This is a genomic window from Streptomyces sp. NPDC104831 (assembly GCF_055583025.1).
In genome coordinates this window covers 25,918-111,783 of record NZ_JBVJOT010000027.1, presented here as the reverse complement: position 1 = coordinate 111,783, position 85,866 = coordinate 25,918, and the positions used below count along the sequence as shown (strand labels likewise).

Annotated in this window: 80 protein-coding genes and 1 pseudogene; 46 read left to right on the top strand and 35 right to left on the bottom strand. The window is 73.7% G+C overall.

Annotated elements, in window-relative coordinates:
• The first annotated feature begins 549 nt into the window (after nt 1-549).
• From ACZ63H_RS20065 to ACZ63H_RS20040, 6 genes are all read left to right on the top strand, one after another.
• Nucleotides 550-1,788 (top strand): FAD-binding protein, encoded by a 1,239-nt coding sequence (locus ACZ63H_RS20065; protein WP_469866784.1) that lies wholly within the window; start codon nt 550-552, stop codon nt 1,786-1,788.
• A gap of 237 nt (nt 1,789-2,025) precedes the next feature.
• Complete coding sequence (locus ACZ63H_RS20060) at nt 2,026-3,192, top strand: 2-deoxy-scyllo-inosose synthase (protein WP_469866783.1); 1,167 nt, start codon at nt 2,026-2,028, stop codon at nt 3,190-3,192.
• Nucleotides 3,192-3,923, top strand: coding sequence for a cupin domain-containing protein (locus tag ACZ63H_RS20055; protein ID WP_469866782.1), 732 nt, complete (start codon nt 3,192-3,194; stop codon nt 3,921-3,923). Before ACZ63H_RS20060 ends, ACZ63H_RS20055 begins: the two co-directional genes overlap by 1 nt.
• Nucleotides 3,920-4,717, top strand: a complete 798-nt coding sequence (locus tag ACZ63H_RS20050; protein ID WP_469866781.1) for an SDR family NAD(P)-dependent oxidoreductase — start codon at nt 3,920-3,922, stop codon at nt 4,715-4,717. The genes ACZ63H_RS20055 and ACZ63H_RS20050 overlap by 4 nt, the downstream gene beginning before the upstream one ends.
• 29 nt (nt 4,718-4,746) lie before the next feature.
• The gene (locus ACZ63H_RS20045) at nt 4,747-6,027 is read left to right on the top strand and encodes a DegT/DnrJ/EryC1/StrS aminotransferase family protein (RefSeq protein ID WP_469866780.1); all 1,281 of its coding nucleotides are present in this window, start codon (nt 4,747-4,749) and stop codon (nt 6,025-6,027) included.
• A gap of 29 nt (nt 6,028-6,056) precedes the next feature.
• Nucleotides 6,057-7,325: an ATP-grasp domain-containing protein gene (locus ACZ63H_RS20040; protein ID WP_469866779.1), complete on the top strand. Its 1,269-nt coding sequence runs from the start codon at nt 6,057-6,059 to the stop codon at nt 7,323-7,325.
• Nucleotides 7,326-7,455: 130 nt separating this feature from the next.
• Here ACZ63H_RS20040 and ACZ63H_RS20035 read toward each other — a convergent pair whose 3' ends face one another.
• On the bottom strand, nt 7,456-8,133 hold the full coding sequence (locus tag ACZ63H_RS20035) for a flavin reductase family protein (protein ID WP_469866778.1): 678 nt from the start codon (nt 8,131-8,133) through the stop codon (nt 7,456-7,458).
• A gap of 286 nt (nt 8,134-8,419) precedes the next feature.
• Between ACZ63H_RS20035 and ACZ63H_RS20030 the strand changes: the two genes are divergently transcribed.
• From ACZ63H_RS20030 to ACZ63H_RS20015, 4 genes are all read left to right on the top strand, one after another.
• Nucleotides 8,420-9,043 carry a dihydrodipicolinate synthase family protein gene (locus tag ACZ63H_RS20030; protein WP_469866776.1) on the top strand — a complete coding sequence of 208 codons (624 nt, stop codon included), beginning with the start codon at nt 8,420-8,422 and terminating at the stop codon, nt 9,041-9,043.
• The gene (locus ACZ63H_RS20025; protein WP_469866774.1) at nt 9,040-10,314 is read left to right on the top strand and encodes a glucarate dehydratase family protein; all 1,275 of its coding nucleotides are present in this window, start codon (nt 9,040-9,042) and stop codon (nt 10,312-10,314) included. The genes ACZ63H_RS20030 and ACZ63H_RS20025 overlap by 4 nt, the downstream gene beginning before the upstream one ends.
• 85 nt (nt 10,315-10,399) lie before the next feature.
• Entirely contained in the window at nt 10,400-11,911 is a 1,512-nt protein-coding gene (locus ACZ63H_RS20020) for a sodium:solute symporter family protein (protein WP_469866772.1), read from the top strand.
• Nucleotides 11,912-11,969: 58 nt separating this feature from the next.
• On the top strand, nt 11,970-13,292 hold the full coding sequence (locus ACZ63H_RS20015) for an SGNH/GDSL hydrolase family protein (RefSeq protein ID WP_469866770.1): 1,323 nt from the start codon (nt 11,970-11,972) through the stop codon (nt 13,290-13,292).
• 88 nt (nt 13,293-13,380) lie between these two features.
• Here ACZ63H_RS20015 and ACZ63H_RS20010 read toward each other — a convergent pair whose 3' ends face one another.
• Nucleotides 13,381-13,659 (bottom strand): hypothetical protein, encoded by a 279-nt coding sequence (locus ACZ63H_RS20010; RefSeq protein ID WP_469866768.1) that lies wholly within the window; start codon nt 13,657-13,659, stop codon nt 13,381-13,383.
• 208 nt (nt 13,660-13,867) lie between these two features.
• A complete protein-coding gene (locus ACZ63H_RS20005) occupies nt 13,868-15,439 on the bottom strand; it encodes an alpha-L-arabinofuranosidase B (protein ID WP_469866766.1) in 1,572 nt (523 codons plus the stop codon).
• A 271-nt stretch (nt 15,440-15,710) separates the two neighbouring features.
• Here ACZ63H_RS20005 and ACZ63H_RS20000 point away from each other — a divergent pair, with 271 nt between their 5' ends.
• Both ACZ63H_RS20000 and ACZ63H_RS19995 read left to right on the top strand, forming a co-directional pair.
• A complete protein-coding gene (locus ACZ63H_RS20000) occupies nt 15,711-16,559 on the top strand; it encodes a class I SAM-dependent methyltransferase (protein ID WP_469866764.1) in 849 nt (282 codons plus the stop codon).
• 101 nt (nt 16,560-16,660) lie between these two features.
• Nucleotides 16,661-17,116 (top strand): hypothetical protein, encoded by a 456-nt coding sequence (locus tag ACZ63H_RS19995; protein WP_469866762.1) that lies wholly within the window; start codon nt 16,661-16,663, stop codon nt 17,114-17,116.
• 68 nt (nt 17,117-17,184) lie between these two features.
• On the opposite strand, the gene ACZ63H_RS19990 is transcribed toward ACZ63H_RS19995, so the two are convergent.
• A complete protein-coding gene (locus ACZ63H_RS19990; RefSeq protein WP_469866760.1) occupies nt 17,185-17,796 on the bottom strand; it encodes a TetR/AcrR family transcriptional regulator in 612 nt (203 codons plus the stop codon).
• Between the two features lie 99 nt (nt 17,797-17,895).
• Between ACZ63H_RS19990 and ACZ63H_RS19985 the strand changes: the two genes are divergently transcribed.
• A complete protein-coding gene (locus ACZ63H_RS19985) occupies nt 17,896-18,294 on the top strand; it encodes a nuclear transport factor 2 family protein (RefSeq protein ID WP_469866758.1) in 399 nt (132 codons plus the stop codon).
• A 51-nt stretch (nt 18,295-18,345) separates the two neighbouring features.
• On the opposite strand, the gene ACZ63H_RS19980 is transcribed toward ACZ63H_RS19985, so the two are convergent.
• On the bottom strand, nt 18,346-19,359 hold the full coding sequence (locus ACZ63H_RS19980; protein ID WP_469866757.1) for a LacI family DNA-binding transcriptional regulator: 1,014 nt from the start codon (nt 19,357-19,359) through the stop codon (nt 18,346-18,348).
• A 345-nt stretch (nt 19,360-19,704) separates the two neighbouring features.
• Between ACZ63H_RS19980 and ACZ63H_RS19975 the strand changes: the two genes are divergently transcribed.
• From ACZ63H_RS19975 to ACZ63H_RS19945, 7 genes are all read left to right on the top strand, one after another.
• The gene (locus ACZ63H_RS19975; protein ID WP_469866755.1) at nt 19,705-20,670 is read left to right on the top strand and encodes a glycoside hydrolase family 6 protein; all 966 of its coding nucleotides are present in this window, start codon (nt 19,705-19,707) and stop codon (nt 20,668-20,670) included.
• A 34-nt stretch (nt 20,671-20,704) separates the two neighbouring features.
• Nucleotides 20,705-21,979 (top strand): glycoside hydrolase family 6 protein, encoded by a 1,275-nt coding sequence (locus ACZ63H_RS19970; protein WP_469866753.1) that lies wholly within the window; start codon nt 20,705-20,707, stop codon nt 21,977-21,979.
• A gap of 160 nt (nt 21,980-22,139) precedes the next feature.
• Entirely contained in the window at nt 22,140-22,634 is a 495-nt protein-coding gene (locus tag ACZ63H_RS19965; protein ID WP_469866751.1) for an SRPBCC family protein, read from the top strand.
• The gene (locus ACZ63H_RS19960) at nt 22,627-24,243 is read left to right on the top strand and encodes a phytoene desaturase family protein (protein WP_469866749.1); all 1,617 of its coding nucleotides are present in this window, start codon (nt 22,627-22,629) and stop codon (nt 24,241-24,243) included. The genes ACZ63H_RS19965 and ACZ63H_RS19960 overlap by 8 nt, the downstream gene beginning before the upstream one ends.
• A 39-nt stretch (nt 24,244-24,282) precedes the next feature.
• Nucleotides 24,283-25,158 (top strand): SDR family oxidoreductase, encoded by an 876-nt coding sequence (locus ACZ63H_RS19955; protein ID WP_469866747.1) that lies wholly within the window; start codon nt 24,283-24,285, stop codon nt 25,156-25,158.
• A 103-nt stretch (nt 25,159-25,261) separates the two neighbouring features.
• A complete protein-coding gene (locus ACZ63H_RS19950; RefSeq protein ID WP_469866746.1) occupies nt 25,262-25,498 on the top strand; it encodes a hypervirulence associated TUDOR domain-containing protein in 237 nt (78 codons plus the stop codon).
• A 123-nt stretch (nt 25,499-25,621) separates the two neighbouring features.
• Nucleotides 25,622-26,833, top strand: coding sequence for a spore photoproduct lyase family protein (locus tag ACZ63H_RS19945; RefSeq protein WP_469866744.1), 1,212 nt, complete (start codon nt 25,622-25,624; stop codon nt 26,831-26,833).
• Between the two features lie 34 nt (nt 26,834-26,867).
• Here the strand turns inward: ACZ63H_RS19945 and ACZ63H_RS19940 are convergent, their stop codons facing one another.
• Together ACZ63H_RS19940 and ACZ63H_RS19935 are read right to left on the bottom strand one after the other, a co-directional pair.
• The gene (locus tag ACZ63H_RS19940) at nt 26,868-28,391 is read right to left on the bottom strand and encodes an SDR family oxidoreductase (protein ID WP_469866742.1); all 1,524 of its coding nucleotides are present in this window, start codon (nt 28,389-28,391) and stop codon (nt 26,868-26,870) included.
• Nucleotides 28,392-28,761: 370 nt separating this feature from the next.
• Nucleotides 28,762-29,697 carry a LysR family transcriptional regulator gene (locus ACZ63H_RS19935; protein WP_469866740.1) on the bottom strand — a complete coding sequence of 312 codons (936 nt, stop codon included), beginning with the start codon at nt 29,695-29,697 and terminating at the stop codon, nt 28,762-28,764.
• Nucleotides 29,698-29,824: 127 nt separating this feature from the next.
• Between ACZ63H_RS19935 and ACZ63H_RS19930 the strand changes: the two genes are divergently transcribed.
• Nucleotides 29,825-31,096: an MFS transporter gene (locus ACZ63H_RS19930; protein ID WP_469866738.1), complete on the top strand. Its 1,272-nt coding sequence runs from the start codon at nt 29,825-29,827 to the stop codon at nt 31,094-31,096.
• A gap of 164 nt (nt 31,097-31,260) precedes the next feature.
• On the opposite strand, the gene ACZ63H_RS19925 is transcribed toward ACZ63H_RS19930, so the two are convergent.
• Both ACZ63H_RS19925 and ACZ63H_RS19920 read right to left on the bottom strand, forming a co-directional pair.
• A complete protein-coding gene (locus ACZ63H_RS19925; protein ID WP_469866736.1) occupies nt 31,261-32,184 on the bottom strand; it encodes an NADP-dependent oxidoreductase in 924 nt (307 codons plus the stop codon).
• A 190-nt stretch (nt 32,185-32,374) separates the two neighbouring features.
• Nucleotides 32,375-32,998, bottom strand: coding sequence for a histidine phosphatase family protein (locus ACZ63H_RS19920; protein ID WP_469866734.1), 624 nt, complete (start codon nt 32,996-32,998; stop codon nt 32,375-32,377).
• Between the two features lie 235 nt (nt 32,999-33,233).
• Here ACZ63H_RS19920 and ACZ63H_RS19915 point away from each other — a divergent pair, with 235 nt between their 5' ends.
• Nucleotides 33,234-33,872, top strand: coding sequence for a TetR/AcrR family transcriptional regulator (locus tag ACZ63H_RS19915; protein ID WP_469866732.1), 639 nt, complete (start codon nt 33,234-33,236; stop codon nt 33,870-33,872).
• 161 nt (nt 33,873-34,033) lie between these two features.
• Here the strand turns inward: ACZ63H_RS19915 and ACZ63H_RS19910 are convergent, their stop codons facing one another.
• Nucleotides 34,034-34,600, bottom strand: a complete 567-nt coding sequence (locus tag ACZ63H_RS19910) for a phosphatase PAP2 family protein (protein WP_469866730.1) — start codon at nt 34,598-34,600, stop codon at nt 34,034-34,036.
• 283 nt (nt 34,601-34,883) lie between these two features.
• On the opposite strand from ACZ63H_RS19910, the gene ACZ63H_RS19905 reads away from it, so the two are divergent.
• Nucleotides 34,884-36,623, top strand: a complete 1,740-nt coding sequence (locus ACZ63H_RS19905; RefSeq protein ID WP_469866728.1) for a GAF domain-containing sensor histidine kinase — start codon at nt 34,884-34,886, stop codon at nt 36,621-36,623.
• Between the two features lie 118 nt (nt 36,624-36,741).
• A complete protein-coding gene (locus tag ACZ63H_RS19900) occupies nt 36,742-37,164 on the top strand; it encodes a pyridoxamine 5'-phosphate oxidase family protein (protein WP_469866726.1) in 423 nt (140 codons plus the stop codon).
• 780 nt (nt 37,165-37,944) lie between these two features.
• Here the strand turns inward: ACZ63H_RS19900 and ACZ63H_RS19895 are convergent.
• From ACZ63H_RS19895 to ACZ63H_RS19880, 4 genes are all read right to left on the bottom strand, one after another.
• A complete protein-coding gene (locus ACZ63H_RS19895) occupies nt 37,945-38,574 on the bottom strand; it encodes a hypothetical protein (RefSeq protein WP_469866724.1) in 630 nt (209 codons plus the stop codon).
• A gap of 2 nt (nt 38,575-38,576) precedes the next feature.
• Nucleotides 38,577-40,337, bottom strand: a complete 1,761-nt coding sequence (ctaD, locus tag ACZ63H_RS19890; RefSeq protein WP_469866722.1) for an aa3-type cytochrome oxidase subunit I — start codon at nt 40,335-40,337, stop codon at nt 38,577-38,579.
• 315 nt (nt 40,338-40,652) lie between these two features.
• The gene (locus tag ACZ63H_RS19885) at nt 40,653-41,348 is read right to left on the bottom strand and encodes a response regulator (protein WP_469866720.1); all 696 of its coding nucleotides are present in this window, start codon (nt 41,346-41,348) and stop codon (nt 40,653-40,655) included.
• 290 nt (nt 41,349-41,638) lie between these two features.
• The gene (locus ACZ63H_RS19880) at nt 41,639-42,127 is read right to left on the bottom strand and encodes a pyridoxamine 5'-phosphate oxidase family protein (RefSeq protein ID WP_469866718.1); all 489 of its coding nucleotides are present in this window, start codon (nt 42,125-42,127) and stop codon (nt 41,639-41,641) included.
• Nucleotides 42,128-42,303: 176 nt separating this feature from the next.
• Here ACZ63H_RS19880 and ACZ63H_RS19875 point away from each other — a divergent pair, with 176 nt between their 5' ends.
• Nucleotides 42,304-42,681 (top strand): STAS domain-containing protein, encoded by a 378-nt coding sequence (locus tag ACZ63H_RS19875; protein ID WP_469866716.1) that lies wholly within the window; start codon nt 42,304-42,306, stop codon nt 42,679-42,681.
• Between the two features lie 90 nt (nt 42,682-42,771).
• Here the strand turns inward: ACZ63H_RS19875 and ACZ63H_RS19870 are convergent, their stop codons facing one another.
• On the bottom strand, nt 42,772-43,218 hold the full coding sequence (locus ACZ63H_RS19870) for an SPW repeat protein (RefSeq protein WP_469866714.1): 447 nt from the start codon (nt 43,216-43,218) through the stop codon (nt 42,772-42,774).
• Between the two features lie 320 nt (nt 43,219-43,538).
• Here ACZ63H_RS19870 and ACZ63H_RS19865 point away from each other — a divergent pair, with 320 nt between their 5' ends.
• Nucleotides 43,539-43,925, top strand: a complete 387-nt coding sequence (locus ACZ63H_RS19865) for a DUF2267 domain-containing protein (RefSeq protein ID WP_469866712.1) — start codon at nt 43,539-43,541, stop codon at nt 43,923-43,925.
• A gap of 46 nt (nt 43,926-43,971) precedes the next feature.
• On the opposite strand, the gene ACZ63H_RS19860 is transcribed toward ACZ63H_RS19865, so the two are convergent.
• On the bottom strand, nt 43,972-45,060 hold the full coding sequence (locus tag ACZ63H_RS19860) for a GDSL-type esterase/lipase family protein (RefSeq protein WP_469866797.1): 1,089 nt from the start codon (nt 45,058-45,060) through the stop codon (nt 43,972-43,974).
• Nucleotides 45,061-45,398: 338 nt separating this feature from the next.
• Nucleotides 45,399-45,698 (bottom strand): hypothetical protein, encoded by a 300-nt coding sequence (locus ACZ63H_RS19855; RefSeq protein ID WP_469866710.1) that lies wholly within the window; start codon nt 45,696-45,698, stop codon nt 45,399-45,401.
• A gap of 229 nt (nt 45,699-45,927) precedes the next feature.
• Here ACZ63H_RS19855 and ACZ63H_RS19850 point away from each other — a divergent pair, with 229 nt between their 5' ends.
• A complete protein-coding gene (locus tag ACZ63H_RS19850; protein ID WP_469866708.1) occupies nt 45,928-47,256 on the top strand; it encodes a COG1361 family protein in 1,329 nt (442 codons plus the stop codon).
• A 63-nt stretch (nt 47,257-47,319) separates the two neighbouring features.
• On the opposite strand, the gene ACZ63H_RS19845 is transcribed toward ACZ63H_RS19850, so the two are convergent.
• Nucleotides 47,320-48,009, bottom strand: coding sequence for a ScbR family autoregulator-binding transcription factor (locus ACZ63H_RS19845; RefSeq protein WP_469866706.1), 690 nt, complete (start codon nt 48,007-48,009; stop codon nt 47,320-47,322).
• Nucleotides 48,010-48,120: 111 nt separating this feature from the next.
• Here ACZ63H_RS19845 and ACZ63H_RS19840 point away from each other — a divergent pair, with 111 nt between their 5' ends.
• Nucleotides 48,121-49,098, top strand: coding sequence for a ScbA/BarX family gamma-butyrolactone biosynthesis protein (locus tag ACZ63H_RS19840; protein ID WP_469866704.1), 978 nt, complete (start codon nt 48,121-48,123; stop codon nt 49,096-49,098).
• Nucleotides 49,099-49,333: 235 nt separating this feature from the next.
• Nucleotides 49,334-50,086 (top strand): HAD family hydrolase, encoded by a 753-nt coding sequence (locus ACZ63H_RS19835; protein ID WP_469866702.1) that lies wholly within the window; start codon nt 49,334-49,336, stop codon nt 50,084-50,086.
• Between the two features lie 156 nt (nt 50,087-50,242).
• Here the strand turns inward: ACZ63H_RS19835 and ACZ63H_RS19830 are convergent, their stop codons facing one another.
• The 6 genes from ACZ63H_RS19830 to ACZ63H_RS19805 all read right to left on the bottom strand — a co-directional run bounded on the left by ACZ63H_RS19830 (nt 50,243) and on the right by ACZ63H_RS19805 (nt 56,799).
• Nucleotides 50,243-50,896: a DAK2 domain-containing protein gene (locus tag ACZ63H_RS19830; RefSeq protein ID WP_469866795.1), complete on the bottom strand. Its 654-nt coding sequence runs from the start codon at nt 50,894-50,896 to the stop codon at nt 50,243-50,245.
• Nucleotides 50,897-51,032: 136 nt separating this feature from the next.
• A complete protein-coding gene (locus ACZ63H_RS19825) occupies nt 51,033-51,998 on the bottom strand; it encodes a dihydroxyacetone kinase subunit DhaK (protein WP_469866700.1) in 966 nt (321 codons plus the stop codon).
• Nucleotides 51,999-52,367: 369 nt separating this feature from the next.
• Complete coding sequence (locus tag ACZ63H_RS19820; protein WP_469866699.1) at nt 52,368-53,747, bottom strand: GH1 family beta-glucosidase; 1,380 nt, start codon at nt 53,745-53,747, stop codon at nt 52,368-52,370.
• A 17-nt stretch (nt 53,748-53,764) separates the two neighbouring features.
• A complete protein-coding gene (locus ACZ63H_RS19815; RefSeq protein ID WP_469866697.1) occupies nt 53,765-54,598 on the bottom strand; it encodes a carbohydrate ABC transporter permease in 834 nt (277 codons plus the stop codon).
• 6 nt (nt 54,599-54,604) lie between these two features.
• Nucleotides 54,605-55,549: a carbohydrate ABC transporter permease gene (locus ACZ63H_RS19810; RefSeq protein WP_469866695.1), complete on the bottom strand. Its 945-nt coding sequence runs from the start codon at nt 55,547-55,549 to the stop codon at nt 54,605-54,607.
• Between the two features lie 11 nt (nt 55,550-55,560).
• A complete protein-coding gene (locus ACZ63H_RS19805; protein ID WP_469866693.1) occupies nt 55,561-56,799 on the bottom strand; it encodes an ABC transporter substrate-binding protein in 1,239 nt (412 codons plus the stop codon).
• A gap of 282 nt (nt 56,800-57,081) precedes the next feature.
• Between ACZ63H_RS19805 and yicI the strand changes: the two genes are divergently transcribed.
• Together yicI and ACZ63H_RS19795 are read left to right on the top strand one after the other, a co-directional pair.
• Nucleotides 57,082-59,355 (top strand): alpha-xylosidase, encoded by a 2,274-nt coding sequence (yicI, locus tag ACZ63H_RS19800; RefSeq protein WP_469866691.1) that lies wholly within the window; start codon nt 57,082-57,084, stop codon nt 59,353-59,355.
• 96 nt (nt 59,356-59,451) lie between these two features.
• The gene (locus ACZ63H_RS19795; RefSeq protein WP_469866689.1) at nt 59,452-60,030 is read left to right on the top strand and encodes a GNAT family N-acetyltransferase; all 579 of its coding nucleotides are present in this window, start codon (nt 59,452-59,454) and stop codon (nt 60,028-60,030) included.
• A 22-nt stretch (nt 60,031-60,052) separates the two neighbouring features.
• On the opposite strand, the gene ACZ63H_RS19790 is transcribed toward ACZ63H_RS19795, so the two are convergent.
• Nucleotides 60,053-60,952 (bottom strand): helix-turn-helix domain-containing protein, encoded by a 900-nt coding sequence (locus ACZ63H_RS19790; protein WP_469866687.1) that lies wholly within the window; start codon nt 60,950-60,952, stop codon nt 60,053-60,055.
• 66 nt (nt 60,953-61,018) lie between these two features.
• Between ACZ63H_RS19790 and ACZ63H_RS19785 the strand changes: the two genes are divergently transcribed.
• A complete protein-coding gene (locus ACZ63H_RS19785) occupies nt 61,019-62,515 on the top strand; it encodes an alpha/beta hydrolase (RefSeq protein ID WP_469866685.1) in 1,497 nt (498 codons plus the stop codon).
• A 276-nt stretch (nt 62,516-62,791) separates the two neighbouring features.
• Here the strand turns inward: ACZ63H_RS19785 and ACZ63H_RS19780 are convergent, their stop codons facing one another.
• A complete protein-coding gene (locus ACZ63H_RS19780; protein ID WP_469866683.1) occupies nt 62,792-64,168 on the bottom strand; it encodes a phosphatase PAP2 family protein in 1,377 nt (458 codons plus the stop codon).
• Between the two features lie 471 nt (nt 64,169-64,639).
• On the opposite strand from ACZ63H_RS19780, the gene ACZ63H_RS19775 reads away from it, so the two are divergent.
• Nucleotides 64,640-65,212 carry a hypothetical protein gene (locus ACZ63H_RS19775; RefSeq protein ID WP_469866681.1) on the top strand — a complete coding sequence of 191 codons (573 nt, stop codon included), beginning with the start codon at nt 64,640-64,642 and terminating at the stop codon, nt 65,210-65,212.
• 13 nt (nt 65,213-65,225) lie between these two features.
• On the opposite strand, the gene ACZ63H_RS19770 is transcribed toward ACZ63H_RS19775, so the two are convergent.
• Complete coding sequence (locus tag ACZ63H_RS19770; protein ID WP_469866679.1) at nt 65,226-65,855, bottom strand: TetR/AcrR family transcriptional regulator; 630 nt, start codon at nt 65,853-65,855, stop codon at nt 65,226-65,228.
• Nucleotides 65,856-65,976: 121 nt separating this feature from the next.
• Here ACZ63H_RS19770 and ACZ63H_RS19765 point away from each other — a divergent pair, with 121 nt between their 5' ends.
• Complete coding sequence (locus tag ACZ63H_RS19765; protein WP_469866677.1) at nt 65,977-67,482, top strand: MFS transporter; 1,506 nt, start codon at nt 65,977-65,979, stop codon at nt 67,480-67,482.
• Nucleotides 67,483-67,550: 68 nt separating this feature from the next.
• Here ACZ63H_RS19765 and ACZ63H_RS19760 read toward each other — a convergent pair whose 3' ends face one another.
• The 3 genes from ACZ63H_RS19760 to ACZ63H_RS19750 all read right to left on the bottom strand — a co-directional run bounded on the left by ACZ63H_RS19760 (nt 67,551) and on the right by ACZ63H_RS19750 (nt 69,183).
• Nucleotides 67,551-67,976: a VOC family protein gene (locus ACZ63H_RS19760; RefSeq protein WP_469866675.1), complete on the bottom strand. Its 426-nt coding sequence runs from the start codon at nt 67,974-67,976 to the stop codon at nt 67,551-67,553.
• 56 nt (nt 67,977-68,032) lie between these two features.
• Nucleotides 68,033-68,425 (bottom strand): SgcJ/EcaC family oxidoreductase, encoded by a 393-nt coding sequence (locus ACZ63H_RS19755; protein ID WP_469866673.1) that lies wholly within the window; start codon nt 68,423-68,425, stop codon nt 68,033-68,035.
• Between the two features lie 116 nt (nt 68,426-68,541).
• Nucleotides 68,542-69,183, bottom strand: a complete 642-nt coding sequence (locus ACZ63H_RS19750) for an NAD(P)-dependent oxidoreductase (protein ID WP_469866671.1) — start codon at nt 69,181-69,183, stop codon at nt 68,542-68,544.
• A gap of 102 nt (nt 69,184-69,285) precedes the next feature.
• Between ACZ63H_RS19750 and ACZ63H_RS19745 the strand changes: the two genes are divergently transcribed.
• Together ACZ63H_RS19745 and ACZ63H_RS19740 are read left to right on the top strand one after the other, a co-directional pair.
• Entirely contained in the window at nt 69,286-69,672 is a 387-nt protein-coding gene (locus ACZ63H_RS19745; protein ID WP_469866669.1) for a winged helix-turn-helix transcriptional regulator, read from the top strand.
• A gap of 125 nt (nt 69,673-69,797) precedes the next feature.
• Nucleotides 69,798-70,224 (top strand): annotated as a pseudogene (locus ACZ63H_RS19740) (glutaredoxin domain-containing protein).
• 25 nt (nt 70,225-70,249) lie between these two features.
• Here the strand turns inward: ACZ63H_RS19740 and ACZ63H_RS19735 are convergent.
• The gene (locus ACZ63H_RS19735) at nt 70,250-70,678 is read right to left on the bottom strand and encodes a DoxX family protein (protein ID WP_469866793.1); all 429 of its coding nucleotides are present in this window, start codon (nt 70,676-70,678) and stop codon (nt 70,250-70,252) included.
• 777 nt (nt 70,679-71,455) lie between these two features.
• Here ACZ63H_RS19735 and ACZ63H_RS19730 point away from each other — a divergent pair.
• From ACZ63H_RS19730 to ACZ63H_RS19700, 7 genes are all read left to right on the top strand, one after another.
• Nucleotides 71,456-73,045, top strand: a complete 1,590-nt coding sequence (locus ACZ63H_RS19730) for an MFS transporter (protein ID WP_469866667.1) — start codon at nt 71,456-71,458, stop codon at nt 73,043-73,045.
• A gap of 61 nt (nt 73,046-73,106) precedes the next feature.
• Nucleotides 73,107-74,474 carry a hypothetical protein gene (locus ACZ63H_RS19725; RefSeq protein ID WP_469866665.1) on the top strand — a complete coding sequence of 456 codons (1,368 nt, stop codon included), beginning with the start codon at nt 73,107-73,109 and terminating at the stop codon, nt 74,472-74,474.
• A 90-nt stretch (nt 74,475-74,564) separates the two neighbouring features.
• Nucleotides 74,565-75,653 (top strand): 4Fe-4S binding protein, encoded by a 1,089-nt coding sequence (locus ACZ63H_RS19720; RefSeq protein WP_469866663.1) that lies wholly within the window; start codon nt 74,565-74,567, stop codon nt 75,651-75,653.
• An 87-nt stretch (nt 75,654-75,740) separates the two neighbouring features.
• Nucleotides 75,741-76,703, top strand: a complete 963-nt coding sequence (locus ACZ63H_RS19715) for a CPBP family intramembrane glutamic endopeptidase (RefSeq protein WP_469866661.1) — start codon at nt 75,741-75,743, stop codon at nt 76,701-76,703.
• Between the two features lie 31 nt (nt 76,704-76,734).
• Nucleotides 76,735-77,691 carry a GlxA family transcriptional regulator gene (locus ACZ63H_RS19710; RefSeq protein WP_469866659.1) on the top strand — a complete coding sequence of 319 codons (957 nt, stop codon included), beginning with the start codon at nt 76,735-76,737 and terminating at the stop codon, nt 77,689-77,691.
• A gap of 43 nt (nt 77,692-77,734) precedes the next feature.
• Entirely contained in the window at nt 77,735-78,643 is a 909-nt protein-coding gene (locus ACZ63H_RS19705; RefSeq protein ID WP_469866657.1) for a LysR family transcriptional regulator, read from the top strand.
• Entirely contained in the window at nt 78,633-79,631 is a 999-nt protein-coding gene (locus tag ACZ63H_RS19700; protein ID WP_469866655.1) for a LysR family transcriptional regulator, read from the top strand. The genes ACZ63H_RS19705 and ACZ63H_RS19700 overlap by 11 nt, the downstream gene beginning before the upstream one ends.
• A 14-nt stretch (nt 79,632-79,645) precedes the next feature.
• On the opposite strand, the gene ACZ63H_RS19695 is transcribed toward ACZ63H_RS19700, so the two are convergent.
• Nucleotides 79,646-80,842: a CaiB/BaiF CoA transferase family protein gene (locus ACZ63H_RS19695; protein WP_469866653.1), complete on the bottom strand. Its 1,197-nt coding sequence runs from the start codon at nt 80,840-80,842 to the stop codon at nt 79,646-79,648.
• Between the two features lie 109 nt (nt 80,843-80,951).
• On the bottom strand, nt 80,952-82,151 hold the full coding sequence (locus tag ACZ63H_RS19690; RefSeq protein ID WP_469866651.1) for an acyl-CoA dehydrogenase family protein: 1,200 nt from the start codon (nt 82,149-82,151) through the stop codon (nt 80,952-80,954).
• Nucleotides 82,152-82,423: 272 nt separating this feature from the next.
• On the opposite strand from ACZ63H_RS19690, the gene ACZ63H_RS19685 reads away from it, so the two are divergent.
• Together ACZ63H_RS19685 and ACZ63H_RS19680 are read left to right on the top strand one after the other, a co-directional pair.
• The gene (locus ACZ63H_RS19685) at nt 82,424-83,536 is read left to right on the top strand and encodes a hypothetical protein (protein WP_469866649.1); all 1,113 of its coding nucleotides are present in this window, start codon (nt 82,424-82,426) and stop codon (nt 83,534-83,536) included.
• Between the two features lie 108 nt (nt 83,537-83,644).
• On the top strand, nt 83,645-83,842 hold the full coding sequence (locus tag ACZ63H_RS19680) for a hypothetical protein (protein ID WP_469866647.1): 198 nt from the start codon (nt 83,645-83,647) through the stop codon (nt 83,840-83,842).
• A gap of 1 nt (nt 83,843) precedes the next feature.
• Here the strand turns inward: ACZ63H_RS19680 and ACZ63H_RS19675 are convergent, their stop codons facing one another.
• A complete protein-coding gene (locus tag ACZ63H_RS19675) occupies nt 83,844-83,984 on the bottom strand; it encodes a hypothetical protein (protein WP_469866645.1) in 141 nt (46 codons plus the stop codon).
• 346 nt (nt 83,985-84,330) lie between these two features.
• Between ACZ63H_RS19675 and gap the strand changes: the two genes are divergently transcribed.
• On the top strand, nt 84,331-85,329 hold the full coding sequence (gene gap / locus ACZ63H_RS19670) for a type I glyceraldehyde-3-phosphate dehydrogenase (RefSeq protein WP_469866643.1): 999 nt from the start codon (nt 84,331-84,333) through the stop codon (nt 85,327-85,329).
• Nucleotides 85,330-85,403: 74 nt separating this feature from the next.
• Here the strand turns inward: gap and ACZ63H_RS19665 are convergent.
• A partial coding sequence (locus ACZ63H_RS19665) for a tectonin domain-containing protein (RefSeq protein WP_469866641.1) occupies nt 85,404-85,866 on the bottom strand: 463 nt, incomplete at its 5' end.

Below are 85,866 nucleotides of genomic sequence, written 5' to 3'. Positions count from 1 at the left end.
AAAGTTGCCAAAACCACCAACCCCCCCCCCCCCCCCCCCTCCCCCCCCCCCCCCCCCCCCCCCCCCCCCCCCCCCCCCCCCCCCCCCCCCCCCCCCCCCCCCCCCCCCCCCCCCGCACCCGGGCCCGGCAGCCCCGACGGACACGAACCCGGATGCACGCGGGTGCCCGGACGACACCGCCTCGGAGCACCTGCCCGGACGACACGATCCCGGGTGACACCTGCCCGGGCGACGCGGTGCACGGGGCCGGGCCGGAGCGACCGGCTCCCGCCCCGGCCCGCGGGTGAGCGGTGCCGGCGGCCGTCCGGCACCGGCGCCCCCTTCGCCGTACACCCCCCGCATGCCCGTGCGGCGCACGCATGCCCACGCGATGTGCCCTGCGTGCCGCCGCCCCCGCCGCGGCGTCGCGGCTCCGACGCCGCCCGACCACCCAGCGAGGTGTCCACGCCCGTGACCTCCCCATCCGTCACTCCCGCGCCCTCCAGCCCCCCACCTGCCCCTCCCGCACCCGTCACCGCCACGCCCCTCGCTCCCCCGGCCCCCGGGCCCGTGACCAACTGGGCCGGGAACGTCGTCTACCAGGCCCCGCGAGTACACCGTCCGACGTCCCTGGAGGAGCTACGGGCCCTGGTCGCGCGCAGCGACCGCGTCCGGGCCCTGGGCACGGGGCACTCCTTCAGCCGTGTCGCCGACAGCACCGGTGACCTCGTCCGCCTGGACGCGCTGCCGCCGCTCCTGGAGGTCGACCCGGCCCGGCGTACCGTGAGCGTCGGCGCGGGCATGCGGTACGCGGACCTCACCGCGGCGCTGCACCGTGCCGGGTTCGCCCTGCCCAACCTGGCGTCCCTGCCGCACATCTCCGTCGCCGGCTGCGTCGCCACCGCGACCCACGGCTCCGGGGACGGCAACCGGTGCCTGGCGGCCTCCGTGCGCGCCCTCGAACTGATCGCGCCGGACGGCGGGTCGACGGTCATCGACCGGGAGAGCGATCCCGGGACGTTCGCCGGCGGGGTGGTCGCGCTCGGCGCGCTCGGCATCGTCACCCGCGTCACCCTGGACGTCGTGGACGCCTTCGAGGTGGCCCAGCGGGTGCGTGTGGACGTCCCCCTGGACGAGATCGCCGCGCGCCTGGACGAGGTCTTCGCCGCGGCCTACAGCGTCAGTGTCTTCACCGACTGGCACGGCGAGCACGCCTCGGTGTGGCTCAAGCAGCGCATCGGCGCCACCGGCAGCGGCTGGGCGGGAGGGCGGGCCGCGACGCGCCGGCTGCACCCCGTGCCCGGCATGCCGCCCGGGGGCAGCACCGAGCAACTGGGCATTCCGGGGCCGTGGTTCGAGCGTCTGCCGCACTTCAGGCCGGACCTGGTCCCGGGTGCCGGGGACGAGCTGCAGTCGGAGTACTACCTGCCCAGGGCCACCGCGGCACGGGCGGTCGCCGCGCTGCGCGGTGTCGGAGGGCTCCTGCAACCGCTGTTGCACATCGCCGAGGTGCGCACGGTGCGCGGGGACGACCTGTGGCTGAGCCCCGCCTACCGGCAGGACTCCGTCACCTTCCACTTCACCTGGATCCACCACCCCGCCGTGCGCACCGCGATCGCCGCCGTCGAGGAGATCCTGTCCCCCCTGGGCGCACGGCCCCACTGGGGCAAGCTCACCCTGCTCCCCCCGGCCCGGGTGGCCGCGCACTACGAACGGGCCGCCGACTTCGGGCGCCTGCGCCACCACCACGACCCCGAGGGCAAGTTCGGCAACACCTTCGTGGAGGAGATGTTCCCGCTGCCCCACTGAGGCGGTCGGGCCAGTGAGGCAACATGCTTGCCAGCCGCCTCACCTGCGCAATCACCCCTGCGATACAGGGATTTCTCACTATCGGCACCCGAACGGGCGACGCTCTCCGCACACTTCGCGGTGGAACTTTGTTGCCAAACATTGCCAACTCTCTGGCACGTCTGGCAATGTTCTTTCCGACGGGCCCGGCACCCCGGTTCCGGGCCCTTACATCCCCTTCGTCTTCATGGAGTTGACATGACCGTTCAGGCCGGACCTCGCTCCGGACTCGACCGACGAGTCCGCTTCGGCGACGTCAGCTACGACTTCCACGTCCGACACGGCCGCGCCGCCTGGGACGACCTGCGGGTGCGCCTCGGCGGCCTCGACGCCGACCGGTTCGTCGTCGTCGCCGACCAGGGCCTGCCCGAGGAGCTGGTGGCCGCGACCGAACTGCACCTCGGCGCGCTCGCCCCGACCCTGGTGGTCCGGGCGCGGGCCGACGAGCGGGAGAAGACCCTCAGCGCCCTGGACCGGATCGCCGAGCAGGCCCTCAAGAGCGGCATCACCCGCCGGTCCGTGGTGGTCGCACTCGGCGGCGGCGTGATCGGCAACCTCGCGGGCCTGCTCGCGGCGCTGCTGTTCCGCGGCATCCGGCTCGTGCACATGCCGACCACCCTGCTCGGCATGTCGGACTCGGTGCTGTCCCTGAAGCAGGCCGTCAACTCCGCCTGCGGCAAGAACCACCTGGGCACCTTCCACGCGCCGGTACTTGTCTGGAACAACCTGGACTTCCTCGCCTCCCTGCCGGCGGAGGAGACCCGGTCCGCCCTGTGCGAGATGATCAAAAACGTGCTCGGCATCGTGCCCGACCGCTACGACGAGGTCGCGAGCCTGCTGCGGGCCGACGCCCGCTACTCCCCCGAGGTCGTCACCCGGTTCATCGACCTGTGCGTGGACGCCAAGACCACGGTGATGCGCGAGGACCACACCGAGAAGCACGAGGCACTCGTGCTGGAGTACGGCCACACCGTCGGCCACGCGGCGGAGCTGCTGACCGGGGGCCGGCTGCGGCACGGCTTCGCCATCGGCATCGGCATGCTCGCCGCCGCCCGCATGTCCCGCGAGCTGGGCCTCATGGACCGTTCCGACGAACGGGCACACCACCGTCTGCTCCAGCTCAACGGCGCCCCCGTCCGGCTCCCGCAGGACGTCGACGCGGAGGCGGTGCTCGATGTCGTACGCCTGGACAACAAGCGCGGGTATGTGCCGGGGCGGTCCGGTGCGCTGGACTTCATCCTCCTGGAGGGCCTGGGCCGGCCCCACCGGCCGGGCGGGAAGCTGATCACCCAGGTCGACGAGGACACCGTGCGGCTCGGCATCGAGTCCGTGCTCAGCGACCGTCACGCCCTGGCGGGTGTGTGATGGCGACCGTCACCCGCGGCGAGCGCCGCCCCTTCGGACCGATCGCGAACGACACCTCCGGCCCGGCCGTCACCCACCGTCAGGTGGGCGGCGAGGGAGTGTGCCGGTGGAAGATGCTGATGAACGGCATGCACCTGGAAGGCGAGTGGAACTGCGTCGAGTACGTGGTCATCGAGCCGGGCGGATCGGTCGGCGAGCACGTCCACCTGCGCACCGAGGAGATCTACTACATCGTCTCGGGACGGGCCGTGGTCACCATGGACGGCCGCGAGATCGAGGTCGGCGCCGGGGACCTGGTCACCACGCCGATCGGTTCGGCCCACTCCATCGCCAACCGCGGCGAGGAGGACATGCACTTCTTCGTCACCGAGGTCTTCCCGGGCGAGGGTCCCGCCGCGCGCCCCGCGCACCTGCACGTGCCCGGTCTGCTGCCGGCCGGTACCGGTGTCCGTACGGCACACGTCGACCTCACGCCGTACTTCACCGGCGACTGGCGGCAGTTCCGCCTCCTGGAGGTTCCGGCCGGTGCGGGGGTGGAGGAGACGGTGCCCGCGGAGCGCAGCATCGTGCTGCACGTGCTGGAGGGCAGCGCGTCCATCACGGTCGCCGGGCGGGAGTACACCGGCGGTCCCGGCCTGTCCGTGGCGGTGCCCCCCGACTACGCGCACCACACGGTCAACACCGGAACCGGGGCGCTGCGGCTGATCAGCACGGAGGTGGGCGTCGCATGAACCTCGGCCTGAACGGACGCGCAGCCGTCGTCACCGGTGCCGCCAGCGGGATCGGCGCCGAGACCGCGCGGGTGCTGGCGGCCGAGGGCGCCCGCCTCGCGCTCCTGGACCGCGACGAGGAACCACTCACCCTTCTGGTGAAGGAGTTGAGCGAGAAGGCCGAGGTGACCGGGGTGACCGGCGACCTGGCCGACGCCGAGGGGGTCACCCGGTCGGTGACCGCCGCCCTCGACGCGCTCGGCGGGGTGGACATCCTCGTCAACAACGTCGGCCAGTGCCGGGCCCGCGGTTTCGACGAACTCGGTGACGAGGACTGGCTGCGGACCTTCGAGGTCAACTTCCTCAGCGCCGTCCGGGCCATCCGCCTGGTCCTGCCCCGGATGCGGGCACAGGGGCGGGGCGCCATCGTCACCAACGCCTCCGACCTCGCCCGCCAGCCCGAGGCCGGACCGGCCGACTACCAGGTCTCCAAGGTGGGCCTGCTCAGCCTCACCAAGAGTCTCGCCCTGTCCGAGGGCCCGGTGGTGCGGGTCAACGCCGTGGCGCCCGGTCCGGTCTGGACACCGCTGTGGACCCGTCCGGGCGGCTTCGCCGACACCCTCGGCACCGTGCACGGCCGCGACGCCCGGGAAGCGGTCGAGTACGAGATGAGCAAGCGCCAGCTGCCGCTGGGCCGGATGGGCACGCCCGACGAGGTGGCGCGCGTCATCGCCTTCCTGGCCTCCGACGCCGCCTCGTTCGTCACCGGCTCCGTCTGGGGCGTGGACGGCGGCACCATCCGCGGTCTGCTCTGATCCGCACACCCACGAAGGAAGCTCTCACCATGGGAACGCACCTGGCCGTCCACGGCGGAACCCCCGTGCGCGGTGACCGCCCCTGGCCGCGCTGGCCCCGCCCCGCACCCGGCGCCGGCGAGGCACTGGCGGACGTGCTCACCTCGGGCCGCTGGTCGATCGCCAGCCCCCATACGGGCGAGCCGACCCGCGAACGGCGTTTCGCCGCCGAGTTCGCCGCCTATCTGGGCACCGGTCACTGCGTGCCCACCGCGAGCGGCACCGCCGCCCTGATGACGGCGCTGGAGGCCTGCGGGATCGGGGCGGGTGACGAGGTGATCGTGCCCGCCCTGTCCTGGGCCGCGACGGCGTCGACCGTGCTCGGGGTCAACGCCGTCCCGGTCTTCGCCGACGTCCGCCCGGACACGCTGTGTCTGGATCCGGCCGCCGTCGAGGCCGCGATCACCCCGGCGACCAAGGCGATCGTGGTCGTCCACCTCTACTCCGCCCTCGCCGACCTCGACGCCCTCCAGGCCATCGCCGGCCGCCACGGGCTGGTCCTCGTCGAAGACGCCGCCCAGGCCCACGGGGCCTCGTACCGCGGTCTGAAGGCGGGCACCTTCGGAGACGTCGGCACCTTCAGCATGCACCACACCAAGGTGCTCACCAGCGGTGAGGGCGGCGCGGCCGTCACCGACGACCCCCAGCTCGCCCGCCGCATCGAGCACCTGCGCGCGGACGGCAGGGTACGGAGCACCGCCACGCCCGTCACCGGACTGCCCGAACTGGTGGAGACCGGTGAGCTGATGGGCAGCAACCGGTGCCTGTCGGAATTCCAGTCCGCCCTGCTGAGCGCCCAACTCCCCGAACTGGACGCCCAGAACGCCGTCCGTCGGGACAACGCCGCCCTCCTCGACCGCCTCCTCGGCGACGACCTCGGGCTCGTCCCCCAGCGCACCTCGCCCCACACCACCGAGCGCACCTACTTCGGGTACGCCGTCCGGCTGCCGGACCACGTGGTCGAAGCCGTCCCGGCGGCGGCCGTCGCCGAGGCCGTGACGGCCGAACTCGGCCTGCACGTGCGTCCGGTGTACCAGCCGCTGTACGCCAGCCCGCTGTACGACCCGGCCTCACGGCCCCGTTTCGCCATCAGCCCGGACCATCTCAAGCGCGTCGACCCCGCGCCCTACGACCTCCCCACCGCCCACCGCGCCCACCGTTCCTTCCTCACCTTCCACCACAGCGCGCTCCTCGGCACCACCGCCGACGTCCACGACATCGCCGAAGCCTTCGGGCGCGTACTCGCCCACCACACCCACCTGTCCCACTGAGCACCGCCCGCCCCCTTGTGAGGGAGACGATGACCAGCACAGCCCCTGCCCAGTCCGTCGTGATCGTGGACGGCTACTCCAACGCCCCCGCCCTGATCGAGGCGTTCGCCGAGCGCGGCTACCCTGCCGTGCACGTCCTCAGTTCGGCCGAGCCGCACACGGCCATGGTGCAGCCCCGCCCCGAGGACTACGCCGACTGGCTCGTGTGCCCGGACGAGTCCGCCGTCGCGGCCACCGTCGCACGTCTGGCCGAACACCACCCGCTCGCCGTCCTCCCCGGCCAGGAACCCGGTGTCCGCCTCGCCGACACCCTCGGCGAACGTCTCGGCCTGCCCGGCAACGGCACCGCCCTGTCCCCGGCACGCCGCGACAAGTACCGGATGATCGAGACGCTCCGCGCCGCCGGCATCCGCTGCGCCGAGCAGCTCAAGACCCACTCCGCCGACGAGGCCGCCGACTGGGCCCGCGCGCTGGGCACCACACCCGTCGTGGTCAAGCCCCTGTCCTCCGCCTCCGCCGACAACGTGTACATCTGCCACACCCCCGACGAGGTGACCACCGCGACCCGGCGGATCCTCGCCTCCCGCACCGTCTTCGGCGAGGCCAACACCGAGGTCCTCGTCCAGTCCTTCCTGGACGGACCCGAGTTCTCCGTCGACACGGTCTCCGCCGGCGGCGCGCACTACCTGGCCGACGTCTGGCACTCCCGGCGCCGGAACATCGGCGGCGGGCGGCAGATCTACGACATGGCCGTCCTCCTCGATCCCGGTGACGACCCCGTCCCCGCCCTGTTCGCCTACGTCCGAACCGTCCTGGACGCCCTCGGCATCCGTCACGGCCCCGCCCACGCCGAGATCATCCTGACGCCGCAGGGTCCCACCCTGGTGGAGATCGGGGCGCGCATGAACGGCGCCATGATCCCCGACTTCTACGGTCACGTCCTCGGCACCGACGTCGCGCGTCTGACCGCCGACGCCTACACCCGGCCGGAGCACTTCGCCCGTGCCCACGGCGGCCGTACCTACCGTCCGCTGCGCTCCGCCGCCGTCTACGAAGCGCCCACCACCCTCGACGGCGTCGTGGTCGGCGTGAACGAGACGGTGGTGGACAAACTCTCCGCGCTGCCCAGCGTCTACGCGCTCGCCCTGCGGTCGGGCCCGGGCAAGCGCATCCGCCCCACCACGGATCTGACGTCGAGCCCCTTGCGGGTCCTCCTCGCGGGCCCCGACGAACAGGCCCTGCTGCGCGACCGCGCGGTCATCGACGACCTCAAGGACCAGATATACGAGGTCGATTGACCCGAGGACCGAGGACGGCCCGGAAGCCGCGTCCGGCTTCCGGGCCGTCCTCCGCCGTGCCGATCGGCACCGGTACCAGCGGCGGGGGCTCGTCGCCGAAGACGCCTCGCAGCGATGCGGCCATGGCTGTTCACCGCCTTCCGGTGGCGCCTTCGGGCCCCCGCCGGTACGCGTCCGTCTCCGCCGTCTCCGAGCGGAAGCCGTGTCCGACCTCCGGTGCCAGGCCGTGATAGTGGCGGAAGTTGTAGATGAGCGGGTTCCAGCGGGCGGGATCGATGTGGTGCGTACCCGGCACGACGATGCGCTCGTCGGCGTGGACGCACAGCACGTCGCACTCGACGCTGAAGAACAGCCCCGCTCCGCCTGGTGTCAACGCCCGTGCCCGGGCCTCCAGCTGCAGCGCGCACTCGGCGACCCTCGGCGGCTTCACCAGGTGGGATCCGGCCGGGGTGAGCCCGGACGCGCCGAACTTGTCGCGCTCGTACCGGTACACCACCCGCTTGCTCTCGGGCACCGGGTCGGCCCCCGTGAGCGGCGCCAGGCGCTCCACCCGTTCCCACAGGTCCGGGGAGGCCACGTTGATCACCAGCTCGGGGCGGGCCGCGAGGTTGTGTGCGGTCTGGCTCTCCCTGCCCACCCCCAGGACGACGTGCTGTCCGAGCGCCCAGGCGGAGGAGACGGGAGCGAGGTTGAACGTGCCGTCGTCGTTCTCGGTGGTCAGCAGGACCACGGGGGTGCCGAAGTAGAGGATGCTGGGCCGGATCACTCGGTGCGTGCCGGTCATCACTCGGTGGGTGTCGGTCGTCATGCCGGAAGACGCTAGGGGCGCGACCTTTCGATGGGCGCCGAACTGTCGGCCGACGAGACATCCTTCGTCACGCCGACCCCCTGTCCGCCCGCACGGTCGTCGGAGGCATTTCCGAAACTTTCGTCGAGCGTTCGGCGTCTTACGGTCCACCGGCGCCACCGCTCCACGGCCCGGACAACCACTGCACGCACCTTGACCGGGCTCGGCCGCTGACCATACATTCCCTCCGACCATTCGTCATCGTGACGCCCATTCACATATGTGACAACCGCCGGATGAGGTCAGCGTGCTAGAAGGCATTCTCGTCTTTCCCGTCACCCCCTTCACGGAAGATGCTTCGGTCGGCACGGCGAAATTTTCGGAGCAGCTGCGCGCAGGGATCGAGGCCGGTCCGGGCGGTGTCTTCGTCGCCTGCGGCACCGGCGGATTCCATGCCCCGGCCCCGGACGAGTTCGCCTCCGTGGCGCGTACGGCGGTGCGGGTGACGGACGGCCGGGTGCCCGTCTTCGCGGGCGCCGGCGGTGCGCAGCCCCTCGCCCGGCAGTGCGCGCGGGCGGCAGGGGAGGCCGGCGCGGACGGGCTGCTGTCGCTGCCGCCGTACCCGGTGGCGGGGCCGCCCGCCGGACCGGTCGCCCGTGTGCGCGAGGTCGTCCCCGCCGGTTCCCTCGCCTTCCACCGGGCCGTCACCACCGGCGGCGACGAGCCGGTCCAGCCGCGGCCGGCCGGCTTCCTCCACCCCCTGACAGCGCTGCGCGAACGCGTGCCCGGCCACGCGGTGGCCCTGGCCGAGGCGGCCGTGCGCCTGCGGGGCCCCGGTGCGGGAGGTGTGCGTCCGCCGCTGACCGGTCCGACACCCGGGCGCCTCGCCGGGCCGGAGGGCGTCGTGGCGCGGGGTGCGGCGATCCGATGACCGAGGACCTGCGGATATCCCGCATCGACATCACCCCGGTGGCGTTCAAGGACCCCGCCCTCCTCAACGCCGTCGGCGTCCACGAGCCCTACGCGCTGCGCGCCGTCGTGGAGGTGACGACCCGGCAGGGCGTCAGCGGGCTGGGCGAGACCTATGCCGACGAGGGGCACCTGCGCAGGCTGCGCTCGGCCGCCGACGCGATCACCGGCATGGACGTGCACGCCCTCGGCCCGATGCGCCGCCGTATCGCCGAGGTGATCGGTGACGACCGGGGCGGCGACGGCCACGGACTGACCGGCATGATCACCACCAGCAGCACGGTCGACCGGGTCTTCTCCCCGTTCGAGGTGGCCTGCCTGGACATCCGGGGCCGCGTCGCCGGCCGCCCGGTCAGTGATCTGCTCGGCGGCGCCGTCCGCGACGAAGTCCCCTTCAGCGCCTACCTGTTCTACAAGTGGGCGGGGCACCCCGGACACGAGCCCGACGCGTGGGGAGCCGCCCTCGACCCGGACGGCATCGTGGCGCAGGCCCGGCGCATGGTCACGGAGTTCGGCTTCGGGGCGATCAAGCTCAAAGGCGGTGTGATGCCGCCCGAGCAGGAGGTGGAGGCGGTGCTCGCGCTCCGCCGGGCGTTCCCCGGCGTCCCGCTGCGGCTGGACCCCAACGCCGCCTGGACGGTCGAGACCTCACTGAAGGTGGCCCGCGAGCTGGAAGGCGTCCTGGAGTACCTGGAGGACCCGACGCCCGGCCAGGAGGGCATGGCCCGGGTCGCCCGCGAGGCCCCGATGCCGCTGGCCACCAACATGTGTGTGGTCGCCTTCGACGAACTGCCCTCCGCGGTGCGCGGCGACGCGGTCCAAGTCGTCCTGTCCGACCACCACTACTGGGGCGGCCTGCACCGCTCCAAACTGCTCGCCGGGATCTGCGCCACCTTCGGCATGGGGCTGTCCATGCACTCCAACTCCCATCTCGGCATCAGCCTGGCCGCGATGACCCACCTGGCCGCCGCCACCGAGAACCTCACCTACGCATGCGACACGCACTGGCCGTGGAAGGACCCCGCGGAGGACGTGATCGTCCCCGGCGCACTCGGTTTCCGCGCCGGCTCGGTCGCCGTCCCCCGCTCCCCCGGCCTCGGCGTCGAACTGGACCGCGACGCGCTGGCCCGGCTGCACGAGCAGTACCTGCGCTGCGGGCTGCGCAACCGGGACGACACCGGGTACATGCGCCGGCTGGACCCGTCGTACGAGAAGAAGTCACCGCGCTGGTGACCCCCGGCGGTCCCCGGCCCGGGTCCCGCCCGTCCGCCTCGGAGTCCCCGCGTCTCCCCGCCCTTCACGACAAGAAGGTCCACCCATGCACTGGCTCGATTGGGCCGCCGTAGGCGCCTACTTCCTGGTGATGCTGCTGATCGGCCTATGGTCGCACCGGCGCGTCGGCGACGTCTCCGACTACTTCACCGGCGGCGGCCGGATGCCCTGGTGGCTGACCGGCATCTCGCACCACATGTCCGGCTACAGCGCAGCCGTGTTCGTCGCCTACGCCGCGGTCGCCTACGACTACGGCATCACCGTCTACGTCTGGGCGTTCCTGCCGCTCGCCCTGGGCACCGGCGTCGGCGCCTGGCTCTTCGCCCCCCGCTGGAACCGGCTGCGCGAGCGCTATCGGGTCGCCTCCCCGCTGGAGTACCTGGTCCGCCGCTACAACCTGCCCACCCAGCAGGCCCTGGCATGGAGCGGCGCGCTGCTCAAGGTGTTCGACGTGGCCGCCAAATGGGCTTCGGTCGCGGTGCTGTTGAGGGTCTTCACGGGCATGTCGATGACCCACGGCATCCTGCTGACCGGTGTGGTGACCCTGCTGTACTGCACGGTCGGCGGCCTGTGGGCGGACGCGCTCACCGAGTTCGGGCAGTTCATCGTCCAGGGCGTGGCCGCGCTGTCGATGATGTGGGTCGTGCTCGACCGGCTCGGCGGCGTCTCCGGGCTCGGCACGCTGTGGCACCGGCTCCCGGCCGGCCACACCGATCCCCTCGTCGGCCCCTACACGGCCGGTTTCCTCACCGCGTACGTGGTCGTGAAGCTCTTCGAGTACAACGGCGGCATGTGGAACCTGGCCCAGCGCTACATGGCCACCGACTCCCCCCGCTCCGCGCGCCGTTCGGCCGGGCTGTCGGCGTTCCTCTACCTGGTCTGGCCGGCCGTGCTGCTGCTGCCCGCCGTCGCCGCGCCGGTCCTCATGCCGCACATCGCCGACCCGCAGCAGACCTATGCCCTGATGGCACGGTCCTACCTGCCCGTGGGTCTGGTGGGGCTCACCCTCGCGGGCATGTTCTCGCACACCATGGCCATGGCCTCGTCGGACGCCAACGCCATCTCGGCGGTGGTCACCAGGGACATCCTGCCCGCCGTCCTGCCCGGTTTCCGGGGCGCGAGCACCGAGCGCGGGCTGCGGGCGGCACGAGTGGTCACGGTCGTCTTCATCGCCGTCTCCATGGTCGTGGCCATCGAGGCCGACCGCTTCGGCGGAGTGCTCGGGATCATCGTCGGGATGGTCGCGGCCGTCATGGGTCCGATCTCCATCCCGATGCTGCTCGGGCTGCTGCCCGCCTTCCGCCGCTGCGGGCCCCGGGCGGCCCTCGCGTCCTGGGCGCTCGGCCTCGGCGGCTACTTCCTCGTCAGGTACGGCCTCGACGGGGCCTCGCAGACCACGGTGGTCGTCACCCCCCTGGTCACCTCCCTCGTCGTCTACACGGGCCTCGGCCTGATCCTGCCGGAACCGGACGCGGAGGCGGACGCCGTGGTCGCGGCGGTCTCCGGCCCGGAGCCCGGAGCGGGCCCGGCCGCGCACCCGGTGGCGGAGCAGGCCTGACACCCGCCGGCCGCCTCCCGGCGGCCGGCCACCCAACCCGGAACGAGGAACTCCTTCCATGAAACGAGCAGCATCGTTGCTGGTCGCCGCCGCGGCGGCCGTCGTCACGGCGGGCTTCGCCCCTCACTCGCCCACCGGCACACACGACACGCGGAGCGGCGGATCCGCTCCCGCGCGGTCCGCCGCCATGACGACCGGCGGCGGTCACTGGCTGGACACCTGGGTGTCCATGCCCCAGCTGACCGAGCCGGGCAACATGCCGCCGGCCCCGTTCACCCAGAGCGACCGGGTGTTCGACAACGCCACGCTGCGCCAGACCGTGCACGTCTCGGTCGGCGGCGAACGGGTGCGGCTGCGCCTGTCCAACGCCTTCGGCGGCGCCGAACTGCCCGTCACCGCCGTCTCCGTGGCCCGCCCGGCCGGCGGCAAGGCGGGCGTCGGCGCGATCGTGCCGGGCAGCTCCCGGCGGGTCACCTTCGGCGGACAGCCGGGCTTCACCGTCCCGCAGGGCGCGCAAGCCGTCAGTGACCCGCTGGACTTCGACGTGGCACCGGGAACCAACCTCACCGTGACGCTGTACCTCGCGCACGGACAGGCCTCCACCTCCCTCACGTCGCACCCCGGCTCCCGTACGACGTCCTACATGCTCGCCGGGGACCACCTGGACGACGCGGACCTGGCCGGTGCCACGACCGCCGACCACTGGTACCTCCTCAGCGGGCTGGAGGTGTGGTCGAAGCCGGCCGCCTCCGCCACCGTCGTCCTCGGCGACTCGCTCAGCGACGGACGCGGATCGACGACCAACGGCAACGACCGCTGGCCGGACCGGCTGCGGGCACGGCTGGCGTCCCGCCCCGGCACGGCGGACATCGCGGTCGTCAACGAGGCGGCGGGCGGCAACCGCGTCCTCAGGGACGGACTCGGCCCCAACGCGCTGGCCCGGCTGGACCGCGACGTCCTCGCCCGCAGCGGCGTGAACCGGCTCATCGTCTTCGAGGGCGTCAACGACATCGGCACCGCCGGCACGTCCCAGGCGGACGCCGAACGGATCACGGCCGAACTCATCGGCGCTTACCGGCAGATCATCACCCGCGCCCACGCCCAGGGCATCCGGGTGTACGGCGCCACCCTCACCCCCTTCGGCGGCAACACCTACGACGATCCGGCCGGTGCCCACGAGGCCGCCCGGCAGGAGGTCAACCGGTGGATCCGCACGAGCGGCCGGTTCGACGCCGTCATCGACTTCGACCGCGCGGTACGCGACCCGGACGCCCCCGGTACGCTCCGGGCGGCCTACGACACCGGTGACCACCTCCACCTCAACCCGGCCGGGTACCAGGCCCTGGCCGACGCCGTCCCGGCCGCCCTCTTCCGCCGCTGAGCGGCACCCGGCGACGCGTCACGACCGCGGACGGCCGGTCCCCCGGGGACGGAGGGGACCGGCCGTCATCTCGGCGGGACGACTGGTGTCAGCGGCCGGTGCGGACGAGGCCGGCCGGCGCGGCGGAGCGGAACGCGGCACCGGCCCCGGCACCACCGAGGGCGCCGCAGACGATCCGCTCCGCCGGCTGCCCGCTCTCCGCGCGGCGGCACCGCCGGCCGCAGGCGGCGGCGACCCGGGTGCCGTCGTGCTCGACGCCGTGGTCGGCCGCGGCGGTGGCGACCGCTCCGGTGGCGGGGCGGGCCCCGGCCAGGGTCGTCGCCGCCGGCGGTGCGGGGCGGTGGTGACGGTATCGGTCCGAGCGCATGGGACCTCCAGGGTCGCGGAGGGCGGACGAGCGAACGTGGGAGCGCTCCCATGCTAGGAACGCGCCTCGGGAACCACAATGCGCGCGGCAGGGATTTCCGGGCCGGCGGGGCGGACGAGCGGAACTGCCGTCCTGGTGGGGGCCGAACAGGAGGCGGCCGTGCCACCTGGTCGGGTGGCACGGCCGGGAACGGGTGTGCGCGCGAACCTCAGGCCCAGGGGGAGGTGACGACCCAGCTCGTGTCGTCGGACCAGGCGGTGGCGTTGTCCCAGGCGTGGGAGCCGCCGTGGCTCGCGGCGTAGACGCCGTACTCGTAGTGGCGTACGAAGTCACTCGGATAGTTGGCGGACCGGAGCGAGACGCCCTGTCCGTTGTGGCCGGGCTGCGGGCAGAACGTGGCGTCCAGCCTGGACAGCGCGCCACTGTCGATGGTGTCGACGCGCAGGCGGAAGTCGTAGTGGCGCAGGTACTGCCCCGGCCTGTCGGCGGACTCGAAGGAGACGCACGAGGCGTCGCCCAGGCCCGGGCGCACGATCCACGTCGCGGCGGCCTTGTCGGCGGACGGGCTGGAGGAGGAGACCGCCCCGATGGCGGCGTTGCCGTCGGCGGTGTTGTGCCGCAGGTAGTCGGTGGTGCAGCAGGAGGTGGTGGCCCGCAGCGAGACCCTGGAACCGACGGCGGGGGCGCCGGCGAGGGCGGACGTGGCGTATCCGGCCGCGTTGATGTTGGCCTGCACGGCGTTCTCGGTGGCGTCCGAGGGGTAGCCGGACGTCAGGACGCCCTCGTAGAAGGTGCCGGCGGATCCGTTGCTGTTGTCGCCGCCGATGCCGAGGATGACGGCGCCCTCCTTCTTCATCGGGTTGTAGCCCGAGGCGTTGGGGCGCGGTCCGTCGTAGTAGGTGGACAGGCCGCCGGATTGGGCGTTGCCGGCGCGGATCGCCCAGTGGTTCGGCCCGCCCTTGACGAGGGCGGTGAGGAAGCGGTGGCCGACGCTGGGATCGTTGGCGTTGTAGCCGCGGTTGACGCCGGAGAACAGGCCGTTCTCGAGGTCGGCCATGACCCAGGGGCCGTTGCCGGTGCCGTAGCCCCAGGTCTTGCTGTTGCCGAAGTAGATGGTCTCCATCGTGCCGTTGCCGTTGTCCCGGCTGTTGGTCTCGGCGTTGCCGTAGTCGAAGCAGCAACCGCCGTTGTAGTGGGTGCCGTCGAGGATCGCGTACATGCCTTCGGGCTGGTCGCCGGTCGCGATGCCGTTGGTGCTGTTGTCGCGGTAGCCGGTGCCGGGGGCGATGAAGACGCCGTACGCCTTGTGGCCGCCCACGGTGACCGGTGCGGCGGATGCCTCGGCGAGGTTGTCGTACCCGCCGGCGGCGGGGCCCTGGAAGCCTCCGGGGGGTGCCTGGGTCAGGTGGTTGCCGCGGCCGGACTGGTCGTAGAGGACGGTGACGAGGCAGCTCGTGCCCGCACAGAAGGAGTCCTGCGCGGCGGCGTCGGCGTAGCCGCCCGCGCCGAGCACGCCGATGTCCCGGGTGGTGCCGTCGGAGGCGCGTTTCACCTGGTACAGGCGGCTGTTGTAGGCGGAGTACAGGGCGCGGGTGGTGCTGTGCGCGGCCACGCAGGGGGTGCCTCCGGCGGCGTAGAGGTCGCAGGGCAGCGAGCCGACGGCCACGGCGTCGCCCTCGGCGGAGGCCCGGCCGCCGAGCAGGGCCGCGGCCAGGGCCAGCACGAGTGCCGGCAGGGCGAGCGGCCTGGCCCGCCAGGGGCGGGCCGGTGTCACAGACATGCAGGTCTCCCGGGGGTGAGTGGGGGCCGGTGGCGTCCCACCACCGGCAGTCGGCGACCGTTAAATCATGTACATGACAAACAGAGAACGGCCTGTCCGATACTTCGAACGCTGATCGCACTGACGGACAAGTTCCGATGATAGGAAGCCCCCGAGGGGTGTCAACACATCGCGCACGTCCGGTCCTTCGACCGCCGGGGCGCGGTTCCGGCCGGGCGTCGGGCGGACTTCCCTCGGCACGTCCCCGAACCCGACCGTCTAGGCTGGCGCGATGACTGATGACCAGGAGCGGGTGCGGCCGTCGGGAGTGTGGGCCACGGCGGTGGGAGTGGCCAGGGTACGGGCGCTGGAGACCGAACGGCAGAACGCGCTGTTCCGCGACCCACTGGCCAAGGCCTTCGCCACCGCCGGCGGCCTGTGGCCCTCCTCGCCGCCGCCCGGTGACGAGGCCGCGCGACGCCGCCGGCTGGCCGTGTCGTTCTCCGTCGTCATCAGGACGAAGTTCCTCGACGACCTGCTGCGGGAGGCCTCCGCGTCCGGCGTCCGGCAGGTCGTGCTGCTCGGGGCCGGCATGGACAGCCGGGCGTTCCGGATGGACTGGCCCGCGGGCACCCGGCTGTTCGAGGTCGACACCGCCGCGCCACTGGACTTCAAGGCTGCGGTGCTGCGCCGGGAGCGGGCCGTCGCACGCTGCGAGCGGATCCCCGTCGCGGTGGATCTGCGGGAGGACTGGCCGGGCGCGCTGGCCGCCGCGGGGCACGACCCGGCGCAGCCGACCGCGTGGATCGCCGAAGGACTGCTGATCTACCTGCCCGAGGACGCGGTGGAACTGCTGCTGGCCCGGATCGGCGCGCGGTCGGCGGCAGGCAGCCGGATGGGGCTGACGTTGGGCTCGCGCGGTGCCATCGAGCACTTCGGCGCGGACGCCGTGCCGGGATCGGCGGCCTCCATGTGGCTCTCGGAGATGCCCGACGACCCGGTGGGCTGGCTGGCCGGACACGGCTGGGAGGCCGACTGCCACACCCTGCGCGAGCGCGCCGCCGCCTACGGCCGCCCGGCCGGCACCCCGCCGCGGCACGAGGAGCGTCCCGGCGGACTGATCTCGGCGGTCCGCCGGTAGAGCGCTCCCGGGTCTCCCGGTCCAGGGGCCCGTGCGTCACGGTGATCCCGGGTTGGGAGACTCCGGGCATGGGATCGTGGGGAAGTCTGGGACCGGCGTTGATGTCACTCGTGGGGGTCGCGCTCGGTGCGGGTGGGTCGCTGTTCGGTCAGTATCTGGTGTCGCGGGCGAGTGTCCGGCAGCTCGAAACGCAGGAGGCCGCCGCGCACCGGGCGGAGCTGAAGGCAGCGGTGCTGAAGTTCCTGAGCCTCGCGTCGCGGGTGGAGAAGGCCGCGTTCCCGCCACCGGGCGGTGAGCGGGCCCCCGTCGGCGACGAGCCGGACCGGCTGCTCGACGAGCTGTGGCTCGCCCAGGCGGAGATCGACCTCGCCGCCAGAAGCGAGCCCCTGCGCGGGGCCGCCTACCGCTACGCCTACCGTCTTGCCCGGGCGGCGCGTCACGGGACGGCCGACGCCTCCGAACTGCGTGGACCCCAGGCGGAGTTCATGGACGCCGCATACGACGACATGTGGCCCGGGCAGCGACGGACGACCGGGGACGACGCCGCTCCCCGGTGAGACGGCCCCGCCGGCCGTCGGTGTGACACCGCGTCGGTGTCGTCCGCGCGGCCCCTGCCGCTCTCGTCTCATTCCGAGGCGGCGCGCCCCTCGCCGGAAGACCCCGGGGCGTCCTCGCCGGGGGCGCACAGTTCGGCCACCAGGTCGCGCGCGTACCGCTCGTCCGTCCCCGGAACCGAGAACACCACGCGGAAGTACAGGGGTGCGACGATCCGGTCGAGCACCCGCTCCAGCGTGGGGACCCTCTCGCCGCGCCCCGCGGCGGCGTCCAGCGGACCCTGGAAGCGCGCGCTGACCCGCTCCAGGCAGGCGCGCAGGCCGGCCCGGCGTTCGTCCACGTCCGGTGCCACTTCCGCACGGAAGAACGCCACGCCTCCCGGCCGGGACAGGTCCGCAAGCGTCCAGACCGCGACCCGCTCCAGGTCGGCGCGGAGGTCACCGAGCAGTTCGGGCGCCTCCTCGTCCTGGCGCCGGTCGGCGACATCGGCGAGGAGCGCGGAGGTCGTGCCCCAACGGCGGTACACGGAGCTGGGGTTGACCCCGGCACGGCGCGCGACCGCGGGGATGGTCACCTTGTCGGCGCCGGCTTCGTGCACGAGTTCCACCACCGCGCGGTGGACGGCGGCACGGACCCGGGCGCTGCGTCCCCCGGGGCGGCTGACTTTGCTTTTGGCGGGCATTCCTCCACTTTAAAGCAAAGAGTTGTGCTTTAGCGAGCCGTTCACCTACCCTGCCTAAGGCAAAGATCATCGCTTTAGCTGCTCTTCCCAGGAGGAACCATGCCCCCGCACGAGGACCGGTACGAGGCCGCCCACCGCCTCGGCACACGGTTCCACGCCTGTCTCGCCGCCGGTGACTGGGACGGCATCCGGGCCCTGCTCACCGAAGACGCCACCTGGACACTGCCCGGCGACAACACCGTCTCCGGCACGGCCACGGGCGCCGACGCCGTCGTGGAACGGGCCAGGAAGATCGCTTCCTACGGCCTCGACTTCCGGCTGCTGCACATCCTGGTCAGCCGCGAGAACATGGCGCTGTCCCTGCACAACACCGCCCGGCGCGGCGACGTCCGGCTGGACGAGCACCTGTCCACCGTCTGCCGTCTGCGCGACGGGAGGATCGCGCGGATCGAGACCTACCTCTCCGACGTCGCCGGCATGAACGCGTTCTTCGTGTAGCGGCCAGGCGGGGAAACCTCGTCGGCAAGGCGTGGGTCCCGGACCCGGCCGTCAGGCGCTGGACCGGATGACCAGGCGGGTGGGCAGGATCAGCGGAGTGGGGTCCTGCCCGTGGATGAGCGCGACGAGCATGCGCGCCATCTCCCGGCCCAGAGCGGTGATGGGCTGGCGGACGGTGGTGAGCGGCGGTTCGGCGACCTGGGCGACGGCCAGGTCGTCGAACCCGACCACGGCGACGTCGGCGGGGACCCGCCGGCCCGCCGCGCGCAACGTGCGCAGCGCTCCCGCCCCCATGTTGTCGTTGGCGGCGAACACCCCGTCCACCTCGGGATGGTGTGCCAGCAGCGCGGCCATGCCGGCGGCTCCGCCGGGCTCGGTGAAGTCGCCCTCCCGCGGCGGGTACGGTGCGAGGCCGGCCGCCAGCATGGCGTCCCGGTAGCCCCGGTACCGGGCGCGTCCGGCCTCGGTGTCCAGCCGCCCGCAGAGCGCGGCCACCCGGGTCCGGCCGCGCGCGATGAGGTACTCGGTGGCCTCGCGGGCCCCGCCGGTGTTGTCGACGTCCACGTACCACCGGGGCACCCGGCCCACCGGCCGGCCGCCGAACACGACCGGGATCTCGGCCTCCTCCGCCGTGCGGGTCAGCGGATCGTCCTCGCGCAGCGCCATCAGCATGACGCCGTCCGCGCCCTTGGCCCGAAGCAGTTCCTCCACCCGCTTACGGCCCCGGTCGGAGGCGGCCAGACACAGCATCAGATGCAGATCGGCCTCCTCCAGAGCGGCCGACGCCCCCACGATCACCTGGGCGAAGAACGGATCCGCGAAGATCGACGGGTCCTCCCCGGCGACGACCAGGGCGGCCGCCCCCGTCTGCCGCGTGGCCAGGGCGCGCGCGGTGGGATGGGGCACATAGCCGAGCTGACGGACGGCCCGTTCGACCGCGTCGCGTTTGGGGCGGCTGACGTGCGGCGCGTTGTTGAGGACACGGGAGGCCACCGAGCGGGAGACACCGGCGAGTCGGGCCACCTCCTCGAGCGTCGGCTGCCGGCGCGGCGCGTCATGCGGCATGGACCGTGAGCCTTTCCCCGGGTGCGGGACCCCTCGGCGACGAAGGACTGGAAGCGCTTCCAGGCACAGGACTGTAGAGCCTCGCCCTCCTCCTGGGAAGGGTGGCCGCACGTCGGCCCTTGACAGCGTCACCGGGCCGCAACACGATACCGACCGACCCCGAAGCAATTCCGTGCTGCCGACCGCTTTCAATTGGGAGCGCTCCCAGTATCCTCTCGGGGTGTGCCGTCCGGCCGGCCGGGCCGCCGGCTCAACAGGACGTCGTACCACCGCACTTCCTCAGCGCGCCGCAGGCCCCGGACGAGGGCGGGCGGCGCATCCCCGCCAGGAAACCGAGGTACAGTCATGCGCCGCACACTCCGCGCCCTCGTGACAGCGCTGTGCGCCCTGCCCTTGGCGCTCGCCGCCGCGCCCTCCGCCCACGCGGCCGATCCCACCACCATGACCAGCGGGTTCTACGTGGACCCCGACTCCAGCGCGAAGCGGTGGGTCGCCGCCAACCCCGGCGACGGCCGGGCGTCCGCGATCAACGCCTCCCTCGCCAACACCCCGACGGCCCGCTGGTTCGGTTCCTGGAGCGGCACCATCGGCACGGCCACGGGCGCGTACGCGGGGGCGGCCGACCGCTCGGACAAGCTGCCCCTCCTCGTCGCCTACAACATCTACAACCGCGACTACTGCGGCGGGCACTCCGCGGGCGGTGCCGCCTCGCCGTCCGCCTACGCGAGCTGGATCGCCCAGTTCGCCGGCGGGATCGCCGACCGCCCGGCCGTCGTCCTGCTCGAACCGGACTCCCTCGGGGACTACGGCTGCATGACCCAGGCCCAGATCGACGAGCGCGAGGGCATGCTCACCGGTGCCCTCGCCCAGTTCGGCCGCCAAGCCCCCAACACCTGGGTGTACCTCGACGCCGGCAACCCGGGCTGGACCGCTCCGGCGACCATGGCCCAGCGCCTGCACGAGGCCGGCCTGCGACAGGCCCACGGTTTCTCGCTCAACATCTCCAACTACTTCACCACGGCCGAGAACACCGCGTACGGCAACGCCGTCAACAGCGAACTCAGCGCCCGCTACGGCTACACCAAGCCGTTCGTCGTGGACACCAGCCGCAACGGCAACGGCTCCAACGGCCAGTGGTGCAACCCCGCCGGCCGCCGGATCGGCACCCCCACCCGGACGGGCGGCGGCGCCGAGATGCTCCTGTGGGTCAAGGCCCCGGGCGAGTCCGACGGCAACTGCGGCGTGGGGGCCGGCTCCTCGGCCGGACAGTTCCTCCCCGAGGTCGCCTACAAGATGATCTACGGCTACTGATCCCGGCCCCCTCCCCCACCGACGAGGAGCAGCCATGATTCCCCGCAGCCTACGGCGGCGCGCGGGCGCCGTCCTCGCGGCGCTCACCGCGTGCGCCGCCCTCACCGCGACGCAGGCCCAGGCCGTACCCGGGCGGGACGGCACCGGCCCGGCCACACGGTTCTACGTCGATCCGCACAGCAAGGCGGCGCGGCAGGCGATCGCCGACCTCGAGCACGGCGACGTCGAGAACGCCGCCGGCATGGCCAGGCTCGCGAGCTGGCCGCAGGCCCAGTGGTTCACCGACGGCACGCCCGACGAGGTGCGCGGCAAGGTGCGCGCGCTCGTCCGCCGGGCCCGGGCCGCCGACCGGACCCCGGTCCTGGTCGCCTACAACGTCCCGGGGCGGGACTGCACGCAGTACTCCAGCGGCGGGGCCGCGTCCTCCGCCGCCTACCGGCAGTGGATCGACGCCTTCGCGGCCGGCATCGGCGACGGCAGGGCGGTGGTCGTCGTCGAACCCGACGGTCTGGCCCTCCTGCCCAAGGACTGCGGGGCCGCCACGGACCCGACCGGCGACCTCACGGCCGCACGCGTCGCCGATCTCGCCTACGCCGTCAAGACCCTGAAGGCCAGGCCGCGCACCGCGGTCTACCTGGACGCGGGGAACGTCCAGTGGCAGTCCGTCGGCGAGATGGCGCAGCGGTTGCAGGACGCCGGGGTCGCCCACGGCGACGGCTTCGCCCTGAACGTGTCCAACATGCACCCCACCGAGCACAACGCCAGGTACGGCGCCTGGGTGGCCAAGTGCGTGTGGTTCGCCACCGAGGGCCCCGAACGGGCTCGCGGCCACGCCGACCGGTGCGCCGGCCAGTACTACTCGTCCGCCGCCCCGAACGACGGGATCCCGGGGCATTCCGTCTCCTCCGCCGACCCCGCCACCTGGCGGTGGACCGACGCCTGGTTCGACCAGAACGTGGGGAGCCCGCCGGCCGACGCGCTGCCGCACTTCGTCATCGACACCAGCCGCAACGGCCAGGGGGCCTGGACCCCGGAACCGGGCAAGTACGGCGGCGACCCGGAGGCCTGGTGCAACGCGCCCGGCCGGGGGCTCGGCCCGCGTCCCACCGCCGACACGGGCGTCCCGCTCGTCGACGCCTACCTCTGGATCAAGGTCCCCGGTGAGTCCGACGGCAGTTGCACCCGAGGCACCGGTGGCACGATCGATCCGGAATACGGCATCGTCGACCCGCCGGCGGGCGCCTGGTGGCCCGCACAGGTCCACGCGCTGGCCCGTAACGCGGCACCACGCCTGACGTTCAACCACTGAGCCCCGCCGGGCCCGGTACGCGTCCGGCCGGTCGCCCCCGCCCCGGCCGGACGCGTCCGGGCCCGCCCCGGCCCGGACGCGGCGGGTCCGCCCTGGTTGGACCGCCCTCGCCTGGGCACCCGGTGCTGCGCGCCCACCCGCTCGCCACCAGGAGGAACCCATGGCCGTGCGCCACCGATTGATCAAGGCCGCCCCGGAAGCCGTGTGGGACGTCCTGGCCGACGGCAACCGGTACGCGGAGTGGGTGGTGGGCACCGGGGCCTCCCACCCGAAGAGCGGCCGGTGGCCGCAGGAGGGCTCCTCGCTCGCCTACGAGGTGCGGATCGGGCCGCTCCGGCTCGCCAACGAGACGATCGTGCGGCGCTGCCAGGAGGGCTCCGCGCTGGAGCTGGAGATCCTCGCCGGTTTCCTCGGCACGGCCCGCTTCTCCATCGAGCTGCGCCCGTGGGGCGAGCACTGCCTGGTCATCGCCGACGAACACCCGCTGCAGGGGGCCGGGGCAGTCCTGCACAACGTCGGTGTCGAAGCGCTGATCCAGTTGCGCCACCGTCCCATGCTCGCCCGGCTCGCCCGGTGCAGCGGTGACCGGGGCCACGGCCCCCGCGGAGCGGCCGGACGGCAGGCCCGGGAAGTGCGCGAGGCCCACGGTGCCTGACGCGGTCGTCATCGGAGCGGGCCCCAACGGGCTGGTGGCAGCCAACGTGCTCGCCGACGCCGGCTGGAGCGTCCTGGTGCTGGAGGAACAGCCCGAGCCGGGCGGCGCGGTCCGGCACGACCGGGGCGTGCACCCCGGCTATGTCAACGACCTCTTCAGCTCGTTCTACCCCCTGGCCGCCGCCTCCCCCGTGCTGTCCGCGCTCCACTTGGAGGAGTACGGCCTGCGCTGGAGCCACGCGCCGCAGGTGCTGGCCCACCCGCTGAGCGACGGCAGGTGCGCGGTGCTGGACCGGCGGATCGACGTCACCGCCGCGTCCCTGGAAGCCTTCGCGCCCGGCGACGGCGCGGCCTGGCGGCGTCTGTTCGAGCTGTGGCAGACGCTGCGCACGGACCTCCTCGGCGCCCTGTTCACGCCGTTCCCGCCGGTCAGGTCCGCCATGCGGCTGCTGTGGACCCTGCGCGCGGCGGGCGGGCTGCGCGCGGCGCGCACCCTCGTCCTGCCGGTGCGCCGGATGGGCGAGGAGGAGTTCCGCGGCGAGGGCGGCCGGCTCCTGCTGGCCGGCAACGCCCTGCACGCCGACCTGGCGCCCGAGTCCGCGGGCAGCGGCGGCTTCGGCTGGCTGATGTCGATGCTCGCGCAGACCTACGGCTTTCCGGTGCCGGCCGGCGGTGCCGGCGCGCTCACGGACGCGCTGACCCGGCGGCTGCGCTCGCGCGGCGGGGAGCTGCGCTGCGGGGAGCGGGTGGAGAGCGTCATCGTGCGTGGGGGGCGTGCCGTGGGGGTGCGTACCCACTCCGGTGCGGTGCCCGCGGCCAAGGCCGTCCTCGCCGACGTGGCCGTGCCCGTCCTCTACCGGCAGCTCGTGGGAGCCGAGCACCTGCCCGCGCAGCTGATGGAGGACCTGCGGCGTTTCCAGTGGGACTTCGCGACGTTCAAGGTGGACTGGGCGCTCGACGGTCCGGTGCCGTGGCGGGCCCCGCAGGCCGCGCGGGCCGGGACCGTGCACCTGGCCGACGGGGTGGACGAGCTGACCCGCTTCGCCGCGCAGATCGCCATGCGCCAGGTGCCCGACCGCCCCTTCGCCCTGTTCGGGCAGATGACCACGGCGGATCCGTCCCGGTCGCCCGAGGGCACCGAGTCCGCCTGGGCGTACACGCACGTCCCGCACGACATCCGGGCGGACGCGGGCGAGGAGGGCATCACCGGTGCCTGGGGCCCGGCCGACCAGGAGCGCATGGCGGACCGGGTGGAACGGCAGGTGGAACGGTTCGCCCCGGGGTTCCGCCGCCTCGTCCGGGCCCGGCGCGTCCTCGCGCCGCCCACGATGGAGGCGCTCGACGCCAATCTCCCGGGCGGCGCCATCAACGGCGGCACCACCGCCGTCCACCAGCAGCTCGTGTTCCGCCCGGTGCCCGGGACCGGGCGGCCGGAGACACCCGTGGACGGTCTCTTCCTCGCCTCCGCCGGCGCCCACCCCGGCGGCGGGGTGCACGGCGCTCCCGGCGCCAACGCGGCCCGTGCCGCGCTGCGCACCTCCCGGACGACCGCCCTGGCCGGCGCCCAACGCCTCCTGACCGGCCGCGACCGCACCGGCCGCAAGCGCTGAACGGGGCCGGGCAGCACCCGCGAACGGAAGGCGGAGATCGTGCGAGGAAGTCCACTGGCGGGCCGGACCGTCGTCGTCACGGGTGCCGCCCGGGGCCTGGGGGCCGCACTCGCGCGGGAGGTGGCCCGGCGGGGCGCCCGCCCCGCGCTCCTCGGGCACGAGAAGCGCCTGCTGGACGAGCTGGCCGCCCGGCTGCCTGCACCGGCGATCGCGGTGGAGACGGACGTGACCGACCTGGAGGCCCTGCGCGGCGCGGCGGACGAGGTGCGGCGCCGTCTCGGGCCGCCGTCCGTCGTCGTGGCCAACGCCGGTGTCGCGCAGGGCGGCCCCTTCGCCGCCACGGACCCGGCCGACTGGCGGCGGGTGATCGACGTCAACCTCACCGGAAGCGCCCAGACCGCGCGGGCCTTCCTGCCGGATCTGCGGGCCACGGCCGGTTACTACCTGCTGATGGCCTCCCTCGCGTCCCTCGGGGCGGTTCCGCTGATGAGCGCCTACTGCGCGTCGAAAGCCGGCGCGGAGGCCTTCGCGCACGCGTTGCGCGCCGAGCTGGCCTGCCAGGGCGTGGCCGTCGGCATCGCCTATCCGAACTGGACCGACACCGACCTGGTGCGGGACGCCGGCCGGCACGCGGCGCTGCGCGAGCTGCGCGGCCGCATGCCGGGCCCGGCCCGCCGCGTCCGCCCGGTGGAGCCGGTCGCCGAACGGATCGTACGGGGCATCGAGCGCCGCAGGACCGCCGTGTACGCCCCCGGCTGGCTGCGGCTGGTGCAACCGGCGCGCGCCGCGCTCCCGCCCCTGATCCTGCGCCTGTCCCGGCACGACCTGTCCCGCCTGGAGGGCCGCCTCGCCGCGACCGGACTGCTGGGCGCGGGCGGCGAGGCCGACAAGGCGGCGAGCCGGCGGGAGCCGTGACCGGACCGGCGGCCTGCGGCGTGCGCGCGGATGCGGGCCGCCCTACCCGCGCGCACGCTGGAAGGGAACCCCCTTCCCCGACCTCCGCACGGGAGCACCCGGCATGGGCAGGACGAAGAAGACCTCCGGCGGGCGAGAGCCGGCCAAGGGCGACAAGGTCGCCTGGCGCAGTCACGGCAGCGAGACCACGGGCACCGTCGAGAAGAAGATCACCGAGCGGACCGAGGCGTCCGGGCGCACGGTGGACGCCGCGCCCGACGCACCCCAGTACGAGGTGCGCAGCGACAAGTCCGGACGTACGGCCGTGCACAAGCCGTCGGCGCTGAAGCGGAAGAAGTGACGCCCGCGCTCCGCACGCCCCCGCGCTCCGAACGGGGCGCCGGCGGTGCGCGCCGGACGCCTACAGTGGAAGGCGCTCCCTGACCCACGGGCAGCCCTTCCCCTACCCATCGGCAGAACGCGCATGACGTATCCCCCCGCAGGCCCCGGCGACGACGGCCTCGACGCCCTGTTCGGCCTCGACGCGCTGGACGCCGCCCCGGAGGCGCCCGAGCGCTGCGGCACCGGGCCCGGGCACGGGCCGGAAGGCCGCGTCCCGTTCCACGCGTCGCCGGCGGCCCGCCGCCTGCTGCCCGTCCGGACGATCTACGCGGAACCGGCCGCCGCCGCCTCCCCGCGCGGCCGCCGCATCCTCGCCCGTTTCCCGGACGCCGACCTGATCGAGGTGGACTCGCACTGGGGCATCCCGGGGCTGCACGGCAACGAGGGCAACATCGAGCGCTGGGTGCGGGTGAAGGGCGAGACGCTGGTCCTGGGCGAGCGGAAGACGCTGACCACGCGGCCCAACGGGCGGTCCGCCGACTGGATCGCCCCCGGCCCCTCCAACGGGTGCGCCATGGCCTGCGCCTACTGCTACGTCCCGCGCCGCAAGGGGTACGCCAACCCCATCACCGTCTTCACCAACATCGACGCCGTGATCGCCCACCTGGCCCGGCACATCGCGCGCCAGGGACGCAAACCGGAACCCAACCAGTGCGACGACTCGGCCTGGGTCTACGACATCGGCGAGAACGGCGACTGCTCGGTGGACGCGCTGATCAGCGACAACACCGCCGACCTGGTACGGGCCTTCCGCCACTGGCCCACCGCGAAGGCCTCGTTCGCCACCAAGTTCGTCAACCCCGACCTGCTGGCGCTGGACCCCCGGGGCCGCACCCGCGTCCGCTTCTCCGTGATGCCCGCCGCGGACTCACGGCTGCTGGACGTGCGCACCTCACCGGTGGCCGACCGGATCGCCGCCGCGGCGGACTTCCTGGACGCCGGCTACGAGGTGCACTTCAACCTCTCCCCCGTGGTGCTGCGCCCCGGCTGGGAGGAGGCCTGGACCGAGCTGCTGCGGCAGCTCGACGACGTCCTGCCCGGCCGGGTCAAGCGGCAGGCCGCCGCCGAGGTGATCCTGCTCACCCACAACCGGGACCTGCACGAGGTCAACCTGGGCTGGCACCCCCGGGCCGAGGAGCTGCTCTGGCAGCCGGGGCTGCAACAGGACAAGCGCTCCGAGAACGGGGCGCTGAACGTCCGCTACGACAGCCGGGTCAAAGCGCGGGCCGTGCACACCCTGCGCGACCTGGTCGCGGCCCACGCGCCGTGGCTGCGCATCCGGTACGCCTTCTGACCCGCGGCCCGGCGCCTTCCGCGTCCCGGCCCGTTCACCGGCGCCCGGCGGGTGGCCGTGCCGCGCGCTCGGCGGTGCGGACGATGTTGCGGGCCATGCCACCGAAGACGACCGCGTGCCACGGCGAGACACCCCACCAGTAGAGGTGGCCGAGGAGTCCGTGCGGGTGGAACAGCGCCCGCTGCCGGTACCGGACGGGTCCGCCGTCGCCGCCGTCCACGCACATCTCCAGCCAGGCCAGGCCGGGCAGCCGCATCTCGGCGCGCAGCCGCAGCAGGCGGCCGCGTTCGATCTCCTCGACCCGCCAGAAGTCCAGGGAGTCGCCGGCCCTCAGGCGGCGGGCGTCCCGCCGGCCCCGGCGCAGGCCCACGCCGCCGACGAGCCGGTCGAGCCGCCCGCGCACCGCCCAGGCCAGCGGGAAGGAGTACCAGCCGTTCTCCCCGCCGATGCCCTCGATGACGTCCCACAGCGCCTCCCGTGAGACATCGGCGTCGCGTTCGCGGACATCGGTGTAGAGGCTGCCGCCCGCCCAGTCGGGGTCGGTGGGCAGCGGGTCGCTGGGCGCGCCGGGCACGGAAGCCGACGACCACCGGGTGCTCACCTGGGCCTCCTGGATCCGCTGGAGGGCCAGCCGGACGGCGTCGTCGAAGCCGATCGGGTGTCCCGGGGGACTCGGCACGTACCGTTCGATGTCGTTCTCGCGGCACACCACCTCGTGGCGCAGGGACTCGGTCAGCGGGCGGGCGATCGAGGCCGGGACCGGCGTCACCAGGCCCACCCAGTGGCTGGACAGCCCTGGGGTGAGGACGGGCACGGGCAGGATCAGCCGCCGGGGCAGACCGGCCACGGAGGCGTAGCGGCGCATCATGCCGACGTACGTCAGCACGTCCGGGCCGCCGATGTCGAAGGCGCGGTGCACCTCGCGGGGCAGGCGGGCGCAGCCGGTCAACAGGCGCAGCACGTCCCGTACGGCGATGGGCTGGATCCGGGTGCGCACCCAGCGCGGGGTGACCATCACCGGCAGCCGCTCGGTGAGGTAGCGCAGCATCTCGAAGCTCGCGGAACCCGAACCGATGATCACGGCGGCACGCAGTACGGCCGTGGGGACGCCCGAGGCGAGCAGGATGCGGCCGACCTCGGCGCGGGAGCGCAGATGCGGCGACAGCTCCTCCTCGGGCACGGACGCGGGGGTCAGACCGCCGAGGTAGACGAGCCGGCCGACGCCGGCCCGTCGGGCCTCGTCGCCGAAGATCCGGGCCGCCGCACGGTCGGTGTCCTCGAAACCGTGCCCGGTGCCGAGGGCGTGCACGAGGTAGTAGGCCACGTCCACGCCGTCCATCGCCCGTGCCACCGACTCGGCGTCGGTCACGTCTCCCCGGAGGATCTCCACCTGCCCGGCCCAGGGGTGGTCGCGCAGCTTGGCCGGTGTGCGGACCAGGCAGCGCACCCGGTGTCCCGCGGCGAGCAGTTCCGGCACCAGCCGGCCGCCGATGTAGCCGGTGGCGCCGGTCACCAGGCAGGTGAGCCCGTCGTCCGCCGGTGTGGTGTCGTCGCTCATGGTCGCTCCCGCCGTCTCCGTTCCCGTCTCCACGGTGCGGGCCGCACGCCCGGCCGCGCCCGGACGCGGGCCGATCGGGTGACGGGCGGGGCCGTACGCCGGAGGACCGAGGGGCGGTCGCGACCGGGGGCCGGCGGTGCGACGGCGGCCGACGGCCCGGGCTTCCCGAGGCGCGTCGCGGCAGTGCCGGCGCCTGCGTGCGGTTCCCGGCCCGGAGGGCGCGGCGCGGGGCACGGTCGAGCCGCTCGCCGGCGTGCCGGACCCGGGCCTCGGCCGGCGGGCGCCGCCCCAGGCGCGGGCAGGGCGGTCGCCCGCGACCGGTGGGCCGCCGCTCACGCGTCGGGCCGGGTGGGCGCCGGGGCGGCGATGGTCAGCGCGGCAGCACCCAGTCCGGCGTCCAGGTGCCGGCGGCGTCGTGGCCGGCCGCGGTGGCGGCGAGGTGGGCGCGCAGGGCCGCCAGCGCCGGATGGGGGTTGTCGCGGTGCCAGAGCAGGGAGTGCGGGTAGACGGGGGTCGGGTCGGTCACCGGGATGCGGCGCAGGCCGTGGCCGGCGGGCCAGACGAGGCGGGTGTGCCCGCCCATGAAGGTGGCCAGGGCCGGGGTGTCGGCGACGGTGTCCAGGAGCGCGTCGGAGCCGAAGTTGGGTCCCGTCGCCTCCAGGGTGAGGCCGAACCCGGCCACGAGGTCGTCGTAGTAGGCGGCCCATTCGGTACCCGGGACGACGCCGGGCATCCAGATGCGGTGTCCGGCGAGCCGCGCGAGGGGCACGGAGCGGGCGCCCGCCAGGGCGTGGGCGGGGCCGGTGAGGAGTTCGAGCGGTTCGTCGAGCACCCGCACGGACTCGATGTCCTCGGGCAGGGGCCGGCCGGGCGCGGCCACGGCGCGGAAGGACGCGTCGATCTCACCGGACCGCAGGGCGGCGACGGCCGCCTCGATGTCGAACAGCCACAGCACGTCGAGCTCGATCCCGGGGTGCGCGCGGTGGAAGTCCCGCATCAGGCCCGACGCCGCGCCACGCGAGGCGATCACGTCGACGCGCAGCGGACGGCGGCCGGCGCGCACGGAGGTGACCGCTCGCTCGGCGAGGCGCAGCAGTTCCCGCGCGTGGGGCAGGAACGCCTGCCCGTCGATGGTGAGTTCGGCGCCGCGCGGGGTGCGGGTGAACAGCCGCACCCCGAGGTTCCGCTCCAGCGCGGCGATGCGCTTGGAGACGGCCTGCTGGGTGAGCGACAGCTCGGCGGCGGCCCCCTGGAACTGCCCCGCGTCGGCGACGGCCACGAAGGTCCGGACGGTGTCGAGGTCCATGCGGTCACCCTAGGGCCACAACCACCGGTTGTGGTGTGTGGCCCGGCGGTTGTTTGATCCCAGGCTACGGCGCTCGCTTTGATGCTCCCGGTCGCGGTTCGGTTGTGCGAGGCGAGGGGACGCGGACATGAGAAGTGGGCGGCACCGGCCGGGACACCTGCCGGGGCATCGGCTGGGGCGGCGGTTCGGGTGGCTGTGGGCGGCGTACGGGACCAGCGCGCTCGGCACCTGGCTCGCCTTCGGCGCGTTCCCGCTGATCGCCATCCGGGTGCTGCACGCGGGGCCGGCCGAGGTCGCCGCGCTCTCCTCCGTGGGGGCCGCGGTGGGCGCCGCCGTCGCGGTGCCGCTCGGTCCGTGGACGGAGTTCCGCCGCAAGCGGCCGGTGCTGATCGCGATGGACCTGGTGCGGTGCGCGGCACTGCTGACGGTCCCGGCCGCGTTCGCGCTCGGTGTCCTCACCTTCCTCCAGCTCCTGCTGGTCTCGGTCGTCGTGGCGGCGGCCGACATCACCTTCCGCGCCGCCTCGGGGGCGTATCTGAAGACGCTGCTGCCGGCCGGGGACCTGCTCGTCGCCAACGCCCGGTTCGAGTCCACGGCCTGGACGACCACGATCGTGGGACCGCCGCTGGGCGGCGCGGCGATCGGGCTCCTCGGCCCGGTGGCGACGGTGGTGGCCGACGCGGTCAGCTATCTGCTCTCGGCCCTGGGCATCCGCGCGATGGGCGGCCGCGAGGCCCGGCCCGAGCACCGGCGGGCCGCGCGCATGCGGGCCGGTGACCTGCTCGACGGCTGGCGGTACATCCTCGCGGACGCGGCGCTGCGTCCGCTGTTCTTCAACACCGCCCTGTTCAACGGCCTGGTGATGGCCGCCGAACCACTGCTGGCCGTCCTGATGCTGGGCCGGCTCGGGTTCACGCCCTGGGAGTACGGCCTCGCCTTCGCCGCCCCCGCCCTCGGCGGGCTGGCCGGCTCGCGGCTGGCCCGGCCGCTCGTCACCTGGTTCGGGCAGCACCGGGTCCTGGTGTGGTCCGGGGCGCTGCGCGCGCTGTGGCCCGTCGGCCTGGCGTTCCTGGGACCGGGCGGCGGAGGGCTGCTGCTGGTGATGGGGGTCGAGCTGGGGCTCATCTTCTGCTGCGCGGTGTTCAACCCCGTCTGCGCCACCTGCCGTCTCCAGCGCACCGCGCCCGACCGGGCCGCCCGCACGCTGTCCGCGTGGACCGTGACGACCAGGTCCGCGACCGCGCTCCTGACGGCCGTGTGGGGAGTCCTGGGCGGCCTGCTCGGCCCGCGTACGGCCCTCGGACTGGCCGGCGTGCTCGTGCTCGCGACCCCGCTGCTCCTGCCCCGCCGCGCCGCGACGGCCGGTCCCGAGCCGGACCCGGCGCCGAGCCGCGCCTGACGGCCGGGCCGCCGGCCGCGGCCGGCCCCGCTGGAGTGCGGGGGTCACGGGTGGGGGACGGGTCGCCTGCGGGAGCCCGCCCGCCGGGCGGTACGGGAAGAGATCGCCGAAGCCGCCTGCGCGCTGTCCGCGCCCGGATCGCCGGGGACCCGGAGGCGGGCGGGTCATGCGGCACTCATCGTCGTGAGCACCACCTTGCCGCGGACATGGCCGGACTCGACCTCCCGGTGCGCGTCGGCGGCGGACGTCAGGGGGTAGGTGGCGGTGACGGGGAGGACCAGGTCGCCGGCCGCCGCCAGGGCCGCCAGCTCGGCGAGGACCGCCGTCGAGCGGGACCCGCGCAGCCGTACGACGCCGTGCTCGTCGGCCGCCCGCCGGTCCACCGTGGTGCCGATCCGGCGGCGGTCCGCCACCAGCTCCAGCGACGCGGTGACCGCCGCCCCGCCGACCGCGTCGAGCACCACGTCGACGCCCTCGGGTGCCGTCGACCGGACCCGCTCGACGAGCCCGTCGCCGTAGACGACCGGGTCGGCGCCCAGGGAGCGGAGGTAGTCGTGGTTGCGCTCACTGGCGGTGCCGATCACACGGGCTCCCAGCCGCCGGGCCAGCTGTACGGCCACGGTGCCCACACCGCCGGCCGCGGCATGGACGAGCAGGGTCTCGCCGGCCGACACCCGCAACTCGCCCAGTGCGTTGAAGGCCGTCTGCCCGGCGGCGGAGAGGCCACCGGCCACCTCCCACGGGAGCCCCGCGGGCTTCGGCACCACCGAGTCGGCGGGGACGCCGAGCACGTCGGTGTACGCCCGCATGGCCGTGTAGCCGAGCACCTCGTCGCCGACGGCGAACGCGGTGACGCCCGCGCCCACCTGGTCCACCGTACCGGCGAACTCGTTGCCCAGCCGCTGGGGGAAGGAGACCGGGCGCGTTCCGTCGAAGTCGCCGCGGCGCAGCTTCACGTCCACGGGATTCACCCCGGCGGCGCGCACCCGTACCCGCACCTCGCCCGGCCCCGCGACCGGGTCCTCCACGTCCAGCGCCGCCAGCACCTCGGGCCCTCCGTAGCTGCGGAACGCGATTGCCATGGCCATGTGCCGCTCCCTCCCACCGGTGCGCGGATGCCGCGCGGTCCCGTCACCGGCAACCCGGGGGGCGGTGCCCCGCATTCCCCGCGGCGGCGGAGTCGGGAACGGGCCCCCTTCGTTCGCCCGTTCGCCGGTTCGGTCCCGGCCCGCCGCGCGCCCGGCCCACGGCGGACCGGGAGGGGCGCGGCCGTCGGCATCAGACGTGGAGTTCGGGTGGGAAGCCGGTCCAGCGCAGTGCGTCGGGGAGGTGTCCGGTGTCGTTGTAGAGGAGGAGGGACGCGGGGCGGTCCGGTGCGTAGCGGATGACGGTCAGTGCGGCGTTGGCGTGGTTCAGGCCCGTCCAGCGCCACTCGGGCGCGTCGAGGGCGGAGCGGACGAGCCAGCCGATGAGGAAGTTGTGCGTGACGACGAGTTCGTGGCGGGGCTCGTCACCGGCGACCGGCCCCGTGAACCGTGCGAGGGCCGCCCGGGCCAGCGCGGGACCCTGCTCACGTTCCTCGGCCGGGAACCGGGACAGGCGGTCCAGCAGGGCGTCGGCCGACTCCGGCGGCAGTTCTTCCCTCCGGGGCATGTGGGGGATGTAGTCGCCGGCCGGTTCGGACATGTGCAGGGGTACGCCGTCGAGTTGTGCGCCGATCAGCCGGGCGGTCTCCTCCGCGCGGCGCAGCGGCCCGTGGTGCACGGCGGCCAGCGGGGTGCCCCGGAGCCGCTTCCCGAGCAGTGCGGCCTGGCGGCGGCCGGCGTCCGTGAGCCCGCTCTCGTCCGGCGTGGCCTCACCGTGCCGTGTGAGGTAGAGGTAGCGGGCAGCCCTTGTGGTCATGGGGTCGGTGCCTCCGGCAGAGTGTGCGTGATCTTGTGAACGCCTGGAGGGACGTTTCCACGCCTCATCTGGTTCTCGTCATTGGTGATGGGCCGTCAAGAAGCGTTTGCCAGACGCTTTTTGCGGATCAGGGCGCGCATGACCGACGGTCGGTCAACGGTCGGGAACCGGCGGCCGGTCGGATATATTGGGCGACCGGACCGGACTCCACGGCACCGCTCGAACGGAGGTGGGCATGCCGGCGACGACGCGGAGGAAGCGGGTCACCAAGAGCCCCGACGACCGCAGGGACGACATCCTGCGCGCGGGGCAACGCGTGTTCGGCACGACGGGCTTCGAGCGCGCCACCATCTCCGAGCTCGCGGACGCGGCCGAGATCGGCAAGGGCACCTTCTACCTGTACTTCGAGTCCAAGGACCATCTGCTCGGCGCCCTGTGGGAGCGCCATGTCGACGCCATCGTCTCCACGACGCAGGAGATCCTGGACGAGAGCGACGGCTGGTGGCCGACCATCGACCGGGTGATGAGCGCCCTCGTCGGGCACGCCGTCGAGAACGCCGAACTGCACCGGATCGTCTACGGCTCGGCCAACGCCAAGGCGCTCGAGCTGTGCCGGCAGGCCGACCAACGGGTCATCGACCTGATGTGCGGGTTCGTCGAGCAGGGCACGGACGCCGGCGCGTTCCAGGCGGGCGACACCCGCGCGGCGTTCCGGATGGCCTACCACGCGGCCGACGGCCTGCTGGACGACCTCATCGGCCAGGGCGAGGAGCGCGCCGGCATCGAGGAGCACCGGGTGATCGCCATGGTCCTGGAGCTGGTGCACCGCGCGCTGGGTGATCATCTGTACCGGGCCGCATTCGCGCGCGGCTGAACTCCACGTTGCTCAGACGCCCGTTGGACGGCGGCCGGGCACTCGGGGTACCGACGGAGACCCGTCGCGGCCACGAGCCGCCGGCCGGTTCCCCGTTCGCCGCGCCCTGCGTGCCGGCGCTCGCCCGGTGTCCGGCGCAGACCCCCGGAACGGGCCGCCGTCTACAGCAGGCGGGCGAGTCGCACCGGGTGGCGACGGCAGAGGCGAGGAACGCGGCGGACGAGCCAGGCACCGGCCAGGCCGATGACGGCACCGGCCGCCACGTCGCTGGGGTAATGGGCGCCGCTCTGCACCCGTTCGACGGCCGTCATCACCGCGGGCACCGCGCACGCGGCGCCCGCGAGCGGCCACGAGGGGGTGACGGCGGCGGTGAAGGCGACCGCGGCGGCGGTGTGCCCGGAGGGGAAGGACGACGATGCGGGACGGTCGTCGACCTCGTCGTGGGGAATCCATTCCTTGGGGGGCCGGGGGCGGCCGGCCAGTTGCTTGCACAGACCGTTCGAGACCACCTGCGCCACCGCGAGCGCCGCGAGGCCCGCGGCCGCGGCCTTCCGGCCGCGCCACCCGCCGCGCCACGCCATCACCGCCGCCGCGCCGCACCACAGCTTGGTGCCCTCGGCCGTCTCCTCCACCGCCGACAGGGCTCTGCCCACCCCGGGCGGGATACGGGAGGCCGCCCGTGTCGTCCCCACCCGATCGACTTCACGCACTTTCGATAGCAGCGTCATGACCTGCGGGTGTCCCGTGGAACACCGTCCCACACCCAAGATCGCCCGGAGCGGCCGGGAGCCGTCGGGCACGCCGGTGACACCGACGGCCTGCGGAAGAGGGGCGGTGCTCCGCGGCACGTCCCCGCCCGGCCGCGGGGCGGCCCGGCCCCGGCCGTACGAAGATCGGCCGTTGGCCTAGCATGTCCGGGCAGCGCTGTCGCTGCGCGGCCGGATGGTGCCGGGCGGGTTCGGCCCGTCGGGCATCCTGGGGTGGGCCAGTGGGAAGGCGAGGGGAGCCGGGGTGGACGAGCGCACGCGGGGTTCGCGTGAGGTGGAGGCACCCGCCAGGGCTCCGCAGCTGCGGCTGGACGCGCTGCTGGACGACCTCCAGCAGCAGGTGGCACAGGTGCGGGCGGCACGGGACCGGGTCCACACGCTGCTCGACGCGGTGCTGGCGGTCGGCTCGGACCTGGACCTGGAAGTCGTGCTGCACCGGATCGTGGAGTCCGCGGTCGCCCTGGTCGACGCCGAGTACGGGGCGCTGGGCGTGCTGGGCGAGGACGGCACGATCAAACAGTTCGTCACGGTCGGCATGGACGAGGAGGCCATCGCCCGCATCGGATCCTATCCGCGCGGCGAGGGCATCCTGGGGCTGCTCATCCGGCATCCGGAGCCGCTGCGCCTGGCGAAGCTGTCCGACCACCCGGCGTCCGTCGGCTTCCCGCCCGGGCACCCCCCGATGACCGGTTTCCTCGGCGCTCCCGTCCGCGTGCGCGACCAGGTGTTCGGCAACCTGTACCTGACGAACAAGCAGAGCGGCGCGGAGTTCGACGGCGACGACGAGGCGGTGCTGCGCACCCTGGCCGCGGCCGCCGGTGTGGCGATCGACAACGCCCGGCTGTACGAGGTCGCCCACCGACGCCAGCGGTGGCTGGCCGCCAGCAACGAGCTGACCCGCAGTCTCCTGTCCGGCGCGGAACCCGCCACGGTGCTGGAGTCCTTCGCCGGCACGGTGCGGGAGATGACCGGCGCGGATCTGGTCACGTTGGCGGTGCCCGTCGGTGAGGGGGGTGAACTGGTGGTCGAGGCCGCCTCCGGGGCGCGGGCCGAAGAGGTCCGCGGGCTGGCGCTGCCCGCCGCCTCGCTGGCCACGAAGGTCTACGCGTCCGGGGACACCGTCGTCAGCGACGCCCTGAGCGCCGATCCGCGCGCCGAGGGCGGCAGCGCCTCGGTGGTGGAGCTGGGCCCGGCGTTCCTCCTCCCGCTGGGCACCCGGGAACACGTCCGCGGGGTGCTGCAGGTGGCGAACGTGCCGGGCGGGCCCCTCTTCACGGAAGCCGTGATCGACATGGTCACCGGGTTCGGCGACCAGGCAGCGCTGGCCCTGGACGTCGCCGAGCACCGGCGGGACACGGAACGCATGGTCGTGCTCGACGACCGCGACCGGATCGCCCGGGACCTGCACGACCTGGTCATCCAGCGGCTGTTCGCGGGCGCGCTGTCCCTGCAGTCCACGCTGGGGCGGGTCTCGGACCGGCCGCAGGTGAGCGAACGCGTCCAGCGCGTCGTGGACGACCTGGACGACACCATAAAGATCATCCGCTCCACCATCTACGGCCTGCGCGAGCACGACCGGTCCCGTCGCGGCAGCGGGCTGCGCGCCCAGCTTGTGGCGGCCACCGAACGCGCCACGGAGTCCCTCGGGTTCGCCCCCGCGCTGCGCATGACCGGGCTGCTGGACACGGCGGTGCCGGCCGACCGGGCCGAGCACCTGCTGGCCGTGCTCGGTGAAGCCCTGTCCAACACCGCGCGGCACGCGCACGCCGGCGCCGTCGACGTCAGCGTGGAGGTCACCGACACCGCGCTGCGGCTCCGGGTGGCCGACGACGGCCGCGGCATCGGCCCGGCGGTCACCCGCCGCAGCGGCCTGGCCAACCTCCGCAAGCGCGCGGAACAGCTGGGCGGCACGTTCAGCGTGCGCGCACGTCAGCCGAGCGGCACCGCCGTCGAATGGGCCGTACCGCTCTGCGCGACGGACTGACGCCCGCGGCCGGTGACCCGGCGGACGGACGAGCCGGCGGACAGGTGAACCGGCGAAGCGGTGGGCAAGGGCCGTCCGGCCCTAACGGTGTCCCGGTCGTGGGAGGCAGGATGGACCGGTGTTCCACGACGACGGTTCTCGCGTGCTCGGCCGGCAGGAGTGCCTGCGCCTGTTGGCGAAGGCACCGGTCGGTCGTGTCGTGTACACCAGGCGGGCGCTGCCCGCGGTGCTCCCGGTCAACTTCTCCCTGGACGCGGACGACTCCGTCCTGCTGCGGACGTCGGCGGGCTCGGAACTCGTCCGCGCCATCGACGGGGTCGTGGTGGCCTTCGAGGCGGACGACTTCGAGGCCGCGACCCGCTCCGGCTGGAGCGTGGTGGTCACCGGCCGGGCGACGGTGGTGACCGACCCCGGCGAGCACGAACGGCTGTCGCGGACCGGCCCGCGCTCCTGGGTGGTGACGGGCGACGGGGTCTTCGTCCGCATCGAGGCGGAGCTGGTCACCGGCCGTGAGATCAGGGGCACGCGCGGCACGGCGTGACGGGGTTCCGGCGGCCGGGCACGCTGCCGCCCGCCCGGGCCGGCTCGTACGCCGCCCACCCGGATCCTCCGCGTCCGACGGGTACGCGGCGCCGGCGCGTGTCCGGCCGCCCGGGAGTCGGGGCGGACGCGACGGGCGGCCGGACGGTGACCGGCCCGGCCCGTGCGAGGCACCCGCGCGGGGGACGGCCACGGAAACGGCCACGCGGGCGCGTGGAGCGGTCGTACACGGATGTCTCCGGACCGGTCGGCACCAGCATCCGCCCTCGCGTGGCTCCGGCGCGGCGGCCGATGCGCCCGTCGAAAGGGGCCGAAGGTCCCCGGTTCCGCCGGAGGCCGGGAAGCCGGGCCGGGGGCCACGGCCGGCGGCGGTCTCCTGCCCCGCGTGCGGCACGACGGCCGACGGGCGGCCTGCGAGCGGCCCTGGCCCCGTCGGCCGGTCCGGTCGTGGACCGCTGGAGACGCGTCCATGCGCGCTCCCCTTGCGCCGGTCCCGAGGACGCCGAAGTGACGGCAACCGCCCGGGAGTACGCCGTTCCTGCCGCGGCCCATGGACACGGGAAGACGTGGCCGGACAGCCGGACCCGACGGTCCGTGGCCCCTCCCGGGCGGTCACGGACAGCATCACCGGTGCGGGGCGGTCGGCGCTTGGGCCGTACGGTCCCCGAAGACCGCCCGCGAGTCCCGGACCAGGACTGCCGAAAGGGCCGAACGGCCCGCGCCCTCCTGCCTCCCGCCCGCGTGAGTGCCGGCGGGTACGCGCCCGCGCGTCCGGCGCCGGTCACGGACGGAGCGGGCCGCTCGCGCGCCGCCGTCCGGCCCGCCGTCCCGCTGCCGGTGAGCCGGCCGCGCGGCGGGCGCCCGCCTCGGCGCGCCGGCGTCGGCGGCTCCGCGCACAGACGAGCGCGGCGGCCAGCGACAGCGCCACGACGGCGGAGGGCCACAGGGCGACCGCCGCCCGGCGGCCGGCGGGTGCGGGTCCGGCGGCCGCCGCGAGGACCGCGACGGCCAGTGCGGCGGCCAACCCGGAGCCGATCAGGGCGGCGACGACCCTGTGCCCACGCTCACGTGCGGGGCGGGGCGGGGACTGGGCGGGGCTCAGCCGTGCCCAGTGGCCTGCCGCCTCCTCGGTCTCGCGCCGGCGCCACGCGTGCGCGCGCACGCACAGTCCCACCGTCAGGGTGGCGCCCGCCGCGGCGGCCGCGCCGGGTGTCCACCAGGTCTCGGCGACCAGCAGCAGGACCGCGACGGCCCCGGCCGTCCCCCAGCCGGTGAGGCAGGCCGCCGCGGCCCGGCGGTGGGAGACGGGACGGTCGGCTCCGGCGCGCAGGTCGGCGAGGGCCGGGAGGTACCAGACGCCACCCGCGACGGTCAGCGCCCCGGCACCGAGGGCGAACACGGCTTGGGCCATGTCTACTTCCCCGCCCCTTCGAGGGCGGCGACCTCCGGGTGGTGCAGGTCGAACGCCGGGGACTCGCTGCGGATGCGCGGCAGGGAACGGAAGTTGTGGCGGGGCGGCGGGCAGGAGGTGGCCCACTCCAGGGAACGGCCGTAGCCCCACGGGTCGTCGGCCTCGACCGGCTTGCCGTACCTGGCCGTCTTCCAGACGTTGTAGAAGAACGGCAGGATCGACAGGCCGAGCAGGAACGAGCCGATCGTGGACAGGGAGTTGAGGGCGGTGAAGCCGTCGGTGGACAGGTAGTCGGCGTAGCGGCGGGGCATGCCCTCCGCGCCGAGCCAGTGCTGCACCAGGAAGGTGGTGTGGAAGCCGGCCGTGAGGGTCCAGAAGGTGATCTTTCCGAGGCGTTCGTCGAGCATCCTGCCGGTGAACTTGGGCCACCAGAAGTGGAACCCGGCGAACATCGCGTACACGACCGTGCCGAAGACCGTGTAGTGGAAGTGGGCGACGACGAAGTAGGAGTCGGAGAGGTGGAAGTCCATCGGCGGCGACGCCAGGATGACCCCGGTCAGGCCGCCGAACAGGAACGTGACGAGGAAGCCGACCGTCCACAGCATCGGTGTCTCGAAGGAGAGGCTGCCCTTCCACATGGTGCCGATCCAGTTGAAGAACTTCACCCCGGTGGGTACGGCGATCAGGAAGGTCATGAAGGAGAAGAACGGCAGCAACACCCCGCCGGTGACGTACATGTGGTGGGCCCACACCGTGACCGACAGCCCGGCGATCGCGATCGTCGCGCCGATCAGGCCCGTGTAACCGAACATCGGTTTCCGGCTGAAGACGGGTATCACCTCCGAGACGATGCCGAAGAACGGCAGCGCCAGGATGTAGACCTCGGGATGGCCGAAGAACCAGAACAGGTGCTGCCACAGCAGCGCGCCGCCGTTGGCCGCGTCGAAGACGTGGCTGCCGAACTTGCGGTCCATCTCCAGCGCGAACAGGGCGGCGGCGAGCACCGGGAAGACGATCAGCACCAGGACGGCGGTCAGCAGCACGTTCCAGGTGAAGATCGGCATGCGGAACATGGTCAGGCCGGGCGCGCGCATGCAGATGATCGTGGTGATGAAGTTGACCGCGCCGAGGATCGAGCCGAAGCCGGACAGGGCCACGCCCATGATCCACAGGTCGGCGCCGAGACCCGGCGAGTGGACGGCGTCCGACAGCGGGGCGTAGAGGAACCAGCCGAAGTCGGCGGCACCGCCCGGGGTGAGGAAGCCGAACGCCGCGATCGCCGAGCCGAACAGGAAGAGCCAGTAGGCCAGCATGTTCAGCCGGGGGAAGGCGACATCCGGCGCACCGATCTGCAGCGGCATGATCCAGTTGGCGAAGCCGGTGAACAGCGGCATGGCGAACATCAGCAGCATGATCGAGCCGTGCATGGTGAACGCCTGGTTGAACTGCTCGTTCGACATCAGCTGCAAGCCCGGCCTGGCCAGCTCCGCGCGCATCAGCAGGGCCATCACTCCGCCGACGAGGAAGAACGCGAACGCGGTGACCAGGTAGAGCGTCCCGATCTTCTTGTGGTCGGTGGTCGTCAGCCACTCGGCCCACGACGGCCGTCCGCTCGCCGCCTGTTCCCGCGGCCGGGCCGTTTCCACGGCGGCGCGGTCCTCCGCCGTGTCGTCCCTCGGGTTCGCGGTGTCCGCCGCCTGCTGTCGTCGTGTCTCGTCCACCGGACGGTGTCCTTCCCCTCTGCCATGGAGACGTTCTGCCATGGGCGACGGCGGGCCGGGAAGCGTCGCGGATGCGGGTGAAACCGGGTCCTCCCGGCCGCCGCATCATGATCGTCCGAGGGGTGCGGGGCGCGGATAGGGCCGAACAGTCCCCGTCCGGCGGGCCGGAGGGGGCCGACGGCCCCCTCCCGAAGAGGCGGCACGGCGGGCATGCCGGCGGGGCCACCGGCATCCGTGCGGTACGGGGCGCGTTCGAGGCCGGTCGCCGTCAGGCGGTGGACAGGGGGCCGAACGCACCGCTGCCGCGCCGCACCCGGAGGACGGCCGCCCCTCCCCCGCGCCGACGGTTCCGCGGGCTCAGCGGCCTTCCCGCCTCCGCCGGTCCTGGAGCTGGGTGGCCATGACCGCGGCCTGCACGCGGCGTTCCACGCCGAGCTTGGCGAGCAGGCGGGAGATGTGGTTCTTCACCGTCTTCTCGGCGAGGTACAGCCGCAGGCCGATCTGGCGGTTGGTGAGGCCCTCGCCGACGAGGGCGAGGATCTCCCGCTCCCGGTCGGTCAGGCCGGGCAGGGCGTCCGGCTGCTCCTCCTCCTGCCGCGCCCCGTCCCGCAGCCGCGCCATCAGCCGCGTGGTGGCGCTCGGATCCAGCAGGGACTGGCCGCGGGCCACGGTGCGTACCGCGGATGTCAGGTCCGAGCCCCGGATCTGCTTCAGGACGTACCCGGACGCCCCCGCCATGATCGAGTCCAGCAGGGCTTCCTCGTCGTCGAAGGAGGTCAGCATCAGGCAGGCCAGCTCGGGCATGCGGGACCGCAGTTCCCGGCACACGGTCACACCGTCGCCGTCGGGCAGCCGGACGTCCAGGACCGCCACCGCCGGCCGCAGCGCGGGGACCCGGACGAGGGCCTGCTCCACCGTGCCGGCCTCCCCGACCACGTCGATGTCCGGCTCGTCGTTCAGCAGGTCGCGCACTCCGCGCCGTACCACCTCGTGGTCGTCCAGGAGGAAGACCCGGACCGTGCCGTCGGGGCCCTGCCGCTCGCTGTCCGCCATCACTTGCTCCCTGCTTCCGCGTTCCACGTGGTCGTCCGCTCTGGACCGTACTGCCTTCCCTGCGGCATCCTTCGCGGACCGGGGCCGAACGGCCAGGGCCGGACGGCCCTTTTTCGCGGATCGCCCTGGTGAGGCCCATGGGCGCCCGGCGGTTCCGGGCGGTCGGGGAGCCGGCCGGGCCGATGGCGGTGCCGGCCGGTGAGCGGTGTTCGCGGCGGCCGACCGCGACGGAGGACGCGTGGCGCTGGGCGTCGGCCCGGTGGGAGGCCCGCCGCGGTGCCGGCCGGCCTTCAGCCCGGGGCCGGCCGGTGCCCGGTCCCCGCGGTCGGTACGGGTGTCCGGGCGGAGAGGCGCACGCCGTACATCGTGCGGCCGCCGACGAGTTCGCGCCCGCTGACCAGCTCCGGATCGATGCGCATCAGGACCTCTTCCGGCGAGGGCACCCAGGGGCGCGGGCCGATCCGTTCCAGGCGTTCCCGTTCGGCCGTGCCGGTCACCACGGCGGCCCGGCCGGTGACGACGACGCTCCAGCCGGAGTGCGCGGCCGCGTCCACCTCGTCCGCCTCGAAGGCGACGACCGCGCCGTCGACCGCGCGGGCCAGGGCGGAGCCGGCGGCGGCGCGCAGGAGGACCGCTCCGTCGCCGTCCAGCGCGAAGTTCACCGGGAACACCGCGGGCAGGGCCTGGCGCGTGTAGACCACGCGGCCCACGGGCACCGTGGCCAGCAGCACCAGACACTCCTGGCGGCCCAGTTCGCGGAAACCGTCGTTCGGGTACATGAGTCAGCCCGTCTTTCACCTGATGGAGGGGTCACGCTCCATGCTGGGCGCGGCCACGGCCGTGCGTGAGGGGCCACCGGTCCCGGCTTCCGGGGACACAGGCCGAGGGGGCGTCGCGGCGAACGGGGGCCGATCGGCCCTTCCGGCGCGTCCGGCGGCCCGGTTCTCCTGTGACCATGGCCGACATCTCCATCGGGTCCGCGCCCCGTCACACCGAACGCGCCCTCGGCGGGACCACCGTCGTCCGGCTGTACGGCGACATCGACTTCTCCACGCCACCGCCCCTGGCGGAGCGCCTCGACGAGCTGACCGCCGTCGGCCGGCCCCGCCTCGTGGTGGACCTGCGCGGCGTGTCCTTCATCGACTGCGCCGGGCTGGGGTTGCTGTGCCGGGCGCGGAGCCGGATCGCCGAACGGCACGGCAGGCTCCTGCTGGTCTCGGACGGCGGACTGTGCCTGCGGGTGCTGCGGACGGCCGGATTGGACGGCGAGTTCGAGATCCACGACCGGGTGTCCGAGGCCCTCGCGGCCCTCGCCGGTTCCCCGTGCGGCTGACGTGGACGGAGCGGTTGCAGCCGGCGACGTCACACCGCGCGCCCGCGCGGGGAGCGTGCCGGACCGGCGCGGTGCGGCACGCTCCTCGGTTCAGCGGTGCTCCGGGCGGGTGACCGCGATGGTGAGGCCCATGGCGGCCAGTCCGAGCGCCATGGTGAGGACGCCGGTGAGGACGTTGTTCCAGATGACGCCGGCCCGTGCGCCGTGCGTGGGGGTGACGATCCACGGGGAGATCAGGAGCCAGATGCCGAGCGGCACCAGCGCCCAGGCCAGGCGGAACATCCGCTCGGGCACGAGGGCCAGGCCGAGACCGATCAGGGCGGTCGTGATGCCGATGATCAGGTTGTTCGCGGTGAGGTTGGGCTGACCGGAGAAGTGGACGACCCACGGTGAGATCGCGGTGTACACACCGGTCAGGAGGATCAGCCCTTCCAGGGCGATCGCCTTGCCGGTGGAGGCGGTGCGTTCGAGCCGATCCCTCATCTCCGCCATCTCGGGGTGTCCGGTCATGCCGGTGGAGTACTGCGGATACGACATGGGCGTCGTCCCCTCTCCAGCATTGGGCTTATGTGCTTTTTATCCGAATTCCCCCACTTGGGTGAGTGAAGCGGCTTCCATACCCCTCGTAGTGTGATTCACGTCACATTTACCTCTTTGGCCGGGCAACCGGACCTCCTCGGGCGAGCGGCGCGGCACCGGTGCCCGCGCGGCCGGTTTCGGGGTGCGGCGCGGCGGGGACCCGGTGGGGCACCCCCGCGGAAGGGAGGCGGGCCGGTCATGGAGGTGCCGCCCGTGCGCACCGGCGGCCCGGAGGGCCCGTCCGGGCATGCCGAAGGAACCAGCACCAGGAGGGCGCCGTGAAGCTGGCGGAATTTCTGGCCCAGGTCCGCGACCGGGGGGAGTACCGCAGCCAGGAGGAGGCCGAACACATCAGCACGTCGGTGCTGCGGGTGCTCGCCGAGCGGATCCCCCCGCAGGAGGCCGACGACCTGGCGGCGGAACTGCCCGCGCCGCTGGACGACGTCCTGCACGCCCACCCGGACCGGCCGGAGGCCCTCGGGTACGAGGAGTTCCTGCGACGGGTGGCCGAGCGGACCGGCGCCCGGCCCCGCACCGCGGAGTGGGACGCCAGCGCCGTCCTGTCCACCGTCGCAGACGTGGTGTCCGGCGGCGAGGTCGACCACCTGCTGTCCCGGCTGCCGCCCGGTTACGCGGACCTGTTCGGCCGGCCGGGCCTGCGCTGACGACGCTCACCCGGACGGGCGGCGCGCGGGGACGGGCGGGTTTCGTTCAGGACGGCGACTCGCGGGCCAGGACGTCCGTGAGCAGGGGGCCGCGGCCGGGCCGGGTGCCCGGGGTGAAGCGGAGCTCGGTGGCCGGGGCGGTGGGGGTGAAGTCGTACGTCCAGGCGCGCCAGTCGTCGGTGACGGTGACCGTGGCCCCCGGGTGTCCGGCGGCCTGGACACCGAACGTCCGTGCCGGGCTCGCGTCCTCGCCCCTTCCGAGGGTGTCGGCGCGGGCGCGGAAGGTGACGCGTACCGGGCGGCCGGGGGTGGTCGCGAGCCGGGTGGAGATGCCGAGGTGGCCGGGGGCGCTGACGAGGCCCACCGCGTTCGAGCCGTTGTCGAGGCCGGCGAGGTGCCCGGGGCAGACGTTCACCCCTCGGTTCGTCCAGCCCGGGAAGGAGGCGGGAGCGTCGCCCCGGGCCCGCTGCGCCGCCTCGGAGAGCCAGGGGGTCCGAAGGTGCGGGTTGTGGGTGAGGATCGGTCCGCCCTCCGGGGCGGGCAGCCGCGCGTGCAGGGCGTCCCGCCAGACGGCCGCCATCTTGGCGTAGCCCCGGTCGTCGGGGTGGACGAGGTCGGACAGGTCGTCGCCGCCGTGGGGCGAGGCGTGCAGGGCGGGGGCCATGTCGACGAAGAAGACCCTGCCGTGGCGCCCGAACTCCTCGGCCGTCGCGCGTACATGGCGGTTGTACGCGTCGATGTGCGCCTGCCACTCGGGCAGCCGCGAGGGGATGATCGAGGCGAGCAGGACGCCGGCGGACGGCGCCAGGCGCAGCAGGGTCTCCAGGAAGGTCCGCAGGTGCCCGGGGGCGTCGGTGTGCTCGGGGCCGTACATGTTGTTCGTGCCGATGTGGACCAGCAGCCAGTCCGGGCGGGCGGCCGGCAGCCACCGCGGCAGCAGCGGGGTGAGCTCCTGGATGCCGATGCCGCAGACGGCGGCGTAGTGGGGATCCCCCCGCGGTTGCCAGACGTTGACGTGCGGACCGACGAAGTCGACGTCGTGGCCGAGGTGGTGGAGGTGGTCCAGGAGTGCGTCGCGGTATCCGGCGGCCCCGGTGCTGTTCATGCCGGCCGTGATCGAGTCCCCCAGCGGCATGACCCGCACAGGCCGTGCGGGGCTGTCCCCGGCTCCCCCGCCGAGCCTCCCGTCCGCCGCCGCCCCGGGGGCGTTCCGTGCGGTGGTCCGCTGTGCCGTGGTGCGGGGTTGCATGACCTCTCCCAACGCGTGCCTGAGCCGTACCGGTCGCCGATGGCGCCGGGCACCGGGAGATGCCCGCTCGTGGCTCGGGTTCCCCGTCCGCCGGGGTTCCTCACCCAGGAGACGGACGTCCCGGCGCCGGTCCCCCGCCCCCGTGGGCGACCAGGGGGGCCGGGGCGGGTGCCCACAGCCGGCTACCGGGCGGCCGATGGCCGGCGACGCGTCCGCACGTTCCGTCAACCGGTCGTGCGGGCGGCCCCGTTCAGGGTGAACGCCGTGGGCGCGCTGGTGGCCGTCAGCCGGGTGCCGGTGAAGCCGACCGTGACCGATCCGCCCACGGGCACGCCCAGCCGAGGCTCCGCCTCCGCACCGGCTGACCCCGCGCCGGCGGCGAATCGCGGGCGTTCGGGTGCCACCTCCCGGGCGAGGGCGTCGTAGTCGCCCGGGCCGGCGAACCGGAAGGTGAAGCCGTCGAGGGTACGGGAGCCCTCCCGGGCCACGCCGTAGACCTCGGGGGCGTCGCACAGGTGCGGCACGCTCTTGAAGCACGGCCGGGGTGATGGAGGGCGTACTGCCCCGAGGCGTGCCATGGCGCCCCGAGCACGCCCGCCGAGTCGGGACCGGAGGCCCGCGCGGGTTCCCGACCGCGTGCTGAACGCCACGTCCTCGCAGGTCAGTTACAACCTTTGGGCACGGTCGGCCGTCCAACCGGAGTCCGGTGCCGATCATCGCGCCGGGCTTCACCTTTCCGATGTGGGAGATGTCATGAGTTCTGTCTCCGTCGGCCGTGTGCTGCGTCGCGGTGCATGTGCCGGAGCCGTGGGGGCGTTGCTGGTCGCCGGTCTCGGGAGCGGGGTCGCGTTCGCCGACGAACCGCAGAGCGACCAGCTCTGGATCCAGGCGCCGTCCGAGCAGTCGGTCACCGTCGGCCCGGACGGCGGCACCGCGGATTACCGGCCGCTGGATCTCGGCCTGTACCACGACAACGCCAACTTCACCGTGACCGACGGCCGGTTGACCGTCGACGTCTCGGGGCTGGCCGGGGTCGCCGAGGTGGCCTGGCCCGACAACTGCGCGCCGGACGAGGGCGGTACGGCCGCCGTGTGCGACACCGGCGAGGTGCCCACCGGTTACACCGCCCAGGTCCGGCTGAAGGTGCGGGCCGCCGCCGGTGCCGCCGTGGGGGCGCGGGGCACGATCGCGTACTCCGCCGAGGCCGCCGGCGGGCCCGACGGCAGGCTCGTCGCCCCGCGGGGCACGGAGACCTCCGTCACCGTCGGCTCCGGGCCCGACCTGGGAGTGACCGCCCCGCAGACCGCGCGCGACATCGCGCCGGGCTCCGCCCTCACCGTGCCGTTCTCCGTCACCAACACCGGCGACGAGACCGCCCACGGGTTCACCGTGAAGCTGTGGGCGACCTACGGCCTCGACGTCCTCACCCGTTATCCGCAGTGCGTCTACACCGGGCCGGACGACGACGTCGAGTACACGCCCATGACGTACGTGACGTGCTCCTTCGGCACCGAGGTGGCGCCCGGCGCCACGGTGGGGCTGCCGGAGCCGCTGCGGCTCGCCGTCACCGGTCACGCGCTGTACGAGCGGTTCGACTACGAGGTGCAGCCCGGCGGCGGCGCCACCGACCTCGACGGCTCGGACAACGGCCGGTCCTGGAGCATAAGCGCCCGCAACACCGCCGACTTCGCCGTGCACGGCACCGAGGTGAGCGGCGCGGCCGGTGACACCGTCACCGCGGCCTTCCGCTTCACCAACCGGGGCCCGGCCTGGGTCGGCAACGTCAGCTCCGGCGACCCGGTCGCCGTGCTGGACGTCTACCTCCCGGAGGGCACCACCGCCACGTCCGTACCGGACACCTGCGAGAGCGCGGGGGCGTCCGGCGGCCACTACGCCTGCACCCTGCCGATGTGGGCCAAGCCCGACCTGGACGTCAGCTTCCCGTTCCGGCTGCGCGTCGACCGCGTCGTCGCCGACGCCACGGGCCGTGTCGTCGCCCGGCCCGACTACGGCACGTCGTTCGCCTTCGACCCGGACCCCGGGAACAACTCGGCCGAGCTGATCCTCAACCCGTCCGCCTGACCCGAAGGGCGGGGCGGGCCCCCGGCCCGCCCCGCCTCCGCCTGTGTTCGCCCCGCGGACCTGCTACGCCTCGGCGCGGGTGAGTACGGCCCCGCCGAGTGGCGGTTCCGTGACCGGGGAGCCGGACGCGGCGACGGTGCGGACGCGGTCGAGCAGGGCCGCCGGGTCCGGGTGGGCCTGGAGGGCGTTGAGGAGCAGCCGCCACAGATCACGCAGGCGCTGTTCGATGTGCTCGCGGCCGTCGAGGGCGTCCGAGACGGTGTGCAGACCGAAGAAGGCGCAGACCACGCTGTGCGCGGCCGGCACCGGATCGACGCCGGCCGCCAGTTCGCCGTTCGCGCGTGCCTCGGTGAGCAGTTCGGCGACCACCTCGATCCACTCCACGAAGGGCGTGGGCAGCGGCGCCGCGATGGCCTTGCGCTCCATCCAGAGGCGGGACCCGGCCCGTACGACGACGTCGTCACGGAAGGCACGGGCGACGGTGAAGCTCAGCGCCACCAGTTTCTCCAGGGCCGGGCGGCCGGAGGACCGATGGTGTTCGATCATGCGCGGCCAGGAGGCGAAGTGCTCCTCGACCACGGCGAGCGCCAGTTTCTCCTTGCTGGCGTAATGGAAATAGATGGCGCCGCTGGTACGCCCCGAAAGTGCGCTGATATCACTGATACTGGTCCCGGCGTAACCCCGTTCATCGAACAATTGTGCCGCGGTTTCCAGCAGAGCCCGCCGTGTCAGATTCGCTCGCACGCGTCGCAACCTTTTCCGAGGTTCCCGTACCTCTCCTGCCGCTAGGCAATGTAGTACCCGACCCCGCCCGGACTGTCGAGCCGGTGTGCGGAATTCGCCGGACTGGGGTCTGCTGGGGGAATGGACGCTCGAATCCGTGGCACCGTCGAAGAGCCGCGGGCCCTGAGCTGGTCGCGCACGGTCCCCCGGGAACTGGTCCACCGGGCGTCCGTGGCGGAGGTACTGCTCACCGACGTACTACGCCTCGACGAAACGCGTTTCACGGCGGCCGCGTGCTGGTCGCGGTCGCATCCGACCTTTCCGGTCGACGGTCACGCCGTACACCATCCGCTGATGGTGGTGGAGACCTTACGGCAGCTGGGCATCTTCATCCCTTTGCGCTATTTCGGTGTTCCGGTGGACACCCGCATGCTCATCACCGACGTCTTCTTCACCACGCGACCCGGAGCACAGCCGCGGGCCCTTCACGGCGCCACCCAGATCACCTGCCGGGTGCGGGTCACCGGGCTGCGCACCGGTCCCGACGGTGCCACCGCCGGGCTGCGGCTGCACGCGGAGTACCTGGCGGGCGGCGCGCTGTTCGCCAGGGCCGGCGGCGGTGCCCGCTTCCTCTCCCCCGCACGGTACGCCGCCCTGCGCGGGCCGCTCGCCGGCACCTGCCAGCCCCCGGCGTCGGCGGGGCTGCCGCGGCCCGACCCGGCACGGCTCGGCGTGCCGCACGCCCGGGACGTCGTCATCGCCCTCGCCGGGCGGCACGGGCACGCCGGGCCCGGCGGCACCGCCGACGTGCTGGTGGACGCGGCCGACCCCTGGCACCCCTTCTTCTTCGACCACGCCACCGACCACGTCCCCGGCATGGTGCTGCTGGAGGCGGCACGCCAGGCCGCCGCGCTGGCGACCGGCGGAGCCCTGTCCCGGCCCACCGGTGCCCGGCTGACCGCGGCGCGCTTCACGGAGTTCGCCCCGCCCGCGCGGATCGTCTGCGTGCCGCACCGCCTCACCTGTGCCTTCCGGTTCGAGCAGGACGGGCACGACGGCCGGGGCGGCCGGTTTCCGGCTCTCGGCGTTCTGCACTACCACTCACCCTTGCGAGCGTAACTTGACGTAATGGCTTGACTGCCATACGTGACCAAACCTAGCGTAACGATCGTTATGTTCCCTGGTGGGACTAGCCCGTACGGGCGTCAACGGCCGTACGACCCACGCCCCGCCCGGAACCCTGCGCCGCCCCCGCGCACACGGTGACCCGTCGGCGCCGCTCGCCTCCCTGCGGTGAGAGGACGTCACGCCCCGGTCCGCGGTCTCGCGGCCCATCCGAACGGAAAGCACACAGATGACGCTTCATCGCATCCTTTCCTGGACACCGGCGGCCGTCGTCTTCGACTGCGACGGCACGCTGCTGGACACCGAACGACACTGGGAGACCGCTCGCGAGCGGGTCTTCAACGACGTGGGCCTCACTCCCGCCGCGGGCTTCGCGGAACGGGCCAAGGGCCTGCACTACACCGAGTGCGGGCAGCTCATGGCCGACGAGGGAGGCCGTCCCGACCTGGGCCCGGACCTCGCCGGCCGGCTGCTGCGGCACTTCCGCGACCTGGTCTGCGACCACCCGGTGATCATGCCGGGCGCCCGCGACCTGGTGCGGACGGCGGCGGCCTTCGCCCCCCTGGCCGTCGCCAGCAACTGCCCCCGTGACGTGGTGGAACCCGGTCTGCAGGAGGCCGGGCTGCTCCGTCACTTCCGCGCCGTGGTGGTGCCCGAGGGCACGATCCGGCCCAAGCCCGCCCCGGACGTCTATCTGACGGCAGCCCGGCGCTGCGGCGCCGATCCGGCCGACACGATGGCGGTCGAGGACACCCACTGCGGGGTCCTCGCCGCGGTCCGGGCCGGCCTGACGGTCCTCGGTGTCGGCCGCCGGCCCGGCGAGGAGACCACCGCCCTGACCGACCTATGGGTCGAGACGCTGGAGGACCCGCGGATCAGCCGCTGGGCCGCCGAGCGGGCGCCGCTGCGCACCACGCCGCCGAAGCCCGCGTCGGCACCCGCGCCGACCGGCTCCGGGCTGCGGCAGGCCACCGCGCCGTGAACGCCAGACCGCGGCCTTGCCAACACGGGCCGCCAGGAGGCCCGGGGACGACCTCCACGGCCTCGTGGACGCCGATCGCGGCCCCGCCCGGTCGAGTTGGCCGTCCCCCGTGCGAACGGGAGCCGGATCCGTCCCCGGGGGCGGACCGCCGCCCGGTCACTCCGGCCGCTCCGGCGCCGGCTCCGTCACGGACGGCGGCAGTTCGGTGAGCACACCGCCGGCCGAGGCGAGCAGCAGGCCGACGCCCACCGCACCCGGGTCCGGCACTCCCCTGCCCCGCTCGCCGACGTAACTGGCCCTGCCACGGCGCGCACGCAGTCGCGCCGTCAAGCGCACCCCCTCCCATGCGGCGCGCGACGCATGGGCGAGGGCCACCCGGCTGCCGATCCGCTCCGGACACACGCGCAGCGCCTCGCACGCCGGATACAGCGCGTCCACCAGGGTCTTGTCCCCCGGCCGTGCCTCGCCGACCCGCTGTACGGCGGCGAGTCCCCCGGCCAGACCGGCCCGCAGCGCGGCCACGTCCAGAACCGGGCCGGCCGCCGCCAGCGCCAGTTCCGTCAGCAGCAGCCCGAACAGCGGACCGCTGGTGCCGCCGACCCCGTCCAGGAAGACCGTCGCCACCGTCCGCAGTGGCTCACCGGCCCGCCCGGTGACCGCCGGTGACACCGCCGCCGCCCGGTCCAGGGCGCGCACGGAGGCGTCGAGTCCCGTCCGCAGATTCGTGCCGAAGTCGCCGTCGCCCACCCGCTGGTCGAGCGCGGTGAGCTGGGGTTCCGTGGCCCGGACGGAGGCGGCGAACCTCCGCATCCAGCCCGCGGTGAAGGCCGCGTCCGCGGACGTGGTGTCCGTCCACGTCGCACTCGGCAGACCGGTGTTCGGGGATGTTGCGTCGTCCTGTGCCGAATAGTGCTCCAGCATCGTGCCACCTCCTGCCCGCCCCCGGTCATCGCGGCCATGAGGGCGTGTGCGCCGGCGCGTCGAACCACTTGACCGTCTCCGGGTCCGCCCGCATGAGCGTGAGCGAGAAGCCGCGCATGTCCAGCGCGGTCACGAAGTCGCCCACCAGGACGCGTTCGAGGACCAGTTTCCACCGGTCCAGCCGCAGCGCGAGTTCCCGCGCCACGCCGTACAACTCCAGACGCGTCACCCCGCCGAGCCCGTTCACCAGGGCGACGATCGAGTCGCCGGCGTCCGGGTCCAGCGCGGCCAGCAGTTCCTCCGTCATCCGTGTGACCAGCTCGTCCAGCGCCGGCCGGGACTCCGTACGGCGGGCCCGCTCGCCGTGGATGCCGACCCCCCACTCGAGGTCGCCCTCGGCGAGGTCGAACGCGGTCCGTCCGGTGGCCGGGGTGCGGTGTGCGGCCGAGGCGACCGCGAGGCTGCGGCAGCGGCCCGCCAAGTCCGTTCCCAGTTCCGCGAGTTCCCGCAGCCCGAGTCCGGTGTCGGCGGCGGCCCCGAGGACCTTCTCGATCAGCACGGCGGCCCCGGTGCCCCGGCGGCCCGTGGCCGAGTCGGGCGAGTCCGACGCCAGATCGTCGTCGATCAGCACCCGGGCGCAGTCGATGCCCTCATGGGCCAGCCGCTCGGCCGCGATGCCGAAGTTGATCCTGTCCCCGGTGTAGTTCTTCACCAGGTGCAGGACGCCCGCGCCGCGCGACACGGCGCGGGAGGCGTCGAACACCTGGCGGTTGTGCGGCGAGGCCATCAACTGGCCGGGGCACACGGCGTCGAGCATGCCCGCGCCGAGGAAACCGAGGTGCAGCGGCTCGTGTCCGCAGCCACCGCCCGACACGATCGCCACGCGGCGGCCGGGAGCCGGGTTGCGGGCCCGGAAGAATCCGGCCTGTTCGTCGTGGACGACGAGGTCGGCGTGGACGCGGGCGAACCCGGCCAGTGCGTCGGGGACCATTCGGTCGATCGAGTTCGTGAAGTACACCACTGGCCGGCCTCCCAGACGTCCTCGGCCTCCCGGCGCCCCGGTGAACGGCAGCGGGTGGCCGGAAACCACGGTGGGTCGATCGGAGGCACGTCATCCGCGGACGCACGATCCCGAGATGCTGCCTCGTGTGTCTCCGGGTCTCACCTGCCTCACGGCTGTCGCCCTCGGATCCGTCTTCCGGCCATGCTGCGGCCGCCCGCCCGCGACGGCAAGTCGAACCGGCTCCCACCTGCCGCTACACGAACCGGGGCGCTCCCCCACGGCCCGGAGGGGGCCCGGCCGGGGGCACTGCGGCAGGCGGGTGACGACCGCCGCGTGCGCACGACCGTGCGAACGGCGTCAGGACCGCTGTGCGGCGATCAGCGCCCGGTACCAGTGGTAGCTGTCCTTCGGGACGCGTCGCTGGGTGTCGTAGTCCACCCGGACGATGCCGAACCGTTTGCCGTAGCCGTAGGCCCATTCGAAGTTGTCCAGCAGCGACCAGACGTAGTAGCCGCGCACGTCGACGCCCGCGTCCAGGGCCGCCCTCAGGGCGGTGAGGTGGTCGCGCAGATAGGCGATCCGGTCGTGGTCGTGCACCGTGCCGTCCGGGCCGGGCTCGTCGTGCTCGGCGGAGCCGTTCTCCGTCAGGTGGACCGGCGGCAGCGCGTCGCCGTACCGCTCCTTGAGGGCCACCAGCAGATCGGTGAGGCCGCCGGGGACGACCGGCCAGTCCATGGCGGTGTGCCGGGCGCCCTCCAGCCGTACCTCCGTGTACCGGTTGTCGGTCGCCGTGCGCCGCGCCGGGTCGGCTTCCCGGTGCGGGGCGTCGGCGACGACGATCGGCCGGTAGTAGTTGACGCCGAGGAAGTCCAGGGGCCGGCCGATCAGTTCGAGGTCGCCGTCGCGCCGGAAGTCCTGACCGGTGATCAGCTCGCCCCAGGTCTCCTCCTCGGTCCCGGGGTAGCGGCCCGCGAAGAGCGGCTCGGTCCACACCAGGTTGTGCTCGGTGTCGGCGCGGACGACGGCCGCCCGGTCGGCGGCGGAGCCGGTGGCGGGCAGGTTGCGGTCGAGGTTCAGGGTGATGCCCGCCTCGCGCACCCCGGCCGCCCGCAGCGCCTGGACCGCCAGCCCGTGTCCGACCAGCAGGTGGTGGGCGGCGGCGAGCGCGCCCCGGCCCTCGCGGGCGCCGGGGGCGTGGCGGCCGACCGAGTAGCCGAGGAAGGCGCTGCACCACGGCTCGTTCAGGGTGATCCAGCGCGGCACGCGGTCGGCGAGACGGCCGGCGACGGCCTGCGTGTAGTCGGCGAACCGCTCGGCGGTCTCCCTGACCCGCCAGCCGCCGCGGTCCTCCAGGGCCTGCGGCAGGTCCCAGTGGTAGAGCGTGACGGCCGGCTCGATGCCCGCCGCGAGCAGTTCGTCCACGAGCCGCGCGTAGAAGTCCAGCCCCTTCGGGTTCACGGGGCCCGTTCCGTCGGGCACGATCCGCGGCCAGGCGATCGAGAACCGGTAGGAGGTGACGCCCAACTCGCGCAGCAGCGCCACGTCCTCGCGGTAGCGGTGGTAGTGGTCGCAGGCGACGTCACCGGTGTCGCCGTTCGCGACCAGTCCGGGGGTGTGGCTGTAGGTGTCCCAGATCGACGGGCCGCGGCCGTCCTCGCGGACCGCGCCCTCGATCTGGTAGGACGCGGTGGCGGCGCCGAAGACGAATCCCTGAGGGAAGCGCGGGAAGTCGGTCATGTGCGGTCCTCCGAGGGTCACTTGACGGAACCGCCGGTGATGCCGGCGGCGATGTACTTCTGGGCGAGGACGAGCAGGACCGCGGCGGGGATCGCGGACAGCACGGCCGCCGCCATCACCGAGCCCCAGTCGCCGACGTGCGCGCCGATGTACTGGTAGATACCCAGCGTGACCGGTTTGACGTCGTCGGTGGTGTTGAGGGTGAGCGCGAACATGAAGTCGCTCCACGAGAACAGGAAGGCGAACAGGCCGGAGGTGATCAGGGAGTTGCGGCTCATCGGCAGCACCACCCGCACGAAGGTGCGCAGCCGTCCCGCCCCGTCCATCTCGGCCGCCTCGATGACCTCGCCGGGTATGGACTGCATGAACGAGCGCATCAGCACGATGGAGAAGGGGATGCCCAGGGAGGCGTCCGCGAGCATCAGGCCGAAGTAGGAGTTGACCAGGCCGAGGTCGACGTACGAGGTGTACAGGGCGTTGGCGATGACGATGCCCGGCACCATCTGGGTGATCAGGGTGCCGAATACGAGGGTGCGCGTGCCGCGCAGCCGGAACCGGGCCAGCCCGTAGGCGGCCGGGGCCGCGATCGCCAGGCAGACGACGACCGCGCCGAGCGAGACCAGCAGCGAGGTCAGCAGGTGCCCGCCCTGGTCGTCGAGCGCCTTGGAGAAGCCGGACAGGTCGAGTCCGTGCGGTACCGGGTCGACCTCCAGCAGCCCGGACTCGGGCTGGAGGGCGGTGTTGAGCATCCAGTACAGCGGGAACAGCATCACGGCCAGGACGAGCACACCGGCCACGGTGGAGCCCCAGCGGCGCTCGCGCTTTTGCGGCTTCGCGTTCTCGGCGGCCATGGCCGGTCACTTCCCCTCGGTGCGGTTGGCCCGCAGGTAGAGCACCGCGAAGACCGCGGAGATCAGGATCAGTACGTTGCCGACGACGGCGCCGGCCCCGAAGTCGAGCCGTACGAAGGAGTTCTGGTAGGTGAGCGTGCCCAGGGTCTGGGTGGCGTCGGCGGGGCCGCCGTCGGTGAGGGCGAGGATGAGGTCGAGGATCTTGACCGTCGACATGAAGCCCAGGACGAGGACGACCGTGATGACGGGACGGAGCGTCGGCAGGGTGATGGAGCGGAACGTCCGCCAGGCGGAGGCGCCGTCCAGGGCGGCGGCCTCGTACAGCTCGCGGGGGACCTCCTGCAGACCGCCGTACAGGATGACCATGTTGAACGGGATGCCGATCCAGATGTTGACCAGGATGACCGAGAGCAGGGCCAGGTGCGGACTGGTCAGCCATGGAGTGTGGCCGTCCAGGCCGAGGGTGTCCAGGAAGGAGTTCAGTACACCGGTGTCCTGGTCGAGGATGCGCCGCCACACGATCCCGGAGACCACCATGGGCACCAGCCACGGCAGCAGGACCAGCGACCGCAGGACACCGTTCAGCGGGAACCTGCGGGTGAAGAAGACGGCGAGGGCGAGGCCGGCGCAGAACTGGCCGAGCAGCGAGCCCGCGGTGAAGACGAGCGTGTGCCACAGCGCCTTGCCGAACAGGGCGTCCCGGAAGACCGTCGACCAGTTGTCGAAGCCGTTCAGGGGTGCCTCGCCGGTGAAGAACGTCTTCGGTGTGTAGTGCTGGAAGCTCATCACGGCGTTGCGGACGAGCGGGTAGCCGAAGAACAGCACCATGAAGAGGACGGCGGGGGCGACGAACCCCCACTGGGCGAGGCGGCGCCGGTGGCGGAGCCGGGCGGGGGCCGGTACGCCGGCCGTGGGCGCCGCGGTGCGCGCGGTGACGGTGGATGTGGTCATCTGCGTCTTCCTCAGTTCCCGCTCGTGGCCCGCTGCTGGGCGCGCTGGAGGGCGGCCCGGCTGGACTGGCCGGTCAGGGCGGCCTGGAAGGCGCTCTGCAGGGCGAGCGACACGCCAGGCCAGCCGGCGCCGAGCCGGGCCGTGCGGGAGCGGGCCGCGGCCACCTGGTCGGCCAGCGCGTCCAGTTCCGGCACCTGACGGCGCCACACGGCGGCGGCCCTCTCGTTCGCCGGGACCGTCCAGCTGTGGCGCGCGTAGGTCAGTTGCTCGCGTTCGCCCGACAGGCAGCCGACGATCCTCCCCGCCATCCGTTCCCGCCGTTCGTCGCCGGTGTCGGGGACGGTGAGCACCGCGCCGCCCAGCGGGGCCACGGAGTTCGCGCCGGTCCTCGGCACGGGGATCCGCGCGATGCCCCAGTGCAGGGACTTGTCGGTGTTCAGGGTCTCGACCTGCCAGGGCCCGTTGATCATCATCGCCGCGTTGCCCGCCATGAACTGGTCGTTGACGTCGGCCTGCGTCCAGCCCACCGTCGCCTTCGACAGCGAGCCGTCGTTCAGCAGGCCCTTCCAGTAGTCCAGCGCCTCGACCACCCTCGGCCCGTCGAGCCGGGTCTCGTCGCCGCCGTTGGACCACATGAACGGCGTGAACTGGAAGACGCCGTCCTCGGCGCCGCCCGCGCTGAGCGCGAGGCCGTACCGCTTGCCCCGGGTCAGCTTCCGCGCGCTCGCGCGCAGTTCCGCCCAGGTGGTGGGCACCTTCAGGCCCGCCTGGGCGAGGAGGTCCTTGTTGTAGAACAGCGCGAGGGTGTTCACCGACCGGGCGGCGCCGTAGTACGTCCCCTTGTACGAGCCGAAGTCGACGATCCCGCGCGGGACGCCGTCGGTGTCCAGTCCGAGCGCCCTGAGGTCGGTCAGCCCGCCGGCCTCGGCGAACACCGGCATCTCCGAGGCGTCGAACTGCACGATGTCGGGCAGCGACTTCGAGGACGCCATGCGCAGGGCCTTCGTCATCACCTGGGCCGCCGGGACGCTCTGCTGCTCGACGGTGACGCCGAGCCGCTTGCCGCAGCGGGCCATCGCCTCCGCGTCCCAGCGGTGGTACGTCTCGTCGGTCGAGGAGTTCAGCACGGTGTAGACGGAGCCGTCGCGCTGCCGGCCGCAGCCGGTCAGTGCCGCCCCGGCGACCAGGGCGCAGACCACTGCGAGGGGTATCACGGCCTCGCGGGGGCGTTTATTGAAGCGCTTCGACATAGGGCGGCCCTTGCTGTCGTACCGTCCGGCAGCGATGCCGGACGCCTTTGTTTATGGTGATGACTAATACGCCATGCGCGGGCCGCCGCGCCAGACCCGAGCACGTTCCCGTTCGGCGCGCAGCCCGGCGGAGGCCATCGAGTGATCCGCGAACACCGCTGTTCAGAAGGGATTTTCCGACGCGCGCACCTGCCGGGCCGGGAGATGTTCTGTGTACGATCGACCCGCCGGGCGGCGCCTTCGCGCCCTACTCGAACCACTCCAGCTCCCCCGAGGAAGAACATGAAGTTCACCAACGGCTTCTGGCGCGTCCGCGACGGCGTGCAGATCGCATACGCCACTCAGACACGTGACGTACGCCTGTCATCGAAGCGCTTCACCGCGTACGCGGCCGTGAAGAACGTGGCGCGGAGAGGGGACACGCTCAACGCGCCACTGCTCACGGTCGACTGCTTCTCCCCCGCCGAGGGCGTCATCGGTGTCCGGGTCACCCACCACGCCGGCGGGCTGCGGCCCGGACCGGACTTCGCCCTGCGCGAGGAGCCGGACGGCGCGGGACGGGTGCGCCGCGACGGCACGGTCACCGAGCTGACCAGCGGAGCGCTGACCCTGCGCCTGGACGAGGCGGCCCCGTGGGCGCTGGCGTTCACCGGCGCGGACGGGCGGGAGCTGACCCGGGCCGGCGCCAAGGGCACCGCCTTCGCCACCACCGACGACGGCGCCCACCACGTCCTCGCCCAGCTCGCGCTCGGCGTGGGCGAGCAGGTCTACGGCCTCGGCGAGCGCTTCACCCCGTTCGTGAAGAACGGCCAGGTGGTGGACATCTGGCAGGCCGACGGCGGCACCAGCAGCGAACAGGCCTACAAGAACATCCCGTTCTACCTCTCCTCGCGCGGCTACGGCGTGTTCGTCAACCACCCCGGCAAGGTCTCCTTCGAGGTCGGCTCGGAGTCCGTCGGGCAGGTCCAGTTCAGCGTCGAGGACCAGAGCATCGAGTACTACGTGATCGCCGGCCCCACCCCGAAGGAGGTGCTCGCCCGCTACACCGCGCTGACCGGCCGCCCGGCGCTGCCGCCCGCCTGGTCCTTCGGCCTGTGGCTGTCCACGTCGTTCACCACCGACTACGACGAGGCGACGGTGATGTCCTTCGTGGACGGCATGGCCGAGCGCGGCATCCCGCTGTCGGTCTTCCACTTCGACTGCTTCTGGATGCGCGAGTACCAGTGGTGCGACTTCGAGTGGGACCCCGCGGTCTTCCCCGACCCGGAGGGCATGCTGGCCCGGCTGAAGGAGAAGGGCCTGCGGATCAGCGCGTGGATCAACCCGTACATCGCGCAGAAGTCCCCGCTGTTCGAGGAGGCGGCGGCCCTCGGCCATCTCGTGCGCCGCCCGGACGGCGACGTCTGGCAGTGGGACCTGTGGCAGGCCGGCATGGGCCTGGTCGACTTCACCAGCCCGGGCGCCCGCGCCTGGTTCCAGGCGAAGCTCAGGACGCTGCTCGACCAGGGCGTCGACTGCTTCAAGACCGACTTCGGCGAGCGCGTGCCCACCGATGTCGTCTGGCACGACGGCTCCGATCCGGAGCGGATGCACAACTACTACACCCACCTGTACAACCGGACCGTCTTCGACCTCCTGCTCAAGGAGCGGGGCGAGGGCGAGGCAGTCCTCTTCGCCCGCTCGGCGACCGCGGGCGGCCAGCAGTACCCGGTGCACTGGGGCGGCGACTGCTGGGCGTCCTTCGAGGCGATGGCGGAGTCCCTGCGCGGCGGGCTGTCCCTGTCGCTGAGCGGCTTCGGGTTCTGGAGCCACGACATCGGCGGCTTCGAGGGCACTCCCGACCCGGCGGTGTTCAAGCGCTGGCTGGCCTTCGGCCTGCTCTCCTCGCACAGCCGGCTGCACGGCTCCACGTCGTACCGGGTGCCGTGGCACTTCGGCGAGGAGGCGGTGGCGGTCGCCCGGCGGTTCACGCTCCTCAAGCACCGTCTCATGCCCTACCTCTACGGCGCGGCGGCCGAGGCCCACCGCACCGGTGTGCCGATGATGCGCCCGATGGTCCTGGAGTTCCCGCACGACGCGGCGTGCCGCCCGCTGGACCGCCAGTACATGCTGGGTCCCGATCTGCTGGTGGCCCCGGTGTTCACGGAGGACGGCGAGGTCGAGGTCTACCTCCCCGAGGGCACCTGGACCCACCTGCTGTCCGGCGAGCGGATCACCGGCCCGGCCTGGCGCACCGAGCGGCACGCCTACGACAGCCTGCCGCTGTACGTCCGCGAGGGCGCCGTCCTGCCGCTGGCCGCCGACGAGGGCCGCCCGGACGGCGACTGGCTGGACTCCCCCACCCTGCTGGTCCACCCCTCGTCCGCGCCGGACTACACCGCCGAGGTCACGGTGCCCGGTCCGACGGGCACCCCCGCCGCGGCCTTCACCGTCCGCCGCGAGGGCACCCGGTTGCGGGTCACCGCGCGCGGCACCGGCCGTCCGTTCACCGTCCGCGTCGCGGCGGACGGCGCGAGCGCGACCGGCTCGGGCGAGGTGGTCGTCCCCCTGGACTGAGCGGGACGGCCCCCGGGTGATGCGGGGAAACGGCCGGCGGGGTCCGGCTAGTCTGTCCGGGCAGGCAGGCCCGGCAGCCGGACATGGGGGAACGCGATGACCGCCGTCCCGAAGAACACCGCGCGGCGCGTCGCGGTGCCCGTCACCACCGACCGGCTCGTGCTGCGGCTGTTCACACCCGCCGATGCCGAGGACCGGTACGCGTACCAGCGCCTGCCTGAGGTGGCGCGCTACCTGTACCGCCCGCCGCTCACCCGCGAGGGGTGTGCCGAGTCCATCGCGGCCCGGGCGGAGGGCACCGGCTGGCGGGCCGACGGCGACACACTGCTGCTGGCCGTGTGCCGGGCGGACGAGCCCGGTGTCGTCGGCGAGGTGGTCCTGACCCTGACGAGCGCGCACGCCCGGCAGGCCGAGATCGGCTGGGTCTTCGACCCCCGGCACGCCGGGCGGGGATACGCCACCGAGGCGGCGGCCGCACTGGTCGCGCTGGCCTTCGGGCACCTGGGTGTCCACCGGGTCTACGCCCGGCTCGACGCCCTCAACACGGCGTCGGCGAAGGTGTGCGAACGTCTCGGGATGCGCCGGGAGGCGCATCTGGTCGAGAGCGACCTCGACGGGGACCGCTGGGGCAGCGAGTACGTCTACGCGATGCTCGCCCGGGAGTGGAGGGGCTGAACTACGGCCGGGTCCGGCGGGCTCAGCCCGTCGCCGTGGCCCGGTCCAGCGCGTCGCGCAGCCAGGCGTCGGCCGCGCCGAGGGTGAGACCGGGGGTGAGTTGGCCCGCCAGGTGCCAGTAGCGGCGCATCACCGGGTGGTCCGCCGCGGCGAGACGGGCCGCGAGGGCGCGGCGGAAGGCGGGACCGTCCCGGGTGCCGGCGGCCCGCGCGTAGGCGGCGGCATAGCAGTCCAGGGCCTCGCCGGGGCCCGGGGCGCGGCCCGCCCGTACGGCGGCCTCCACCAGTCGGTATGCCTCGTGCAGGCCGTCGTAGAGCAGGTTCGGGTGTGCCTCGGTGAGGGGCCGGTGGGAGGCGAGGCAGTGCTCGGTGGCGGCCGTGGCCAGCGCGTGCACGCGGGCGAAGGCGAGGACCTGGTCCGTGGTGGGGTCCGCGGGCGGGCGGGGTACGGCCGCCTCGGTGATCGCGGCCCGGAGCCGGGTGGAGAGGCGGGCGGGCAGCAGCCGGCGCCAGTAGTGGGCGATGGCGGAGGTGTCGGGCGGGGCGCCGACCGACCCGATCAGCTCCAGGCGCTCCGCCAGCTGCCCCGGCTCGCTCTCCTGGAGCGCCCGCAGGGCGGCCTCCCGCCAGCGCAGGGCGGCCAGTTGGCCGCCGATGTCGTCCAGCCGGCGTGCCACGACGCCTTCCAGGCCGGCGCCTGCGTCCAGGACGCGCCTGATCTCCGGGACGGGCACGTCGAGGGCGCGCAGTGACCGGATCGTGCGCAGCCGGGCCAGGGCGTCCGGTCCGTAGCGCCGGTGGCCGCCGCTGCTGCGGGCCGCCTCGGGGAGCAGGCCCTGGTCGGAATAGAAGCGGATGGTCTTGACCGTGGTGCGGGCCCGCGCGGCCAGCTCGCCGATGCTCAGTGTGCCGTCCGGTGACACCAGTTGAACCTCCCTCAGGGGGAGTTCCTACGTTACCCGGGACTCACCTACTGTCTGGAGGCGCTGATGTCTGCGTTTGTCCTGGTCTCGGGCCCGTTCACCAACGGGCGGATCTGGAGTGCGGTGGCCGGCCGGCTGCGGCGGACGGGCGCCGGGGCGTACCCGGTGGACCTCAGTACGCGGCCCGGGGCGGACCTGGAGACGCACATCGAGGACGTGGTCCGGCTGATCGACTCCCTCGACGTGCCGCGGGTGGTGCTGGTCGGGCACGACTACGCCATCCACCCGGTGCTGGGCGCGGCCGACCGGCGCCCGGACCGGGTCGCCCGCGTCGTCCACCTGGACGCCGGTCTGCCGCAGCCCGGTGACCCGGCGCTGGCCCTCGTCCCGGATCCGGAGGTGCGCCGGCTCCTGGAGGAGGGTGACGACCCGCGACCGGTGCCGCCGCCGGGGCCGGCCGACTGGCATCGCTGGGGCAGCACCGAGGGGCTTGACGCGGACCGGTTGGAGTTCCTGAGCGGGCTGGCCGTCGCCCAGCCGCCGCGCACGCTCACCCAGCCGCTGCGGCTGACCGGCGCGGCGGCCGACGTGCCGGTCAGCGCCGTCCTGTGCACGGCCGGAGGGGTGACCATCGAGGGGATCCAGGCGCTGGTGCGCGTCGGGCCGCCGCAACTGCGCAAGCTGGCCGATCCGCGGGTGGGCTTCTTCGAGCTGGCCACCGGGCACTGGCCGATGCTGTCCTGCCCGGACGACCTGGCCGAGGTACTGCGGAGCGCCGCCGCGGACGAGGGCCACCGGCTGACCCCGCCCGAGGGCGAGGGCGAGGACGAGTCGTCGTTCCTGCGCCCCTTCCCGCTGGACGTCCCGGAGCGGCCGCGGGTCCGCACCGGCCGCGTGGACCTGCACCTGCCGGAAGCGGGGGACGCGCACGGGCCCCGGCCGGCGGTGCTGTTCGTGCACGGCGGCCCCCTGGCACCCGACGTCACCCCGACGCCCCGTGACTGGCCGGTCTACCTCGGCTACGCCCGTCTCGCGGCGAGCCTGGGCGCGGTGGGCGCCGTCGTGGAGCACCGCCTGCACGGCCTCGCCGACTACGCGCGGGCCGCGGACGACGTGACCGAGGCCGTCGCACTGCTGCGGGCGGATCCGCGCGTGGATCCGGAGCGGATCGCCCTGTGGTTCTTCTCCGGGGCCGGGCTGCTCGCCGCGGACTGGCTCACCGCCCCGCCGCGGTGGCTGCGCTGCCTGGCCCTGACCTATCCCGTCCTGGCCCCGCTGCCCGGCTGGGACACCGTCTCCCCCCGCTTCCGCCCCGTCGAGGCGCTCCCGGCCGACGGACGGCGGCTGCCCCCGCTCCTGCTCATCCGGGCGGGCCTGGAGATCCCGCAGATCGCCGCCACGGTCGAGCGCTTCCTGGACACGGCGGAGGAGGCCAAGGCCCCGGTCGGGATCGTCGACGTACCGCACGGAGCCCACGGATTCGAGCTGCACGGCCCGACGGACGAGACCCGCGAGGCGGTGACCCGCGCCGCGCGTACGGTGCTCGCCCACCTGGGGATCTGACACCGGAACGCCCCGGCGGAGGGGTCCGGGCGGAGGTGGCGTATTACGCGGGCACCCCCGAGGACGGCCCGTCGACGGGCTCGCCCGGTCCGCTGCCACCGGTCTCCGGCGGGCCCGGCCTGCTCGTCGCCGGGGACGGGACGGCCGGCGCGAGCGGGGCGCGGCGGCGTTCGGGGAGTGCGCCGGCGGCCGCCGGGGGCGGTGGCCCGGCGGCGGCGCCGTGACCGCGGGCCCGGTGCCGGCCCCGGATCCGGGCGCCGGGTGCCGTGCCATGACTCACACCGGTTCGGGCTGCGGCTCCGGCCGGGGCGCCGGCGCGATCTTCGGTTCCCACCGGGTGGTGGTCCGCAGGTAGCCGTAGATCACCGAGAGCATCGCCAGGATGACGAGCGGCCCGAACAGCCACGGCAGTCTCGCCATGTCCATGGGCAGATAGCGGTACGCCAGCAGGAGCGCCACGAAGACCGCCGTGCCGTGGACGACCAGCTGGGTCCCGGACCGGTCCCAGCCCCGTGCCAGGGAGCGCAGCGCGGCCTCGATCGTGAGCGTGAACACCACGCCGGCCACGATGTCGGCGCCGTAGTGGTAACCGAAGCCCAGGGTCGCGGCGAGCGTCGCGACCAGCCAGAACGTGCCTCCGTACCGCAGGGCCCGCGGACCCTTGCGGGAGTGGATGAAAATGGCGGTGGCCCAGGCCGTGTGCAGGCTGGGCATGCAGTTGCGGGGGGTGATCCCGTCGTACAGCATCGGGTGCGGTGTGGTGACCGGCGTCGGCGTGTGCGGCCACAGGTTGGCCGCCGCCCACTCCAGGCCGCCGGTGCCGGAGGCGCCCGGGCCGTAGGCGAAGATCGGCCCGACCACCGGGAAGATCATGTAGATGCCCGGTCCGAGGAGGCCGATCACGAGGAAGGTCCGCACCAGATGGTGGCGTGGGAAGCGGCGCTCGGCGGCCACGTTGCGCAGCTGGTAGAGCGCGACGACGACGGCGGCCACCGCGAGCTGCGCGTAGACGTAGTCGAGCAGGTGCGTGCCGACCGGGCCGCTGGCGTTCACCAGCCGGCCCACCAGCCACGACGGGTTGCCCAGCGCGTGGTCGGCGGTCGCCACGTACTGGTCGAGCACCATCGGGTGCGCCTTCGACGTGATGACCAGCCAGGTGTCACCGGTCTTGCGGCCGGCCATGAGCAGCAGGCCGAGGCCGACGCCCTTCAGCAGAAGGGCGCGCTCCTGCCCGGTGCGGCGCACGACGGCGAACACCGCGCAGCCCAGGAGCACCCACAGCGCGCCGTTGCCGAAGGGGTGGCCCCCGGTCATCCTGAGATCGAACACCCACCGCACCAGCAGGAACACGACGTCGATGCCGAGCGCGATGCCGAAGGCCACGAGCCGCTGCCGCCAGGTGAGCACCACCATCATCAGGCCCATGCTGGCGTACAGCAGGAAGCCTGATTTGGGCGGGAGCACCAGCTCCCGGGCCTCGGTGGTGAGCGGTCCCCGCAGACCGTAGTGACGTGCGGTGATCTCCAGTACGATCATGAAACCGAGGGTCGCCACAGCCGCCGCGGTCCAGAGGATCGCCCGTGACCGACGCCCCGCCGCGTCCCCGGTTCCGTCCTTTATTCGGGTAAGCACCCTTGTTGGTATAGGTATCAATTGTTTGGCCGATTTGTTAGTTGTTGTCTATTTAGATGACTCTTCGCGCCGGACAGTGCGGTTTTCCGGTGTATGACGGGCGATGGGTGCGCTCGTCATGAGTTCGATCATGCTAGCCGAGTGGTGCGGCACGGGTTCGCCTCTTACAGGCAGCACGAAGATCGCCCTCGCGGGCAATACGGAACTCGGTCACTCGCGCGGCCCCGACGGTATTCTCGCCGCCCCGCGCGGCGCTTCCCGCCGGGGGGAGCCCGGCGTCGCAGCCGGGCCGACGTGCCGGGTCGGCGGCGGACGGACCTCACGCCCGGCCGTACGCGTACGACGCTTCGCGGAGGGAAGCGTCGGCGGGCGGCCCGGGCCGCCGGTGACGGCGGGGGACGGGCATTGACCTCAAGGGCGCTTGAGGTACCAGAGTCGCATCCCATGACACGCCTCTTGGATCTGCGGCATCCTTCCGCCGGAACGACGTTGATGAGCGAGTGGCTCACCGGCACCGCCGAACGGTCGCGTACGGCCGTCGACGCCGTGCGCGAGCAGTGGGCGACGGCGCCGGCGCCTCCCGGGCGGCTCGCGCAGCACGTCTTCCTGTCCCTGGACGGCACCGGCCTCCTCTTCTACGCACAGTGGACCAGTGACGAGGATCACCTCGCCTGGGCCCGCGCCCGGCGCGCCGGACTCGTCGACCGCGTCGACACGCGCGTGCCCGGCATCGAGCGCCCCGGACTGACCCGGACACGCCTGGTCCGCAGTGCCGTCCACGACGCGGAACGACCGGCCGGCCTGTTCGCCGTGAGCACGATGCCGGCCGCCGACGCGGAGACCGCGCTCTCTCCGGCACCGGGCCTGCTCGCGGCGCACCTCCACGTGACGCCCGACGGCGAGCGCGCCGTCGTCGTCACGGAATGGACCGACGCCGCCGCGGCGGGCGACACCGGCGCCAAGCGGTACACGCACTGCCACACGTTCGTGGACGAACGCTCCGCACCCGCGACCGCCACCGCCGCCACACCGCACCCGGAGGCAGGGCGCCGATCAGCCGTGTGAACAGCGCTGCGGGTCACGACACCCGGGCGGTGCGGGTGAGGGCGTCGGGGATCAGGGCGAAGGTCCGCGCGACCAGGCGCGTCAGGCCGTCACGGCCTCCCCGGCCGCCCTGGGCCGTCCAGTGCAGGCACACCGTGTGCCAGGCGGCGACGAAGATCTCCACGGTGAGGCGGAGGCACAACGCGTCCTCGTCGGCGCCGGAGCGGCCGGCCAGCGTCTCGACGATGGCGGTGGTGGTGTCCTCGCAGTACCCCAGGCCGTGCGACCGCAGCACGGGAACGGACTCCGACAGCTCCCGGGTGGCCAGGAACCGGCGGTCCCAGTCCGGCTCCATGGCCTCGAGGGTGGCTTCCAGGGCCACCCGGAGAACGCCGAGCAGCGGGCCGTCCAGCCGTGCGGCGGCCACCCGGTCCAGGTACGCCGACCACAACTCGCTGTCGGCGGCGAGCGCGACGTCCTCCTTGGAGCGGTAGTTCCGGAAGAAGGTGCGCTTGGACGCCTCCACCGCGTCGCACAGGTCGTCGAGCGTGGTGGTGTCGTAACCGCGTTCGGTGAACAGGCGGAGCGCGGTCTCGGCCAGGGCTCGGCGCGTGCGCAGCTTCTTCCGTTCCCGCAGCGGCAGTTCGCGCAGATCGTCACTCACGAACCCGGACCCTACCACCCGGGCGCGGTTGCCCTTTGACAGCTAATGCCACTCAGTGGCACTGTCGCCCAAGTGGCCGTTCTCCGGCCGCCCTTGGCCGTCTCCTGGAGGAGCCCTCACCGTGGCTACCGTTTCCCCGGGCCGCTCGCGTCCGGCGATCACGCTGGCAGTGGTCCTGCTCGCCTTCGTCACCGTGCCCATGTCCATCTCCGGAGCGGCCGTCGCGCTGCCCGGCATCGGCGAGGACCTGCGTACGGCGGGCGCGCCCTTGCAGTGGGTCATGAACGCCTACAACCTGACGTTCGCCTCGTTCATGCTGGTCGCCGGGTCCGCGGCCGATCTGTTCGGGCGCCGGCGGGCCTTCGCCACGGGCGCGGCGGTGTTCGCCGCCGGTTCGCTCGCCGCGGTGGTCGCACCCGGCATCGTGCTGCTGGACCTCGCCCGCGCCCTGTCGGGCATCGGCGCGGCGGGCGTGTTCGCCAGCGGTGGCGCGATCCTGGCCACGGCCTTCGACGGGGCCGCCCGCACCCGGGCCTTCGCCGCTCTCGGCAGCGCCGCCGGTCTCGGCCTGGCGGCGGGACCGACCCTGTCGGGCTGGCTGGTCGGCGCGCTCGGCTGGCGTGCCACGTTCGGGCTGCACGCGGCGCTGGTGGCCGTGGCGCTGACCGGCGTCGGCCTGGTCGCCGAGTCCCGTGCCGCGCGGCGGCCCCGGCTGGACGCGACCGGCGCGCTGGTGTTCGTCGCGGGCCTCGGCCTGCTCGTGCTGGGCGCGGTCCAGGGCCCGGAGTGGGGGTGGGCGAGCCCGGGTGTGCCGGCGCTGCTCGTCGCCGGCGCGGGTCTGCTGGTGCTCTTCGTCGTCCTGCAGTCGCGTTCCACGGCCCCCGTCCTCGATCTGACACTGGTGCGCAACCGCCGGTTCTTCGCGCTGTGCATGGTGCCGGTGGTGTCGACGTTCGGCTTCGTCACGCTGCTGACGTACCTGCCCACCTATCTCGTGGGGGCGAGCGGCTTCTCCCCCCAGCGCGCCGGAACGGTACTGCTGCTGATGACCGCACCGGTGCTGCTGGCCCCGCCGCTGTCCGGCGCCCTGGTCAACCGGGGTGTGTCACCCCGCACGCTGATCACGGTCTCCTTGCTGATGTTCGCGGGCGGCAACGCGTGGCTCACCGTGCTCGCTCCCGGCAGTTCCCCCGCGGTGATCGCCGGTCCACTGCTGACGACGGGGCTGGGCGCGGGGATCTCGTTCGGCGTGGGCGACGGTACGGCGATGAGCCTCGTCGAGCCCGAACGCGCCGGTATGGCGACGGGGTTCCTCAACACCATGCGCATCGGCAGCGAAGCCATCGTCATCGCCGTGTACGGCGCGGTCCTGGTCAGCCTCATCGACACCCGCGTCGGATCCCGGGAACTGGCCGCGAAGGTCGCCGCGGGGGACCTGTCCGGCAGCGCCTCGGGCGCGCTGGCCGACGGCTTCACCGACGCCCTGCACATCGCGCTGTACGGCACCGCCGCCGTGTGCGCGATCGGCGCGGTGGCCATCTGCGCCGCCCTGGCCCCACCGCGCCGGAACACCACGGCGGCGCCGCTCGCCGCCGAGGACGTCCGGCAGCGCACGGAGGCCGGGTGAGGGGGCCCCGGAAGGATCCCGCGCCGGGATCCTTCCGCCGGCAGGGCCCGCGCACGCGGCCGGGGCGCTCAGTCGAGGCAGAACTCGTTGCCCTCGACGTCCTGCATCACGATGCAGGAGTCAGTGCCGTCGTACAGGAGTCGCACGCGGGTCGCGCCGAGCGGGAGCAGCCGCGCGCACTCGGCCTCGAGCGCGGCCAGACGCTCTTCACCCACGAGCCCGGTGCCGACGCGCACGCACAGGTGCACCCGGTTCTTGACGATCTTCTCTTCGGGTACGCGCTGGAAAAAGAGTCGCGGGCCCACACCCGAGGGGTCGGTGCACGCCCACCAGGAACCCTGATCCTCGGGCGGCCGGGAGCGGTCGTACTCCTCCCAGCTGGCGAACCCCTTCGGGGCCGATACGACATACCCCAACACCTCGCACCAGAAACGAGCGACGCGCTCCGGTTCCGCGCAGTCGAAGGTGACTTGGAACTGCCTGATCGTTGACATCGGCGCACCATAGCAAAGGGACTTTGCCGCTCATCTCCCCTCGCCGGCCCTCCCCCTCAGTCCCGCACCCCGGTGTTCTGGCACGCGTGCAGCAGCCATCTCCCGTCGTCCTGCTTGGTCATGACGTACAGCGGGGTGCCCTCCGAGCCGCCGTCCGCTGCCGAGTGGTAGACCTGGCGCACCTTGACAGCCGCCACGTCGGGGCGCAGGAACCGGGTGTGGACCACCTCGTAGGTGACCTCGCCGTCCCAGTCGGCACGGGGCAGCACGGCGCGGGTGAAGTCGGCGATGGCGTCGAGGCCGAAGAGGACCTTGCCGTGGGCGGTCGTCCAGAATGCCTCCGGATGGAACAGCGCGAGGAAACCCTCGACGTCCTTGGCACGTTGGGCACGCTCGACGCCGGCCACCACCTGCCGGACGGCCTCGGCGTCCGCGGTTTCGATGTTCATGCGGTCCACCCTGTGACCTCAAGTCGGCTTGAGGTCAACCCCGCAGGCCGTGACCGGCTTCGTCCCCCGGCCCGGGCGGCGGCACGCTGTCGGGCGGGAAGCGTGCCGCCGGGACATCAGCGGCCCGCGGTCTCCTCGAAGCGGCGGACGCCGGCCGTCGCCCGGTGGTGGCGGGGGGCCTCGATCTCGTCGAGCAGGGCGAGCGCGAAGTCCGCGTGACCGATCCGGCTCGCCGGGTCGCCGTGATCGGCGAACCGGTACCGGCCGGTGCGCGTGCCGTCGTAATCGAAGTCGCCCGCCGGCGCCACGTAGGCCCAGTCCAGATCGCAGGTCCGCAGCGTGTCGAGGCCCGCCGCGTGGCCGAGGCAGAACGGACGGTACTCGTCCGGGAAGCCGGGCTCGTCCATCAACGGGACGCCGGTCGCCCCGGGCAGGACGGAGGCGATGCCGACCACGACCAGCCGGCGCACCCCCGCCCGGGTCAGGCCGGCGGCCAGGGCGCGGGCGGAGCCGGTGAAGAAGTCGTGCGGGGGCGCGGACAGGTCCACGGCGGCGCTGAGGGCGGCATCGTGCCCGGCCGCCGCCCGCGCGACGTCGGCCGCGTCCGTGACGTCGCCCGCCACCAGCCGCGCGTCGCCGAGGTCGCCGTGGCGCGCGGGGTCGCGCACCACGGCGGTGACCCGGTGACCGCGCCTGCGCGCCTCCGCGACAGCCTGCCGACCGGCCCTGCCGCCCGCGCCGAAGACCACGATGTCCATGCGGAACCGCCTCTCACCAGGGCCGGGTCCCTTGCGCCCGGCCGGTGCGCCGACGCTAACAACGGCCCTGGTTTCCAAGGGGATACCGGCTATCGTGGCACCATGAGGGAACCGCTGCCCGCCGACATGTTCGACGAGTTGTGCCCGTCGTCGCTCACTCCGATCCGGTTCGGTGACAAGTGGGCCGGGCTCGTCATCCGCTGCCTCGAACACGGACCGCGCCGCTTCTCGGAGTTGCGCGTGCCGCTCCGGCGGGTCACGCCCAAGGCCCTCACCCGGTCCCTGCGTTCGCTGGAGCGGGACGGCTTCGTCCGGCGCACCGTGTACGCGAACGGCACTCCGCACGTGGAGTACGACCTGACGCCGCTGGGCCGCAGCCTGCTCGGACCGATAGCGGTCGCCTGCGCCTGGGCCGGGCAGCACTGGGAGGAACTGATCGAGGCCCGCGAGTCGTACGACGCCACCGCCCGCCTCGACCACACCGGCTGACCCCGCTCACGGCGGCGCGCAGGGTTCCTCCTGGGAGCGGGCTCGATGCCGGCCGGGACCCCCGCGTGCCGGGAGCGTCCGCCCGCCGCTCCGCCGAACCCGCCGCACCAGTAGGCTGCCCGGTCATGACGCGCGCCTGGTACCTGCCCCTCCTGTTCCTGGCCTGCGGCGCGGTCGTCGCGGCCGTCGCCGCCATCGGCGGGTCCGCCGGACCGGCCGTCGTGCTGTCGCTCGTGTTCACGCTGCTCGCGTGGTCGCACTCCCCGCTGGCGTTCCCGCGCTCGGTCGGTGCGGCCGAGGCCCGGGACCTCGGCGCGGCCGACGGCCGGCCGATCGTCTACTGGCGGTCGGGCTGCGCGTACTGCCTGCGGCTGCGGATCCGGCTGGGCCGCGACGCCCGCCGGCTCCACTGGGTCGACATCTGGCGCGATCCGGCCGGCGCAGGCGGCGGTGCGGGCGGTCAACGGCGGGGACGAGACCGTGCCGACCGTGGTGGTGGCGGGCCGCGCGTACGTCAACCCCGACCCGCGGTGGGTGCGCGCCCGGCTCTGATCAGCGCTTCCCCGCCCCGGTGCCCTCACAGGATCAGGGTGATCGCGGTGCCGATGCCTCCCAGCAGCAGGGCGATGCCGACCGCGGGCCAGCCGCCGGCGCGCCAGGGGAAGAAGCGGTCGAGGGCCAGGCGGCCCGGGCCGGTCGCGGCCACGGTCAGGGCGACGACGGCGATGGCCACGTTGTACTCGACGCCGCCGTCCCTGTCCCACAGGCCGTGGGCGCCGGTCACCGTGACCATCGCGTTGATCATGACACCGACCAGCGCGGCGGCCGCGAGCGGTGTGAACAGGCCGGCGGCCAGGCCGAGGCCGCCGAGGAACTCGGAGAGGCCGCAGACGAGGGCGTACGGCTTCCCCGGGTGATAGCCGAGGTCGGCGAATTGCCTGCCGGTGGCCGTCAGCCCCGGGCCGCCGAACAGGCCGAACAGCTTCTGGGCGCCGTGGCCTGCCATCAGCAGCCCGAAGGTCAGCCGGAGGAGGAGAAGTCCCCAGTCGCCGGCGGTGGGCCCGGGAGCGGGGGTCCGCCGTGCGGCCCCTCCCGTGGCAGCCGGCGACTGGCCGGTGTCGCGCTTGGTCATCTGAGTGCTCCGGTACGGACGCACGGTAAGGGGTTGTCCGGGTGCCGGTCTGGTCGGGCACCGGCTCACCGGGGGCGGCGCGGGGCCCGCGCTTCGGCCGCGGGGTGGGGGCCGCCCCTACCGATGCTTCCGCAACCCCGGCGACCGCGCACATCGGCCGACGGCCGGGGCGGGTCGGAAAGGATCGCCGGTCGCCTTTTCCGCCGGTCCGGAGAAATCGAAAGGGAAAGCGGCACCCGGCCGCCACCGACCGATTCGACATTTCCTAAGACAATCCGTAAGGCATACGCACCTCACCTCTGTCAGTGATCTTCCCGGCCCTGAGCCCGTGTTCCGGCATGTAAGGCGTACCTTTTGCCGGGTGACCGCAGTTCTTCACCCCGGGCGAGGAGCCCACCGCCCCGATACGGGCGCGGAATTGCCCGGGCGATGTCCGGAACTCGTCGCCGAGGCCCGGGACATCCCGGGCCACGCGCTCGACCGCCTCCGTTTCGACGATCCCGGCAAGGCGTGCCCCACGCCCCGCCGGACGACGTGCCGCACCTCGCCCGCGTGGGTTCCGCCGCCCGGCGCCGGGCGCGTCCGCTGATCCGGGTCCGCCGGCCCGCATCGGCTCCCCCGCCCCGTCCCTCCGCCCGTCTGGACGACGTCATGTCACTGCCGCGTACCGGCCCGCCCGCGCCCGCCGCCCCCTTGCCCCCCGGACCCCGGCGCTGCCGGCCCGGGGCCGTGCTCGTCGTCGAGTCCGTGACCGTCTTCATGGTCATGCTCGACAACCTCGCGATGAACAACGCGCTGCCGGACATCGGCAGGGACCTGATGGTGGGGGTCGGCGGCCTGGAGTGGGTCGTGGCCTCGTACACACTGGTCCTGGCGGCCTTGCTGCTGCCGGGCAGCATCGTCGGCGAACGGCTGGGGCGGCGCCGGCTGTTCCTCGCGGGACTGGCCGCGTTCATCCTCGGATCGGCCCTCGGGGCGACGGCGGACAGCTGGGAGACGCTGGTGGCCGGCCGGGTCGTCCAGGGCACGGGAGGCGCGGCCCTGCTGCCGTCCAGCGCGGCCCTGCTGCGGCAGGTCTTCCCCGAGGACGCCACCCGGGCCAGGGCGCTGGGGCTGCGCGGCGCCGCGTCCGGGCTGGGCCTCGCCCTCGGGCCGGTGATCGGCGGTCCGCTCGTGGAGCGGTTCGGCTGGCACAGCGTCCTGTTCATCAACGTGCCGATCGGCGTGGGCCTGCTGGTGTTCGGCGCGCTCTTCCTGCCGTACGCGCCCGCGTGCCGCGGCCGCTCCTGGGACCTGCCCGGACAGGCGCTGGCGGTCACCGGTGTCGGCGGGCTGATCTTCGCGCTCATCCAGGGCCCCTCCGAGGGCTGGACCGACCCCGCCGTGCTGGCCGGGTTCACCGCGGCGGGGCTGGCGCTGCCCGCCCTGACGGCCGTGGAGACGCGTGCCGCCGAGCCGATGCTCGATCTGTCCTTCTTCCGCGACCGGCCCTGCGCGGTGGCCGCGCTGGCCGGCTTCTCCACGAGCCTGGCCCTGTTCGGTGCGATCTTCTTCCTGTCGCTGTACCTGCAGTACGTCCTCGGCTGGTCGCCGGCCGGCGCCGGCCTCGTCTTCCTGCTGGCGTCCGCGTTCATCGTGGTCACGGGGCCGCTGGCGGGCCGGATGTCCGCGCGCTGGGGTGCCTTCCGGCCGCTGCTGGCCGGGGTCACGCTGTGCCCGGCCGCCCTCGCGGGGCTCGCCCTGTACGGGGAGCACGCCCGCTACGCCGAGTACTGCTGGGTCCTGCCGGTCATCGGGGTGTGTGTGGGCCTGACCTTCGTCCCCGTCAACGTCATCGTCGTGGAGCGGGTGCGCGGGCCCCGGGCCGGCATGGCCACGGCGATCGCCGAGACCCTGCGCGAACTCGGCGGGGTGACCGGTGTGGCGGCGCTCGGGGCCGTGCTCAACTCCCGGATGAGGGACTCGTTCCTGCGCCAGGCGGAGACCGTCCTGCCGGCGGACCAGGCGGGCGCGCTGGCCGACCGCGCCCTGGCCCGCGGCCCCGCGGCGGCGCTGGCGGGCCCCGGCGCCGGCGAGGTGCGCCGCTGGTTCCACGCCGCGTTCCTCGACGGTCTGCACGCGGCGCTGTACGCGGGGGCCGTGGGCACCGCCGCGGTGGCGGTGTGCACGTACCTGATGCTCCGCACCTCCACGGCGGCCGCGGCGGACGAGCCGAGCGTGCTGGTGCGGCCCACCGCGTAGCACCGCGCGGGCGCGGAGCCGAGCGGGCGCGCAGGATGGAGGGCGGAGGGAGGCGTGCGTGGTGTGCGGCCCGAGTGCGACCCTGGTCGACCTGTGGGACCGGCTGCCCCGCGAGGCCCGCGCGGAGCTGCTGCGCCGCAGCGCCGGGGCCCGCGGCCGGTGGGTCCTCGACGCGCTGCCGGGCCGCTGGGAGGCGCTGCGCCCGCTGGTCTTCCCCGCGCCGGACTACCACCGGTTCGGCGAGCTGGCGGCGGGCGTGCTCCGGTGCGCGCTCCTCGCCTGCCGGCGCCGGGCCGCGACCGCCGGCGAGCTGTACCGGGCGCTGGACGACCACCGCGAGCTCCGGCTGCTGGACCCCGCCGAGCGGCTGTCCGACCCCGCGCTGCTGCGCCTGGCCCGTCCCGACGCGCTGCTGGCCGGGGGCAGGCCGTGGTTCGTCGAGCTGAACGCCGGCCCCAACATCTACGGCGTCCCCGGGCTGGACCGGCGCAGCGCGGCGTTCGCCCGCAACTGGCCGGACGGCACGCTGGTGGCACCGCCGTCGACCCTGCGCGCCCGGGCGGCGGCCCTGGCCGGGGCCGCGCCGGGGCCGGCCGGCGGACGCGCCCGGGTGCTGGTGCCGACCTGGCGGGCGGCCTCGGGGATCGCGGCGAAGCTGGACGACGTCCGCGCGCTGCGCCGCTACCTGTGGCCGGCCGCGCGGGCCGCCCGGGAGGCGGGACTGGCGGTGACGGTCGCGGACCTGTCCGAGGCGCGCGGCGGCGCCGGCGGGCTGTGGGTGGGCGAGGACCGCGTCGATGTGGTGTTCAACCAGTTCCTCGGGTCCGTGGTGACGGACCCGGCGGCGCTCGGCGTGCTGCGCGAGGCGGTCCTCGCCGGCGGCGTGCGGCTGTTCGTCCCGGAGGCGTCGTGCCTGCTCGGGGCCAAGCGGGTGCTGGCCTGGATGCACGAGGACCTCAACCGGTACGCGCCCGAGGACCGGGCGCTGATCGAGGGGCACGTGCCGTGGACGGCGTGGCTGGGGCCCCGGCAGTCCGCCGCACGACGCCGGTGCCTCCTGGCCCGCGCCGCGCGGGAGCGGACCGGCCTCGTCGTCAAACCCTCGTGCGGCCACGGGGGCACGGGGTTCGTCTCCGGGGCCGAGGTCACCGAGCGGGAGTGGCTCGACCTGCTGGAACGGCGGTCGCGCGAGGAGACGCTCGTGCTGCAGCGCCGGCTCGTGCCCGACACCGTCCGGATGCGGTTCCGCAGCCTCGGCGGCGCGTGCGGGACGGCCCGGGTGCCGTTCGTCCTCTCGCCGTTCCTGCTGAACGGCCGCCCCGCGGGCGCCTACGTCCGCCATGCGAGTCCCGACTCGCCCGCCGGGGCGCCGGTGAACACGGCGGCGGGAGCGGTCTCCAACACGGTGCTGCTGCTCCCGGCCGGGTGACACCGGCCCGCCGACCACCGCGATCTTGCCCATCGGGCCGCCTCCCGGCATAGTGAGTTTGAAAATCCAACTCACAGGGAGGGTGCCGGGATGCGCGAACCACGGGTCACGGAGGAAACGGGGCGGCCGAGGCTGCCCGCCAAGCTCGCCGGCCATCCGTCCGTCCGGGCCGTCCTCGCGCGCCGGGACGCCGGAGCGGCGGACGGGCCGCCGCCGGTGATCGACGCGGAGTGGCTGCGCGAGCTGTGTCTCGCCGCCGGGGCCGACGACGCGGCGGCGGTGAGCCTCGACCATCCCGATCTCGCCGGGGAACGCGAGCACGCGCTGACCGCCCTGCCGGGCACGCGCTCCCTCGTCTCGCTCGTGGTCCGGATGAACCGCGACAACTACCGCTCGCCGGCCCGCAGCGTGGCGAACCAGGAGTTCCACCAGGCCGACGAGCAGATCAACCACGCCGCCCGGGCGGTCACCCGGGCCCTGCAGGACGCCGGTCACCGCGCGCTGAACCCGTCGGCCGGCTTCCCGCAGGAGATGGAGCGCTTCCCCGGCCGGATCTGGGTGGTGGCGCACAAGACGGTCGCCGTGGCGGCGGGCCTCGGCGTGATGGGGCTGCACCGCAACGTCATCCACCCGAGGTTCGGCACCTTCGTGCTGCTGGCCACCGTACTGGTGGACGCGGAGGTGAGCGCGTACGGGCGGCCGCTGGACCACAACCCGTGCATCGACTGCAAGTTGTGCGTCGCCGCCTGCCCGGTCGGCGCCCTCACCAAGGACGGCGACTTCGACTTCCTCGCCTGCGTGACGCACAACTACCGGGAGTTCATGAGCGGATTCACCGACTGGGCGCAGACGGTGGCCGACAGCGCGGACGCCGCCGACTTCCGCTTCCGCGTCACCGATCCCGAGAACGCGTCGATGTGGCAGAGCCTGGCGTTCAAGCCGAACTACAAGTCCGGGTACTGCGTGGCCGTCTGCCCCGCCGGGGAGGACGTCCTCGGCCCCTACCTCGACGACCGCAAGGGGTTCATGGACACGGTACTGCGCCCGCTCCAGGACAAGGCCGAGACGCTGTACGTCCTCCCGGGCTCCGAGGCGCAGCGGTACGCGGAGCGGCGCTTCCCGCACAAGCCCACGAAGGAGGTGACGGGCGGCTGGCGGCTGTCGCCGGAGGACGCCTGAGCCGGACCGGGGTGGTGCCGGGACCACCTCCGGTACGGGTCCCAGCCGCATTCCCCCGCGACCGGGCGGACTCGTAGCGTCCCCGGCATGACGCTCTCCCCGGGATCCGTGTCCCCTGTCCGCCGGCGGCGCGGCCTGTTCGTCTTCCTCGGTGTCGCCTACCTCGGCATGTGGGCGGCCATGTCACCGCTCCTGCTCAGCGGGTTCAGTCGCGGCGACGCACGCGAGGAGACCGGCGCGCTGGAGGAGGTGTGCATCGCGGCCGCGATGACGGCCCCCGCCCTCGCCGCGGTCCTCGTCGTCCGCCTGGTCGAACGCGACGGCCGGGTCCGGGACGCCCTGGCCCTGCGGTGGCCGAGGCCGTGGGGCCGTACGGCGCGGGCCTGTCTGACGGCCTTCGCCGTCCCCGCCGGCCTCACCGCGGCCGCTCTCGCCCTCGGTGGCCTGGCCGGCCGCTACCCGTTCGGCGGCGTGCACGGGGCCGGGCTCGGTGCCTGGGCGGCCGGGGCCGTGCCGGGCATGCTGGTGTGGCTCCCGCTGTTCCTCGGCGAGGAGCTGGTCTGGCAGGGGTACCTCTTCCCGCGCCTCGCGGGAAGAGGTGACCGCCGGAGCCTGCTGCGGGCGTACGCCCTCACGGGTACGGCCTTCGCCCTGTGGCATCTGCCCACGCTGCTGATGGGCGGCCAGTACCCGGGACACCCCTGGTACGTGTCGGTGCCCGCCATGCTGGTGAGCTGCCTGCTCGTCCTGCCGGTGTTCACCTGGCTGCGGCTGCGGTCCGGGTCGGTCGTGCCCGCCGTCATCGGCCACGCGTTCGTGAGTTCGGCGAGTGTCGGCATGGTCAGGGAGTTCGCCGATCCCAACGCGGCACTCGATCCGCTGCACATGGGCATGGCCGGCTGGCCCGGCTGGGTCGTCACCGGCGCGTTCGTCGCCTTCCTGGCGCTGACCGGCCGGCTCCGGCCGACCTTCCGCGCCCGCGCCCGCGTCGGCCCGCTCCCCGCCGGCGACCGGGGTCCCGCCCCCGCGCGGACCACCGTGCGCCGCTGAGCCGGGTGCGCGGGACTCGTACCCTGTACCCGTGCCGTCCTCCCGTCTGCGCCGCGTCACCGTCCTCGTGCTGGAGGGGGCCAAGCCGCTCGACGTCGGCATCCCCGCCCAGGTGTTCACGACCCGGGCGAGCATGCCGTACGAGGTGCGCGTGTGCGGCGCGGCGCCCGGGCTGGTGACCGGCGGCGACGGGCTGTCGTACCACGTCGCCGACGGCCTCGACGCGCTTCGGTGGGCCGACATCGTCTTCATCCCCGGCTACCGGTTCCCGGACCGCGAGGACCCGCCCGCCGCCGTGGTCGACGCGCTGCTCGCCGCCCACGCCCGGGGCGCGCGGCTCGCCGCCATCTCGACGGGCGCCTTCGCGCTCGCCGCCACGGGCCTGCTCGACGGCAGGCGGGCCACGACCCACTGGCACTACACGCGGGCGCTCAGGGCGAGGCATCCGCTGGTCCGGGTCGACGAGAACGTGCTCTTCGTCGACGAGGGCAGCGTGCTGACGTCGGCCGGCGCCGCCTCGGGCATCGACCTGTGCCTGCACATCCTGCGGGGGGACCTCGGGGTGGCCGCGTCGAACCACGCGGCCAGGCGCCTGGTCGCGGCCCCCTACCGCAGCGGCGGCCAGGCGCAGTACGTGCCGCGCAGCCTGCCCGAGCCGCTCGGCGAGCGGTTCGCCGCCACCCGCGAGTGGGCGCTGCACCGGCTCGGCGAACCCCTCACCCTCAAGGCGCTGGCCCGGCACGCGGCGGTCTCGCCGCGCACGTTCTCCCGGCGCTTCGTCGAGGACACGGGGTACACGCCGATGCAGTGGGTGATGCGCGCCCGCATCGACCTGGCCCGCGAGCTGCTGGAGCGCACGGAACGGAGCATCGAGCAGATCGCCGCCGACGTCGGCCTCGGCACCGGCACCAACCTCCGGAACCACTTCCAGCACATCCTCGGCACCACCCCGAGCGAATACCGGCGCACGTTCTTCCGGCAGGAGTAGCCGGGCGGACGGGCCGGGTGGCCGCGCGGGTACGGTGCGGAGCGTGAACGGTCAGCAGCTGGAGTACTTCCTCGCGGTCGCCGAGCACGGGAGCCTCGGTCACGCGGCGGTGGCGTGCGGGGTGCGTCAGCCGTCGCTGTCGCAGGCTCTGGGGGCGCTGGAGAAGGAGCTGGGCGCGGCCCTGGTGCGCCGGGTGCGGCGGGGGGCCGTCCTCACGCCCGCCGGGCGGGCGTTCGTGCCCCATGCGCGGCTGCTGCTGCGGGAGCTGCGCCGGACGGGCGACGTGATCGGCCGGCCGGACGGCAGGCCGGCCGGGGAGCTGGACCTGGTCACCACGCCGGTGCTGGCGGTCGATCCGTGTGCCCTCCTGCTCGGGCGGTTCCGCGGGCTGCATCCCGAGGTGCGGGTGCGGGTCCGGGTCACCGACCGCGACGCGGAGGTGCGCGAGATGCTGGCCGACGGCCGGGCGGAGGTGGGGGTGACCTGTCTGCCCCTGGACGCGGACGGCATCGTGGTGCGCGCCTGGGCGGAGCACGAGATCATGGCCGTCTTCCCGCCCGGCGAGCCGCCGCTGCCCGACCCGTTGCCGGTCCGGTTGCTGGCCGGCCGGGAGACGGTGGGCGTCACCGGGCACAGCCGGCAGCGGGAGCTGGTGGGCGATCACCTGGCGGCCCACGGGGTGCGTCCGCGGATCACCGTGGAGGTGGCGCACCGGGAGATGGTGATTCCCCTGGTACTGGCCGGTGCGGGCATGTCCTTCCTCGCCGGGCGGGTGGCGCGCTGGGCCGCCGGGCAGGGGGCGCGGGTCCGCCGGCTCGATCCGCCGCTGCGCCAGCCGTACGGGCTGGCGTACGTGCCGGGCCGGCTGTCCCCGGCCGCCCGGGCGCTGGCCGGCCTGGTGGCGGCGCCGGAGCGGCAGGAACTCGAGGGCGGTGGGTCCTTTGCCAGGTGAACCGCGGCGGGGGTCGCCGTTCACCGGGCTGCGGCAGGCCGAGTACTTCCTGGCGGTGGTGGACAGCGGTGGCATCACCGCGGCGGCGCGGCGGCTGCGCGTGGCCCAGCCGTCCCTGTCGCAGACCGTGCGCGCGATCGAACGGCAGGCGGGCACCGAGCTGTTCGAGCGGACCCCGCGCGGAGTCGTGCCCACCCCGGCGGGCCGGGCCCTGGTGGAACCGGCGCGGCGGCTGCTGGCGGCCCGCCGGGCGGCGGGCCGGGCGGTCGCGGACGTGGCGTCGCTGCGCGCCGGACGGCTGGAACTGGTGGCGCACGCCTCGGTGACGGCCGACCCGCTGGCCCGGGCGGTGGGCGCGTTCCGCCGGGCCCACCCGGGGGTGGGCGTCCTGGTCGAGGCCGCGCCCGGCGACGACGAGCTGGTGTACGCGCTCACCGACGGGCGCCATGAACTGGCGGTGGTCTCCCTGCCGTTGCCCCCGGCGCCCGCCCTGGTGACGGAGGAACTGGGCCACCACGACGTCTGGCTGGCCATGGCTCCGGGCACCGCCGTCGCCCCGGGACCGGTGTCGCCCGCCGAGGTGGCCGCGATGCCGCTGGTGGCGGTGTTGCACGGCGGCTCCGCCCGGCACGCGATCCGCCGGGCCTTGAGCGGCGCCGGACCCGGCGAGGGGGGCCGGGAGCCGGTGGCGGAGGGGGCCCGGGCCGGTGTGGTGACCCCGCATCTGGGTTCGGTGATCCCGCTGGTGCTGACCGGCGCGGGCGCGGCTCTGGTGGACCGCTGGTACGCCGAGCGCATCGCGGAACAGGGCGGGGTCGTCCGCCCCCTCGGCCCGGCCGTGCGCGCCCCGTTCGGCGTGGCCCGCCGCCGCGAGCCCCTCTCCCCGGCCTGCCAGGCGTTCCTGGACATCCTGCGGGAGACGTGCGCCGCGCGGCCCGCCGACGGGCCGGACCGCGGAGTGCCGAACCGCGGAGTGCCGGGGACGTGAGTGCGTCCCGTCCGTCACCGCTCCGCGTCGGTCACCGCGGCCACCTGCTCGGGGGTGTAGCCGATCTCGGCCAGGACGGACGCGGTGTCCTCGCCGAGTTCCGGGCAGGGGCGCCGTACCCCGGAGGGCGAGCCGGAGTAGCGGACGGGGTCGCCGATCACGCGGTAGGCGCCGACGTGCGGATGCCGCTGCACGTCGAGCATGTGCCCGGCGGCCCAGTAGGGGTGCTCCCCGGCGTGGTCGAGGTTCATGACCGGGGCGAACGGGATGGAGTGCGCGGAGCAGAACGCCTCCCACTCCTCGGTGGTGTGCCCGTCGGTGTAGTGGGCGAGCAGCTCGTACAGCTCCCCGATCTTCGACTGGAAGTTCTCGGGGGTGAAGCCCTCCAGTGCCTCGGGGTGCCCGACGAACGCGAAGAAGGCCTCGGCGTCACGGTAGTTGTAGGGCAGGACGCAGGCGTAGCCGTCCTTGGTCGGGAACGCCGCGTGCCCCGGTTCCAGGGAGCGCGGGAAGCCCACGGGGCCGGCCGGGGGCTCGTACGCCTGGCCGCCGATGTGCTCGACGAGGGTGAAGGCGAACATCGTGTCCGCCATGGGCACCTCGACGTGCTGCCCCTTGCCGGTGCGTTCCCGGCCCAGCAGGGCGGCGAGCACGGCGTAGGCGATGGTCATGCCGCAGACCTTGTCGGCCATGGTCGTGGGGACGTAGTAGGGCCGGCCGGTGACCCGCCGCATCAGGTCGACCATGCCGGAGGCCGCCTGGACGACCTCGTCGTAGGCGGCGTAGTCGGCGGCCGGCGAGTCGGAGCGGAAGCCCTGGGCGTTGCAGTAGACCAGGCGCGGGTTGCCCTCGGCGAGGTCCCCGTAGGTGAGGCCCAGCTTGCGCAGGGCCCGCGGGCGCATGTTGGTGACCAGCGCGTCGGCCGTGCCGATGAGCGCGAGCGCGGCCTGCTTGCCCTCGGGGGTCTTCAGGTCCAGGCGGACGCTGCGCTTGTTGCGGTTGAGGTTGAGCGCCAGCGCGCCGATGGTGTCGGCGTCCCGCCGGTGCACATGGCGCATCACGTCGCCGACGGGCGATTCGATCTTGATGACGTCGGCGCCGAGGTCGCCGAGGATCTGGCAGGCGTACGGCCCCATGATGACGCCGGCCAGGTCGATGACGCGCAGGCCGTCGAGGGGCCGGGTGCCGGACGCCGGGGTGGAGTGGCTCATGAACGTCTCATCCCCTTGCGAGATGTCTCATCCCTGTGCGGAATGCGGAGGTGTGCGGTACGGGGTGCGGAGCGGTCCCCGGGCGCGGGGCGGCGCGGGGGCCGGGGGCTCAGACGAAGGCGCTGATGCCGGTGGCCGCCCGGCCGACGATCAGGGAGTTCATGTCGCGGGTGCCCTCGTAGGAGTAGAGGGCCTCGGCGTCGGCGAAGAACCGGGCCGCCTTGTACTCCAGCAGGATGCCGTTGCCGCCGAAGACCTCGCGGGCCCAGGCGACGGTCTCGCGCATCCGGGTGGTGCAGAACATCTTGGCCAGGGCCGCCTGGGCCTCGCTCAGCGCGTCCTCGGCGTGCAGTTGGGCCATCCTGACCGCCATCGCCTGGGAGGCGGTGATGTTGCCGAGCATGCGGGACAGCAGGTCCTGGATCAGCTGGAAGGCGGCGATCGGCTTGCCGAACTGCTCGCGCTCCACCGCGTAGGCGCGGGCCGCCTCGAAGGCGCCGATCGAGCAGCCGACGGCCTGCCAGGCGACACCGCCGCGGGTGACCTTCAGTACGCGCGCGGTGTCGCGGAAGGAGTCGGCCCGCTGGAGGCGGTTCTCCTCCGGGACACGGACGTCGTCCAGGACGATGTGGGCGTTCTGCACGCCGCGCAGGGCGATCTTGCCCTCCAGCTTGCGGGCGCTGAAACCGGGGGTGCCCTTCTCCACCACGAAGCCCTTGACCTGACCGTCCGCCTCGTCGCGCGCCCAGATCACCACCAGGTCGGCGAAGGTGCCGTTGCCGATCCACCTCTTCTCTCCGTTGAGCACCCAGTCGTCGCCGTCCCGGCGGGCCGTGGTCAGCAGTCCGCGGGCCGTGCCCGAACCCACCAGCGGCTCGGTCAGGCCGAACGCGCCGATCTTGCGCCACTCGACCATCTGCGGCAGCCACCGCTGCCGCTGCTCCTCGGAGCCGCACTCGCGGATGGAGCCCATGCCCAGCCCGCTGTGCACGCCGTAGAAGGTGGCGAAGGAGGGGTCGACACGCGCCATCTCCATGCTGATGAGGCCGCTCAGCAGGGGGCTGCGGGCGGTGATGCCGGGGGCGTCGCCGGGGATGCCGGTGATGCCCAGGTCGCGGACCGCGTCCACCAGGTGCAGGGGGGACTCGGCGCGGGCCCACAGCTCGCCCGCGGACGGTTCCACCTTGTCGGCGAGGAAGGAGCGGATGCGCTCCAGTGTCTGCCGTTCCCCGGGGTCGAGCAGGTCCTTGATCCGGAAGAAGTCGCCCTCGACGGCGAACGGGTCCATCTTCTTGTGCTGCGCGGTCATGATCGCCCTTCCGTGTCGGAGAAGCATGCGGGGCGCCGGTCCCGGGTTCCCCGGATACCGGGCACATGAGTCCTCACCGGCGATATCGGACCGGGGCGGTGTGCCACCGCTCGGGGACTTCCCTTCCAGTGCACGCCCGGGGGTTGCATAGGTCAAAGACGAAATGATGACCGCGGTGCCAGGGACGTCCTATGGGACCGTGCACCGCGCGCCTGCGGACATATCGCAGCAGAATGGGACGAAATGTCCGGCGAACCAGCGGAGGCTCGGTGATGCGCGACAGCGCCGAGGACGGCGAGGGGCCGATCGAGGAGCAGCCCGGGCTGCACGAGGAGGACGAGGGCACTCCCGAGGAAGAGCTCTACGAGCAGACGGCCGGCTCCGACGACGAGGTCTACGACGACACGGCCGGCCCGGACGGGGAGATCGACGACGCTGTGGCCGGCCCCGACGGGGAGCCCGTCCGCCGAAGGAGTGCGACCGACGCGGAGCCCGACGTGTTCCTCGACGTCCCGCTGCTCAAGGTCGACGAAATCGACCTGGACGTCGAGGACCTGCGGGCGCATGTCTCGCTCCAGGCCGAGGTGCTGGACCTGCTGAAGCTGAACGTGGGCGCCGATGTCGCACTGGGCCGGGTGCACCTCGGCATCTCGGGGGTGGAGGCGCGGGCCCGGCTGGAGGTACGGCTCGACAACGTGGCGCTGATCATCAACCGGGTGCTCACCACGCTCGACCGCAATCCGCAGATCCTGGAGGACCTGACCCGTGGCGTGGGGGCCGCCGTGCAGGACGTCGGGGTCGGGGCGCGGCGCGCCGTCGGCGAGCTGGGTACGGGCGCGAGCAGGGCCGTCGGCGACCTCGGCAGCGGAGCCGGTGCCGCCGTGCGGGACGTGGGCGCGGGCGCCGGCCGGGGGGTCGAGCGGGTGGGCCGCGGGGCCGGGCGGGCGGTGGAGGGTGTGGGACGGGGCGCCGGTGCGGCTGTGGAAGGCGTGGGCCGCGGGGCCGCGAGCACCGTGGAGGACGTGGGCCGCGTGGCGGGGGGCACCGTGGAGGGGGCCGCGGCCGGGGTGGGCGGAGTCGTCCGGGACGTACCCGCTGTCGGTGACGTACCGGCTGTCGGCGACGTGCCCGAGGTCGCCGACGCACCGGCTGTCACCGCCGCTCCGGACGTCGCCGACGTACCGGACCGGGCGGGTGGTGCCGTTCGTCGGGCCGCGGCGCCCGGGCGGACCCGGCCGCGGCGGCCCGACGACGAACGCGGCGACGACCCGGCCGTCCGGAGCCGCCGCGCGACCCGCGCGCGTCGAGTCCGCGACGCGGAGGGGAAGCCGGCACCTCGGCCCGCTCGCCGCCGCACCGCCGGGGAGCGGGACCAGCCGCCCTGAACGGCCCGCGGACCGGGGCCGGAAGCCGGACAGCCGGCGTGGGACATCGCGTTCCGGGCGACCGTCCACGCCGATCGCCTCCGCTTCGAGGAGGAGCCGCGAACGGCCGTGCGCTTTCCCGGCCTCGGGAAGCGGACGTCGACGTCCCGGAGCGAACGCACGAACCTGCCCGAGAAGGTCGTCGCAGGCGAGGACTACCGCGACGCCCTGGTCGACTACCGCCTGGCGACCCGGCTCACCCGAGCACCGGAGGGGGGACGGGACGACGGCGAAGGCGGCACGGACGCGGGAGCGGACCGCCGATGAGTCACCTCTCGACCCGGTGCAACTCGATGTTCCGGTTGGTGAAGAGGTGCACGTACCCGCAGGTCCAGCAGATCAGCCCCGTCGCCGTCTCGTCGGCCCAGGCCAGTCTCGCGAACTCCATGCCGGTGCTGTTGAGTTTCACGCCGCGTTCCCGGAAGACATCGCCTCGGCAGATCTGACAGGTGATCCACGTGTCGCCCAGCAAGGCGCGCACCGCCTTCGCCACAGCCGTCCCCCATGTGCTCTCGCGCCCCGGTCAGGGCGCGGTACGACGTGATCCGCGCCGTACGTGATCGTCCGGCGCCCAGGTGAACGACACCACACCTGCGGCCGCAATTGGCGGCAATTGAGCGAGATCTGAGCAAGTGTGCCCGCCCTGGGTGCCTCTCGACGGCCTGGCGCGATCCTTGCGAACCATGGCGTTCGCGCCGTGGTCATGGGTGGTCCGGGCGGACCACGATGGGGGTGAACGGAAGGAGAGCGCACTCATGACCCGCATAGCCATCAACGGATTCGGCCGCATCGGACGCAACGTGCTGCGCGCGCTGCTCGAACGCGACAGCGCCCTGGAGGTCGTGGCCGTCAACGACCTCACGGAGCCCGCCACCCTGGCGCGGCTGCTCGCCTACGACACGACGGCCGGCCGGCTGGGCCGCCCGGTGAGCGCCGACGGGGACACGCTCGTCGTCGACGGCCGGCGCATCAAGGTGCTGGCCGAGCGGGAACCGGCGCGGCTGCCGTGGGCCGAACTCGAAGTCGACATCGTGCTGGAGTCGACCGGCCGTTTCACCTCGGCGAAGGCGGCCCGCGCACACCTGGACGCGGGCGCGAAGAAGGTGCTCGTCAGCGCTCCGTCGGACGGCGCCGACGTCACGCTCGCGTACGGGGTCAACACCGGGGTGTACGACGCGGCCCTGCACACGATCGTGTCGAACGCCTCGTGCACCACGAACGCGCTGGCGCCGCTGGCCTCCGTACTGGACGAACTCGCCGGTATCGAGCACGGTTTCATGACGACGGTGCACGCCTACACCCAGGAGCAGAACCTCCAGGACGGCCCGCACCGCGACGCCCGCCGTGCCCGTGCCGCCGCCGTGAACATCGTGCCGACCACGACGGGCGCCGCCAAGGCGATCGGCCTGGTGCTGCCGAACCTGGACGGCAAGCTCTCGGGTGACTCGATCCGCGTGCCGGTTCCGGTGGGCTCGATCGTGGAACTCAACACCACCGTCAGCCGGGAGGTGTCGCGGGACGAGGTGCTGGCGGCCTACCGTGCCGCCGCCGAGGGACCGCTCGCCGGTGTCCTCGAATACTCGGAGGACCCGCTCGTGTCGTCCGACATCACCGGCAACCCGGCCTCGTCCGTCTTCGACTCGGCCCTCACCCGCGTCGACGGCCGCCACGTCAAGGTGGTCGCCTGGTACGACAACGAGTGGGGCTTCTCGAACCGCGTGCTGGACACGCTCGACCTGCTCGCCGCGGGCTGACCCCGCCACGAGGGGCCGTACGGCCGCGGCGCCCCGGACTCGACGGCTGATGTCCGGGGCGCCGCCGTGTCCGGTCAGCCGGGCAGGTCACCGGTGTAACGGTAGATGTTCCCGGCGGAGTTGACCCCCCACACGGTCCCGTCGGCGCCCGCGCCGATGTCGGCGAGGCCCCCGGGGATCTGCACCCAGGGACTCGCGTCGTTGTTGGTGTAGTGGTAGACGTTCCCACCGGAGTTCACACCCCACACCGTGGTGCGGGAGCCCGAGGCGATCGCCGTCAGTCCGCCGCTGATCTGCTTCCAGTGGCCGGAGTCCTGGTCACCCGTGTACCGGTAGATGTTCCCGGCGGAGTTCACCCCCCACACCGTGCCGTCCGCACCCGCCCCGATGTCCGACAGCCCACCAGGGATCTGCACCCACGGACTCGCGTCGTTGTTGGTGTAGCGGTAGATGTTCCCCGCCGAGTTCACACCCCACACGTTCGTACGCGACCCCACCGCGATCCGCACCAACGCACCGGAGATCTGCTTCCAGTCG

Bases quoted from the DNA above. Each gene is read 5' to 3' on its own strand.
- ACZ63H_RS20060 (WP_469866783.1), top strand. From the start codon at position 2,026: ATGACCGTTCAGGCCGGACCTCGCTCCGGACTCGACCGACGAGTCCGC.
- ACZ63H_RS20055 (WP_469866782.1), top strand. From the start codon at position 3,192: ATGGCGACCGTCACCCGCGGCGAGCGCCGCCCCTTCGGACCGATCGCG.
- ACZ63H_RS20050 (WP_469866781.1), top strand. From the start codon at position 3,920: ATGAACCTCGGCCTGAACGGACGCGCAGCCGTCGTCACCGGTGCCGCC.
- ACZ63H_RS20045 (WP_469866780.1), top strand. From the start codon at position 4,747: ATGGGAACGCACCTGGCCGTCCACGGCGGAACCCCCGTGCGCGGTGAC.
- ACZ63H_RS20040 (WP_469866779.1), top strand. From the start codon at position 6,057: ATGACCAGCACAGCCCCTGCCCAGTCCGTCGTGATCGTGGACGGCTAC.
- ACZ63H_RS20035 (WP_469866778.1), bottom strand. From the start codon at position 8,133: ATGACGACCGACACCCACCGAGTGATGACCGGCACGCACCGAGTGATC.
- ACZ63H_RS20025 (WP_469866774.1), top strand. From the start codon at position 9,040: ATGACCGAGGACCTGCGGATATCCCGCATCGACATCACCCCGGTGGCG.
- ACZ63H_RS20020 (WP_469866772.1), top strand. From the start codon at position 10,400: ATGCACTGGCTCGATTGGGCCGCCGTAGGCGCCTACTTCCTGGTGATG.
- ACZ63H_RS20015 (WP_469866770.1), top strand. From the start codon at position 11,970: ATGAAACGAGCAGCATCGTTGCTGGTCGCCGCCGCGGCGGCCGTCGTC.
- ACZ63H_RS20010 (WP_469866768.1), bottom strand. From the start codon at position 13,659: ATGCGCTCGGACCGATACCGTCACCACCGCCCCGCACCGCCGGCGGCG.
- ACZ63H_RS20005 (WP_469866766.1), bottom strand. From the start codon at position 15,439: ATGTCTGTGACACCGGCCCGCCCCTGGCGGGCCAGGCCGCTCGCCCTG.
- ACZ63H_RS20000 (WP_469866764.1), top strand. From the start codon at position 15,711: ATGACTGATGACCAGGAGCGGGTGCGGCCGTCGGGAGTGTGGGCCACG.
- ACZ63H_RS19995 (WP_469866762.1), top strand. From the start codon at position 16,661: ATGTCACTCGTGGGGGTCGCGCTCGGTGCGGGTGGGTCGCTGTTCGGT.
- ACZ63H_RS19990 (WP_469866760.1), bottom strand. From the start codon at position 17,796: ATGCCCGCCAAAAGCAAAGTCAGCCGCCCCGGGGGACGCAGCGCCCGG.
- ACZ63H_RS19985 (WP_469866758.1), top strand. From the start codon at position 17,896: ATGCCCCCGCACGAGGACCGGTACGAGGCCGCCCACCGCCTCGGCACA.
- ACZ63H_RS19980 (WP_469866757.1), bottom strand. From the start codon at position 19,359: ATGCCGCATGACGCGCCGCGCCGGCAGCCGACGCTCGAGGAGGTGGCC.
- ACZ63H_RS19975 (WP_469866755.1), top strand. From the start codon at position 19,705: ATGCGCCGCACACTCCGCGCCCTCGTGACAGCGCTGTGCGCCCTGCCC.
- ACZ63H_RS19970 (WP_469866753.1), top strand. From the start codon at position 20,705: ATGATTCCCCGCAGCCTACGGCGGCGCGCGGGCGCCGTCCTCGCGGCG.
- ACZ63H_RS19965 (WP_469866751.1), top strand. From the start codon at position 22,140: ATGGCCGTGCGCCACCGATTGATCAAGGCCGCCCCGGAAGCCGTGTGG.
- ACZ63H_RS19950 (WP_469866746.1), top strand. From the start codon at position 25,262: ATGGGCAGGACGAAGAAGACCTCCGGCGGGCGAGAGCCGGCCAAGGGC.
- ACZ63H_RS19945 (WP_469866744.1), top strand. From the start codon at position 25,622: ATGACGTATCCCCCCGCAGGCCCCGGCGACGACGGCCTCGACGCCCTG.
- ACZ63H_RS19940 (WP_469866742.1), bottom strand. From the start codon at position 28,391: ATGAGCGACGACACCACACCGGCGGACGACGGGCTCACCTGCCTGGTG.
- ACZ63H_RS19935 (WP_469866740.1), bottom strand. From the start codon at position 29,697: ATGGACCTCGACACCGTCCGGACCTTCGTGGCCGTCGCCGACGCGGGG.
- ACZ63H_RS19930 (WP_469866738.1), top strand. From the start codon at position 29,825: ATGAGAAGTGGGCGGCACCGGCCGGGACACCTGCCGGGGCATCGGCTG.
- ACZ63H_RS19925 (WP_469866736.1), bottom strand. From the start codon at position 32,184: ATGGCCATGGCAATCGCGTTCCGCAGCTACGGAGGGCCCGAGGTGCTG.
- ACZ63H_RS19920 (WP_469866734.1), bottom strand. From the start codon at position 32,998: ATGACCACAAGGGCTGCCCGCTACCTCTACCTCACACGGCACGGTGAG.
- ACZ63H_RS19915 (WP_469866732.1), top strand. From the start codon at position 33,234: ATGCCGGCGACGACGCGGAGGAAGCGGGTCACCAAGAGCCCCGACGAC.
- ACZ63H_RS19910 (WP_469866730.1), bottom strand. From the start codon at position 34,600: ATGACGCTGCTATCGAAAGTGCGTGAAGTCGATCGGGTGGGGACGACA.
- ACZ63H_RS19895 (WP_469866724.1), bottom strand. From the start codon at position 38,574: ATGGCCCAAGCCGTGTTCGCCCTCGGTGCCGGGGCGCTGACCGTCGCG.
- ctaD (WP_469866722.1), bottom strand. From the start codon at position 40,337: ATGGCAGAACGTCTCCATGGCAGAGGGGAAGGACACCGTCCGGTGGAC.
- ACZ63H_RS19885 (WP_469866720.1), bottom strand. From the start codon at position 41,348: ATGGCGGACAGCGAGCGGCAGGGCCCCGACGGCACGGTCCGGGTCTTC.
- ACZ63H_RS19880 (WP_469866718.1), bottom strand. From the start codon at position 42,127: ATGTACCCGAACGACGGTTTCCGCGAACTGGGCCGCCAGGAGTGTCTG.
- ACZ63H_RS19875 (WP_469866716.1), top strand. From the start codon at position 42,304: ATGGCCGACATCTCCATCGGGTCCGCGCCCCGTCACACCGAACGCGCC.
- ACZ63H_RS19870 (WP_469866714.1), bottom strand. From the start codon at position 43,218: ATGTCGTATCCGCAGTACTCCACCGGCATGACCGGACACCCCGAGATG.
- ACZ63H_RS19860 (WP_469866797.1), bottom strand. From the start codon at position 45,060: ATGCCGCTGGGGGACTCGATCACGGCCGGCATGAACAGCACCGGGGCC.
- ACZ63H_RS19850 (WP_469866708.1), top strand. From the start codon at position 45,928: ATGAGTTCTGTCTCCGTCGGCCGTGTGCTGCGTCGCGGTGCATGTGCC.
- ACZ63H_RS19840 (WP_469866704.1), top strand. From the start codon at position 48,121: ATGGACGCTCGAATCCGTGGCACCGTCGAAGAGCCGCGGGCCCTGAGC.
- ACZ63H_RS19835 (WP_469866702.1), top strand. From the start codon at position 49,334: ATGACGCTTCATCGCATCCTTTCCTGGACACCGGCGGCCGTCGTCTTC.
- ACZ63H_RS19830 (WP_469866795.1), bottom strand. From the start codon at position 50,896: ATGCGGAGGTTCGCCGCCTCCGTCCGGGCCACGGAACCCCAGCTCACC.
- ACZ63H_RS19825 (WP_469866700.1), bottom strand. From the start codon at position 51,998: ATGGTCCCCGACGCACTGGCCGGGTTCGCCCGCGTCCACGCCGACCTC.
- ACZ63H_RS19820 (WP_469866699.1), bottom strand. From the start codon at position 53,747: ATGACCGACTTCCCGCGCTTCCCTCAGGGATTCGTCTTCGGCGCCGCC.
- ACZ63H_RS19815 (WP_469866697.1), bottom strand. From the start codon at position 54,598: ATGGCCGCCGAGAACGCGAAGCCGCAAAAGCGCGAGCGCCGCTGGGGC.
- ACZ63H_RS19810 (WP_469866695.1), bottom strand. From the start codon at position 55,549: ATGACCACATCCACCGTCACCGCGCGCACCGCGGCGCCCACGGCCGGC.
- ACZ63H_RS19805 (WP_469866693.1), bottom strand. From the start codon at position 56,799: ATGTCGAAGCGCTTCAATAAACGCCCCCGCGAGGCCGTGATACCCCTC.
- yicI (WP_469866691.1), top strand. From the start codon at position 57,082: ATGAAGTTCACCAACGGCTTCTGGCGCGTCCGCGACGGCGTGCAGATC.
- ACZ63H_RS19795 (WP_469866689.1), top strand. From the start codon at position 59,452: ATGACCGCCGTCCCGAAGAACACCGCGCGGCGCGTCGCGGTGCCCGTC.
- ACZ63H_RS19785 (WP_469866685.1), top strand. From the start codon at position 61,019: ATGTCTGCGTTTGTCCTGGTCTCGGGCCCGTTCACCAACGGGCGGATC.
- ACZ63H_RS19775 (WP_469866681.1), top strand. From the start codon at position 64,640: ATGAGCGAGTGGCTCACCGGCACCGCCGAACGGTCGCGTACGGCCGTC.
- ACZ63H_RS19760 (WP_469866675.1), bottom strand. From the start codon at position 67,976: ATGTCAACGATCAGGCAGTTCCAAGTCACCTTCGACTGCGCGGAACCG.
- ACZ63H_RS19755 (WP_469866673.1), bottom strand. From the start codon at position 68,425: ATGAACATCGAAACCGCGGACGCCGAGGCCGTCCGGCAGGTGGTGGCC.
- ACZ63H_RS19750 (WP_469866671.1), bottom strand. From the start codon at position 69,183: ATGGACATCGTGGTCTTCGGCGCGGGCGGCAGGGCCGGTCGGCAGGCT.
- ACZ63H_RS19745 (WP_469866669.1), top strand. From the start codon at position 69,286: ATGAGGGAACCGCTGCCCGCCGACATGTTCGACGAGTTGTGCCCGTCG.
- ACZ63H_RS19735 (WP_469866793.1), bottom strand. From the start codon at position 70,678: ATGGCAGGCCACGGCGCCCAGAAGCTGTTCGGCCTGTTCGGCGGCCCG.
- ACZ63H_RS19730 (WP_469866667.1), top strand. From the start codon at position 71,456: ATGTCACTGCCGCGTACCGGCCCGCCCGCGCCCGCCGCCCCCTTGCCC.
- ACZ63H_RS19720 (WP_469866663.1), top strand. From the start codon at position 74,565: ATGCGCGAACCACGGGTCACGGAGGAAACGGGGCGGCCGAGGCTGCCC.
- ACZ63H_RS19715 (WP_469866661.1), top strand. From the start codon at position 75,741: ATGACGCTCTCCCCGGGATCCGTGTCCCCTGTCCGCCGGCGGCGCGGC.
- ACZ63H_RS19695 (WP_469866653.1), bottom strand. From the start codon at position 80,842: ATGAGCCACTCCACCCCGGCGTCCGGCACCCGGCCCCTCGACGGCCTG.
- ACZ63H_RS19690 (WP_469866651.1), bottom strand. From the start codon at position 82,151: ATGACCGCGCAGCACAAGAAGATGGACCCGTTCGCCGTCGAGGGCGAC.
- ACZ63H_RS19685 (WP_469866649.1), top strand. From the start codon at position 82,424: ATGCGCGACAGCGCCGAGGACGGCGAGGGGCCGATCGAGGAGCAGCCC.
- gap (WP_469866643.1), top strand. From the start codon at position 84,331: ATGACCCGCATAGCCATCAACGGATTCGGCCGCATCGGACGCAACGTG.